Genomic DNA, 110,068 nt, shown 5'->3' with positions numbered 1-110,068 from the left:
TCCTTGCCGGTCTCACCCTTGCACGGAGTGCTGTTACATGAGCCGAGTTCAAACCGTGACCGTGGGGCCGGGCGATGGCGACCAGCGGCTTGACCGCTGGCTCAAGCGGCACTTTCCGCAACTGGCGCAGGGCCGCATCGAAAAGATGTGCCGCAAGGGCGAACTGCGCGTCGATGGCGGGCGGGTCAAGGCCTCGACCCGGCTGGAGGTTGGCCAGCAGGTCCGGATTCCGCCCTTGCCCGAACCCGGGCAGGTGGAAAGCGCGCCGAAACCCGCGGTTTCGGACCAGGATGCGCAAATGATCCGCGATTGCCTGATCTTCAAGGACGACCACCTGATCGCCATCAACAAGCCGTCCGGGCTGGCCACGCAGGGCGGCAGCAAGCAGACACGCCACGTGGATGGGCTGGCCGAGGCGCTGACCTTTGGCTACGACGAGAAACCCCGGCTGGTGCACCGGTTGGACAAGGACACCTCGGGCGTTCTTGTGCTGGCCCGCACGCGCGAGGCGGCCAAGGCGTTGACCGCCGCCATCCGGCACAAGCTGACGCGCAAGATCTACTGGGCGCTGGTGGCAGGCGTTCCGACGCCCTACCTGGGCGAGATACGGTATGGCCTGGTCAAGGCACCGGGGCACGGGCATCACGGCGAGGGGGAAAAGATGCTGTGCGTTCACCCGCGCGACATGGCGCATACAGAGGGTGCAAAACGTGCACACACATTGTATGCAACGCTTTACCGAGTGGCGGGGCGCGCCTCCTGGGTCGCGCTGGAGCCGATCACCGGCCGCACCCATCAGCTGCGGGCGCATATGGCCGAGATCGGGCATCCGATCATCGGCGATGGCAAATACGGCGGCTCGGGTCAGGAAAACCTGGGCGACGGCTGGGGCGCGCAACTGGGCGGGGTGATCTCGCGCAAACTGCATCTGCACGCACGTTCCATGCGGTTCGAACATCCCTTCACGGGCAAGCCGCTGAGCCTGACCGCCCCCTTGCCAGACCACATGGCGCAAAGCTGGGACACGCTTGGCTGGACCGAGGACATCGCCGCCGACGATCCCTTCGAGGAACTGCAATGAGCCTGAGCCTCGTGATTTTCGACGTCGACGGAACGCTGGTCGACAGCCAGGGTGATATTCTGGGCGCCATGAGCATCGCCTTTGCCAGCGAGGGCATCGAACGCCCCACGCGCGAGGCGATCCTTGCGATTGTCGGCCTCTCTCTGCCCCAGGCCTTTTCGCACCTGGCGCCGGACCTGGGCCCGGTTCAGCGCACGCGGCTGGTGGAGGCCTACAAGGACGCCTATGCCGAGTTGCGGATGAAGGGCGGGCCAGAGGCCTCGCCGCTCTATCCCGGCATTCCCGCGCTGCTGGATCGGCTGTCGGCGCGTGACGATGTGCTGTTGGGCATTGCCACGGGCAAGTCGCGGCGCGGGCTGACCGCGCTGCTGGAAAGCCACGGGCTGACGCATCGCTTCGTCACCCGGCAATGCGCCGACGACAATCCGTCAAAGCCGCATCCCGCGATGCTGTTCAACGCCATGGACGAGGCGGGCGTAGATGCCGAGCGGGCAATGATGATCGGCGACACGAGCTATGACATGGAAATGGCGCAGGCCGCAGGCATTCCGCGCATCGGCGTGACATGGGGGTATCACCCGCCCGAGGCGCTGGCCGGGGCAGAGCACGTCGTGGAGGACGCCGCCGGGCTGACCCGCGCCATAGACACCGTCCTGGAGGGCATGACATGAGCGAATGGGCGCTCAAACGTTTCTGGCAGAACGCCGAGGTGGCACCGGCCGAGGGCGGCTTTGCCATCACGCTGGACGGGCGCGGCGTCAAGACCCCCGCCAAGTCGGCGCTGGTCGTTCCGACAGAGGCCCTGGCGCGCGAGATTGCCGGAGAATGGGCCGCGCAAGAGGACAAGGTCGATCCGACCTCCATGCCTTTTACGCGCATGGCCAATTCTGCGCTGGACAAGGTGACGCCGCAGCATGCGGCCGTGGCCGACATGCTGGCCGCTTATGGCGACAGCGACCTGTTGTGCTATCGCGCCGATGATCCGGAGGGACTGGCAGAACGTCAGCGGCAGGGGTGGGACCCCTTGCTTGACTGGGCCGAGGCGACCTATGGCGCAAGGCTGGTTCCTGTCGCCGGGGTCATGCATCAGCCGCAGGACCCGCAGGCGCTGGCGCGGTTGAGCGCAGAGGTGCACGGGCAATCGCCCTTTCATCTGGCCGCTTTTCATGACCTCGTGTCGATGTCCGGCTCGCTGGTGCTGGCCCTGGCGGTGGTCCGCGGCGCATGCGCCCCGGAAGAGGCCTGGGCCCTGTCGCGGATCGACGAGACCTGGCAGGAGGAGCAATGGGGCGTCGATGAAGAAGCCGCCGAAATTGCCCAAAGAAAACGCGGCGAGTTCATGCATGCGAGTGTTTTCCATTCGCTCGCAGATGGTTAGATAAGGGCGAAACGGGAGAAACCTTGCCTTTTCGGCTGGCATCCTTGCTTGACCTTTGGGCGGGAATCCGCCCAAATTGGCGCAGCGTCGAGGGGGGTCGGATCAAGGATCCCTCCGTTTTTTTGTCCGGCGCGGGCCGGACTGTGACAAGCGAGATCCGGGGTTAGAGAACGGCATGTTGAGGTTACTTCTATGCGCGACGGCCTTTCTGGCCTGTGCCGTCGGCGGCGCCTCGGCCGGCACGCTGGAGGACGTCAAGGACAGGGAAGTCCTGAACTGCGGTGTAAATTCCGGCCTGATCGGCTTTGCCTCGCGGGATTCGCGTGACGAATGGGCCGGTTTCGACGTGGACCTGTGCCGGGCCATCGCGGCTGCGGTGCTGGGCGATCCTTCGGCGGTGGAATTCGTGGAAACGACCAACCGCACGCGCTTTACCCTGCTGCTGGCCGGGGACCTTGACGTTCTGGCGCGCAATACGACCTGGAGCTTTGCGACCGATGTCGGCGTGAAGGTGGATTTCGCAGGGATCAACTATTACGACGGGCAGCGCTTCATGGTGCCCAAGACGCTGGGCGTCTCCTCTCCGACGGAACTGAACGGCAAGCGCGTCTGCGTGCAGCCCGACACCAAGACGGCGATGAACCTGGACGAGTATTTCGCCCGCAACAACATCACCTATGAGCCGGTCGCGGTCGAAAGCACAGCGCAGGCGCAGACCTTCTACCTGGAAGGCGAATGCGAGGTCTTTACCGGCGACGCCTCGGAACTGGCGGCGATCCGCGCCACGTTCAAGGCGCCCGGCGATCACCTGCTGCTGGACGACGTGATTTCCAAGGAACCGCTGGGGCCGGTGGTGCGCCACGGGGATGACGAATGGGCGGACGTTGTGCGCTGGGTGCTGAATGCGCTGATTTCGGCAGAGGAACTGGGCGTGACCTCGGTCAATATCGACGAGATGCGAGAGAGCACGGACAACCCGGAAATCGCGCGCCTGCTGGGCACCAACGGGCTGATGGGCGAGATGCTGGGCCTGGATGCGGATTGGGCCGTGCGGGCGATCAAGGCTGGCGGCAACTACGGCGAGATCTTTGCCCGCAACATCGGTGAGACGACGCCAATCGGCCTGTCACGCGGTTTGAACCTGCAATGGACCGATGGTGGATTGCTTTACAGCCCGCCGTTCCGCTGAATTCGCAAGAGTTCGGATTTCTGCAAAGAAGAAACCAGGGCACGCGCCTCAGTCGGTGAGGTCGCGCGGGACGACGAAGGCGGTTGCCTTTCCTGTGCCCGGCTGCAGGCTGCGCCAGTCATCGATGTCGAAGCGGGCCACCAGCGTGGCGCAGGTCGGATAGGCGGCAAAGCGCGGGTGCTTGGGCGCCTCTTGTAGCAGACGCTCGGCGAATTCGGCGATGCCCGGATTGTGTCCCAGGATCATCACGCTGTCGCCCTGCGCGGATCGCAGGGTCTCAAGCATGGTTTCCGGGGCGGCGTGATACAGCGCCGGTTCGAAGCGGACAGGCGCGTTGATCTCCAGCAGCGCCAGCGTTTCGCGCGTGCGCGTCGCCGTCGAGCACAGGATGTCATCCGGAAGATATCCCTTTTCCCGCAACCATCCGCCGATGGCAGGCGCGGCGCGGCGGCCCCGCTTGTTCAGGGGGCGATCATGATCGGGCAGGCCGTGGCTCCAGTCGGACTTGGCATGGCGGATCAGGATAAGGTGTTTCATGGCGCGTCTGCCCCCAGGAAAGCCCGCATGTGAAAGGCGGATTGGGCCGTCCTGCGCGAGAAGCCGTCAGAGACAGGGCAGGCGCGGCGGACGAGGCACCCCTCGGTTCGGCAGGTGGTGCCTTCGGGTGTCAGCATGTGGGCCTTGCAGCGCGCCACGTCATAGGCCTGGCCGGGCCCGAGTGCGCCGACAGGGCAGGCGGTTTCGCAAGGACGCGGACAGTGGTCGCAGGGCTGGGTGCCGGTTTGGGTCAGCGGCAGACGCACGGGGAGGGCAATGGCGCCGCGGTAGCTGATGAAGAGCCCGGCAGCATCGTGTACCAGCATTCCGACCGGAGAGGTCCAGGCGCGGCCCGTTCCCAGCGCCCAGGCCAGGAACGGCGCATAGGGCGGTCCGTCCGATGGAAAGATGGCCGTTCCGCCCCAGGCCTCGGCCAGCGCGGACAGCACCCGTTTCGACCAGCGGTCGAGCGGGTCGGGCGCGCCGTCGAGGTATTCGGGGGCAGCGGTGAAGAGCGGCCAGAAATGCGGCTCGTCCGGGCCGAGCAGCAGCAGGGTGCTGGTGCCCTCAGGGGCGCCATCGTCCGTATCGGGGTGCAGGGCGCCGCGCAGGCGCAGCCCGGCACGGGCTGCGGCAAGGTCGGCGTCCTGCAGGTCCCTCGGGGTCATTTTGGCAAGGGCGGCCGGTTGTCAGAGCGGATCATCGACCCGGAACCATGTTCGGTGAACAGCTCGAGCAGGCAGGCATTGGCTACGCGCCCGTCGATGATGACCACGGCGCGCACCCCTTCTTCGATGGCCTTGAGCGCGGTTTCCGTCTTGGGGATCATGCCGCCCGCGATCACGCCCTCGGAGGTCATTTTGCGCACGTCGTCCGGCGACAGTTCGGTTACGACCTCGCCATCCGGTCCCTTGACGCCCTGCACATCGGTCAGCAGCAGCAGGCGGTCCGCCTTGAGCGCGCCGGCGATTGCGCCGGCGGCGGTATCGCCGTTGACGTTGTATGTCTCTGTCACCTCGGTGCCGGTGGCGACCGGGGCCACGACCGGGATGATCCCGGCGGCAAAAAGGTCGCGCAGGACCTGGACGTTCATCTCGATAGGACGACCGACAAAGCCCAGTTCGGGATCGTCGGGTTCGCAGACCATCAGGTCGTCGTCCTTCCCCGAGAGGCCGACCGCGCGGCCTCCCTCGTCCATGATCGCCTGGACGATGCGCTTGTTCACCAGGCCGGTCAGCACCATTTCGACCACTTCGACGGTGGCCTGGTCGGTGACGCGCTTGCCGCGGACGAACTTGCTTTCGATGTTCAGCCGTTTCAGCATGTCGTTGATCATCGGGCCGCCGCCATGGACGACGACAGGGTTCACGCCCACCTGGCGCATCAGCACGATGTCACGGGCGAAGGCGGCCATTTCAGCGTCGTCGCCCATCGCGTTGCCGCCGAATTTCACCACGACGACGGCGCCGGTGTAGCGCTGCATGTAGGGCAGGGCCTCGGAGAGGGTCCGGGCGGTGGCGATCCAGTCTCTGTTCATGTTCTGTCGTCTCATCTCGGGTCTTCCAGGCGGGCGCTGTGCGCAGAATGCCCCGCGCGGGACGGGATTTCCAGAGCACAGGCGAGGGCGAAGGTCAGCTGAGGCCAGCGATGATCGCGCGCAGGCTGGCGATGCCTTCGCCCTTTTCGCTGCTGGTCAGGACGATCTCGGGGTAGGCCGCCGGATGTTTCGACAGGCGTTCGCGCACCTGGGCCAGGATCCGGTCCTTTTCCTTGTCCTTGACCTTGTCGGCCTTGGTCAGCACCGCCTGGAAAGTCACGGCGGAGCGGTCAAGCAGGGTCATGATCTCGTCGTCGACGGGTTTGATCCCGTGGCGGAAATCGATCAGCACGAACGCGCGGCGCAGGCTGACCCGGCCCGAAAGATAGGATTTCAGCAGGGCCTGCCAGCGCGCGACGACGTCCACCGGGGCATTGGCAAACCCGTAGCCGGGCAGGTCGACGAGGTAGTGATCGGCACCCAGCGTGAAATAGTTGATTTCCTGCGTTCGGCCCGGCGTGTTCGAGGCGCGTGCCAGTCCCTTGCGCCCGGTCAGCGCATTGATCAGGCTGGATTTGCCCACGTTGGACCGGCCGGCAAAGCAGACCTCGGCCCGGTCGTCGGGCGGCAGGCCGTCCATGCCGACGACGCCCTTCAGGAAATCCACTTCGTGGCCTACGAAAAGCTTGCGCGCGGCCTCGCGCACGGCGTCGTCCGGTTCCTCGGCGACGGGAAAGGCAAGTTGCATTACAGAACCTCCACGCGGTCGCCAAGCGCGATCCGTCCGCTGCGCACGACCTCGGCCCGGACCGAGAAATCGCGGTGATCCCAGTGATCCAGCGTGCCCAGCACGTCATGATCACGCCTTCCGGTGTCGGGATTGTTGTGGGTGGCAAGGCAGCGGTCGGTGCGTTCGCGCGGAATCAGCACCGCTTCGCCGATCTGCACCTCGCGGTCGATCCAGTCGAACTCTTCCCAGGGGGCGCCGCCATCGAACCACAGATTGCCACGCCAGCGGTGGATCGACAGGGCGTGGCCCAGCCGCTGTTCAACGGCCCGGTGCGAGCACAGGTTGCAGAGCGTGATCGAAGGGAAATCGCTGTCGGTGAACCCGCGCGCCCTGCCACGCACCACCCGGGCGGATTGCGCGCGGTTCTCCGGAATGAAACCGCCGGCCCAGTCGATCAGCTTGTCGCCTTCGTCGTCGGGCCGCAGGGTCAGGTCGTCCCGATCCGGGTGTGAGAGCGTGACCGTGGCCGTGGCCTCGTCCAGCCGGGCAGAGATGGCCCCCAGGGCGGGGGCCTTGCTGCCGATCGAGAAGTTTCGGCAGGACACCCATTCCGATCCGTCGGCGCCGGACTGGTCGTGCGCGACCGCCCAATGGCGATCCCAGGGAAGCGTCTGCCCGACGCTCAGCGTGACCGCGTCCAACTCTTCCCGGCCGTGGCTCTTGATCGGAAAGCGCCAGATCGCGGTCAGGGAACGGGTCATTTGCTGTCCTGCTCCTTGTCCTTCTTCTTCACGCTGGACTTGATGTTGCCCAGGATGTCGGGGGTATACCCGTGGCTGCGCATGATCATGTACTGCTGCATGAAGGTGATCACGTTGTTGGTGATCCAGTAGACAACCAGGCCGCTGGCGAAGCCGCCCAGCATGAACATGAAGACCCAGGGCATCCAGGCAAAGATCATCTGCTGCGTGGGATCGGCGGGCGCCGGGTTCAGTTTTTGCTGCAGCCACATCGAGATGCCCAGCAGCAGCGGCAGGATGCCGATGAAGACCAGTGCCAGGATCGATTGCGGATCGGGCGCGCCCCACGGCAGCAGGCCGAAGAGGTTGTAGATCGAGGTCGGGTCCGGTGCCGAGAGGTCGTTGAACGGACCAAAGAAGTTGGCGTGCCGCAGCTCGAGCGTGACGAAGATCACCTTGTAGAGCGAGAAGAAGATCGGGATCTGCAGAAGGATCGGCAGGCAGCCGGCGGCCGGGTTGACCTTTTCCTTCTTGTAGAGCGCCATCATCTCTTTCTGGAGCTTCTCGCGGTCGTCGCCCGCGCGCTCCTTGAGCTTTTCCATCTCCGGCTGGAGTTCCTTCATCTTCGCCATCGAGGCGTAGGACTTGTACGCCAGCGGGAAAAGCACGGCCTTGAGCAGGATCGTCAGGCCGATGATCGCCAGGCCCATGTTTCCGATATGCAGGTTCAGCCAGTGCAGGACGGCAAACATCGGTTTGGTCAGGAAGAAGAACCAGCCCCAGTCGATCGAGTCGAGGAAACGGTCGATGCCGGCCTTCTGGTATTCGCGGATGGTTTCCCATTCCTTGGCACCGGCGAACAGCTTGCTGCTGACCTCCTGGTTGGCGCCGGGGGCCAGTTCGATGGTCGGGAGCACCGCCTCTGTCTGGTAGATGTCGCGGCGCGCGTCGTATTTCACCACCGATTTGAACGGCGTGCCCGCTTCGGGGATCAACGTCGCCATCCAGTAGTGATCGGTGAACCCGACCCAGCCGGTTTCCTGCACGCGTTCGACCGTGGCCTGCGTGCCCTCGGCCGGGACGACGTCAAGGTCGGGTATGTTCTTGTACTTGGTCTGCTCGAGGATGCCGTCAGACATCTGCAGCGCGCCTTCGAACAGCACGAAGAAATTCTTGAGGTCGTCCGGTTCGCCGTGGCGCGCCAGCACGCCGTAGGGGGCCAGGGACACGGTCTGGTCGCCGGTGTTTTCGACCGCCTGCGTGACCGAGAACATGAAATCCTCGTCGACAGAGATGGTCCGGCGGAAAATCAGCCCGGAAGGGCTTTCCCAGCGCAGGGTGACCGGACTGTCCGGGGTGAGGGTCTCGCCGCTTTCGATCGTCCACGCGGTATTGGCCCCGGGGACATCCGACAGGGCCAGGCCGTTGCCCGGCGCCCAGCCGTACAGCGCGTAGTAGGGATTGCCGCTGCCGACCGGGTCAAGCAACTGCACAATGGGGGATTCCTCCGACAGGTCGACGTGATAGTCCTTGAGCCGCAGGTCGTCGATGCGACCGCCGGTCAGAGAGATCGACCCTTCCAGGCGGGCGCTGTCCAGCGGCAGGCGCGGTGCCTCCGTCGTGTCGGCATTCGCCGCGGGCGCCTCTGCCGGGGCGCCACCGCCAAGAGGGTCCGCTGCGCGCGGCGCGGTTGCCACACCGTCGGGCGCGGGGGCGTCCGTCTCTGTGGCCACAGGGGCATTCGGATCCTCAGTCGCCTCCGGAGGGGGAAACAGCAGGAACCATACAAGGATCACGACCATGCTGAGCGCAGTCGCGAGAAGCAGGTTCTTGTTCTGATCGTCCATGAGGCCGGCCACCTATCCGTTGAAAGTCATCGCTGGGTTCAAACGTCCCGCAGTGCAAAGGTCAAGCGGAATCCAGCCGGACGGGGCGGTGTGGCACATGGGTGCCGAGACCGGGCAAGGGGTGGCGCGTGATTTGAAACGAACTTTGCGGGTCAGCCGGTGCTGCCGCCCAGTTTCCTGGCGTCGGCGATCCGGGCGTCGTGTTCCTGTGCCCAGTCGATCAGCTTGTCGACGGGCATTGGACGCGCGATGCCGAAGCCCTGGACGTGATCACAGCCCAACTGGGCCAGCAGCGCGTGTTCGCCCACGCTTTCGACGCCTTCTGCGAGGGTTTCCAGGCCCAGCCTGTCTGCCATGCCCAGGACCGCGGCCAGCATCCGGTGCTGGTCCTCGTCCCGGTCGACGCGGGTGACAAAGCTGCGGTCGATCTTGAGCCGGTGCACGCGGAACCGGCGCAGCGAGGTGATCGACGCGTGGCCCGTGCCGAAATCGTCAAGGTCGATATGGCAGCCGATCTTGCCCAGTTCGACGATGTTGCGGGCCACTATCCCCTCGGGCGCGCCGGCGATCACGGTTTCCAGAACCTCGATTCCCAGCCGTTCGGCGGTCAGCCCGAAGCGGTCCAACTCCCACTGGATGCGGTCGACAAGGCGGGGGTCGCGCAGTTCCGGGTCGGAAAAGTTCACGCTGACGCGCGGAATGTCGAGGCCGGCCTGATCCCAGCTGCGCAGGGCGGTCAGCGAGTGCTGCAGGATGACCTCTGACAGGTGTTCCATGCGTCCGGCGTCTTCCAGCACGCGCAGGAATTGCGCGGGGGGGACGATGCCGCGTTCGGGGTGGATCCAGCGTGCCAGCGCCTCGACCCCGCTGATCGCCCCGGTCGAGGTGCATATCTGCGGTTGGAACCAGGGCTGGATCTGGCCGTTCGACAGGGCGCGGTCCACCTCGTTTCGCAGCGAGCGCTGCTCCATGTGGGCCCGGCGCATGTTCTCAGACCAAGCACGGATTGCCGAGGGGCCATTGGCCCGCGCCTCTTCCAGCGCGACCTGCGCTGCTTCCAGCAGTTGCTTGCCGGTCGCGTCGTTGCTCAGCCGCAGGCTGCCGCAGAACCCGACGGACCCCGAGAGATACCGCATGGCATCGCCGACAGATGCCGGTTCCTCGACTGCGTTCTGCAACCGTCCCGCCAGTTGCAGCAGCGCCTCGAGATCCAGCCGCAGCGACGGACCGAGGAAGATCACGAAGCGGGATTCGCCAAGGCGCACGGCCTCGTCGTCTCGGCGCAGGGTCTTGCGCAGGCGGCCCAGGGTCAGTTCGCGCAGGGCATCGACAGTTTCCTCATCCGCTTGCTGGGCAACCTCGGTGAGGCCATCGACCTCGATCAGCAGGCAGGCCGTGGCCAGATTGCCCGCGCGCGCGTCTTCCAGCGCCTGTTGCGCCAGTTGCGTGGCCGCGATGCTGTCGACGATGTCGGTCCGATCGGTCCCCGCCCGGTCATCGCCCCGGCCTGCGGGCACGCCGATCAGCAGAAAGATGGCCGGAGTGCCCAGGGCGACCGCCAGCAAGAGCGCCTCACCGCCCAACCAGAAGGCGGCAAGTGCCGCCGCCGGCAGGAAAGCCAATGCCTGTGGTCCCTGCAGACCCCGCCGCATACCCGTGCGCAGGGTTGCCGGAAGCGCGCGAAATGACGCCAACATGCCCGTGTCCTTGTACCTCATGAGGCGAGACTAGGCGACGCTGGTAACTCGGTTCTTAACGCGGCTCCGGGTTTTTCAACGAATTGGGCGATTCCATGTCCCGCATGAGGCCGGCAAAGTCGAAAAGCGTCGGGTCCAGCATGTGCGAGGGGCGTACGTTCATCAGCGCCCGGAACATGACCTGTCGCCTTCCGGGGGCGTTTTTCTCCCATCCGTCAAGGATTTGCTTGACCTGCTGGCGCTGCAGGCCGTCCTGGCTGCCACAGAGGTCGCAGGGAATGATCGGATAGTTCATCGCCCGCGCGAATCGGTCGCAGTCCGCCTCTGCCACATGTGCCAACGGACGGTAAACGAACAGGTCGCCCTCTTCGTTGACAAGTTTCGGCGGCATGGTCGCCAAGCGCCCGCCGTGGAACAGGTTCATGAAGAAGGTTTCCAGGATGTCATCCCGGTGATGGCCCAGGACCACGGCCGAACAGCCCTCTTCGCGCGCGATCCGGTATAGATTACCCCGCCGCAGGCGCGAACAGAGCGCGCAATAGGTCCGGCCCTGGGGCACTTTGTCGACCACGATGGAATAGGTGTCCTGGTACTCGATCCGGTGGGGCACCTGCATTTTTTCCAGGAATTCCGGCAGAACGGTTGCCGGAAAGCCCGGCTGGCCCTGGTCGAGGTTGCACGCCAGGATTTCGACCGGCAGCAGCCCGCGCCACTTCAGCTCGTGCAGGACCGCAAGCAGCGTGTAGCTGTCCTTGCCGCCGGACAGGCAGACAAGCCATTTGGCCCCTTCCTCGACCATGCCGTATTGCTCTACGGCACCGCGCACGTTCTGCACGATCCGCTTGCGGAGCTTCTTGAACTCGGTGGTCTTGGGGGCCCCGTGGAACAGGGGGTGAATGTCGTCGGCATCATCCAGCATGCGGCGGGGATACGTCCCCGCCGCGACTTGGGCAAGCGTTATCGCGGGCTGGGAGCCGTCATCGGAATGAAGAGGGGCGCCGTCCGGCGTCTGTCCGCCCAAGACTTTGGCGGCAGGCCGACGTCCCACCTGAGATGATCGGTCAGATCTTCTGCAAACTGTGGCGGAGGCCGCATTCTTGGGGCGCGGAACAGCGCGGCCAGGGCGGCGGAAAGTACCTTGACCGCGCCGTGTTGCGCGATGGTGGAGGCAATGTCGGTGCTCGGATGTGAAGCGACTGTTGGATTGATCATAAGTGATTCCCGGCGCGAAAACGGCCGGACTCCTAGTCTGGTTTGAAATGGACTGACGACGCACGGGGGAGCCCGGGCGTGAAAGTCAGCGATGGTTGGTTGGAATACGGCCCGTGTCAGGCGGGGCCGGAAGTGAAGCGGTCTTAGCCCTTGAGGGATCGGCGAAAGCCGTTGCCCCAGGTCGCTTCAAGCGAGGCCGCGCGGCGCGAGAAAGTCTGATCGTTCATGTCGGACCTCCCGGTGTTGATGCGTGGTCTCTGCGGGGTCGTTAGCCGAACCCGGTCGAAAAGGATACATGTTTATCGGAAAATGCGGGGCCTCGGGCAATAGTGCCCGTGGCTGTGGTCAATCGGGCACGTTGTCGATGCCGGAGCCGCCCCAGGGATGACAGCGGGCAATGCGTCGCGCGGCAAGCCAGCTGCCCTTGAGAGCGCCGTGCTTTTCCAGCGCTTCCAGAGCATAGACCGAGCAGGTGGGATGAAAGCGGCACCCGTGGCCGACCCAGGGGCTGAGCACGAGGCGATAGGCGCGCACGGGCAGGGCGACGATATGGGCGAGGGGGCTCATCTGCTGCCCCCATGCACCTTGCGCAGGGCATGGCGCAGGTCTGCCTGCAGGGCGGCAAAGTCACGCCAGGCGGTCTTTTCCGCGCGACCGATCAGGACATAGTCCCAGCCGTCGCGGCCCTGCTCGGGCAAGATCAGGCGTGCGATTTCGCGAAGCCGGCGCTTGGCCCGGTTGCGGGCAACGGCGTTGCCGACCTTCTTGGAGCAGGTGAAGCCGACGCGGATGCCCTCCGCCTCGCCCTTCTGACGTTGGCGGGCTTGCAGCAGGAACCCCTCTGTCGGGGCGCGCCGGGCACGGGCCGCGCGCAGAAAATCGGCGCGCCGGGCCAGAACCGTCAACGGCAAAAAGGCCGCCTCGGATCGATCCGTGGCGGCTTTTTCGTCGGCGTTCATCTCCCGCTCCGCTGTGGGCGGCGTGGGGATCAGGCGCTCAGGCTCTTGCGGCCGCGGGCGCGGCGCGCGTTCAGGATCTTGCGGCCGGCCTTGGTGGCCATGCGGGCGCGGAACCCGTGGCGACGCTTGCGGACGAGGTTCGACGGTTGGAAGGTGCGTTTCATCGCGGCTACTCCGGTTCAATGCCCCCGAGTCGAGTCGGGTGCAGGAAATTCGAAGCCCTGCCTATAGGGGGGCGGGCGGCCCCTGTCAAATGGGTGTCATGGTTTTTTTTGCCCCGGCGCGGGCGCCTGCCATATGGGCAGCGGGGCGTTCGGCCAGCCGCAAAGGTAGCGAGGGGACGGCCATTGGTGCCCCGCAATTTTGCGTCCTTCCTGTTTCGACTGCAACACTTGCATGTGGCAAGGCCTGCGAAATGTTTCACTCTGGCCTTTCAGGCGTGAATTTCTCACGCTGGGGCACAAGCCGGATCAAGCGGGCGTGAGACGGCTGTTTTGCCGGAGGCTCCGGGGGCATCTATGTGGTGCCCCTGACGCAACCCAAAGGCTCCAGACGATGAGTGACATGACCGAAACGCCCCAACCCGGCCTCCGACGCCACCTGCCCCTGCTGGCCATCCTAATCGTGGCGGTCATCGGATATTTCACGCTGGGCGACCTGCTGAGTTTCCAGACGCTGGCGGACAATCGCGAGGCACTGCTGGCGTTCCGCGACGCGAATTACCTGCTGACGCTGGGCGTGTTCATGGCGGTCTACGTCGTCATCGTCGGGTTTTCCCTGCCGGGGGCCACCATTGCCACGCTCACCGGCGGGTTCCTCTTTGCGACCTTTCCCGGGGCGCTTTACAACGTGACCGCCGCCACGCTGGGCGCCACGGGGATTTTCCTGGCCGCCCGCTGGGGAGTGGGCGCGCGCCTGGGAGACAGGCTGGAACATTCGCAGGGCATGGTGAAAAAGATCAAGGAGGGCATTGACGAGAACCAGTGGTCGATGCTGTTCCTGATCCGGCTGGTCCCGGCGGTGCCTTTCTTCGTGGCGAACCTCGTTCCCGCCTTTCTCGAGGTGCCGGTGCACCGATATGTCATCTCGACCTTCCTTGGCATCATTCCGGGCGCGGTGGTCTATACCTCTGTCGGCGCGGGCCTCGGTGAGGTGTTCGAACGTGGTGAGACGCCGGATCTGGGCATCATCTTTGCGCCGCATGTGATCGGGCCGATCCTTGGGCTGGCCGTGCTGTCGGCGCTGCCGATCGTGCTGAAGGCCGTGCGCGGCAAGAAGGGGCTGTGATCATGGAAAAGCTGAAATGTGATCTGCTGATCCTCGGCGCCGGTTCCGGCGGCCTGTCGGTGGCTGCGGGGGCCAGACAGATGGGCGCCGACGTGATCCTGCTTGAAGGTCACAAGATGGGCGGGGATTGCCTGAATTACGGTTGCGTGCCGTCCAAGGCGCTGATCGCCAGCGCCAAGGTGGCGCACGGGATGGAACATGCCGCTGTTTACGGCGTCGCCGATGCCGTGCCGCAGGTCGATTATGCCGCTGCCAAGGACCACGTCGCCGACGTGATTTCCCAGATCGAACCCGTGGACAGCCAGGAACGGTTCGAGGGCTTTGGCGTGCGCGTGATCCGCGAGTACGGGCGTTTCGTGTCCGACCGTGAGGTCGAGGCGGGCGACTATCGTATTACCGCGCGGCGAATCGTGGTTGCCACCGGGTCCTCTCCGCTTGTGCCGCCGATTCCGGGGCTGGATGGCGTGCCCTACCTGACCAATGAAACGCTGTGGGAGCTGCGCGAGCGTCCGGAACATCTGTTGATCATCGGCGGTGGACCCATCGGGATGGAGATGGCGCAGGCGCATCGGCGGCTGGGCAGTTCCGTGACGGTGATCGAAGGCGCCAAGGCGCTTGGCAAGGATGACCCGGAACTTGCCGGGATCGTTCTGCAGGCACTGCGGGCCGAAGGCGTCGAGATCGCCGAAGAGGCCTTGGCGCAAGAGGTGCGCGGAACGGCGGGTGCCATCGAGGTCGAGGTCAAGGACGGGCGCGTCTTCCGTGGCTCTCACCTGCTGGCGGCTGTGGGGCGAAAACCGAATATCGACAGTCTGGGCCTGGAGGCCGCGGGAATCGAAACCACCAAGACGGGCATCAAGGTGGACGCCAGCCTGAAGACGACCAATTCCCGGGTTTATGCCATCGGTGACGTGGCCGGTGGAATGCAATTCACCCATGTGGCCGGCTATCACGCCGGGATCGTCATCCGTTCTGCCCTTTTTGGGCTGCCTGCAAAGGCAAAGACGGATCACATTCCTTGGGCCACCTACACCCAGCCCGAGCTGGCGCAGGTGGGCCTGACAGAGGAGGCGGCGCGTAGGGCACATGGCGACCGGATGGAAGTGGCGCGGTTCGACTACCACCACAACGACCGGGCCATTGCCGAACGCAGAACGCGCGGTGTCATCAAGGTCATGGTGGTCAGAGGCCGGCCCGTGGGCGTGTCGATCGTGGGGCACCAGGCCGGGGAACTGATCAATCTTTGGTCTCTGGTGATCGCCAACGGGCTCAAGATGAGCGCGGTCTCGAACATGGTTTCGCCCTATCCGACCATCGGGGAGATTAACAAACGCGCCGCGGGGGCCTATTTCTCTCCCAGGCTGTTCGAAAACGAGACGGTCAAGAAGGTGGTGCGGCTGGTCCAGCGCTGGCTGCCCTGAACACGGTAGGACATGGTCAACTCGCTTTCCGGACGTTTCCTGATCCTCACCATCATCTTCGTGATGGTGGCCGAGGTGTTGATCTTTGTCCCGTCGGTGGCGCGCTTCCGCGAGGACTACCTGCTGGCTCGGCTGGAACGGGCACAGATCGCCTCGTTGGCCTTGTTGGCCGACGAAATGATCGAGCCGGAGCTGGAGAAGGAACTGCTGGACAACGCGGGCGTCTTCAACGTGGTGCTGCGGCGAGACGAGATCCGTCAGTTGATGCTGTCCTCTCCGATACCGGGCGAGGTGACCCAGACCTTCGACCTGCGCGATGCGACGGCATGGGTGCTGATGCGCGATGCCATCCTTTGTCTGGTCGACCCCGAAATGCAGGTGATCCGGGTGATCGGTGATCCGCTGCGCGATGGAGGAGAGCTGATCGAGGTCACGATGGACAGCGCCCCCCTGCGATCCGCGATGATCGACTACGGCCTGCGCATCCTGCTGCTCTCGGCGGCGATCTCGATCATCACCGCCGGGCTGTTGTTCCTGGCGGTGCGATCCTTGCTGGTCAAGCCGATCAAGGGCGTGGTCGGACATATCGGTGCCTATGCCGAGGCGCCCGAGGACGCGCGGCGGATCATCACGCCCTCCGCCACGGTGCGAGAGCTGCGCGAGGCAGAGGAATCGCTGCAATCCCTTCAGACGCAGCTGACCCAGGCCCTGCGTCAGAAGGATCGGCTGGCGCAACTGGGCGGCGCGGTGGCCCGGGTCAGCCATGACCTGCGCAACATCCTGACCAGCGCGCAGCTGTTCACCGACCGGATCGAAATGTCCGAGGATCCGGCGGTCAAGCGCATGGCGCCCAAGCTGGTCAATTCGATCACCCGTGCAGTTTCGCTTTGCGAGAGCACGCTGGCCTTTGGCCGTGCCGAGGAGCCAGCGCCGGTGATGACCCTGTTCAACCTGGCGGAGTTGACCAACGAGGTGCTCGAGGCCGAGAGGCTGGCCATCGGCGAGGCCGACGTCTCGCTGAGCGAGGATATCCCGGCCGGATTGATGGTGCGCGGCGATCCGGAACAGATCTACCGGGCCCTGTCGAACATGGTCCGCAATGCGCGGCAGGCCATCGTGGCGACCTCGCAGTCGGGAGAGATCAACATTGCCGCGCGGATCGAGGATGCGGATTGGGTCATCACTGTGACCGACACCGGCCCCGGCCTGCCGCCCAAGGCGCGCGATCACCTGTTCCAGCCGTTCCAGGGTGGTGTGCGCAAGGGCGGCTCGGGGCTGGGCCTGGCCATCGTGGCCGAACTGGTCCGTGGGCATGGCGGCACCCTGAGGCTGGCGCGCACGGACGAGACGGGCACCTGCTTCGAGATCCGTCTGCCGATGGGAGACGTGGGCTGACGACCGCTGGTCGCGGTGTCGGCCGGGGTTTGTGGAAATTCTTTGGCCTGATCGAAAAAATCCGCGGATTGCCCCTTGCATCGTGCAAGGGTGGGCGGTAAACGCAGCCCTCACGGACCGATAGCTCAGCTGGATAGAGTACTTGACTACGAATCAAGGGGTCGGGGGTTCGAATCCTCCTCGGTCCGCCACTTACCCCTGAAAGTATAGGGGAAGTGGCGAAGGGCAAAACTGCCCGTCACGTTGTCCTCAAATATAGATGCTCTCGAAAGGAGCGCAGGCTCAGGCGCATCTTGCGTGGTATTCGCGTCGGGGTGACCATTAGGCGGTCACGTTTGCCCGTCGATTTTCGATTGCTGTCAGCATCTTGGCCTCTGCCAACCACTTAAAACCCGGATTGGGCGTGTTGCCGACGGTGACGAGGCCAATGCCAAGGTGCTTCGAAGTCCGGCCCGGCTGCGGTGGCTGGTGCGTGGGAACGACCGTGCTGTCGATCATGTGCGGCGCATGTGGCGCCGTTCCGCTCTTGTCTCGGGGATCCACGTTCTACTTGGCGTGGCCTGCCTATGTGCAACGCCGGAATTGCCGAAAGCTGCTGGATCGTTTCTCCAACACCGCCGGCAGGTCTCCGGTGCGGCGATCCAGTGCGTCCCACCAAGAATAGGGCGGTGTTTGAGCGGTTTGCGCCGGTTCGGAGCGTGGGCTGCCAAGGCGAACCGCTTGACGAATGCCCACATTCCGTTCGGCATCAGGTTTCGTGCCGGGTTGATCCCCTTCGCGGAAATCGGGCTGAAACGCGCCTGACACGGCGGTGAAGTCCCTTTTTGTCGATACGGCCTAAACCGAGGCTCGGTGGACCTCGATGCCGGCAGGGGCGAAATTGCTTTCTGTTTGCACATCCGTGACGACATGCGCGATGCGGTCGATGTCGCAGATCGATACCCGGCTTTCCGCTCCGATCTTGCGGGCGTCACACAGCATGATGCAGGTGTTGGAGCGGTCTATCATCTTTCGCGCAACTTCGGCTTCATGCAGTTCGTAATCGGTCGCGCCGCGCTCGATGCTCAGCCCAACGGGCCCGACAACCGAATAGTCGGTCAGGAAGCGATCGATTTCCGACAGGGTCAGTTCCCCGAATGTCGCCGGGACTTCGCCATGCGGGCTGCCACCCAAGAGCAAAGTGTCGATGCCTCCGACGGGGGCCAGGATCTGGGCGATTTCGATGCAGTTGGTTATGACCCGCAGGTCAGAGCGCTGCGTCAACGCAAGGGCAAATGCGCGGGTTGTCGTGCCCGCGTCGACGAAAAGTGAAGCACCCGCCGGAATCAGCTCTGCAGCCCGGCGCCCTATGGCCTGTTTCACTTCCGGTCTTTCTACCAGGCGGTCGCGAAAGGCGGCCTCGGGGCGTGCGTCCTGGACCACGGGCACTGCGCCGCCATGCACGCGGCGAAGGCTCCCCCTCTTTTCAAGGTCCAGAAGGTCGCGCCGTATCGTTTCGCGGGAAACGTTGAAGCGATCGGCCAATGCGTTGGTCTGAACCTTTCCGTCCCGCAGCAGGTCCGAAAGAATCGCAGATTGTCGCTCATGCGACCACATGGATGTGTGTGTTTGCTTGGAAATCATGTCCGGCGTTCCCTTTGCCCGCCTGTATTTGGTCAGTGTATCGGCCATTCTTCCGCCAAAAGTCCACGGAAAACCGCATGCGTTGTGGATGTGTGTTGTGGTTTTGTGTGTGGTTAGCATCGATATCGCGCTCATACGTCGCCTAAATGCCAAAAAATAGCGCATTTAGTGGTTTTGCATGTGTTTGTGAGGAAATGTGTGGATTTTTTGGTTCCAATGGTTGCATTGTGAAGGGGATCCGTCGTGACGGGTCGCTCAGGAACCATGAAGAGGGGCTTATGCTCGACCTAGCCGACGCACTTTCATTCGCTCAGACGACCGCAGACGCCGCGGGCAAGCTGGCCCTCAGTCACTTCCGCAACGAGCTTAGCGTCGAACACAAGGCTGACGACAGCCCGGTCACCATCGCGGACCGGATGATCGAGACCTACCTGCGTGAGCGCATTACGGAACGCTTTCCCGATCACGGCATCTACGGTGAAGAGCACGGGACCGAAGGTCTCGACCGCCGCTTTGTCTGGGTCGTTGATCCCATCGATGGCACCAAGAGCTTTGTCACGGGGCATCCGCTGTTCGGTGGTCTGATTGCCCTGTTGGACGAGGGAAAGCCGCGCTTGGGCCAGATCGACATGCCGGCAACCGGTGAGCGTTGGTGTGGCATTGACGGGTATGACAGCACCCTGAACGGCGTGGCCATCCGCACCAGCGGTTGCACCGACCTCGCGCGCGCCTATGCCTATACCACCGATCCCATGCTGTTTGCCGGACCTCGGGCGCCGATCTTCTCCATGCTGCGGGATCGCGTGCGCCTGCTGCGGTTCGGCGGGGATTGCTACAACTACGCACTCTTGGCCTCGGGCTATTGCGACCTCGTCCTGGAATGCGGGTTGGAACCCTACGACTACTTGCCGGTCGTTCAGATCGTGCAGGGGGCGGGCGGATGCATCACCGATTGGCAGGGGCAAGCCCTGCATGCCGGATCGACCGGCGATGTCGTGGCCTCTGCCACGCCCGAACTTCACGCGCAGATCCTCGCAGAATTGGCCCGCCTCCGCCTGGCAGAGCCAGCCTGACCCCCACCCAATGGGGGACTTGAAGAATTCATAACGCAAGACCCAACAGGAGAGAAAAAATGGACAGAAGAACCTTCATGCGGACAGCTGCGGCAGGCCTGGGGGCCGGCGCAGTGCAGCTAAACACCAATCTTCTTGTCAGCCCTGCGATGGCACAGGCGAGCCGGCCGTTGGTGTTCCTTTCGGCCGAGAACATCACCGGTAACTGGGATCCGATGGCGCATACAACGTTGTCCCAGTTCAATATCGAAGGCTTCGTGATGGGTTTTCTGACCCGCGCGCCGATGATGCCGGACAACCCCGACGAGGTGGTCTATGAACTCGCGACCGAACTGAACCTGCTGGACGCGACACACCTGGAAATCAAGCTGCGCGAGGGCGTGACCTTCCACGACGGAGAGCCGTTCAGTGCCAAGGACGTCAAGGCCACCTTCGAATACGGGGCCCAGCCGGCGCGCGCGCGCCAGGTTTACCCGGGATTCGCCGACACTTTCGAAGTGACCACGCCAGACGACTACACAGTGATCGTCGACACCACCAAGGGCGGTTACGGCGCGGCGATGTTCATCTTCCTCGCGTCTTATTTGCCGATCATGTCCGCAAAGGACATCGCACAGGGCCCGAATGGTGTTCTGAACCAGCGCCTGAACGGCACCGGGCCGTTCAAGTTCGTCGAGCAACGTGGCAATGACACCGTCATGGAGGCTTTCCCGGATTACTTCCGCGGTGCCCCTCAGATCCCGGGTGTGACTTTCTCTTATGTCGGGGATGCAACGACACGGATGTTGTCCCTGATGAACGGACAGGCCGACGTGATCGAACGCCTTGAACCCGAACAGGTTGAAACGCTGGCCAAGGAGGAAGGCATCGTTTTGAACCGGGCGGTGTCGGTCGAGAACAAGTATCTCTGGTTCCGCTGCTCCAAGCCGCCGTTCGACAACCCACTGGTGCGCAAGGCTGCGGCCCATGCCATCGACCGCTCTCTGATCCTCGAGGTCATGGGCACCGCGGGTGAGCCGTCTTCGAACTTCGTTTCGCCGATCAAGTTCGGTTACACCGATCTTGAGAACTATCCCGAATATGATCCCGAAGAGTGTCAGCGCCTGCTGGCAGAGGCGGGTTTTCCGGGCGGCGAAGGTTTGCCAGAACTTGAATACATCACCTCGACCGGCTTCTACCCCAAGACCAAGGAATACGGAGAACTGATCACCGTGCTGCTTCAGGAGCAGGGGTTCCCGGTCAAGCTGAACGTGATGGAAACGGCGGCGTGGAACGAGCGGCTGTACGACCGTCCGGGCGGTGGCCCCGGCCACATGATCGACTGCGGCTGGACGTCTGCATCGCCCGAGCCCGACCTTGTCCTGCGGACCCACTTCCACTCCACGTCCAAGCGGATCTGCGGCATCGAGGATCCAGAGATCGACGCGGCGCTGGATGCGGAACGTGACGCTCCGAGCCTCGAAGCACGCCGTGAGAGCCTGCAGACCAACCTGATGCCCATGCTGGCGGACAAGGTTCCGGCCTACAGCCTGTTCACCTCCGTGCTGATGCACGGCGTGCGGGCCGACGTGCAGGACCTGTTCATCTATCCCGACGGTACGGCCGACGCGTCGAAAACCACGCTGAGCTGACCCTGAAGGGGGGGGCTTCTCGGCCCCCTCGACCTTCCACTCCTGCCCTCTGGAGAAGCCCATGTTCCTAGCTCGATTTCTCGCAAGGCGACTCGCCCAGGGGGCGCTGATCGTCTTCCTGGTATCGGCCCTGATCTTCACCTTGCTCAGGGTCGTGCCCGGCGACCCCGTCCGGTTGATGGCCGGTGGTATGGCGCCCGAGGCTCTTATCGAGGAAATCGCCTCTGACATGGGGCTGCGTGATCCGATCTACATACAATTCGGTCGCTACATCGGCGGTATTCTGCAGGGCGATCTTGGGCAAAGCTTCGTGCGTCCCGCCAATGGTGCGGCGGTGGGCGGTGCCAGCTTCGACGACAGTACGCGTAGCGAAAGGGCCGAGGTCTGGACCCTGATCGCCGAAACGGCACCGATGACGCTGCAACTGGCCGTACTGGCGATGGCATTTGCCCTGGTGATCGCCTTGCCCATTGGAATTTGGGGCGGTCTCAGACCCGGAGGATGGCCGGATCGCTTCGCCCTGTACATATCGTCGGTCTTCGTCAGTCTCCCGAATTTCTGGCTGGGTATCGTGCTGGCGCTGCTGCTGTCGGTGAAGCTGAAACTGGTGCCGGCCATCGGTTATGAAGGGTTCGCCTATACGATCCTGCCCGCCTTCGTGCTGGCGATCGAAATCGCGCCATTCATCATCCGCACCCTGACCGTCTCCGTCGCCGGCGTCATGAGCCAGAGCTTCATCGACATTGCGGCGGTGCGCGGCCTGACGCGCAACCAGATCATTTTTCGACACGCGCTGAAGAATTCATCGGTGCCGCTCCTGAACCTGCTTGGCGTGCAGTTTTCCATGTTGCTGGGCGGCGTTCTCGTTATCGAATTCATCTTCGATTATCCCGGACTCGGCCTGTTGACCATCAACGCCGTGATGCAGCGCGACTTTCCCCTGATCCAGGGCATCGCCATCGTCACCGCCGCTGCCTTCGTCCTTATCAACATCATCGTCGATCTTGCCGCGACGACCATCGACCCGAGGCTGGAATACTGATGAGTGCCATAGACATCTCTCCCGACCTGCCGCCCAAGGCCCGTGCCAAGACGATCTCTGCGCGCATCTGGTCCGAGGCATTTGCTTCTACCGAGTTCCGCATCGGCCTGATCGTGTTCACCTTGCTGGTCGCGGCCGCTTCTCTCTATCCTTGGCTGTCTGACGTTGATCCGACAAAGATGAACATCCGTGCAAAACTGTCCCCGCCCATTCTGATGGGCGAGGGCTGGAGTTGGTCTCATCCGTTGGGTACCGACCAGCTGGGGCGGGACATGCTGGCCAGGACGCTCGTCGGCCTGCGCTACTCGCTGCTGATCGGAATCGCGACCACGATCTTGATGGTGGCGGTTGGCGCGATGATCGGCCTGTTCGCCGGATATTTCGGCGGGCGCGTCGATACGGTCTTGATGCGCCTCACGGATGCACAGCTTTCGATCCCGATGATCATTCTCGCCATCACGATCCTCGGTGTATCCCGACCGACGATCCCCTCCATTATCCTCGTCCTGGGACTTGCGGGCTGGCCGGTCTATGCGCGGGTCATGCGGTCGACCGTCATGGCCGAGCGCAAGAAGGAATTCGTCCGCGGTGCCATGGTTCTGGGCGCAACGGACTGGCGGATCATGTTTACCCTGCTTCTGCCGCTGGTGCTGCCCCCGCTGGTCTTCGTCGCCGTTCTCGACATCGCACGCATGATGATTTTCGAATCCGTGCTGGGGTTTCTGGGGCTCGGGGTGCAGCCGCCGACACCAACCTTCGGCAACATCATCGCAGACGGGCGCAAGTACCTGATGAACGCGTGGTGGATTGCCACGATGCCGGGTGTCTTTCTGGTCCTCACGCTGACCTCGGTCAACCTGATGGGGGCGGCCCTCGAACGCGCCCGCAACAAGATCTACGCAGGAGCCTGACATGTCGCTTGATATGGTACAGACCAAGACGTTGCTGTCGGTCCGCAATCTCACCGTCACCCTCACCGGCGAAGGCCGTGACGTCCTGAAGGATGTCTCATTCGACCTTGCGCCCCGGCAGATCCTGTCTGTCATCGGCGAAAGCGGTTCGGGCAAGACGGTGCTGGCGCGCGCCTTGGCCAGTTGGCTGTCCGAACCTTTGGCGGTCACTGGCGGCGAGATCCTGATCGAGGGGCGCGATCTGCTGAAGGATCCGGCCTATGCGCGCACCCTGGCCGGTCGCGAGATCGCATATGTAGGTGGCAACCCGGCCGGTGCGCTTGACCCGACGATGACCGTTGGCGCGCAACTGGTCGAGAAACTGCGCGCCGTCCGCCCGGAGATCAGTGCCGCCGACGCCCGGGAAAAAGCCATTCGCTTGCTGGAGGCGGTCAAGATCCCCGCCGCGGAACGCCGGTTTCACGAATATCCCTTCCAGTATTCCGGCGGCATGATGCAACGCGCCATGATCGTCGATGCGCTGATGTCCGATCCCGCGCTTCTGATTGCAGACAACATCACCCAACCGCTTGATGTTACGGTGGCGGCCCAGATCCTCAAACTGATGCGCGAACTCAACGAGGATTTCTCGACCGCAGTGCTGTTCATCTGTTCTTCGTTGCCGGTGGCCTGCGATGCGGCGGACGAGGTGATGGTCCTGCATGACGGTCGCGTCGTGGAGCGCCAGGCGCCAGATGCGCTGATCGACACGCCTCAGCACGGCTACACCCACAAGCTGATCGAGGAATTGCCGACCCTCTGGGCCGAGGGACGCGATCACGCCCAACCGCAGGATCGCGACCGGCGCGCCATCATGTCCGTGCGCGGCGTAGCCAAGCACTACGAAACGCGCAGCGCTTCGGGCAAGGCCCTGGTCCAGGCCGTCCGCAACGTGGAATTCGATGTCTTCCCCGGTGACAACTTTGGCATCGTTGGGGAATCAGGCTGCGGGAAATCCTCGTTGATGCGGCTTTTGACCGGATTGGAGCGTCCGGACGCCGGGTCGATCTTTTTCGAGGATGAGAACGTCGGAGAGGCAAGCCCCAAACGTTTGCGTGCGCTGCGGCGCAAGTTTCAGCTGGTCTTGCAGGACCCCTACGGCTCGTTGCCCCCGCAAAGCGCCATCGGTGCGATCCTCGAAGAGCCGCTGAAGATCCACGCCATCGGCAATCGCGCCGAACGCCGTGATCGCGCCCGCGCGGCCATGTCCGAGGTCGGTCTGCCCACGGATCTCTATGACAGCCTGCCAACGGGTCTATCGGCGGGTCAGCGGCAACGTCTCAACGTGGCGCGTGCCATGGTCCTCGAGCCGCGGCTGCTGATCATGGACGAGACGCTGTCCGCGCTGGATCAGACCGAACAGGGCAAATTGCTGAACCTTTTCGAACGGCTGCAGGCACAGCACGGATTCACCTACATCTTCATCAGCCATGACCTGACGATGGTGCGGCAGGTCTGTTCGCGCATTGCCGTCATGTACCTGGGCGAAACCGTCGAGGTTGCCCCGAACGAGCGCCTGTTCTTCGATCCGGGTCATCCCTATAGCCGCGCGCTCTTGTCTGCCGCACCGACGCTGGAAGAGCGGCGTTACCGCCCGGAGGACTGCCTTATGGAGGGCGAGCCACCATCGCCTATCGACCTGCCGCCGGGATGTGCCTTTGCAGGGCGCTGTCCCCAGGCCTTCGACCGCTGCCTGACCGAAAACCCGCGCCTGAGAAGCCGCGGCGGGCAGGCGCTGGCAGCCTGCCACCTCAACGACCCAGGAGAGTCCTGATGCCGGACACCATCGACCTTTGCCACATCGACGCGGATCTTCTGCACGCCTTGATGGCGCAGGTTTCCACCTTTGGCGATACCGGTGACGGCGGCGTCGACCGCCCGGTGCTGACCGACGCTCACCGCGATGCCCGGAACTGGTTTCGGTCGGAACTGGAGGCGCGGGGGTACACTGTTCTTGTCGACAACATCGGCAACCTGTTCGGTCGGATCGACCTTGCCGGGCCGGATGCGCCCCTGGTCATGGTGGGGTCGCACCTTGACAGCCAACCCAAGGGTGGCCGTTTCGACGGTGCCTATGGGGTGGTCGCGGCCCTTGCCGCCATCGAAACCCTGCGAGCCGACATGGCCGAGCGGGGCGAGGTGCCCCGCTGCAATTACGTGATCGCGGACTGGATGAACGAGGAAGGCGCCCGCTTTCAGCCGTCTCTGCTGGGGTCTTCGGTCTTTGCCGGCAGCGTGACCCGCGATTTTGCTCTGTCGCGCGTCGATCGCGATGGCAAGACGGTCGAACAAGAGCTGATCCGTACCGGATTCATGGGCGACAGCCGGTCCCCGCAGCCCGACATTTACCTCGAAATCCATATCGAGGGCGACGACAAGATGGAGACCTCGGGCGCGCGCATCGCCCCCTTTGTCCGGCATTGGGGGGCGCTCAAGGTCCGCATCGAAGTGACCGGAGAGCAGAACCACACTGGCCCAACCCCGATGGAGGACCGCCGCGATGCACTGCTGGGCGCGGCACATATCATCACCAAGGTACGCGCGCTGAGCGAAGACGCGCAGGACACGCTCTATACCTCGGTCGGACGATTGGATGTCTCTCCGAATTCGCCGAACATCGTTCCTGGCAAGGCCGTTCTCTTCTGTGAATTGCGTGCGCCAGAGGCAGAGGTTCTGGAATGGGCCGAGGCCGAGTTGCGCGATTCCTTGCCGGGGCTGGCGTCCAGTGCCTCGGTCGAGGCGCGCATCGTGGCGGTCGACCGACGCCCCGCCGGGAAATTCGATGAGCGCCTCGTTTTGCTATGCGAAGCCGCGGCGCGGGACTTTGACCTGCCTTTGATGCAACTGGATACCACGGCGGGCCATGACGCGGTGGCCCTGAACGCGATCCTGCCGTCGCTGGTGTTCGCCGTGCCGTCCGTCGGCGGCGTCATTCACCGCAACGACGAATACACGACCCCCGAAGATCTCGCTGCAGGGGGCGACGTGCTTTTGGAAATGCTTCGCCGGATCGACGCGGCTGGCGGGAATCTGGACCAGACAGGAGGTGCCGCATGACTGCGCCCAGCACAGGAACCGTCACTGACGCCATGATGGCCGGCACGCTTCTGGCCGCCGGACTGGATCCGGAGGCGGCGCAGGCCGGCCCCGCCGCCCTGGCTTCGCCCAGCTACCAGGCGCTGGAAAGTTGCTCTGCCATCGTCGGCGGGACATTCGTCAAACGGATGCATCCGGAAGTGATGCCATTCTTCGATCCCGAAACAGCCATCGCCGGGGCCAAGCTTTCGGTGGCCGGGCCCAGCGTACTGTGGTCCGATCCCGCGACCTGCGCCCTTGCCATGGACGCGGCGCCCTCCGGCTTTTTCACGGCCCGCCAGCATCATCTGCAAGATGCCGAGACCCTGAGCGCCGTGATGCACGCGCTCAAGGCGCAACATGAAGGGCCGGCGCTGCCCGGGCGTTTCGATCCCTTCGCCCAGATCGACCGGGTGATCGAAGCGCATGGCGCGAATGGCATTCCCTTGCCGGACGACATCCTCTACCTGCGCCGCCTGATAGCGCAGGCCGAAGCCCTGGCCGAAAGCGCGCCCCTAGCGCCCTGCCGCAACGATGGCAGCGCATCGAATATCCTGCTCGGCCCCGGCAACAAGGTGCTGCTGGTCGATTTCGACCGGGCCGGCATGAATGATCCGCTGTACGACCTGGGGGCGCTGATGGCCGAAGTGACGGACCTTGAATCCGACATGGTCGCGGCCTTCACCGCCTATCACGGGAGCTTTGATCCGGTGCTCTTTGCCCGCGCGCGGCTGTGGTCGCATGTGGACGACCTGCTGCACGCGCTCTGGGCGCGGCTGATGGCGCACACGTCGGAACGCAGCTCGGTGGAATGGCTGAAATACGGGGAATGGCGCCTGCTACGCCTGCGCGTGATGCTGCGCCATCCTGCATTCGAGGAGAAACTGCGCATCACGGAGGTGGCCGCATGATGATGAAACCCCTTGGCTCTGCCGTGCACGAGATGGAAGAGACCATCGAGCGGATCATTCGCGATGCCCCGTTGTTCGGTGGCGGCAAAGGCATCACCTACGGGCCCGTGTCGGGCGGTATCTCCAACGAGAACTGGCGCGTGCAAAGCGAGGACGGTGGCGATTGGTTCGTCAAGGTTCCCGGAAACGGCACCGAGATGTTCATCGACCGCGAGGCGGCAATGGATGCATCGCGCAAGGCCGCAGCGGCGGGCCTCGGACCGCGCGTGCATGACGACCTGGCCCACCGCGGGGTCGAGATCAACGACTTCCTGCCAGACCGTCGCGCCTCGACGAACTCTGACTTTCTCGATCTTGGCAATTGTCGCGCGGCCATCGGCGCCTATCGAACCATGCACGGACTGCCCGAGTTGGGACTGACCAAGACGATCTTCGACATGATCGACGAACATGCCGGGCAGATCGCGACGTTGGGTGGCCGGAAGTACCGCGAAGACAGCTGGCTGATGCTCAACACGCAGTTGGCCAAAGAGGCTATCGAGGCCTCGGGTTATGATATGGTGCCATCCTTCAACGACCCGATGCCGGGCAATTTCATGATCGCCGAGGACGGGTCGATCATGTTGATCGACTACGAATACTGCTCGATGAACGACCGTTGCTACGATTTGGGCATCTGGTTCGGCGAGATGTTCTTTACCCCGGACCGCGAATTGGAACTGATCGAGGAATACTTTGGCGAAGTCCGCCCCGAAATCGTGTCCCGGATCACCGTTCACAAGGCGCTTGCCGATGTGAAATGGGCCCTGTGGTCCATGGTGCAGCTCAAGATCTCTCGACTGGAATTCGATTTCCACAAATACGGCATGTGGAAGAAGATGCGCGCCCGGTCGATCATGGAAGACCCGGATTGGGCGCTGCATCTGGCGAGGCTCTGATGGGCACCTACTCCGGTATCGTTCAAGGCGAGCGTTTCACTTTTGATGGCCTCGCGCGTCTGCTTGCAGTCGCGACACCGGAAAAGTCCGGGGACCAGCTTGCCGGGATTGCGGCCTCCTCGGCAAGGGAGCGCGTTGCGGCGCGGCGAGCCTTGGCGGATCTGCCACTGCGCACCTTCCTGCAAGAAGCGGTCGTTCCCTACGAGAGCGACGACGTCACGCGGCTGATCATCGACACGCATGACGAACGGGCCTTTGCCCCCTTCGCGGCGATGTGTGTCGGCGATCTGCGTGACTGGTTGCTGGGCGAGCAGGCGAACACCGCCAGCCTGCGCGCGGCAGCACCGGGCCTGACGCCCGAGATGGTCGCCGCCGTCAGCAAGCTGATGCGCAACCAGGATCTGATCCGTGTTGCCCGCAAATGCGAGGTCGAGACAGCGTTTCGGAACTCGTTGGGCCGAAAGGGGCAGTTGTCGACACGGCTGCAGCCAAATCACCCGGCGGATGATCCGCGTGGTATCGCGGTGGCGATCCTCGACGGGCTGCTCTTTGGTGCCGGCGACGCGGTGATCGGCATCAATCCCGCCACGGACAATCTTGAAAACGGTTACGGCCTTCTGTGCGCTCTTGACGACATCCGTGGCTCTTTGGGCATTCCGACGCAGACCTGCGTCCTGACCCATGTCACCAACGCGCTGGCCCTGCTGGAGCGCAATGCCCCGATAGACCTTATATTTCAGTCGATTGCGGGAACGCAGGATGCGAACGACGGGTTCGGCGTCTCTCTGGAAATTCTTCAAGAAGCATGGGAGGCAGGGCTGGCCGCGGGCCGTGGTACGGTCGGTCAAAACATGATGTATTTCGAGACGGGGCAGGGCGCGGCCTTGTCCGCTGATGCCCATCATGGTGTGGATCAACAAACCCTGGAGGCCCGCGCCTATGCGGTTGCCCGCGCCTATGACCCCTTGTTGGTCAACACCGTGGTCGGGTTCATCGGTCCCGAGTACCTGTATGATGGCCGCCAGATCATCCGCGCCGGATTGGAGGACCATTTCTGCGGCAAGCTGCTGGGCCTGCCGATGGGGGTCGATGTCTGCTACACCAACCACGTTCAGGCCGATCAGGACGACATGGACGTACTCGCCACGCTGCTGACCAGCGCGGGCGTGAACTTCCTGATCACCGTGCCCGGCGCCGATGATCCGATGCTTGGATACCAGAGCCTCGGATTTGAAGACCTGGCCTATCTGCGAGAGACGACGGGACTGCGCGCCGCGCCGGAATTCGAAGCGTGGCTGGACGCAATGCGCCGCGACGGCGGGTTGCTGGCGGGACAGTCAGCGGTCCTCGAAGACATCGGGTTGGTGGCATGATCGTTTCGACCGCAGGTTTGATGGGGCTGACACCGGCCCGTGTGCGGCTGGACGCCGCCGGGACCCCACTTCCCCTGTCGCGTTTGCTTGCCTTTCAAGAGGACCATGCCAGCGCGCGGGACGCGATCTTCGAACCGTTGGATTGGGCCGGGATCGAAACAGCGGTTGGCCCTCTGCATCACATTCGTTCCCAGGCGCGCAATCGTCAGGAATATCTTCGGCGACCGGACCTTGGACGGAAGTTGCATCCCGAGGTCACGATTGCACCGTCGGCGCCAGATCTGGCCATTGTGCTTGCGGATGGGTTGTCGCCGCCGGCTCTGGCCTTGCAGGCCCCGGACTTGGTGCGCGCCCTGCGCAACACCTGTCCAGAAGCGCGCCAAGCGCCTGTCTTTGCGGCCTCTGAGGCGCGCGTCGCGCTGGGCGATGCCGTGGGCCATGCGGCGCATGCCAAGATGGTATTGATCCTGATCGGAGAGCGCCCGGGTTTGACCGTTTCCAACAGCCTGGGGGCCTACCTGACCTATGCTCCCAAACCGGGCATCCGGGACAGCGCACGCAACTGCGTCTCGAACATCCACGACAAGGGCGGTCTGAGCGCGCAGGAGGCGGCCGCACGTCTTGCCTGGCTCATCGAAATGGCGCAGGCGACAGGGCAGACCGGAGTCGGCCTCAAGGATGCAAGTCCCGGCATTGGCGCCGAAATCCAAGGACCTTGATCGCCGGACGCCGGTCGCCATCGACTCTTTTTGTTGTATGCTGCGTTATCCTCGCCGATGGCCCGGGGAGTATCATCCACATCAGAGCAAAGGGCTTTGGGGGTTCTGAAACGAATTTGATCCGGTCAACTGGCCAACTGCAAGGTCTGGCGGTTTCGCGGTCCGCCGCTTTCCCATTCCAAGCCATATCTGAATTCACCTGTTTAGGGTACACAGTGCTGTCGCACTTTGGCGTCACCTCCGCCGTTGTCCGGCATACGCGTCGTTTTGGTAGCCGTCTGATGGTTTACACCTTTCTGACCTCGTCGCAGGTGAAGGCCTGCAAGGCCGCCATGCATTTCGCCGCACAATCCTTGCCCAATCTTGTCCTGGGGGACGGTTATGTCGCCGTCGAAGGAGAGGGCGGCGGCGCACAGGTCTATCCCTTCACCTTCTTTCCTGACCAGTTCAGGTTCCTTTCCGCAGACTTGCACCTGATCGGATGGATCGTGCCGGGCCCGGTCGAAGAGATGAACGGCAACAATCTGACCGAGGATATGGTCACTCTGCTTTAGGGGTGGTTCCGAGCGCGCCGAGATGCGATGCCTGCGGGTGAAGGACTTTTCAGACGGGGGGCGGCGAGAGGAGACGCCGGCCCGCCCGATTTTTCAGGAGGAGGCCCAAGTGTCGGCACAAGGCGAGCAGATAGCTGCCCTGCCAATGCGCAGGGACGCCAAGGACCAGGTCAAGGTCCTGATGGTGACATCGCGCGATACCGGGCGCTGGGTCATGCCCAAGGGCTGGCAGATGGATGGCAAGAAACCCTGGCGAGCCGCAGAGATAGAGGCGCTGGAAGAGGCGGGCGCCAAGGGTCATATCGGGACCGAGATGATCGGCACCTACAGCTATGGCAAGGTCATGGACGATGGCAGTGTCGTGCCCTGCACGGTCGAGGTCTACCCGATGTTCGTGGAAAAGCTGCTGCGTGACTGGAAAGAGCGCAAGGAACGCAAGCGCAAGTGGTTCACCCCCAAGGCAGCGGCTCAGCGCGTCGACGAAGGGGAACTGGCCGAATTGTTGCTGCGACTTCAGAAGAAACCGCACAAGGAGCCGTCCATCCGCAAGCTGATCGACCGCATGGATTGAGTAAGGCGGGCGGAACGCGGCGGTTCGCATTCCGCCCGGGCAAGGCGGCGTCAGTCCACCGGCAGGCCGCTGGGCACCGTGTCTGGCCGACCCATCGGGCGTTTCTCTGCGGTTTCGCCGGTCAGTGCGTTCAGGAACGCCTCCAGCGCGTCGATATCCGCCTCGACCATCTCGACCGGCGAAAGATCCAGGTAGGCGACCTGTTGCGCCGTCTCCAGCGCGTCGCCGACAAGGGTGAAGTCATGATCGTTCAACCAGGCAACGTCCGGCAGGCGAGCCATGCCCGGGGTCCATTCGCTGCGGGCGGTCAGCGGATCGCACATGTGGCGGATCATGGCGCGCAGGGTGGGATAGGCGCCGTTGTGCCCATAGGGCGCGGTCAGTGCCACGTTACGTAGCGAAGGCGTGCGGAACTTGTAGGCGTCCTCCGGATTGCGGGTGGTCTCCATCCGTCCCAGATCGTGTGGAATGGTATCCTCGCCAAAGGGCCGGCCAGGGCCAAACTGGGGAACGCCCACGGCGTAAAAGTTCTGATCGGTAAAGCGCGGCCCGTTGTGGCAGCCGGAGCAGCCCGCGTCGCCGAAAAAGAGTTGCCTGCCGCGCTCTGCCTCGGGCGAAAGTGGCGTGCCCTCGGTCAGCCACTTGTCGTAGGGGCTGTCATAGCTTTGCCATTCGGTACCGATGAAGGCGGCGATGGCATTCACGATCTCGACGATGGTGATGTCGTCTGGATCGTGCACATCGGGATATGTCGCCTCGAAAAGGCGCTGGTATTCCGGCACTTCGCGCACACGGTCGGCCAGCATCGCCCAGCCCAAGTCGATGCGCTCTGCAAAGGCGGCACTGACCGGGTTCTCGTCCGGGTGCCCGGCCATTTCGGTCACGGAACTGACCGGGAAAAGCGCCTGCGCCGCCAGCAGCGAGTTCAGCCCGGCGGGCGTGTATTCCTTGGCGGGTGTCTTGAAGGCGACATAGCCAGCGCCGATCCGTTCGACCCGGCCGTCATGGAACATCTCGCGCACGTCGCGGTGTCCGAGATTCCAAAGCGCGGGCGCGTTGCGGGGCACCCGTTCCGCGATCCGGTGGGCGCCCTCGCCCGGGGTCCGGTCGGGGCCCAGACCGAACCCGCCTTCTCCGATGCCCAGGCTGACGCCGTCGGCACCGTGCAGGCTGTGGTGGTGGCAGGTCGCGCAGCTGATGTTCTGATTGCCCGACAGGATCTTGTCATAGAACAGCAGGCGGCCAAGCTGGGCCTCCTGGGTGTCAAAATCGAGGAAGTCCTGCGCCAGGATCGCATCAGCGCGCGTATGCGTGGGCACCAAGGCGGTCAGGGAAATCAGCAGGGCAGGGGCCATTAGGCGCGGAAAAGGGTTAAGAAATCTGAGGATCATGACGAACCTGTCTTTTTGAAATGCCGTGTGTTTTGCGGATAACAAAACTGTGATCAATCGGCTTACACTTGGCAAGCTTTGGGAAAGACTGGAATTTTCAGAGCGCGCTTTCGCTTTTTGAAACAAGGGGTTTCCGTTGCGGAAATCGCTCCCGATCCGGGATGCCGCTCCGGATCTGCCCGCCAGTGCGTTTCTGACGGCGAGTTTTGGGATCAGTCGGCGGTAAAGCTGCCGTAGCGTCCGCCCTGGAACAACAGCGGTGCGCCCTCCCGGGAGCTGACACGCTCTACATGGCCCAGAAGGATAGAGTGGTCGCCGCCGTCGTGCGCCGCCGCCTGGCGGCATTCGAAACGTGCAAGGCAGCCCTCGATCAGGGGGACACCCGATGCGCTCAGGCGCCAGTCGAAGGCGTCAAAGGCATCGCCGTCCCGGGCGAAGGCGCGGCAGAGTTCGAACTGGTTCGCGCCCATGACGTGTATCGCGAACCGATCCGCGGCCATGAAGAACGGGTAGCGCGACGAGGATTTCGCCGGCGCCCAGAGCACCAGTGGCGGATCGAGGGAGACCGAGGAAAAGCTGTTGGCGGTGATGCCAAGAGGGCCGGTTGTCGTGGCGCAGGTGATCACCGTCACCCCGGTGCCGAAACGGCCCAGGGCTTCGCGGAAGGCGCGGCCATCTTCCTCTGCCGGGTCGAAGTCTTGCGTCATCAGGCTCGTATCGCAACCGGGTCCGCATGGGTCGAGGCGGAGGGCCGGGCATCCTTTCCTTGCTGGCCGGGGGCACCTTCCTAAATGCGCGCCGCACGGTCCACCCGTTTCCGGACAGGAAAGTGGGGAGGACAGAAGCGAACGCGCCGGGTTGGTGACCGCCGCATTTTTGTCACAACTCATGCCAGATATGGCGCATGGCGCCGCAATTTCCCCCTCATGTCGCGTAAATCGGGAAATTCTTTGTAGCGAAGGCAATAAGGTTAGGTTATTTCACAAAGAGAAATAACAAGTTCGCCACACTAAAAAAAACATGCGAACACTGAGGTAGAGCAGTGTGATCATGAACGCGATTAAATTCGTGACCCGTACCCGTGCGGGCATTCTGGAACGTGGCGAAGTCAATGGCGACGACAAGGGTTTCCTGATCGACGCATCTGACGGCCAGGAAGTTTCCCTGAACATCAGCCAATCCGACGTGCGAGGCTACGACCGGGCCGCGAATGACCTGCTGATAACCTTGGCCGATGGCCGTGTGGTCGTGCTCGAAAATTACTTTGACGGCGGCGACGCGGCTGGCAAGCTGTATCTCAGTGCCTACGGGACGTTGAACGAGGTCACCTTTGTTGAGGCCGAGGGCGGGGCGCTGTTCGCCCAGTACGGCCCGACCGAGGAATGGGGCAAGTGGAGCCCTACCGACGCGCTCATCTTCATCGACGAGCCGACCGTAGTCGCAGAGGCACCCGTTCCCGTGAACGAGGGCAACGAAGTCAGCATGCTGGCTGCGGGCCTGATCGGCATGGGTGGGCTGGGTGCAGCAGGCCTGGGCGCGGCCGCGCTGGGCGGTGCCGCGCTGCTGGGCGGCGGAGACAGCAGCAGCGGAGGAGGCGGCGGTGGCGGTCTTGTTTGGACCGCTCCAACCGTGGATGACCCCGACGCGAATTATGCCATCGACGGCGGTGACACGCCGAGCCTCACGATCACGGGTACAGCCAATCCCGGGTCGATCATCGAGATCACCATCGGCGGCATCACCGTCACCGGCGAGGCGGATGACAACGGTATCTGGAAGATCGTCTTCGATGGCGAAAACTTCCCGCCCGACGGCAACTATGCGGACATCCCGGTCAAGGTGACTGATCCCGACGGGACCGTGACACTTCTCGACGGTCCCTCCTTTGGAACGTGACATTCGCCGAGGGTGACCTGGCCACGGGCACCTATGCCGCCACGGCGCAGATCGTCTCGACCGATCCGGCGGGCAACATCGCTACGATGAGCCATGACTTCGACGTGGACACCGAGACCGCCGTCACGGTGAACACCTCGACCATCGCGGTGGACGGCATCGTGAACAGCACCGAACACGCGGGCATGATCGCCTTTACCGGCACGGGTGAGGCGGGCGCGACGGTCACGCTGGAACTGTACGGCGAAACCGCCTCGGATGTCGTCGGCGCCGATGGATCCTGGTCGATGCCTTTCCCGGCCAGTGTCCTGCCGACGAATGTGGGCCAGGCCGGCAGTATCGCGGTCGTCGCGACCGTCACCCTGACCGATCCGGCCGGCAACATGGCCTTTGCCTCTGGCGGGTTCGAGATCGACGTGACCAACCACGTTCAGGTCTACACGGCCTCCGTCGAGGGCGAAGGCGTGGTGAACGCCGCCGAGCGCAGCGATGGCGTGACCCTGACCGGCACGGCCGAACCGGGCAGTACCGTCATGGTGACGCTGGGCACGGTGACACATCAGGCCACGGTCAACGCCGATGGCAGCTGGACCGCCGATTTCGCCGCGGCCGAGATCCCGGCGGGCGAGCGCACGTTGGACGTCACTGCGACATCGACCGATCCGGCGGGCAATACCGCCACCGCGAACGGCAGCATCGACGTCGACACATTGGTGCGCAACTTTGCCATCACCTCCACCCCGGGCGGGCCGGATGCGGTCATCAATGCCGACGAGGCGGCGCAGGGTCTTGTCCTGACGGGCACGACGGAACCGGGCGGCAGCGTGCACATCACGCTGAACGGCCACACCGTTCAGGCCACCGTGGACGCGGGCGGCAACTGGACCGCCAGCTTTGACCCCGCGCAGCTGCCCAGCGGCGAACAGACAGTCACGCTGACCGCGGTTTCGATCGACCCGGCTGGCAATACAGAGACCATCACGCGGCCCGTCATCATCGACACCGATGCAGGCATGCTGACCATCAGCTCCGACCCGGTCGAGGGGGACGATGTGATCAATCTGGTCGAAGCTTCGGACGGGGTGACGATCAAGGGCACCTCGGACCCGGGACAAGTGGTGAACGTGACGTTGAACGGCGTGACACACGCGGTTCTGACCGATCCCTCGGGCAACTGGTCGCTGGACTTCGCGCCCGGAGAGATCGCACCGGGCACCTATACCGCCGATGTTTCCGCCACCATCACCGACAGCGCAGGCAACACCCTGACCCGTACCGACAGCGTGCTGGTGGACACCGAGGTGCTGAATTTTGCCGCCTCCGGTACGCCGGTCGAGGGTGACAATGTCATCAACGCCGACGAGGCCAGCGATGGATTTGTCCTGACAGGCACAACCGAACCGGGCGGCACCGTCTCCGTCACCTTCGAGGGGGTGACCCGCGTTGCCACGGTAGACGCCTCCGGCAACTGGAGCGTCGGATTCCAGGCCGGGGACATCCCTGCCGGGGAAAAGGCCACTTCTGCGGTAATCGATACCACGGATGCTGCGGGCAACACCGCCACGACCTCGGTGGACTTCGACATCGATACAGAGGTCAACTTGCTGGCCATGTCCTCGGACCCGGTCACGCCTGACGGCGTCATCAACGCGGCAGAGGCGCGGCAGGACGTGACCCTCACCGGTGTCGTCGAGCAGGGATCGAGCGTCTCGGTCACCGTGGGCGGCATGGCTCATGTGGCCACGGTCGACGCCTCGGGCAACTGGTCGGTGGACATTCCGTCCTCGGCCATTCCCACCGGTACGCTTTCGGCCCCGGTCCTGGTCGAGGCCGTGGATGCGGCGGGCAACACGCGCGCCATCTCCGAAACGCTGAGCGTGGACACCGATGCACCCGACACGCTGAACTGGATCGGCTACGGCCGTGACGGATCCGGCGTGGACCTGATCCGGACCGAGATCACCGAAGACGATGTCTTCCTCGGCCAGTTGAGCGATCTGTCGGGAACGCCGGATGTGACCGCCGTTTCCATCGACACCAGCACCGATGTCGAGGCGATCGGCCAGACCTACATCGACCTCGACGGGTCGGTGGCGGACGGTACGCACCTGGTGCTGGCCTCGACCGATGCGGCGGGCAATACCTCCGGGTCCTACCTCGTCACCGATGACCCGCTGACCAACACGGTTCTGATGTCCGACGATATTGCAGAGGCCTTGTCCGACTTCCAGATCGACACCATCGACCTGCACTTCGCCGAGGACAGCAACCTCACCATCACAGAGGCACAGATCAAGGCGCTGTCGGAAAACAGCGACACGGTCACCATCCGTGGTGGGTCGGACGACAGCGTGACGATCACCGGCGCCACCGCCGAGGGCAACGACTGCAATGGGTTCAACGTCTTCAACCTTGGCGACGCGACCCTGCTGATCGAGGACGACATCACCCAGATCCACGGCGTCACGTGACCCGATCAAATCCATTCGCAGGCCCGGCACAGAACCGGGCCGCGGAGCCCGCTTGACAACCATACTCGCGCCTAGACGGGGACACATATGAGGATAGGCAGGCATGGCCTGGGCCTGATCGTGCTGGCGGTCGCGCTCTCGGGCTGCACCACGGACATGGGGGTGGTGTCCCGTTTCGCTGGTGGATCCAAGTCGTCAGCGGATACAACCCTTGTGCGTGCGGCCACCGCGCGGCGCCGTGATCCTGCCCAAACTGCCCCTGTCATCCATGCCCTTTCGCTGCGTGACACCGTGGTCGAACCGGGCACGCCCTATGCCACCGTTGCAAATGCGGTCCTCGCCTCGGACAACCGGGTGGCGGCTGCCGAACTGCATGTGGCGCAGCTGCGGGCCGAGGCGGCAAAATACAACTGGCTGCCCGCCATCGGGCCGCGCATCTCGTTGAACTCTCTGGGCGATTTTGTGGCCGACCTGGTCATCAACCAGGTGCTTTTCGACAATGGCCGCAAGAAGGCCGAGCGCGACCTTGCCAAGGCGCATGTGGAACTGGCCGCCGTCAAGCTGGTCGAGGATTGCAACGACCGCGTGGACGATGCGCTCAAACTCTACATCCGGGCCGAGGAAAACCGCGAACTGGCCGCGCATCTGGAATTGGCGTTCAGGGACATGACCCATTTCGAGTGGATCATGAACGAAAGGGTGCGGGGTGGTGTCTCGGACATGTCCGATCTCAATGTCCTGCGGCAGAAACTGGCCAGCATCCGCGCCCGCAGAGGCGAGGCGCTGGAAACCGCGCGTACCGCGCTGGAAGAACTCGACGCGATGGCGGGCCGCCCCCTGGCAGAGGTGCGGGGTCTTGGGGGGCTTGGCGATGCTTCGGGCGGGGCCGCGCTGGGCGTGCTCAGGGCGCAGGTCGAACGTGATATCGCTTTGGCCGAGGCGAAGATCGCCCGCGCCAGCCACCTGCCTAGCCTCGTTGCCGGCGGCTCGGTCGGCGATAGCGGACGGCTGGGCAGTCTCGACATCGGGTCGGATTCGCTGTTTTCGCTGGGCACGGTCTCTGACCTGAGGGCCATCGAGGCCAGCAAGGAGGCTGCCGAGCGACGGATCGGCGAGGCCCGTGAAACCGCGGACCGTGCCATTCGCAGCCAGTCCAGCCAATTGGCGGCCTACACCCGCCAGGCCAAGGAGGCCGAGTTGCTGACCCGGCAGGCCAAGCAAAACCTCGACCTGTTCCAGAGCCAGTACGACGGGGGCCAGAGGCAGGTCATGGACGTGGTCGGGGTTTATGAAACCTATGCCGCCGCGCTGGAGACGGCCATTCAACTGAAATACAAGGCCGCGCGCGCCGAACTTGAACTGGCCCGCCTGCGCGGCGCCCTGGCCGAAGGGGCGCAGATGTGAGCAAGGGCATGTTCGAGATGGCGGGAAAGGCTGGTCAGGCCATGTTGCGCGCCGTGCCCGCCGGGGCCGCCGCCAATGCCGCCCGCCGTGCCCCACGCCATACCGACCGTGCCCGCGCCCGGGCCACGCTGATCCGCGTTCTGGCCGGGCAGCTGGGAGTCGAGGCCAAGCTTTCAGACATTCTCGAGGCCCTGTCGCCGCGCGCCGGGTCTGACGACAGCTATGATGCCGGGGCGCTGCTGGCGGGCCTGCAGGCCGCCGGGTTGATCACCCATGCAGAAGCGCCGGACAGCCTTGTTCCGGGGCTGTGGCCCGCGCTGGCGCTGATGACGAATGGCCAGGCGGTGCTGATCCTCTCGCAAGAGGGGCACAGCCTGACCATCTACGATGAAACCGCCGCATCGCGCCGCTCTGAGGTTCCGCTGGGCGAATTCGACTCGGTCTTTGCCGGGCAGATTCTGCAGGCTGAGGCGCCGGTGCAGACCCTGTCAGAGGCCCACGCCGCAACGGACCGGCAGGTGCATTGGTTCTGGGGCCAGTTCTCGCGCTTTCGCAGGCATTTCGCCGAGGTCGCGCTGGGGTCATTCGTGGCGAATATCCTGGCCGTGTCGGTCGCGCTGTTCTCTTTGCAGGTCTATGACCGGGTGATCCCGCACCAGTCCGAGGCGACGCTCTGGGTGCTGGCCGCCGGTGCGGTGATCGCACTTCTGCTGGAGGCCTTGCTCAAGGTGTCGCGCTCGCAACTCCTCGACAGCGCGGGGCGACAGATCGAGATGGGCGTCCAGGGTCTGCTGATGAACCGCCTGCTGGGGATGCGGTCGGACCAGCCCGGGCGCTCGCCTTCGCAGCTTTTTGCCGCCGTGCGCGAATTCGGTTCCGTGCGCGAATTCTTTACCGCTTCGACCGTGGGGGCGCTGGCGGACATCCCCTTCATCTTCGTCTTTCTGTTGCTGGTCTGGTCGATCGCGGGCGGTGTCGTCTGGGTCCTGATTGCGGGCGGCCTGTTGATGGTCATCCCGGGGTTCTTCCTCCAGAAACGCATGATCCGCCTGACGCAGGAAATGCAGGGTGCCAGCGCCCGCCAATCGCGTCTGTTGCAAGAGGCGGTTGTCGAACTGGACACGATCAAGACCCAGCGCGCCGAGGATCGCTTTGCCCGCGTCTGGCAAGAGTTGACCGCCGTGCAGGCGCTGAAATCCTCGGATCAGCGCCGTCTGGCCGCCACGCTGACCTTCTGGAGCCAGGGGGTGCAACAGGCCACCTATGTCGGAGCGGTCATCACCGGCACCTACCTGGTCTTTGCCGGAGAATTCACCGTCGGCTCGATCATCGCGGTGGGCATCCTGTCGTCGCGGACGCTGGCGCCCCTGACGCAGCTTGCGGGCATCCTGGCACGCTGGGGCAACGTCAAGGCGGCGCTCGACGGGCTGGAGGGGATCGCCAATGTGACCCAGGACCGCGCCGAGGCGCGCCATTACCTGCGCCGCGAACGCCTGCAAGGTCAGTACGAACTGCGTGAGGCCAGTTATCGCTACGATCCCGAAGGCGCTGCGGTACTGGACCTGGACAAGCTGACGATCCAGCCGGGTCAGACCATCGCGGTACTGGGCGCCAACGGGTCCGGCAAGTCGACGCTGCTCAAGATGTTGTCCGGCCTTTACGCGCCCGCCAGCGGCAAGGTCCTGATCGACGGCGCGGAGATGGCCCAGATCGAGCCGCGCGACCTGCGCCGCGCAATTGGATACCTCGGCCAGGAGGTGCGGCTGTTCCACGGCACGCTGCGCGACAACCTCAATCTCAGCATGCTGGAACGCGACGACGACCGCCTGCTCGAGGCGCTGGATTTTGCCGGGCTGGGGCAGTTCGTGAAATCGCATCCCAAGGGCCTGGACCTCGACATTCGTGACGGCGGCGAGGGCTTGTCGGTTGGCCAGCGTCAGTCGATCGGATGGGCGCGGCTTTGGCTGCAGGACCCGGATGTCTGCCTGTTGGACGAACCTACCGCCGCACTGGACCAGACACTGGAAAAGACGCTGATCTCTCGGCTGGAAAGCTGGCTGGAGGGACGCACGGCGGTGATCGCGACCCACCGCGTGCCGATCCTCAGCCTTGCCTCGCGCACGCTGATCCTGGCCAATGGCCGCATGGCGGTCGACGGGCCGCGCGACCAGGTGCTGGATTACCTGCGCACCGCCCAGACGGGGAACGCGTAAATGGCAACCACGGCAACCCGCCTTTCCGCGCAGCTGTCTAAAGACCTCAGGGGGCCGTCCCTGACCATCTGGCTCTGCGCCGGGTCGGTCTGGGCCTTTATCCTCTGGGCCAGTTTTGCCTGGCTGGACGAAATCGTCCGCGGCGATGGCGAGATCATCTCGTCCTCGCGCCCGCAGATCATCCAGAACCTCGAAGGCGGCATTTTGTCCGAACTGATGGTCAAGGAAGGCGACGAGGTGTTGCGAGGCGACGTGCTGGCGCGGTTGCACGGGACGCAGTTCCGGTCCTCGGTCGATGACCTGCAGGAGCAGATCACCGCGCTGGAAATCCGCCGGTTGCGGCTGGAAGCGGAACTGCAGGGCGCCTCGGTGGTCGAGGTGCCGCGCGACCTGGCGCAACGGTCGCCACAGATGGTGGCCTCGGAACAGGCGCTGCTGGCGGCGCGGCAATCGGACTATTTCAAGCGCCGGCAAGGTGCGGACAGGGTGCTGGTACAGGCGACCTCGGAGCTGAAGCTGATGGAGGACCTTCTGGACAAGAAGGTCGTCGCCCTGATCGAGGTGACGCGCGCCCGCAAGGCGCACGCTGATGCACAAAAGGCCTTTGACGAGATCGTCACCCAAACCGAACTGGTCCGGGCCGAGGAATACTCGGAAACGCTCAAGGAACTGGCGACTCTGCAGCAGAACCTCAAGGCCTCGCAGGACCAGCTGAACCGCACGGTGCTGACCTCGCCCATGCATGGTGTCGTGAACAAGCTGTCGGTCACGACCATCGGCGGTGTCGTGCGCCCGGGCGAGGAAATCATGCAGATCATTCCCTTGGACGAAGAGCTATTCGTCGAGGCCAAGGTGCGCCCACAGGACATCGCGGGCATTCGGCCGGGGCAGGAGGCAACCATCAAGCTGACCGCCTACGACTACACGATCTACGGCACCCTGAAGGGCCGCGTCTCGGTGATCTCTGCCGATACCGTCAAGGATGAGCGCCGGCCCGAGTCGGAACCTCATTACAAGGTCACGGTGCGTGTCGACATGTCGGGGTTGACCGACCGTCAGGTGGCGATGGAAATCCGCCCTGGCATGCAGGCACAGGCCGAATTGCACACGGGCCAGAAAACCGTCCTGCAGTACCTTCTGAAACCGCTCTACAAATCGCGCGAGGCCTTCCGCGAACCGTGATCCGATTGGGCCGCCTGCGGCGGCGCTTTGCCTCTCGCCCGCCGCCTTCGGCTTGAGGCTCGGTGTATTTTGAGTATTTTTGCAGAGAAGAAGACAGGGGCGCTGGCGGCTTTCTTCTCTGCAAAAATACTCCGGGGGTGCGGGGGCTGGCCCCCGCTTGAAGGCCCTATCCGTCGGTATCCATCCAGATGGTCACGGGCCCGTCGTTGACGAGGCTCACCGCCATGTCTGCGCCGAAACGACCCGTGGCGACGGGCAAGCCCTGCGCCTGAAGAGCGCTGGCAAAATTCGCGTAGAGCCTTTCCCCTTCGGCCGGCGGGGCGGCGGTGGCAAAGCCGGGGCGGTTGCCGCGGGACGTATCGGCGGCAAGGGTGAACTGGCTGACCACCAGGGCCGCGCCCCCGATATCGAGGAGAGAGCGGTTCATTCGGCCCGCGTCGTCCTTGAAGATGCGCAGCTTGGCGATCTTGGCGGCGAGCTTGTCGGCTTCTGTATCGGTATCGCCCTGCATGGCGCAGATCAGAACCAACACGCCTTGGCCGATCTCTCCGACCGTGGCGCCGCCAACATCGACCCGCGCCGAGGTGACGCGCTGGATCAGTGCCCTCACAGGTCGTCCTTCCAGGGGGGATTCGCGCCGGCGCGGCTGACGGTGACGGCGGCGGCGCGCACCCCCAGGTCCGCCGCCTTGGCGAGATCGGCGGCCTGCGCCGCGGCAAGCGAGGGGCGCGTCAGCAGGCTGGCCCGATGCAGTCCGGCAAGGAAGCCCGCGTTGAATGTGTCGCCCGCGCCAACGGTGTCGACCACCTCGACCTTTTGGGCCGGGACTCGCGTCTCGCCCTCGCGTGTGACAACGTCGACGCCCTCCGCGCCGCGCGTGATCAGCACCACCGCGGTTCCTTCGCGCAGCAGGGTGTTCGCGTCCGTCCCCAGCCAGTCCATGTCCTCGTCGGACAATTTGACGACGTCGGCGCGGGACAGCATCTGTGCCAGGCGCGTGCGGTAGGCCGTTTCGTCGGTGATGAAGCCGGGGCGGATGTTCGGATCGATCATCACGACGCGGTCGCCGGCACGGGCGCAGAGCGTGGCGTAGCTTTGTGCCTGCGGTTCCGAGACAAGGCTGATGCCGCCGAAGAAGAGCGCGTCCGTCTCATCGCCGAGGTTCGGCAGGTCTGCTTCCGACAGCATCCGCCCCGCGGTGTTCTCGTCGTAGAAGGCGTATTGCGCCTGTCCGTTCGTGAGGGTGACAAAGGCCAGCGTGGTCGGCCGGGCCGAGCGAGGGCAAAGGCTGTAATCGACCTGAGAGGCGGTCAATGCCTCGGCCAGCATCTGCCCGAAGAGGTCCCGGGACAGCCCCCCGAGGTAGCCGGAGGGCGTGCCAAGCCGCCCAAGGGCGATGGCCGTGTTGAAGACGGCTCCTCCGGCATATGGGGCAAATGCCCGTTCCCCTGTGCCCGTCTCGCGGGGCAACATGTCGATCAGCGCTTCGCCGCAGCAGAGGATCATGGACGCTCTCCAAGTTTGTTGTTTGCGCTAACTATACCGCGGCACGCTCAGCGTCAAAGCCCGCGGGTACCCGACGCAACACCAGAATTTGCTTCGGATCAAGGACGCAGGGCGCCGCGGCCGTAAGATTGGGGCCATTGTGACCGTCAACGACAAGAGGAGATGTTGGTCATGGTCGAATCGAACCAGACGGGCCTGATGCCCAATCTCTACGCGCCCTTTCGCCATATCCAGAACAAGCTGGCGGATTGGCTTACCCCTGCTTCGGATGCTTCTTCGGATGATGCCGCCTATCGTATTCGGATCGAATTGCCGGGCGTGGCCGAGGATGCCATCGACCTGAGCGTCGAACAGGGGGTGATGACCGTCTCGGGGGAAAAGACCGAGACGCGCGAAGACAAGGGCGACACCTGGTATTTTTCGGAGCGAGAGTTCGGCAGCTTTCGCCGTTCGTTCCGTCTGCCGGGGGACGCGGATGCGGACAAGGCCGAGGCGCATGTGTCGAACGGAGTTCTTGAAATCACCGTGCCGCGCCGGGCCCCTGACAGCGGTGGTGGCAAGAAGATCGAGGTGAAGAAACGCTGACAGGACGGAAGGCCGGGGCATGGGGGCCGTAGTGTATTCCCATGCCCAGAATGGACAGCCGCTCACCCATCGCTCATTGGTTCATGGCGATCAGGTAGCCGATGCCACCGGCCACGATCAGGCCCAGCACCACGGCAAAGGCGATTTTCCATGCTGACCAAGGGCGTTCGCCGCGCACCCGGCCCGACCGGCCGTTGACCACGAACCGATAGCTTTTGCCCCGGTACTTGTAGGCGGCCATCCAGACCGGCAGCAGGACATGCTTGAACGTGATGTCGCGCATTTCGGTGTCGATGGTGTGCACGCGCTGGCGGTCGCCGCCGATGTCGAATTTCACGTCCCGGTGGATCTGCTGGTCCATCTTGACCTTGGCCTCGGCGAAACCTTCGTCGAGGTCGACCTGATAGCCTTCGGCCCGGAAACCGGCCAGGAACTCTGGCCGGTAGGGTTCCATCGCCGACAGATCCCAGGGTTCCAGCGCATCGGTATAGCGTTTGGGCAGCGCCTTGGAGGCCAGCACCAGCACGTCGTCGAAGAACCGTTGGACCCGGCCCGAAACGCGCGTCCAGCGGATCTTTTGCACGCGCTCGGTTTCCATCTTGCCGTCGCGCATGACCTGCCGGGTCTCGTAATAGACAGTGCCGCGCTCACCGCGATAGTCCGAGCTCGTGTCGGCGTCGAAGGTCCAGTAGGGGACATAGATCCCTGTCAGCTTGCGGCCCTTCCGGGCGTATTCCTGCAACCCGTTCGGCGCGAACCAGAGCTTGCCAAGCCATTCGTTCATTGCATCATGCGCGGCACGTTCGTCCAGTGCGAAGGGCAAAAGCCCGCGCGGCTTGATATGGCGGTGGGTGCCGGTGTCGGTGACGACGGGCGTGGCGCAGAAAGGACATTCGGCGGAATGAACGTCGGGATCGAATTCGACCCGTGCGGCGCAGTTCGGGCAGGTCGACACCCGGGTTTCCTCCATCTCCTGCAGGGGCAGGAGGTTGTTCATCGCGGCCCGGAAATCCAGTTCGCGGATGCCGCCCTCCCATGGGCCGGTCGCGACATCGACCTCGGACGTGTTGCCGCAGTGTTCGCATACCAGCTTGCCCCTTTCCGGATCGAACCGGAAATCGGCGCCGCACTGGTCACAGGGAAATCGGTGCTCGTCCGTTGGGTCCTTGGACGGGGCCGGCGGTGGCGGAGCGTCGGAGGGGGGCGGTGGGGGGAGATCACTCATGTTGAAAAAGGCATCAAGCTGTGGCGTTTGCCCGCATCCTTGCGCGGATTGTGTCCCGGGGAAAGGGAAAATCCCGGTTGCCTGCCCTTGGCGCTGTCCGGCGCGAAGGCTAGCGTGTCGGCATGCGGAAAGGGAGCGACCGAATGATGCGATGTCTGGTCCTGGGAATGGTGTGGACGGCAGCGGCCGCCGTGGCAGAGCCTGTGACCTATGCCTTTGAATGGACCGGCGGTGGCGGCTATGCGGTCACGGGGGCGCTGCAATACGACAGCGCGGCCATCAGCGGGCCTTTCGTCCTTGCGCAGGATCTGAGCTGTTTCGTGATCGAGGGCAGCAAGGAAGGCGAACCGGTGGGGCGCTGGGCGCTGACCATGTTGAACGAGGAAACAAGCTGGCGGCTGCATTTCGACCCGGCGTCAGGAAGTTTCCTTGTGGATGGGCAGGGCATCTGGATGCCACAGGCCTGGAACATGAACGGCGAGGGGCAGGATTGCGGAAAGGACGGTTTCGGCTTCAACATCGGCAACGCGGCGCAGGACATCTGCATCGACAACCGGCTGATTATTGAAAGCCAGATCGCGCCGGGAGAGCCGTTTCCGGCGATCCGGGTGGAGGACCACGACTTTCCCGCCGATGCCTGTCATGCCCCGCCAATGTTGAGCCTGCTGACGCGCTGACACCGTGGGCTGTCAGGTGTCTTCCGGTTGCCGGACGGCGGCGTGACGGTCCCAGAAGGCAACGGCCCTGGCATAGGCCTCGGGGTCGATCTCCTTGCCGGACCCACCTGCCGCGCGTCCCAAAGCGTTACGCCATTGGGTGATCGGAGGCATGGGCGGTTCGACCGGTTCCAGCGTGCCGATGATCGAGACCACACCCCAGTCACAATCTGGAACGCCTTGTTCCTCGGGGTAGTCGGCGGCCTCAGCCACCAGTTGCGCGTGGCTGTAGAGGATCACGTCCAGCCAGCCGGCGACTGGGGCCTCGCCCTCGAACCAGCGTTCCAGGACCGCCATTTCGCCCTCGCGCCGCGCCGCGTAACCGCTGCGCAGCAGGTGGGCGTTCACCGGTGTGATTGGGGCAAAGCCGCAACGGGTGTCGGTGTCATTCTCAAGGAACAGGTGCTTGCAGAAGGGGGCATAGCCATCGACGAGCTCTGCGCCCCCGGCAAGGGCAGCGTTGCAGCGGTCGATCAACTCATCGGGTGAGATACCCTCGATCAGCGTACCGCTGGCGCGCGGCTGCCAGTTGCGGCGCGCGAAATCGGTCATGGCGACGTGCATGGGCGTCTCCGGTGTGATGGGGAGTTGTCCCGGGGCGTGCCCGGGACTGACGTCTTCGGGGCCGGCCGCGCTTACATCGGCGGCGGCGGGGGCGGCATGACGGTGAAGAGCTGTGCCAGTTCCGGCACTTCTCCGGCGCGCTTCCAGCCGTCCTGTCCCTGGGTCCAGGCGTGGGTCTCGCGGGTCAGTTCGCCGCTGGCGACCATCTTGCCCAGGTCGGCCTTGGAGAACGGGCCGGAGGTCTGCCCATTCTTGGCCAGGTGCCAGACATGTTCGACGGGCGGCGGCGGCGGGGCCATCGGCGCCGCGGCGGGCTGCGGCCGCGCCTGCTGTTGCGGGGCAGCGCCCCAAGGGCCTTGCTGGCCCATCGCGTTGGCCATCTGCATGCCCATGCCAGCGCCGAATCCCATGCCCATCGATTGATCCATCGCGCCGCCCTGGCCCATCGCTTCGGCGGCCTTCCATTTCATGTGGTCGTCGAGATTGCCGGCGATCCCGCGCGAGGTACGGGCATCCAGTGCCTTTTCCACCGCCTCGGGCAAAGAGATGTTCTCGATGTAGAGCTCGACCAGTTCGAGGCCGTACTGGTGGATCACCGGGTCGATCGCCTTGCGGATCAGTTCGGCCACGTCGCCGGTGTTTGCGGCCATGTCCAGCACGGGGATCCCGCTGGCCGCGATGTCCCTGGAAAACTCCTGCACGATGATGTTGCGGATCTGGAAACTGATCTCGTCCATCGTGAATTCGCCGTCGGTGCCGACGATTTCGGTCATGAACAGCGCGGGGTCGGCCACCTTGATCGAATAGGTGCCGAAGGCGCGGATGCGGGTCGGCCCGAATTCCGGGTCGCGCAGCATGATCGGGTTCTTGGTTCCCCATTTCAGGTTGGTGAACCGATTGGTGTTGACGAAATAGACCTCGGACTTGAACGGCGACTGAAACGCATGGTCCCAGTGCTGCAGCGAGGTCATGATCGGCATGTTGTTGGTCTCGAGCATGTAGAGACCGGGGGTGAAGACATCCGCCAACTGGCCCTCGTGGACAAAGACTGCGGCCTGTCCCTCGCGCACCGTCAGCTTGGCGCCGTACTTGATCTCGTGGCCTTCGCGTTCGAACCGCCAGACCATCGTGTCGCGGGTGTCGTCCGTCCAGTGGATGACGTCGATGAATTGTCCGGACAGGAAATCCCAGATGCCCATGTTACACTCCCTAAATCAGCTTGGGCCTGTGGTGCCCATCAATTGTGCTGCCTTCTGCTGAACGATCGGCAGCGCCTCTTCGGCACTCATGCCCGGTTTGAGACGCGGATCGTAGAGGATTTTCAACAGCATCTCGTCATGGGTGGTCAGAAGCGCGAATTCATCGTCGTCGTTGAAGATCGACGGCCGCGCGCGGGGGCTGTCGTTGCCCAGGCCCATGCCCTGGGCCAGTTCCTCGTGAATGCAGGACCGGCGCAGCAGCGGCGGATGTTCTGACCGGATGACGGCGATGGCAGTGCCGTAATCATACCCGCCGGGACTGCGCGAAAAGGCGACAACGACGCAATGGATGCCGCGCGGCAGGTTGTCGAAGATGCGCAGCGCGGTCGGGTTCACGTCCGGCACGATCTCGCGGATGCGCGGGGAGATCAGGCCTGCGTCGTCCTCGGACATGAACAGGACGTGGTAATTGGGGTTGTTGTCGACCATCGTGATCGGATGCCCGGTGACTCGTGACAGGCGTGCCGCGAACGAGGCGACCTGCGCGCGAGACTCGGCGATCTGGTCCTTGGGGACGCCCGGGCCGAATTCCGTCGTCATGCGGACGGGGATCGTCCATTTCTTGATCGCGCTGGGGGCACCGGACGAAGGCCGCAGGCCAGCCCCGCGTTCGTATTCCTCTTCGAGCGCGATGGCCGCGAAGTTCCGTACCAGCATCGTGTCGGTAAAGGACGTGTCCGGCCCGCCGCCATCGGTACGCAAAAGGCCGCGGGCCAGAAGATCGTTCTGCACCCGGCCATAGTATTGCGCCAGGGCGCGGCTGGCGCGCGAGGGTTCCGCTGCCGGCTTTTCGGCCGGGGCCAGCGTTGCCGGCCGCGCAGCCGGTTTCACCCCCGTCTTGCGCGGCGCAAGGTCAGAGCCGACACACCCCGACAGGACCAGGGCAGCTGAAAGTGCCAGTGCTGTTTTCAAGCCGCCCTTCATGGTCTTCCTCAGCCCGGAACCGATCCGGCCGCTTCGCGCCGGGACTTGGCAGAGGCCAGCGTGTCGCGCAACTCGTGCTCCATCTTCTGCAGTTCCTCCTCGGCCTTGGCGCGGCGCGCCTTGCCTTCGTCGGCGATCTGCAGGCTGTCCTCGATGGTGGAGATCAGGTCGGCGTTGGCCTGCTTGACGGCCTCGATGTCGAAGACGCCGCGTTCCATTTCTTCGCGGATCATCTTGTTGCTGTCGCGCAGGTTGGCGGCGTTCGAGGTCAGCAGCTCGTTGGTCAGGTCGTTGGCGTCGCGCACGGCTGCGGCGGCCTGTTTCGACCGCTGGATCGTCAGTGCCTGCGCCAGCTGGGTTTCCCAGAGCGGCACGGTGTTGACGAGGGTCGAGTTGATCTTGGTGACCAGCGACTTGTCGTTTTCCTGCACCAGCCGGATCGAGGGCAGAGACTGCATCGTGACCTGGCGGGTCAGCTTGAGGTCGTGCACCCGGCGCTCCAGATCGTCGCGCGCAGCGCGCAGATCGCGCAGTTCCTGCGCGATCATCACCGCGTCATTCTCGGCGGCGGCCTGAACCTCGGCCTCCTTGGCGGGGATGGTCTGGGTGTCCAGCTCTTCGATCTTTGCCTCGCCAGCAGAGATGTAGAGCGCCAGTTCATCGTAGAACTGCAGGGTCTTTTCATACAGCAGGTCGAGCGACTTGATGTCCTTGAGCAGGATGTGCTCGTGCTTCAGCAGGTCGTCGGTGACCTTGTCAATCTGGCCCTGCACGGTTTCGAAACGGGCCGTGAACTTGGCGAAGGGGGCGGCGCGGCCCAGCAGTTTCTCCCACCAGCTGCGTTCGCGGCGCACGTCCAGTTCGGACACGGAAAAACCGCGGATCGTGGTGACGATGTTGCGCAGGGAGTCGCCCGCCGGACCCACGTCCTTGTTGCGCACGTCCGTCAGCATGGCCTGGCTGATTTCCTGCAGTTCGGCCTGGGCGGCAGAGCCGAAAGAGACGATGGAATTGGTATCCGCCATGTCCAGTTCGTCCATCCGCGAGCGGATCTCGCCGCTGACCTCTGCGGGCGCATCCTTGAGCGGCACGACGGCATTGGCCTCGACCGGATCGGGAAGAACAACGGCGTTCACCTCGTCGACCAAGGCCACGGTCTTTTCGGCTTCCTGACGTGTGTTTTCAGACATGGGATCCCCTGTTCAATGAATTCATCTTGGTTCGAGGTGGACGCCTTCACGTTGCAGGCGGTCGCGCAGAACCTCGATTTCCACGTTCAAGTCTTCGTTGTTGTCCGCCAGCAGCTTGTCGATCTTCTTGTCGAAGCTTTCTTCCAGATCGGTCAGCAGCATCATGTAATCGCTGCGGGCATCGCGGTCCTGCTGGCGGGAAAAGATGTCCGCGAATTTCACCGTCGCGTCGCGGGCGCCCATCAGGTAGACGCCCAGAAACTTGCGCGCGCCAGTCAGGTCGCGCGGATCTTCCTCGACCGTTCGGATCATTTCGCGGACTTTGACGGTAAAGCGGTCCACCCGCGCCTCGACTTGGCGGTCCCCGGCGCGTTTTACCGCATCGGTCATGGCATTGAGATAGTTTTCCGCCTCGTCCACGACCTTGGCGACGCGATCCTGGGTGAAGGTGTCGATCCCATCCATGCCCTTGTCTTTCAGCGGGTCGATACCAAAGGCGCCGATATGCAGTACGCCCGCGGCGCCGCCGAAGATCAGCGGCGCGATCAGACCGGGTTCCGATCGCCAGGCGGCGATGCCTGCACCAACACCGCACAGGACGGCGGCGAATATCTTGCGCGGGATGGCCGGGCGGCGCGCGATCTTGCGTTCGTGGTAGGCGGCCTCGGCGATCAGCCCGTCGCGCAAGAGCCAGGCGCCCAGCAGCAGCGCTGCGGCGCCTGCAAGGCCCGCGGCCAAGCCGATGGCGCCGTCATTGATCGACAGGATCGCCAGAACCACGCCGGGAATGAACAGGACGTTTGACCGCGCACCCGCGGGCGAGACGCGGGCCCCGTGATAGGCCGGGCGATCTTTGTGCGGCCGATCGTCGGGGCCATCGGGAGACCCGTCGGGGCTGAATTTTCCACCGAACTTGCGAGCCATCCGGTCAAAGCCCTCCCAGCCAGCCGGTCGCCACTCCGAAAAGCAGCACGATCAGCAGGGCATAGCTCACCTTCTGCAAGGCGTTTCCAGACATCGCACTCCCCGGGTGACGGCGCTTTTATCGCGCGTTTCCAAGCCGGAACTTAAGGGCAAAATGCTGCGCTTGCTAGGGGGAAGTCCGGGGTTGCCGCGTCAGGCGGCGGATTCCCGGGGCATCCTGTCGATCAGCTGGTCGGCCTGCCGCTCAAATGCATCGCGGGTCCTCCGGATGCCGTTTCGCTTGGCAAAGGATTCAAAGCTGTCGGTCATGATGTCCAGCTTGGCAAGAAACCGCCGCCGGGCAAAGACGTGGCCCTTGCTGTTCCAGGCTTGCTCAAGTCGGTCGATTTCCTGTTCGAGGATCTCGACGACCCTGCGTGCGGGCCGGTCCAGCCGCTCGGCGTTACGCTGATCGCCCGAGACTTGCCGCATCTGACCCAGCACCAGCCGGCGCGCGGCCGCGACCTGGTGCGTCAGAGCGGCGTCGTCCAGCGCGGCAACACGATCGGCAAGGGCGGCGAGGGATGCCTCGACGCTGTCCAGTGTCGTTTGACCTGTTGCCCGTTCCGAGCCCTTGTTGCGCATCGGGTCCAGCCCGAAGGCCGCAAGGGCCAGGCAGGTGGCCAACATCCCCGTCAGGGCAGGGATCCACAGGTTGTCGTATTTGTGCCCGGCCAGGATCAGGACGACGAGACCGATCAGCATCGACCCGATCACCTTGCGGGGCACGCGCGGGGCGCGCGCAACCTCGGCATGGTCGTAGTCATGGTGGATTTGCTGCCCGGCAGCGATCAGGCGCAGCGCCAGAGAATAGACCCAGAGCAGGGCAATCGCGGTGGCAATGCCGGCAAAGGAGCCCTGGAACACCCAAAGCAGCAATGGAAAGGCGGCCAGGAAGAGGAAGTTCAGGCCGGAATCGATCTGGGTTCGTTCGACGGCCAGCCCGTCATAGCCCTCGTCAGCGGCGAATTCCGCGTTGTCTCGGATCAGATCCATTTGCCTCGACGCCTCCCCTCAGGTGTAGCTCATGATGAAGATCATCAGCCACAGTGCAAAATAGGCGATGTGTCGGATCAATTGCCCGTTCTTCTGTGCGCGACGGGTATAGGTGGCCACCGCGTCGAAGGTGTCCACCGCGACCATGCGCAGGTTGCCCACCACCAGCAGGGCAGAGGCAAGGAGAATCGAAAGGGCTATGAATGTTGTCACCATGAGGACAACATTCGTGCGAAACGGGGCGAAATCGGGGCAGGCGCCGGGAAAAATAAAGAAACGTTAACGAAGAGTGAAGCAAAAGCCACAGCTGGCGCTGTCGTTAACTCTTTCTTGGCTCCCGTCGGCGGCGTTGGACCTGTCGTTTGCCCGCAGCCCCGGGCTTGCCGGGTCTTCCCGGTTTCGAGGGCTTGGCAGTGCCAACCGGCTCGGGCTCCAGCCCCAGTTGATCGCGCAGGATCTTGCGGCGAACCTCCTGCACCTCGCCGGGTTTCATCTGGCCCAGCTGGAACGGTCCGTAAGACACCCGGATCAACCGGTTCACGGTCAGGCCGATGTCGGTCATGGCGCGGCGGATCTCGCGGTTCTTGCCCTCGCGCAGGCCCACGGTCAGCCAGGCGTTGGCGCCCTGTTGGCGATCAAGGCTGACCTGCATCGGCTGGAATTTCTGCCCGTCGACCTCGATGCCGTCACGCAGCGGTTTCAGCACCTCGTCCGTCGGGCGTCCGTTCACGCGGACCCGGTATTTCCGCAGCCAGCCGGTCGAGGGAAGTTCCAGCTTGCGCTTGATCGCGCCGTCATTGGTCAACAGCAGCAATCCCTCGGAGTTGAGGTCCAGCCGCCCGACGCTCATGACGCGGGGCAGATCCTCCGGCAGGTCGTCGTAGATCGTGGGCCGGCCCTGTTCATCACGCGTGGTCGTCACCAGACCGGTCGGCTTGTGATACAGCCAGAGCCGGGCGGGGGCGGGCGCCTCGAGCGGGGTGCCGTCTACGATGACCTTGTCCGCATTGGTGACGTTCAGTGCGGCGCGGTCGATCACCTTGCCGTTCACGGTGACACGGCCCTCGGCGATCATGCGTTCGGCCTCGCGCCGGCTGGCGCGGCCTGCGCGGGCGATGACCTTGGCGATTCGCTCTCCGGGTGGGGTCTTGTTTTCCATCCTTGTCCTTTAACGCGGCGGCGGGGCCGGGCGAAAGGGCCTTCGAAAGCCCTTTGAAGGTGGCCGCAAGCGCCTTTCCCCCACCCTCTGGCCGCGCTAACAGGTGCCATGACGTTCCGCAGCCACATGGACATAGCCCTGGAAGAGGCGCAGGCCGCCGCCCGCCGCGGCGAGGTTCCGGTGGGGGCCGTCCTTGTTTCGCCCGGGGGCGAGGTGATCGCGCAGGCGGGCAATCGCACCCGGGAACGGAACGATCCCACCGCCCATGCCGAGGTGCTGGTGATCCGCGCGGGGTGTTCGATGCTGGGCACCGAACGATTGCCGGACCATGATCTCTACGTCACGCTGGAGCCGTGTCCGATGTGCGCCGCGGCAATCGGCTTTGCGCGCATCCGCCGGCTGTACTACGGCGCATCGGATCCGAAATCCGGCGGCGTGGCGCAGGGGCCGCGGGTGTTTTCCCATCCGCAGTGCCATCATGTGCCAGAGATCTATGACGGCATCGGGGGCGACGCAGCCTCGGAGTTGCTGCGCGACTTCTTTGCGGCGCGGAGATGACGACATGGCGAGGGTAATCCTGTTCAACAAGCCGTTCGGAGTGCTTTCGCAGTTCACCGACAAGGGCAACGCCGATACGCCGCGCGCAACCCTGTCGGATTTCATCAACGTGCCGGGGGTCTATCCAGCGGGCCGGCTGGACCGGGACAGCGAGGGGCTTCTGGTGCTGACCGACGACGGGCGGTTACAGGCGCGCATCGCCAGCCCCAAATTCAAGCGCCCCAAGAGCTACCTTGTGCAGGTCGAGGGCAATCCCTCTCAGGATCAGCTAGAGGCGCTGCGCAAGGGCGTGACACTGAAGGACGGACCGACGCGGCCGGCGCATTGCGATCAGATCGAGACGCCAGACCTCTGGCCGCGTGATCCTCCGGTACGATTCCGCAAGACGGTGCCCGATGCCTGGCTGAAGCTGACCATCACCGAGGGCCGCAACCGGCAGGTGCGGCGCATGTGCGCCCATGTCGGCCTTCCTTGTCTGCGGTTGGTGCGCTGGTCGGTCGGGGACTGGACGCTGGACGGAATCGCGCAGGGAAAATGGCGCGACGCCTGAAAGGGGAGTCGGCAGGAGGCCCTGGATCAAGCGTTTCACCGAGGCGGGGCGGAAAGAACCTGGACGCGGTCCCAGAGAGCCTGAACCGTGTCATCAGGCAGGACGAGGCCCAGCCTGACGCACAGGACGTTGTGCAGGGCTTCGGCGTTGATCAACAACCGTTTTTCGCCTGCCTCGGTCAACTGACGGTCCAGCAGGCCCAGCGGCATATCCCCGTCGTAGCCCTTGACCATGAGGTGATGCGGAAAGGGCGCCTGTGGCCAGTGCGAGCAGAGAAAGTTCCCGGCCTCGATGTCGCTGTCGCAGACGTGGGCATCATCGAACCCATACAGCGCAAATTCCTCGTCGGGCTTGCGCAGGAATAGCACCCGCTCATCCGTGGCGGGATCATCGCGCAGGATGTAGCTGCCGTTGGGGGCGGTCTGGGGGCCATTCTCATCCAGCAAGAGCGGCTCCAACGGTGTTGGCCCGCCGAAACCGGCGTCGGCGAGGTAATCGGTGCCGTCTATCCGGCAGATCAGCAAAAGATGCGTACGCGCACCACCCCGTGCCGCGCCCTTGCGGACGCGGGCCAGCCGTCGTGTCACGTCGAACCCGAGCGCCAGCAAGGCATCCTGAAACAGCCGGTTCTGTTCAAAGCAATAGCCGCCACGGCCCCGGTGCAGGATCTTGTCGGCGACCTCCGCCGAGTTCACGCCCGGGGTAATCCCAAGGAATGGATCGATATCCTCGAAGGGAATGCGCCGGATCTGCGCGCTTTGCAGGCGGGCCAAGCCTTCGGTCGTGGGAGGCACGGGGCCAATGCCCAGCCGGTCGAGATAGAGAGAGAGGTCGAAACCGCTCACGGCGTCGCGCTCAGACCCATTTCGCCAGCGGTGGCAGGCTCATCAGGACGGCGTTGGCGTCATGGCCGGTGGCGAGCCCGAACTTGGTGCCACGGTCGTAGACAAGGTTGTATTCGGCATAAAGACCGCGGTGGATCAGCTGGGTATCCTTGTCAGCCTCGGAGCAGTCCTGCACGCGCCGCTTTTCCACCAGCGGCAGGTAGGCGGGCAGAAAGGCGCGGCCGATGTCCTGTGTCAGGGCGAAATCCACCTCCCAGTCGCCGGTGTTGCGATCGTCCATGAAGATGCCGCCGACGCCGCGCGCGCGATGACGATGGGGGATGTAGAAATACTCGTCCGCCCAGGCCTTCAGCTCGGGGTAGAGCGTGTCCCCGTGCGGATCGAGATGCGCCTTTTGGGTGGCGTGGAAATGCGCCGTGTCCTCATCGTATTCGATGCAGGGGTTCAGGTCGGACCCGCCGCCGAACCACCAGGCGCCCGGGGTCCAGAACATGCGGGTGTTCATATGGACGGCGGGGCAATGCGGGTTCTGCATGTGGGCGACAAGGCTGATGCCCGAGGCCCAGAAGCGCGGGTCGTTGTCCATGCCGGGCACGCCACGCGCCGCCATTGCCTTTTGCGCGGCCTCACCCAGGGTGCCGTAGACGGTCGAGACGTTGACGCCGACCTTTTCAAACACGCGGCCGCCGCGCATGACGCTCATCAGTCCGCCGCCCGCGTCTGATCCGTCGTCGGAGGCGCGCTTTGTCTCGGTCACCTCGAAGCGGCCCGGTGCCATGTCAGAGAAGGGGCCTTCGGAATGGCTGTCCTCCAGCCCTTCGAAAGCGGCAACGATCTCGTCGCGCAACTGGCGGAACCAGCTGCTGGCGCGGTCCTTTTCGGTGTCCATCATACGGTGCTCTCCCTTTTCAGGGATGTCTAGGTCAGCAAGGCACGCGCGACAAGCGTCAGTGCGCCGGGGCCGCCACCGGGTCCAGCAGGGTGCGCCCGCCGTCGACCGTCATGATCTGGCCGGTGACAAAGCCCGCGCCCTCGCAGGAAAGAAACTGCACCGACTCGGCAAGTTCGCGCGGGGCGGCGATGCGGCCCAGCGGCGTGTGGTCCTCGATGTCAGAGCGATAGCTCTTGTGCTCGCGCAGCGTGTCCTTGAGGCTGGAGGACATGACCGAACCGAAGGCGACCGCATTCACGCGGATCCGGTGCGGCGCCAGCGCCACGGCCATCGAGCGGGTCATCTGGTCCAGCGCGGCGCAGGACACGGAATAGCCCAGCAGTTCGGGATGCGTGCGGCGCGCGGCGATGGACGACAGGTTGACGATGGCGCCCACCTGTCCCTCTTCCTGTCCCGCCGCCTGCTTGATCATCCGGCGCGAGACCAGCTGGGTCATGCGGTAGGCCGTCGTCAGGTTCTGCGACAGAAGCGTTTCCATCGTGTCATCCTCCAGGTCCAGCGGATCGGAGGTCAGCAGCTGGCGCGAGCCGTTGATCAGGATGTCGACCCGGTCAAAGGCGTCGAGCGTGGCGGAAAGGAGGTTCGCCATCGTCAGGCGTTCGCGCAGGTCGCCGGCAAAATATCGGATCGAGCTGTCATCGTCAGAGCCCTTGCATTCCTTGACGAGCTGCGGCTCGTCCATGTCGGCGAGCATGACGTTGGCGCCCTTGTTGGCGAAATGGCGTGCGATGGCCAGGCCCACGCCATTGGCGGCGCCGGTCACGATCGCGGTCTTGCCTTCGATGGAGAAACTCATTGGGGGCCTCGTGAGGGGGTTTCGGTCAAGCTAAGCGCGTTCAGCGCCGATGACGAGAGGGGCGCGCGGCCTGCAGGATCTTGAACCGGTTGTCGCCGCCGATCTCTGATGATTCGCGAAAGGCCTCGGCAAGTGTGGCCTCGTAGGGCAGGTGACGGTTGGCAACCAGCCACAGCCGTCCGTGCGGCGCAAGGATGCGGGCCGCAGAGGTGATGAAGGCGCGGCCGATCTCCGGATCGGCCTTGCGGCCCTGGTGAAAGGGCGGGTTCATGATGACGCCGTCAAGCGCGTTGGAGGGAGTCCAGTCCGTTGCATCGGCCCAGTGGAACTGCGCGCGGGCGTCGCTGACGTTTGCGCGGGCGCAATCCAGCGCGGTCTTCTCGGCCTCGACGAGGTGTAGTTCGGTGACGGCCTCATTTTTCAGGATCTGGCGCGAAAGCCAGCCCCAACCGGCGCCGAGATCGGCAAAACGCCCTTTGATCGTGGCGGGCAGGGCCTTTGCCAGTGCCTGGCTGGCCGGATCGGGCCCGTCGGCGGAAAAGATGCCCGGCGCGGTCAGGTCGCCCGAGGACAGACGCGCGGGTTCGTGTTGCCAGTCCGCCAGATCGGCACCGCCCTCGAACCAGAGGCATTTGCCATGCGCCTTGGACACCTGGCCCAGCAGCGTCACGCGACCGCGCAGGGCCTTGACGATGGCTTCGATACCATCGGTCTTGGCGCCATTCACCACCACGAGCCCGCCGGGGGCCAGTACGCTGGCCCGGGCGAGGCGGTCTTCGGCCAGGTCACGGGCCCGGGGCAGGGTCACGATAACCGCGGCGTAGGGGCCGTCGGGCGCGGTCTGCACGGTGATGCCCCGCTGTTGCCAGGCGGCGTGATCGGGAAAGAATGTCTGGATGACCTCGACGCGGGCCAGGTCCAGCCCGACAAGATCCGCATCTCCGGGGGCGCCGACAAGCGCGATTCGGCCGTCGTCAGGCAGGGAAAGGCCGCCGGAGGCGAGGGCGAAGGAAAGACGATCGGTGGACATGGGACGGAAGGGCGCGGGCGCCTATTCCTTCTCCATCGTGCATTGCAGGGGGTGCTGGTGACGGCGGGCGAAATCCATCACCTGCCCCACCTTGGTTTCCGCGATCTCGTGGCTGAAGACGCCGACCACGGCGACACCTTTCTTGTGGACGGTCAGCATGACCTCGAAGGCCTGCGCATGGGTCATGCCGAAGAAGCGTTCGAGCACATGCACGACGAATTCCATCGGCGTATAGTCGTCATTCAGCAGCAGAACCTTGTAGAGCGGCGGGCGCTTGGTCTTGGGCTTGGTCTTCACGGCGATGTCGGCGTCGCCCTCGCCGTCATCGGGCGGGGTGCCGGTCATCATGAACGTCCGGGTGAAGTGGGCGTCTGTCATCAGGGCAATCGCGCTTTGGGTTTCCGTCTACGGCCCTTGTATATAGGGTAGGGGAGGTTGGCGAAAAGGGGGCCGTTCGCGGCTGCATACAGGATGCCGAAAAAACTGCAAACAATCGGTTTCGATGCGGATGACACCCTGTGGCACAACGAACGCTTTTTCGTGCTCACCCAAGAGCGATTCGCAGATCTGCTGCGCGACTACGCGGAAAAGGACCACCTGGCCGAGCGCCTGGTCGAGGCCGAGCGCCGCAACATCGGCCACTACGGATTCGGGGTGAAGGGTTTCGTCCTGTCGATGATCGAGACCGCCATCGAGGTGACGGAGGGGCGCGTGCCGGCCTCGGTCATCTCGGAACTGATGGCGGCAGGGCGTGACATGCTGGCCCACCCGATCGAGCTTTTGCCCCATGCGCAGGACGCGGTGGAGGCGGTGGCCGACACGCATCGCGTGGTCCTGATCACCAAGGGTGACCTGCTGCACCAGGAACGCAAGCTGGCCCAATCGGGCCTCGGTGACCTTTTCGACGGGGTCGAGATCGTTTCGGACAAGCAACCCGACACCTATGCGCGCATCTTCGGTTCTCTGCCAGGCGGCACCGGTGCGTCGATGATGGTGGGCAACTCGATGAAATCGGACGTCGTCCCCGCCATTGAGGCCGGTGCCTGGGGCGTGCATGTGCCGCATGATCTGGCCTGGGCGCTGGAACATGCCGAGCCCCCCGAGGCGCCGCGATTCCGGACCCTGACCGATCTTGGCGATCTGCCCGGCCTCGTTCACGAGATCGGCTAAAGAGGGTCGCAACCGAGTCGCCATATTTCGGCCATATTTCGCCACATTGCCGTCCTAATGGACGGTCTAGGGGCTGGACGCGTATCAACCCGCTACATCTAGCGGGTTCACAATGATAAAAATCCATGAATATCAGGGCATTGCCCGCTTCTCTTGAAGTTCCTTTCGTGTTAGCATCCTCTTAACCACGGTCGCGCAAAATGGGGCCGGGACATAAGCAACAACCCCAACCGAAAAATCGGGGGGACGAGGCAGAAAGGCAGTGTATCGTGACGGGACGTCGCAGGCAGTCAGGCCATTGGGGCCTGTATTTCTTCATGTTCGTGTGGCTCATTGTTCTGTTGCCGCTCAGCGTAGCGGCTGCGCCCTATGCAGCCATGGTGATGGACGCACGCAACGGCAAGGTGCTGCACGCGCAGAACGCCGATACCCGGCTGCATCCCGCCTCTCTGACCAAGATGATGACGCTCTATATCGCCTTCGAGGCGGTGCAGAACGGCGAGTTGACGATGGACACACTGATCACCGTGTCGCGCAAGGCCGCAGCGGAAGAGCCGTCGAAACTGGGCCTGCGGCCCGGCCAGAAGATCAAGCTGCGTTACCTGGTGCGCGCGGCGGCGGTCAAATCCGCCAATGACGCCGCCACGGCCATCGCCGAGGGAATCGAGGGATCCGAGGCCGCCTTTGCCCGCCGCATGAACCGGACCGCCAAGGCGATGGGCATGACGCGCACCACATTCAAGAATGCACACGGTCTGACCGAAAGCGGGCACCTGTCCACGGCGCGCGACATGACGATCCTGGGGCAGCACATGATCTACGACTACCCGCAGTATTATAACCTGTTCTCGCGCAAGACCGCGGATGCGGGGGTGCGCCGGGTGAATCACACCAACTCGCGGATGCTGAGTTCGTACCGTGGCGCCGACGGGATCAAGACCGGGTACACACGCGCCGCCGGTTTCAACCTCGTCGCTTCGGCCGAGCGCGGCAGCGAACGGGTGATCGCCACCGTCTTTGGCGGTCGGTCGACGGCCACGCGCAACGCACGGGTGGCGGAACTGCTGGACCTGGGGTTCAAGAAAGCCCCGACCTGGGTGAAGGTGCGCAAGCCCGATCGTCCGCCCTACCTTGGCAAGGGGGCTGGTGCCGGCGGCATCGTGGTCGCCAATACCTCGGATCCGGCGCCGGGCACGCGGGCGAAGTCGATCCGGGTTGCCTCTGCTGCCGTGACCCGCAGCCTGAGGCCCAAGGCGCGACCGGGCAGCGCGGTGGATCCGGCGTTGGTGGCACCGCTGGTGGCCTCGGTCGGCAAGGACATCGAGCGAGAGTTGCAGGAGATCGTGCTGGCCTCCGATACTGCGCCGGACCCCGCGCCCGACGACCCGGAGGTGGTTGTCGTGGCCGATGTCACCGATGTGGCCGCCCCGGCGAAGTCGAAAAAGCCGGTGCAGCGGCCAGCCGCGGCCGCCGCCACGCTCAGCTACAAGGATACACCGACACCCGCCCGCAAGGCCGAGGTCGTCACACGCCTGTCGACCTCCGGCGGGCGGCACTGGGGCATCAACGTGGGCCGCTTCCCGAACGAGTACCAGGCGCAGAAGATGCTCTTGAAGACCGGGCTCACGGAAACAGCGACACTGGATGATGCCTTGCGCAAGGTTGTGCGGGGCAAGACAGGCTTTGACGCGATGTTCATGGGGATGACGCGCGACGGCGCCGAACTGGCCTGCCGTCGGCTTCAGGCACGACAGATGACCTGCTTCATGGTCGGGCCAAGCTGATCCGACGAGGCGCAGGCTGACAAACAGAAAGGCGGCTGTACCTGGAGGTACAGCCGCCTTTTTGTTGCGCTGTCCGCCGGGTCAGCGGACAGCGTCCAGGATCTGATCGATCACGCTCATCACACGCTCGACGCGGCTTTCCTCGGAAAGGAGATCGGCGACAAGGCTGCGCAGTTCGTTGCTGGTCCGCAGGTGGCGCGACTGGGCGTATGAAATGACGCCGATCAGGTCGTTCGAGGGGCAGACCCCCTCGCGATAGGCCCAGACGGTGCCGTTGCGCGCGGGACGCGCCTGCAATCCGCAGCGTCGCTCTGGTGGCACGTCGCGCCAGAACAGCGTCATGATGTCGACCAGTGCCGAACTGTCGTTCGAGAAATAGTTGTGCGCCAGCATGTCGTCGCCAAGCGAGGTCATGTCGATGCTGTCGAAGGCCGGATGCGCCAAGATCACATCCCCGCCCAGCCCGGCCCGGGGGGCAGATCCGTGCAGTTTGCCCGAAGACACCAGCGCCCAGTCGGTGGACGAGGCATAAAGCGTCATGCGCTGGGCCAGCGGCGCAAAGGTGCCCGCCATCGCGCCGAACAGTTCGGCGTCCACGTCGGGCGCGGCAAACATGACCTGATCCAGGATCGGCTGGTCACCCGGACGCGCGTCGCGGCGCAGCGCCATGATCTCCAGCGCGTCGGTCAGGGCGCGGTTGCCCATCGAATGCGCGACCACGTTGATCGAGCGCGCGCCGGAGCGCAGCACCAGGTCTTCGAGAAAGCGCGCGAGGCGACGGCCGGACAAGCGCACGACGGCGGCGTCGGCGTTGTACCCGATCGTGGTGTCGCGCGAAGGCCATGAAAACAGGACCGGCACGGTGCCGTTGCCCATGTCGTGCACGACCTGCGCCGTGCGTTGGGCGGCATATTCGAAACTGGTGTTGTAGCCGTGGATGAAAACCAGAAGATCGCGCTGGCCGTCCTCCTCGAATTCCCCCTGCAGGCGGCCGTAGAAACTGTCGGGATCGACCGGCTCGACCGATTTCAACAGGATGTGCTTGGACGGGTTGGCGCGGAATTCCAGGCGCCAGATCGAGGGTTTCTCGACCTGTCCGGCGACGTGGATGTTGGGGATCGTGACCGTGGCAATCCCAAGTTCCAGCCGATCACCGCGCTCGCCACCATAGAATCGGGCAGGGTGCTTGTCTCCGCTGCGGGCGCGGTCGGTGGCATAATAGACATCGACTGCGTGGAAGCCGTCGTCCTCGCTGACAAACGATGTCTCGAGCGACGGCGAGGCCAGCGCCTCGAGCGCGGCGCGTGCCCGATCGGCCGCGGCGTCGTCGCCCATCAATTCCGTCAGTCGGACCAATTCGGCATAGAGGTCGCGCAGCACGGCATCGCTGCGTCCGGTTTCTTCCTCTGCGGCAATGGCGGCCTCGATCATCGTACGGGCCGAGCTGACGGCGCCCTGCGCCTCATAGGTTTCGGCGGCCTTGATGAAAGCGGGCACCGGGTCCTCGCCCAGTTCGGTCCGGGCAAATGCGCGGGTGCGGGCCAGGTCGGCCCAGGCGTCGGCGGCCTGAACATAGCCCAGCCCGTCCAGCAGGTCGGCCCGCAGCTGCATCAGGTCGACCAGGATGCGGATATTGGGGGGGGTGCCCAGGACAATCGGATCTCTCAGGGCGATATCGACCTGCTGCAGGGCCTGGAACGGATCGGTCCCGGCCAGCGCGTCCAGCGCGATGACCCGGCTGATGTCCTGCGCCCGGCCCGGTGCCGGGACGGCTGTCAGGCTTGCGAGAAAAGCCAGGAATACGAAACGGGTAAACTGTGTCATCGTCCCCTCACGGGCATAGAGAGTCCATCCTGTAATGATTATGATGGCTTGGAGGACTGGAACAAGGTGGGGAATACCCGCGCTTGTCCGTTGCGGACACGACACCGTGCCAAAAGAAAAACCCCCGCGAGCGGGTCGCAGGGGTTCGTGTCTCAAAATGCGTTCGGTCGCTTACAGCAGCCCTTCGCGCTGGGCCTTTTTGCGCGCCAGCTTGCGGGCGCGGCGAATCGCCTCGGCCTTTTCACGGGCTTTCTTCTCGGAGGGTTTCTCGAAATGCTGCCGAAGCTTCATCTCGCGGAACACGCCTTCGCGCTGCAGCTTTTTCTTCAGAGCGCGGAGCGCCTGATCGACATTGTTGTCGCGAACACTGACCTGCATGTGGTTGTCACCACCTTTCTAGGTTTGAGTTGCAAGGAGAATTGCAGGAGGTGGCCGTATAGCAACCGTTGGCCTAGTTGTCTAGAGTGACGCCGCGACGAGAGGAACCCGTTCCATGCCCGATACCGCAGACAAGATCCTGGACGCCGCCTTGATGCATGTGCCCTTTGACGGCTGGTCCGAAACGAGCTTTCGCGCCGCGGTTTCCGACGCCGGGGTGGACCCCGTGGTGGCCCGCGGGTTGTTCCCGCGTGGGGCGGTTGATCTGGCCGTGGCCTATCACAAGCGCGGTGATGCCGAGATGCTGCGCCGGATAGACGAGGCCGACCTTGAGGACATACGCTTTCGCGACCGCGTGGCCTTTGCCGTGCGGGCCCGGATAGAGGCCGCCGAGGACCGCGAGGCGGTGCGGCGCGGGACGACCCTGTTCGCCTTGCCGGTCTATGCGCCCGATGGCGCGCGGCTGATCTGGGGCACGGCGGACGCGATCTGGACGGCGCTGGGGGACACCTCGCAAGATTTCAACTGGTACACCAAGCGGGCGACGCTTTCGGGGGTCTATTCCTCGACCGTGCTTTACTGGCTTGGCGACGATTCACTGGAAAACGAGGCGACATGGGCCTTCCTGGATCGCCGGATCGAGGACGTGATGCGCTTTGAAAAGGCCAAGGCGCAGGTGCGCGGAAACCGTTTGCTGAGCGGGCTGATGGCCGGCCCGGCAAAAATCCTAGAGCGGGTGCAGGCGCCTTCCCGGGACGGGTCCGACCTGCCCGGTGGCCATACCTACCCTCGCTGACCGGGCGGTCGGCCGCGCGCAATCGGCGCAGGGGGCGGCGCGGGAAACCGCTTTGCCGCCCCGGTCCTGCTTGCTACCAAATCCGCAAACAGAGAGGCTGAACCATGACGGAAACCATGCGCGCGATCGAGATCACAGAGCCGGGCGGGCCGGAGGTGCTGAAACCGACGACCCGCCCGATGCCGCAACCGGCGGCGGGGCAGGTGGTCATCAAGGTCGCCTATGCCGGGGTCAACCGCCCGGACGCCCTGCAACGCGCAGGCAGCTACGCACCGCCGCCCGGCGCCTCTGATCTGCCGGGGCTCGAGGCCTCGGGCGAGGTGGTGGCGCTGGGCGCCGGGGTGGAGTCCCTCTCGCTTGGCGACAAGGTCTGTGCATTGCTGCCCGGGGGCGGTTACGCGGAATATGTCGCCACCCCTGCCGCACATTGCCTCCCGGTGCCGCAGGGTATGGGGATGAAAGAGGCGGCCTGCCTTCCGGAAACCTTCTTCACCGTCTGGTCCAACGTCTTTCAGCGCGGCGGTTTGCAGGCCGGTGAGCGGTTCCTCGTTCACGGTGGGTCCAGCGGTATCGGGACGACGGCGATTCAGCTGGCGCATCATTTCGGCGCGCGTGTCTTTGCCACGGCGGGCTCTGACGCCAAGTGCAAGGCCTGTACCGATCTGGGCGCGGAACGGGCGATCAATTACCGCGACGAGGATTTCGTGGCGGTGATGAAGGAAGAAGGCGGCGCCAACCTGATCCTCGACATGGTGGGGGGCGACTACCTGCCGCGAAACGTCAAGGCGCTGGCCGAGGACGGGCGACTGGTGCAGATCGCCTTTCTGCAAGGTCCCAAGGTCGAGCTAAATTTTGCGCTGGTCATGATGCGGCGCCTGACAATCACCGGCAGCACGCTGCGCCCGCAGAGCGACCTGGCCAAGGCGCGCATCGCGGACAGCCTGCGTGAAACGGTCTGGCCATTACTGGACACGGGCAAGGTGGGGCCGGTGATGGACAGCGAGTTCCCGATGGACCAGGCCGCAGAGGCGCACATGCGCATGGAAAGCTCGGGCCATATCGGCAAGATCGTGTTGAAGGTGGCCGGGTAAGGGGGCGCTGCCCCCTCTTGGCCTGCGTTCAATTCACCACCGGTGGTATTTTGACCAAAGAAGCAGGGGCGCGGCACCGTTTCGCGCCCCTTGTCGGGTCAGATGACCGCACGGCGATAGAGATGCCAGGTCGCGTGGCCCAGGACCGGCAGGACGATCACCAGTCCAATGAGAGCGGGGATGCTGCCCAGCACCAGACCGGCGGTGACGATGGCACCCCAGGTCAAGATCACGCGCGGATTTTCCCGGGTGACGCGGACCGAGGTCAGCACCGCCACGGGCAGCCCCACCGATCGGTCCAGCAGAAGCGGGAAGGACACCACGCTGGTGGCCAGCACGGCAAGCGCAAAGATGCCGCCGATGGCGCACCCGGCGATGACCATCACCAGCCCGGCCCCGCTGGCGAGATCGCCGAGGAAGGCGCCGATTGAGGCCGGCGCCTCTGGCCCCAGCGTCGCGCCATAGAGGTGGCCGGCCACCACCAGCCAGAGGCAAAAGATCACCGCCAGGTAGATCCCCAAGACCAGGATCGAGGCGAAGCGGGGACTTTCCACCACCTTGAGCGCCCCGAGCCAGCCGATTTCCTCGCCCTGTTCGCGGCGGCGGCTGATTTCATAGACACCGACCGCCGCGACCGGCCCCAACAGGGCAAAACCGGCGATCAGGGGAAAGATGAGAGGGATGAGGTTCATATTGAGCGCGGCCAGCGCCAGGATGATGCCGATGACGGGGTAGAGCAGCACCAGGAACATCACGTCGGTTCGGCACTTCTGGAAATCGTACCACCCGGCTGACAGGGCCTCTCGCAGGTCCTCGGTGGTCAGCGTGCGGGTGCGGGGCGGCGTGGTATCCTCGCTGCCCAGGGATTGGGCCGAGTCCGCCGCGTGGCGTCCGGCCAGCCCGAAGGCATTGGCAATCCAGGTTCCGGGATTTCCGATGGTCTGAGGCATGAGTCCTCTCCTCTTGGCGATTGTCGCGCCAACCGGGGGCCCCGTCGCGCGGCGACGGGCAGGCCAGTCGGACGCGCTGATGCGTCAAAAGGTAGCATATCTGCCGTGAAATTCCCATCACGGTCACGAGATTGGGTCAGAGTTTGTGGTCGAAGAAACCTTCGCCCGCGCGCGACAGCAGATCGGCCGCCAGGCTGCGCCCAAGTTCGGCCCCCTGCGCGACGGGGCCGGTGATCTCGCCCGCATGGGCCTCGGAGCCGTCGGTTTTCAGGATCTCACCGCGCAGGCGCAGGTTGTCGCCATCCAGTTCCGCCAGCGCTGCGATGGGGGTTTCGCAGGAGCCGTCGAGCGCGGCCAGAAAGGCGCGTTCTGCGTGTAGCCGCAGGGCGGTGGTCGCGTCATGGATGGCCGCCAGCATGTCTCGGGCGCGGGTGTCGTCGCTGCGGCGCTCAATACCGATGGCGCCCTGGGCGACGGCGGGCAGCATGTCCTCGGGCGCGATGGCCGCTTGCGGCACCTCGGTCATGCCGAGGCGATTCAGCCCGGCGCAGGCCAGGAAGGTCGCCCGCGCAACGCCGTCGTGCAGCTTTTTCAGCCGGGTCTGAAGGTTGCCGCGGAACTCGACCACCGTCAGGTCGGGGCGGCGGTGCAGCAGTTGCGCCCGGCGCCGCAGCGAAGAGGTGCCGACGATGGCGCCTTCCGGAAGATCGTGGATCGAGGAGAACTCGGGGCAGATAAAGGCGTCGCGGACGTCCTCGCGCGGCAGGTAGCAGTCCAGCACCAGCCCCTCGGGCTGTTCGGTGGGCATGTCCTTCATCGAATGCACGGCCAGGTCGATCGTGCCCGCCAGCATCGCCTCTTCGATTTCCTTGGTGAACAGGCCCTTGTTTCCGATCTCTTTTAGCGGGCGGTCGGCGTCAATCAGGCTGCGGTCGTCGCCGGTGGTCTTGATGACCACGATTTCAAAGGCATCCAGCGGCAGGTCGAAAGCGGCGGCAAGCCGGTCGCGTGTTTCATGCGCCTGGGCCAGCGCGAGCGGTGAGCCGCGGGTGCCGAGTTTCAGCGGGGATTTGGGCGTGGGCAGATCGGTCATGGCAAAGGGTTAGCGCGGGGCGGCGGGAAAGGAAACGGGATTTGGGGCTGCGGGGCTGCGGCAAGCGCGCCCGGTCCGTCAAGTCGGCTTGACACCGGCAAGCCCGCGTCGGACCAAGGCCCCCGGACCTGGAGGAGCGAGAGCGATGACCAAGACGATCCTGCGTGCCCTTGAGGGCGAGACCCTGCCGACGCCGCCGATCTGGATGATGCGGCAGGCCGGGCGCTACCTGCCGGAGTACAAGGCGACGCGGGCCGAGGCGGGGGATTTCCTGTCGCTCTGCTACAACCCCGATCTGGCAACCGAGGTGACCTTGCAGCCGATCCGGCGTTACGGGTTCGACGCGGCTATCCTCTTTGCGGACATCCTGCTGCTGCCGCAGGCGCTGGGTATGGACCTGTGGTTCGTCACCGGCGAGGGGCCGCGCCTGTCGACCATCGCCAGCGACGCGGATTTCGACAAGCTGGGCCCGGGCGAGATGATTCACGACACGTTGAACCCGGTCTACCAGACCGTGCGCAACCTCTCGACGGCGCTGCCTTCGGACACCACGCTGATCGGGTTCGCCGGTGCGCCTTGGACGGTGGCGACCTACATGATCGCGGGCAAGGGCACCAAGGATCAGGGTCCGGCGCATGCGCTGAAGGCCGAAAATCGGGCGTTGTTCGAAAAGATCATCGACCGGCTGACCGAGGCGACCATCGACTACCTGTCCGAGCAGGTGAAAGCCGGGGCCGAGGTGGTCAAGATCTTCGACAGCTGGGCGGGGTCGCTGCAGGGCGAGGATTTCGACCGCTATTGCACCGCGCCCGCGCGGACCATCACGCAGGAACTGAAAAGCCGTTTCCCGGGCCTCCCGGTCATCGCCTTTCCGCGCCAGGCGGGCGAGAAATATGTCGGGTTCCACGAGGCGACCGGCGCGGATTGCGTGGCCGTGGACGACAGCGTGACGCCGGAATGGGCGGCGGAAAACGTGCAGGTTTCGGGCTGTGTTCAGGGCAACCTGGCCTCGTCGCACATGGTGACGGGCGGTCAGGCGCTGGTGGATGAAACGCGGCGCGTGGTCGAGGCCTTCCGCAAGGGGCCACATATCTTCAACCTGGGCCACGGGATCACGCCGGATGCGGACCCCGAGAACGTGCAGTTGATGATCGACACGGTGCGGGGGATGTAAGCAAAGGGACGGCAGGCCCCGCTTCACACATGCGCAGGTTGGCCGCGTCCACCAAGGATGACGTCCATGCTCATCCCGCCGACCCACATGCAGAACAGGGCCAGCCAGGCGGTGCCGGCAAAGATCGACCCGCCTGAGACGCCGGCGCCGATGGCGCAGCCGCCGGCCAGCATCCCGCCGAACCCCATCATCGCAGCGCCGATCATCGCGTTGCGCATGGGCGACGGGCCTTCGAACCCCTGGAACTTCAGCTCCTTGCTGATGAGGGCGGCGAGGAAGGACCCAAGAACCACACCCGGCACCAGCCCAATATCGAATTCCAACACCGAATTGCGGTCGAGGAAGAACATCAGCGTGTTGGCCGAGGGGCCGGTGAAGGTCAGGCTCTCGATTTGCACGGGGTCAAAGGCCACCTGGCTCAGCGCATGGGTCAGCCCATAGCCCACGGCGGCAGCGAACCCGACTCCGGAGGCGAAGACCAGCCGTGACAAGCCGATCCGGTTGCGGCGGCTGAGTTCCAGCGCCAAGAGCGCGATGGCCAGCCCGATCACCAGTCCGGCCTCGCGCGGCAGGTGCAGAGCAGCCAGAAAATCCATGTTGCGCCCGCCAGAGGTGATCCACATGGCCGCCAGTCCGTCGCGCAGCGGGGCCAGCCAGCCGGTCAGCGACATCTGCGCGACGACGGCAAAGATCAGCCCGGACACGACCGAACGCAGGTTGCCCGTCGCTGCCAGCACCAGCAGGCGGCCGGAACAGCCGCGCGCCAGCACCATGCCCGCGCCGAACAGCAAACCGCCGATGATCGCGCCGGACCAACTGCCCGGAACCGCCATCATGCGGGCCTCTGACGTTTCCAGCAGCCCCAGGATCTGTGCCGCCTGTACCCAGACGACGGCGGTGGAAAAGGTCAGCAACCAGACAGCCACCTTGTCCTGCATCATGCCGCGCGCGAATTCGACCGTGGCCGCCCGCAGGCAGAACCGGGACCGTTGTGCCGCGACGCCGAAGATCACCCCGGTGATCAGGCCAAACAGGGCCGCCGTCGGGTTTTCGCCGATTCGGTCGATCAGGGGGACGATATCCATGCCAATGCCTCCGCGTGCTTGATGGGCCGCGTGATGCACCGGACCGGACCGGACCTGCCTTGATACAGATCATGAAAACGGAATGTTGCGGGTCAGGTGAACAGGCCAAAGACCAGCGGCAATGGGGCGACGGCGATGGCAACGGCGGCCACAAAGCGGGTGGGCGCAAAAAGTCCCGATACCCCGGCGAGAAAAGCGATGCCCCCTCCGCCGCCGATCAGAGAGTTGCCGGGCGTGTTGATCAGCGCGATCAGCAGCAGGTAGCGGTTGCGCACTGCCAGGCGTGTGAAGCGTCCCGGAGCCTGCCGGGCCAGCCAGGCGGCGCGCGCCTCTGGCGGGGTCGCGCGGAGATCTTCGAGCAGCAGCGCAAAACGTCCGAGACCCAGCTTGCGAAACCCTTTGGCCGCGACATGAGGTGGCAGCAGGCGGGCGAGCGCAAAGGACAGGACGAGCGCGGCCAGCATGCCGCCATAGACCAGCGGGGCCAACGCGCCGCCGAAGATCAGCAGAAGAGCGATGCCGATCTCGGCCCCCGGCACGAAAGGCAGGGCTGACGTGAGGACATAGATCGCCAGCGCCAGCATCACCATCCGATGAATCAGCGGTTCGTTCATCGGGCGCATCTCGGGCAGGGTCACGCCCCTCAGCAGGTCGGCCAGCAACCATCCGCCAAGCAGCAACAGGCCATAGATCAGGAGGGCGCGTCGATACGTTTTCAGCGCCGTCAGAAGCGCGCGCATCGGGGATTCCCGGTCGGATCCAGCCGGGTCAGCCGGGTACGGATGGCCGTCAGATCGGGGGGCGTCGTGCCGGCCTCGCGCTTTCCAGTGAAGGCAAGGTCGCGGCGGGCCGTCCAGTACCAGCGCTGCCGCGACCACCGGATCGCGACCTCGATCGCCCCGTCGGATCGGACGATCCCCTGGTAGTCAAAGCGGCCCCGGTTGTTGCTGCGCAAAACGCCGCCCAAGACGATTCCCTCTTGTGTCTGGCGGGCCGTGTAAGGGCCAGGGTGAAAACCGCAGTCGGTGCAGATTCCGGACCAGAAATGCCCTTCGTCAAAATACAGCCTGTCGCCCAGGTCGGGCGCGTCTGCCGGGCCGATACGTCCCGCAAAGACGCGCCCGTCCAGCAGTCCATCGCCCGCAGATGCCCAGACCGGGGCCAACCAGCAAAGAGCCGGCAGGAGCGGGAAAAAGGTCAGGAGGCGCAAGGCTGACATGGATTATCCGGGGATGGGTAACGACCAATCTAGCACGGGGCGTCGGTAACGCAAAACGGGGCGGTTTTGCACTGGCCCACAGGCGACCGGGAGATGTCGTAAACCGGCCTCCTCGTGGCGACAGATCGCCGTCGCAGCCGGGACAGAGGCATGGGTGGCGATTCGGGCATGGTTCCGGGAATACCCGTGCGCAAGAGGAGAGGCGTCATGGACTTCGACATGGAATTCGCCAACGAAATGATGATGGCCGTGGCCAAGCTGCCGGTTGTGGCGAACGCGGACCACGCGCCGCTGGAGGGCGGAGAGGATCCGGCGTTTGGCACCGTACGCTGGCGGACCCTGTTCTCTGCCGACAAGACCTCGACCTCGGGCATGGTGATGGGCGTGGCGGAATTCGGCCCTGCCGGAACCCTGCTGCCGCATCGTCACAGCCCTGCCGAGATCTATTTCGGTCTCGAAGGATCGGGCATCGTGACCATCGACGGCGTGCCGCATGAACTGACGCCGGGCACCGCGCTTTACATCCCCGAGGACGCCGAGCATGACACCGTTGCCGGGACGGAGGGACTGCGGTTCCTTTACGTTTTTGCCAAGGACCGTTTCGCAGAGGTGGAATACCGGTTTTCGGCGGCGCAGGCGGTCTGACCTGCAAGCATTGGCCGCCGCTGTCCGGGCGTGTGCCGGGGGCGGCGGTGGCTGTGTGCGTAAATGCACCGAACCGGGACTCGCCAAGCCAAGTGTGACGGCTTAAAGCAAAATCATGACCCCGGTTCCCCTTTCAGAAGCGCGCCACCTTCCGGTCTGGCGGCGCCCGATCGCCCTCCTGGCGCTCATGGCGATTGCCATGCCGCTGTCCTTTGCCACCTGGTCGGCACTGCTCAACAACTTCGTCATCGAGGTGGCGAGTTTCGAAGGCAAGGATATCGGATGGCTCCACACCGTGCGCGAGATTCCGGGGTTTCTCGCCATCGGGGTGATCCTGGTGCTGCTGGTGGTGCGCGAACAGGTGCTGGCGCTGGTGTCGCTGGCGCTGCTGGGTGTCGCGACGGGCGTCACGGCGATGTTTCCCAGCCTCGGTGGCCTGCTTTTCGTGACCCTGCTCAGTTCGATCGGGTTTCACTACTACGAGACGGTAAATCAGAGCCTTCAGTTGCAGTGGCTGCCCAAGGATCGTGCACCGCAGATGCTGGGGTGGCTGGTCGCCGTGGGGTCGGCCGCGACCTTTGTCGCCTATGCCTGTATCGTTGTGACGTGGCGGGTCTATGATCTGTCCTACAGCCTCGTTTATGTCACCGCCGGGGTGCTGACGCTGGGGATCACAGCCTGGTGCGCCTTTGCCTTTCCACAGTTCGAAAGCCCCAATCCGCAAGTCAAGAAATTTGTCCTGCGCCGCCGCTACTGGCTGTACTATGCGTTGCAGTTCATGTCGGGCGCACGGCGGCAGATCTTTGTCGTCTTTGCCGCCTTCATGATGGTGGAACGATTTGGTTACGACGTGCACGAGATCACCTCGCTTTACCTCGTGACGCTTGTGCTCAGCATGGTGGCGACGCCGATCTTTGGCCAGGTGGTGGCCCGGTTCGGCGAACGCAACGCGCTGACCTTTGAATATATCGGGCTGACGCTGGTGTTCCTGGCCTATGGCGGGTTGTTCTGGTTTGGCTGGGGCGTGGTTCTGGCGGCGACGCTATATGTCCTGGACCATATCTTTTTCGGCTTTGCCTTCGCGCTGAAGACATATTTCCAGAAGATCGCCGATCCGGGCGACATGGCGCCCACCGCGGCCGTGGCCTTTACCATCAACCATGTCGCGGCCGTCTTTCTGCCGGCGCTGCTGGGGTATCTCTGGGATTCCTCGCCGGGGGCGGTTTTCGGCCTGGCAGCGGGCATGGCGCTGACCAGTCTTGCGCTGGCGCTGATGATCCCGCGCCACCCGGAACCTGGGAATGAGACCGTCTTCAGCGGGGTCGTTCCGGCCCCGGCGGAATAGGCGTGACCGACAAGGCGACCGACGCAGGGGGGCGTTTCCTCATCGGGTCGACGCTGGGCCATGTCGTCCGGATGACGCTCAGCGGCGCGGCGGGCATCACCTTTGTCTTTGTCGTCGATGCGGCCAACCTGTTCTGGCTGTCGCAATTGGGCCAACCGATCCTGATGGCGGCCATCGGCTATGCCTTTGCCGTCCAGTTCTTTACCGTCTCCATCGGCGTCGGCCTCATGATTGCCACCACGGCGCTTGTCTCGCGCAGCATCGGACGGGGTGAGCGGGCCATTGCGCGGGAACAGGGGGCGGCGGGTATGCTGCTGTGTTTCCTGGTGCAGGCGATGACGGCCGGGGCCGTGGTGCTGTTCCGGCATGACCTGCTGGCCAGCGCAGGGGCCGAAGGCGCGGCGTTGGACCTGGCCGCGCGCTACGTTGCGCTGTCCATGCCCTCGCTGGCGGTAATGGCGGTCGGCCTGTGCGGCAGTGCGGTGCTGCGCGCCGACGGACTGGCGCGGCAGGCGATGATGGTGACGATGGGCGGCGGGCTGATCATGCTGGGGCTGGATCCGCTGCTGATCTATGTCCTTGGCTGGGGATTGGACGGCGCGGCGCTGAGCGTTTGGATCTTTCGCGGTATCATGGCGGGGCTGGCGATCTGGTTTGCGGTGCACCGGCATGGGTTGCTGGCCGTGCCCCGGCCCACCCTGCTGGTCCGACATGGACCCGGTCTGCTGCGCGTGGCGCTGCCGGCGATCGTCACCCAGATGGCGACGCCCTTCGGAAACTTCCTGCTGACCGGGTTTATCGCCGTGCATGGCGATACCGCCGTGGCGGCATGGGCGGTCATCAACCGGCTGACGGTTGTGGCATTCGGGGGGCTGTTTTCCCTGGCCGGCGCGATCGGCGGCATTTTTGGCCAGAACTTTGGCGCGCGCCAGTTCGATCGTCTGCGCCAAACCTACCGCGACGCGGTTCTGTTCTGCGTGGTCTACGCGGCCGGGGTCTGGCTGATCCTGATGGCATTGACGGGCCTCATCGCCCGGGGCTTTGGGCTGGCGGGCGGCGGCGCAGAGGTCTTGCGGGCCTTCACGCAGATCGGGGCACTGTCCTTCACCCTCGGCGGGTTGCTGTTCGTCTCGAACTCGGCGTTCAACGCGCTTGGGCGCCCGCTCTGGGCCTCGGTGCTCAGCTGGCTGCGCGAAGCGGTCTTGCTGTGGCCCGTGGCGCTCTGGATGTCAGGGGCCTACGCGGCGCAGGGTGTGATCTATGCGCAGGCGCTGGTGGGGGCCGTCATGGGCGGTGTGGCCGGTGTCTTGGGGTGGCGCTATGTTGCCGGCATCGGAGAGGGGCCCTTGCCCAGGGTCAACTTGCGCGAACGGCGCGCCTGGCGCGACCCGAACCGTTGGCGCCGCCGCTAGAACTGGCCGCGCAGGGCAAAGGCCAAGATCGCCAGAACGATCACCAGGGTGAGGATCCAGAAGGCGCGCGCGATGCGTCCACGGCTAGTCATAGCTGAACTGCTCCAGCAGGATGTTGTGGGCGGGCACGCCAAGTCCCAGCAGCGCGTCTTCGACAGCATGCAGCATGGGTGGCGGGCCACAAAGCACAAAGACCCAGCGTGTCAGGGCCTCCGCATCAAGGTGCCGGGTCAGAACGTCGGGCGTGACGAACCCGGTTTCCCCCGTCCAGCCCTTGGGCGGGTCGGACAGGACATGGATCACGCGCAGTGGCCCGGAGTGCGATCGCGCGTCCAGCTCTTTGCGGCAGGCAATCTGCTCCTCGATCCGGTTGGCATAGAACAGAACGCGCGGGCGCGGGTCATCGTCGGCATCCAGCTGGCGCAGATGCGACAGCATCGGCGCAATGCCCACGCCGCCTGCAATCATCGCAACGCCTCCGGCCTTGCCGTGCCGCTGCAAGGTCAGTGAACCAAAGGGCGCATCCACCCAAGCGCGGGTGCCGGGCGTCACCTTGCCCAGGCGGTTGGTGAAATCGCCCAGTTCCTTGATGACAAAGCGCAGTCTGCTGCCCTCGGCCGGGGCAGAGGCGATGGAAAACGGGTTCTCGTCCAGCGAGACGGCGGGTTTGCCGATGCTGATCCATGCAAAATGCCCGGGCAGGTAGCGCAGGCCCGTGTGACCCTCGGGGGCAAGGCACAGCTCCCAGGTCCGGTCGGCCAGGCGGGTCACGCTGCTGACGCGCCATGGGCGCCGGGCCTTCATCAGCGGCTTGATCGCGTAGACCCAGGCAAGAGACAGCACGGCAATGGCGAACAGGACCCACCAGAATCCCCGGAGCACCGGATCGTCGCTGTAGCGCCCGGCTCGGGTGGCGTGCAGAACGCCAAGTCCCGCCATGACCAGCGCCATGATCCCGTGCAATGCGCGCCAGGTTTCGTGCCGGTACAGCCCGTCGCGCCCCAGCGCCATGACCATCACGGCGCCCAGCAACAGCCAGGCGACAATCCCGGGCCAGAGGCCGGACCAGTCAAAGTTCAACGGGGCGGCGCCCGGTGGTGTCAGGCCGGGCCGCAGGCTTTGCGGTCCGGAATAGAGGAATGGGTGCAGCAGGATCAGCACCGAGGCCGCGCGCGCCAGCAACTGGTGAAGCCGCATGGTGACATCCATTCCGATCCGTCCAGAGACGACGCGGAACCGCCCGGACAGGGCGAATTCAACCAGCAGGATCGCCAGCCCGGTCAAGGCCACACCGGTCGCCAGTTCGTCGCGCATGGGGCGTGGGGGAAGCCCCTGTAGCGCGGCCAATGCCAGCGGTGCGCAGGTCAGGGCAAGGTAGAGCAGGGCGAGAAGCGCGGCGGGCATGATGTCTTGGCCTAGGGTCAAATGCCCCTAGCACGGCGGCGGTACGAAATCACGTCAAACGCTGTGCGGCTTGCGGCGGTCGGGCTTTCGTGCCACAGCGAATGCGTTTTTTTCCATCAATGGACCGCCCACATGCCCAAGACCTGGACCGCCTTCACCAAGCTCGCCGACAAGGATAAGGCCGAGGCCCTGGGCCTTGCGCTGGAGGAGCTCGAGCCCGAACCCACGGGCATCGGCGTCTTCGAGATCGAGGATGGTTCCGGCACCTGGGAGATCGGCGGCTATTTCACCGAAGCACCGGACGAGATCGAGCTTGCCCTTCTGGCCGCAGCCTATGATGCCGAGAGCTTTGTCGTCTCCGAGGTGCCGGACACCGACTGGGTCGACAAGGTGCGGCGCGAACTGACGCCGGTCGAGGCGGGCCGCTTTTTCGTCTACGGCAGCCATGATGCCGACAAGATCCCCGAAGGTGCCGAGCCATTGCTGATCGAGGCAGCGATGGCCTTTGGCACCGGTCACCACGGCACCACCCAGGGCTGTCTCGAGGCGCTGGACCGGCTGGCGAACGAGGGCTTCCAGGGCCGTAATGTGGCCGACATCGGCTGCGGCACTGCCGTTCTGGCGATGGGTGCGGCACGCATCTGGCCCGATCCTGTGATCGCCTCGGACATCGACGAGGTCGCGGTCGAGGTGGCAGAGGCCAATGTGCGCGCCAACGGCCTGGGCGACAAGGTTGCCTGCGTCGAGGCCGCGGGCTTTGACAATCCCGAATTGCATGCCCGCGCACCCTATGACTTGGTCTTTGCGAACATCCTGAAACAGCCGCTGATCGACCTGGCCCCCGACATGGAAAAACACCTTGCGCCAGGGGGGTATGCGATCCTTTCGGGTATCCTGACCTGGCAGGCCGACGAGGTGGTCGAGGTCTACACTGCCCAAGGGATGCCGCAATTGCGCCGCGATGTGATCGGGGAGTGGGTGACTCTGACGCTTCGAAAAAACCAGTAAATAAAGGGTTAATCGGAGCAGTCGAAGCAAAATTAAATCCAATTGCCCCAATCTTGCCATAAAGTTTGGATAAAAATTGCCTCAACCGGTGGGGGCCGGTTGAGACGAGGCTGTCATGGACGACGCTCAGAGAAGCTTTTACAAGCGTGAACAAGCGCTGCGGCGCAAGCATGTCCGCATGTCACACGGCTATGTGACGCGGATGAACCGCAACGGTGTGATCGAACAGGTCCCGCAAAGCAGGATGAGCGGTCTCGGCCTGCACCTGATCTTACGCTTGGCGGTGGCGGTGATGCTGTTCAAAGTTGTCGCCCTGGCCTGGCTGGGCGATGCGAAATACGCCGGTCACATCGAACGCCTGTCGCAGGGTGTCATCTATGAAAAGGTCGGGGCCTGGATCCTGCAGGTCGATTCCGTGACGCGCATGTTGGCCGATTTCCTGACGCCGGCTATCGGCTGAGGCCCTCAGCACATCGCGAGACAAGAAAAAACCCGCGCTTCCGGTGAAGCGCGGGTTTTCCCTTTGCCGTGAGTGGCGGTGCGCCTCCGACCGATCATCCCGGTCGACCGTCAGCGCTGAGAGTCTCGATTAGCGGCGTGCAACCTCGTCGATGTCGCCACGGTGCAGACCGATGTCTTCCAGCTCGCGGTCGGTCAGGGCCGACAGGCTGTTGCGGGTCAAGCGTGCGTCGTTCCATTCGGCGAAGGCACCGAAGGCTGCGGCAAAGAGGCTGCCGATCCAGGTCGCGGAACCCGAAGCGCCGTAGGGGCGGGTGGCGCCGAATGCGGAGGTGAAGATGTTACCGATCTGGGCGGCGGAGCCCGACGCGGCGAAGGGGCGGGAAGTGTCGAGTGCGGCCATCGCTGGTCTCCTTTGGATGGGGGTGCGTGTTCGTTCTGAAAGCGCACATAGTTTGGGCAATCTGCTCCAGCAAGTCGCATTTTTCGCATGGGTCACATGCGATTTTTGCATGGCGAAATTCGCGGGTAACCCTACTGAAAAACAAGCAAAAATCCGCCTTGTCTGGCGTCGTTTTCAGGCAGTGCCCTGTCGGAAACAAGCCTCGGATGTCGGGGCTGGAACAGTCGGTGTCGCAAATGGTCCTCGCCGCATTAACCTTGGCTTTTGTTCGCCTTTCGTGCTAGCCGTGTCTGAAAAACAACACGGGCAGGCATCCATGCGGATATTGGGCATTGATCCGGGGCTTCGGACCCTTGGATGGGGGGTGATCGAGGTCGAGGGCAGCCGACTCAGACACGTCGCCAACGGGCTGTGCAAGCCCGGCGGCAAGGAGCTGGCAGAACGTCTGCTTGCTCTGCACGAGTTGCTGACCGATGTTTTCAACCGGATGATGCCCGACGAGGCGGCCGTGGAACATACCTTCGTCAACCGGGACGGCGCGGGGACGCTGAAACTGGGACAGGCGCGGGCGATCGCCCTTCTGGTCCCGGCGCAATTCGGCTTGCCGATCGGGGAATACGCGCCGAACTCGGTCAAGAAGACGGTCGTCGGCGTGGGTCACGCCGAGAAACATCAGGTGGAACACATGGTCAGCTTGCAATTGCCGGGCGCGAAACCGGCGGGCCCGGACGCAGCGGATGCCCTGGCGGTGGCGATCTGCCATGCGCATCACATGGGTGCCCGTCGCATGAAGGTGCGCGCATGATCGGGCGCATCGCGGGGCGGATCGTCTACCACGGCGAGGATCATGTTCTGATCGACGTGCAGGGCGTCGGCTATGTCGTCTATTGCAGCGACCGTGTGCGCGCGGGCCTCCCCGGCGCCGGGGAGGCCGCGGCGCTATTTACGGATCTGTTGGTGCGCGAGGACCTGCTGCAACTGTTCGGCTTCCCGACGCTGGTCGAAAAGGAGTGGTTTCGCCTGCTGATGTCGGTGCAGGGCGTGGGCGCCAAGGCGGCGCTGGCGATCCTGGGCACGCTTGGCCCGGACGGGGTCAGCCGCGCGCTGGCGCTGGGGGACTGGACGGCGATCAAGGCGGCCAAAGGAATCGGACCCAAGACCGCACAACGCGTCGTGAACGAATTGAAGGACAAGGCGCCCACCATCATGGCGATGGGTGTCGGCGAACCCATTGGTGCCGAACCGCAGACGGCCCCCGACGCGGTGATCGAGACAACTCCCGCCCCCGATGCCCCACGCAAGGCGCCTCCGCGCCGGTCCAGCGCGCAGGCTGAAGCGCTTTCCGCACTGGGAAATTTGGGCTACGGCCCCTCCGACGCGGCCGGCGCCGTGGCCGAGGCCGCAGGCGCCGAGCCGGAGGCGGATACCGCCGGCCTGATCCGCGCGGCGTTGAAGCTGTTGGCGCCAAAGGGGTAAGGGATGGACATGAGCGATCCCGACCCCACCCTGCGCCCCGATCCCCTGCCGGAGGACCGCGACCGCGCGCTTCGTCCGCAGATGCTGGAGGATTTCATCGGCCAGGCCGAGGCGCGCGCCAACCTGCGCGTCTTTATCCAGAGCGCGCGCAGCCGTGGCGAGGCGATGGACCACACGCTGTTCCACGGCCCTCCGGGCCTGGGCAAGACGACGCTGGCGCAGATCATGGCGCGGGAATTGGGCGTGGGATTTCGCATGACCTCTGGCCCGGTGCTGGCCAAGGCGGGCGACCTGGCGGCGATCCTGACAAACCTTGAACGGAACGACGTGCTGTTCATCGACGAGATCCACCGGATGAATGCCGCCGTCGAAGAGGTGCTTTACCCGGCAATGGAGGACTACGAGCTGGACCTCGTGATCGGCGAAGGACCGGCTGCGCGCACGGTGCGGATCGAGTTGCAGCCCTTTACACTGGTCGGGGCGACGACGCGGCTGGGCCTGCTGACGACTCCCCTGAGGGACCGCTTCGGCATTCCCACGCGGCTGAATTTCTACACGATCCCGGAGCTTGAAACGATCGTCGCCGGCAATGCCTCCAAGCTGGGTGTCCGGGTCGAGGGGGACGGAGCGCTGGAAATCGCGCGTCGGTCGCGCGGTACACCCCGGATCGCCGGACGGTTGCTGCGCCGCGTGGTGGATTTCGCTGTGGTCGAAGGCGGGGGCGTGGTCAGCCGGGCCCTGGCGGACAATGCGCTGACGCGGCTGGGCGTGGACAGCCTGGGGCTGGACGGAGCTGACCGCCGCTACCTGATGCTCATGGCCGAAAACTATGCCGGCGGGCCGGTCGGGATCGAAACGCTCTCGGCGGCGCTCTCCGAAAGCCGCGATGCGTTGGAGGAAGTGGTGGAGCCCTACCTCCTGCAACAGGGCCTCATCAGCCGTACACCGCGCGGGCGGATGCTGGCGCAGAAGGCCTGGAAACACCTTGGTCTAGCTGCCCCGCTGCCACCGGGGCAAAGTGATCTGTTCGAGGGCTGACGTCAGCCAGTCAACCCCGCAGCCCCGCGCAGGCGGTCGGTCAGGGCTCGGACCTTGGCAACGGTAAAGACGAAGGCGCTCACCAGGCTGAGCATGGTGCGTCGGCTGTGCATGTGATCCCTCCCCTGCGGTCCAATTTGAAATGGGGCCGGGTGCCGGTTGGGCAAACCCGGCTTGCAAGGGCGGTTTGCCTTTCGGGTCGTTTTCGGGCAGGTCGCGGCACAGCGCCAATCGACGACGTGAAAAGGACAGCCGGCATGACCCAGGACATGACCCCCGAAGAGATCGCCTCGCTCTTTACGCGGTCGGACGGCAGCTATCTTTGCGCGCGCTGGGGACGGCCCCTGGCGCCGATCGTCTTCGGTGTCGAAGAGGCGACCCTGCAGGTGGTCAAGGGCGCGTTCGAGGCGGTCTGCACGCTGGCCGGGCACCAGATGGCGGAAACCGACCCCGAGCTGGGGGCCAACGTCATGGTCTTCTTCTTCCGCGACTGGGCGGAATTGCTGGAGGTGCCAGATCTTGATCGCCTGATCGACGGGCTGGGTCCGCTGGTCGACCGTCTTCAGGCGGCGGATGCAAACCAGTACCGCGTGTTCCGTTTCGATGCCGATGGCGGGATCAAGGCCTGTTTCGTCTTCCTGCGGATGGACGGTGAAATGACCAAGGTGCCGGCCGAGACCCTGGCGCTGAGCCAGGTGGTGCAGACCATTCTTCTGTGGTCCGACAAGGCCTTCGCCGACCGCTCTCCGCTGGCGCAGGTCGAAAACGGGCGGGTGATCCTGCGGCCCGACCTGGCACAGGTGATCCGCGCGGCCTATGATCCGGTGCTGCCTGTCGCGGCGACGGATTCAAGTCATGCCTTGCGCCTTGCGGCGCGGATTGCGGCGGGTTCGGGGATGTCGGGCTAGCCTGTCGGCAAGCTGGGGTGGGCCGTACGTTTTGTACAAAACGTACGGCGAAATCCGCATTTTGTACAAAACGGCGCATGGGCCGGTCAGGGCGCGGACGAGATGGTCCCGCCCTGCGCCTGGTTCGGCCCTTAGCGCACCATGCCCACGATCTCGTAGGTCTTCTCCAGAATCGGCGCGGCGATGTCGCGCGCACGTTCGGAACCGCGCCGCAGGACCGTGTCGATCTGGGCGGGGTCGGCTGTCAGACGCTTCATCTCGGTGGAGATCGGTGCGAGCTTGGCCACGGCCAGGTCCGCCAGCGCGGGCTTGAAGGTGCCGAACTGCTGGCCGCCATGTTCCGTGATCACCTGCTCGACCGAGAGATCGGCGAGGGCCGCGTAGATGTTCACCAGGTTGCGCGCCTCTGGCCGTTCTTCCAGACCCTCGACCGTTTCGGGCAGCGGCTCGGGGTCGGTCCGGGCCTTGCGGATCTTCAGCGCGATGGCATCGGCATCGTCGGTCAGGTTGATGCGGCTCATGTCCGAGGGATCGGACTTGGACATCTTTTTCGTCCCGTCGCGCAGGCTCATGACCCGCGTGGCCGCGCCTTCGATCACCGGTTCGGTGATCGGGAAAAAGTCCACGCCGAAGTCATTGTTGAACTTGATCGCGATGTCGCGGGTCAGCTCCAGGTGCTGTTTCTGGTCTTCGCCCACGGGCACGTGGGTGGCGTGATAGACAAGAATGTCCGCGGCCATCAGCGCCGGATAGGCCAGAAGCCCCAACGACGCATTCTGTTGGTTCTTGCCGGCCTTGTCCTTCCATTGCGTCATGCGCTGCATCCAGCCCATGCGGGCGACACAGTTGAAGATCCAGGCCAGCTGGGCGTGTTCGGCAACCTGGCTCTGGTTGAAGAGGATCGACTTTTCCGGATCGACGCCCGATGCGATGAAGCCTGCGGTCAGCTCGCGCGTCTGGCGGCGCAAATCCTCGGGGTCCTGCCAGACGGTGATCGCGTGCATGTCGACCATGCAGAAGATGGACTGGATCCCCGCCGTCTGGCTGTCCGCAAAGCGTTTCAGCGCGCCGAGGTAGTTGCCCAGATGCAGGTTGCCCGAAGGCTGGATGCCCGAGAAGACGCGCGGCGTGAAGGCGGCATTGGGCTGAGACTCGGACATTGATGTTCCCCTGTGGAAATTCCTGCGCGGCTGGCTTACCCATGCCGCCGGACACCGTCAAGAAAGAGCTCCCCATGACGCACCCGCATAACGAGGCCCCGGTCAATCCGCTGCCGCCGGTGGTGGCGGCGCTGTTCCTTGTGCTGGCGGGGATCGAGCTGACGCTCTGGTTGGGCGGACAGGGGATCGTCGGTGGCCCCGGCGCGGTCGGTTGGCGGACCTCGGCGATCGAGACCTATGCTTTTTCGGGGCGGGCCTTCGACTGGATGCTGGCGACGGGTCAGTACCCGCCCGAGCACCTGATGCGGCTGGTGGCCTACCTTTTCTTTCATCCCAGTTTCAGCCACGGTCTGTTCAGCATGGTGATCCTGCTGGCGATGGGCAAGATCGTGGCGGAATCCATCGGCTCTCTGGTCTTTTTGGCGGTGTTCTTTGTGTCCGGGATCGTCGGGGCGGTGGGCTTTGGCCTGTTCAGCGATGATCCCTGGCTGGTGGGGGCCTTTCCCGGTGTCTACGGGCTGATCGGCGGGTTCACCTTCCTGCTCTGGATGCGGCTGGGCAACGAGGGCGCGCCGCAGGTGCGGGCCTTTACCCTGATCGGGATGTTGCTGGCCATTCAGCTGATCTTTGGCGTGTTGTTCGGGGGCGGCAGCGACTGGATTGCCGACGTGGTGGGCTTTGTCACCGGGTTCGCGCTGACCGTTGTGCTGGCGCCCGGCGGCGTTGCGCGGGTGTTGGAGCGGATCCGGCGTCGGTAGGCGCGGTTCAGAACAGGTCGTCGGGCAGCAGGCTGCGGTGGGGGCGCGCCTCGGCCAGGGGCGGCGCAGGGCGCTGTGCGGCCCAGGTTGCGGCGCGGTCCAGGTCCCCGGACAGGCCCGCGCCCAGGTGGGCAAGCAGCCTCTCTGCCAGGCACTCGTCGCGAACAAGGGCCGCCGCCTCGCTGTTCCAGCGGCAGGCGCGGCGGGTCAGCGCGTGAGAGCCGATGACGGTGGTCCCGTCCACCAGGCACAGCATCCCCTCGGCCTGCGGGTCGGCAACCAGCGCCAGCCGGTCGCCATAGGCATTTTGCAGGCGGGACAGCGCGGCGCCTTGCAGGGCGGCGGCGCGGGCATCGTCCCATGTGCCTTGCGGTTCGGGGGGCAGCAACAGGATCAGTTGCAGGTCCGGGGTCTGCGCGGCCGCTGTCAGCGCCTGTGTCAGGCCGTCGTGACGCAAGGCGCCGGTGCGGATCAGGATGCGCCGGCGGGCATTGCCGAACAGACGTGCCAGTGCCGGTTCGGCGTCGTTGGCGAGCGTCCGGGGGGCAAAGCCGCGCGTAGGGCGCGACAGGGTCCGCAACAGGCGCAGGTCATCGCGGCTTTGCGGGCGGGTGGGGCAGGTCCGCGCGTTTGCCGGGGCGGCGAGGGTGGCGCCGCATTTGAGCGCCTCGGCCCAGCAATCGGCGAAATGGCCCCGCAAGGCGCCGCAGAAATCCGGATCCGAAACCTGCAGGGAGATGGCGGAGGGTGTATCGGTGCCAAGGTCCGGCCCGCCGATGATCGCGTTGGCGCCATCGGCCAGTGCAAACCCCTGGTGGATCTCGGCGGGGCGCGGGTTCGCGCCGCCCTGCACAAGGGCGCGCTGAACCGGGGTCAGGCGCGCCATGTCCTCGGCCCGGAGCGCGGTCATCGCAGGGCGCAGGCGGCGGCGCAGGAGTGCGCCGCGGGGGCCGCGCGCAACGTGGCCATGCGGGGCGATCACCAGTTGCGCGCTGCCCTGCAGGACATCGGCAAGACCCGAGGCGCGGCGCCATGCGGCGCGGTGTGCCTGTGGGCTCAGCAGGGGATCGGGCTCGGCCACGAGGATGCGCAGCGACAAACCGCGACGGGACTGGAGCGCCAGCAGGTCGCCCCATGTCGCAAGCCCGCGGTGACGGAGGTCGGGCAGGACCAGCGGGCTGTCGGGCGCAAGGCGCGGCAGGCAGAGCAGCAGTTCCGACCGGGCGCCGGCGGCAAGGGTTTCGAGCGCGGCACCGGCCTCTCCGGCAGAGAGCAGCGCGCGCGTCGTCATCCGCGGGACCGTTTGAACATCGCCTTGATCTCGGCCAGGCGGAAGGCGCCCATGGCCTGCCCGGCGATGCCGTAGGTCAGGATGCCCAGCCCGATCAGACCGGCAAGCACGCCAATGCGCAGGTAGGGCAGGGCGAGCCAGGGCGCCAGGACCATGTTCAGCCCCCAGAGCATGGCGCCCATGACCAGCGAGGCCACCACGATACGCCACAGCCTCTGGCGGAAACGGTCATCGAAATGCGCCACCTCGCCCATCGCCTTGGCGCCGCGTGCCAGTTGCCAGACCATGACCCAACCTGCGAGCGTGGTGGCGATGGCCGGGGCAAGCCAGCCGATCACCGGGGCCAGCCCGATGGCCACGGCGGCGTTGATCACCATCGCCCAGACCGCGAAACGGAAGGGGCTGCGCGTGTCTTCGCGCGCGAAATAAAGCGGTTGCAACACCTTCTGCAGCACGAAGGCCGGCAAGCCGAGGCCGTAGATCGCCACCGCCAGGGCAATGGCGGCGCTGTCGTCGGCAGTGGTGGCGCCGCGTTCGAACAGGACCGAAACCATCGGCAGCGGGATTGCCACCAGCGCCACGGCGGCGGGCACGGTCAGGGCAAGGCTCAGCTCTCCGGCGCGGGAAAAGGCGTTGCGCGCACCGCTGTCGTCCTCGGCCTTCAATCGGCGCGACAGGTCCGGCAGCAGGACGATGCCCACGGCGATGCCCACCACGCCCAGCGGCAGTTGGTACAGTCGGTCGGCGGCATAGAGCCAGCCCACCGCCTTGTCGAAATGGCTGGCGACCTGCTGGCCCACCAGCAGGTTGATCTGCATCACCCCGCCCGCCAGCGCGGCAGGCACGGCGATCACCACGAGCCGTTTCATGTCCGGTGTCAGTCGCGGGCGCCCGGGGCGGACACGTACGCCCGCCCGCTCGGCGGCGACCCAGACCAGCGCGAGTTGCGCCACGCCCGCCACGGGCACCGCCCAGATGAGATACTGGATCACCTCGCCGCCAAGGGCCGCTCCCAGTCCCATCGACAGGCAGACCAGGATGTTCAGCAGCACCGGCGCGGCGGCGGCGGCGGCGAAATGGCCGGTGGCGTTCAGCGCGCCGGAGAACAGCGCCGCCAGCGAGATCAGAAGGATATAGGGAAAGACCACCCGACCGAAGCCCACGGTCAGGTCAAAGCGCACATCCCCGGCAAAGCCGCCCGCGGTGGCCCAGACCAGCGCCGGCATGAAGATCATCGCCAGCGCGGTCAGCGCAAGCAAAACGGTGGCCAACCCGTTCAGAGCGTCGCGGGCAAAGATCAGCGGATCTTCCTCGCCTTCGTATTTCTTGGAAAACAGCGGCACGAAGGCAGCGTTGAAGGCGCCCTCGGCAAAGAAGCGGCGAAAGAGGTTGGGCAGGCGAAAGGCCGCGACAAAGGCATCCATGATCGGGCCGGGGCCGATCAGGGCAAGGATCATGACCTCGCGGACGACGCCCAGAACCCGGCTCATCAGGGTCCAGAAGCCGACGGTCATGACACCGGCGACAAGGCGGATGGGTTTCATGGGCGTGCTCGCTTGCTGCTCTGGTACCTCGCTTAGCCGAAAGGGCCGAAGGGCGGAAGGGGCGGGGACCAGGGCAGCCTTTCTATCCGCGCCATGGCTGGTGCGGTGGGGATGTCGCGGCAGAGCGCGTGAAAGCCATGCCTGCCGAGATCAGTCCCGCTGCGACGGGCAGGGCGCAGAGGTTGCCCCCGGTGATCCGGTGCCGTCCCGTGGGACAGATCGGGGTTGTGCCCCGAGCGAGAGAGCAGGACATGGCCGACCTCGCCACGGGTCGCTTTGACCGCGGTCGCTTCAGGTGGCGAAGCCTGGCCCCGGATGGTCGCCTTTCTCCTGCCGTGGCTTATCGGGCGGTCAAGTCACGTCCTTGGGGTCGTGCACAACCACTCAGCCGCGCGCGCGTTCGGCGCCTTCCTCGATGGCCGAGCGCAGTTTTTTCTCGATCTGGTCGCGCTTGACCTTCGAGTGCAACTTCAGCCCGAACATGTCCTTGACGTAGAAGGTATCGACCACCTGTTCGCCGTAGGTCGCGATCACGGCGGAGGCGACATAGATGTTCAACCCGGCCAGCGTCCGCGCCAGGTCGAACAGCAGGCCCGGGCGGTCGCGGGTGTCGACCTCGATGATGGTGAAGATCTCTGACCCGTCGTTGTCGAAAGTGATGTGGGTCGGGACCTTGAAGGCCTTCTCGCGCTTCTTGAGCTTGTCCTTCGGCTTCATCGCCTCGCGCGCGACGACCTCGCCCATCAGGGTCTTGCGGATGGTTTCGCGCAGGCGCGGGATGCGGGCGTCCTCGTAGGGAGACCCCTCGGCGTCCTGGATCCAGAAGGCGGCCGTGGCGTAGCCGTCCTTGGTGGTGAAGGTGCGCGCGTCCACGATATTGGCCCCGGCAAGGGCAAGGGCCCCGGTCAGGCGCGAGAAGATGCCGGGGTGATCCTGCAGGGCAAAACAGGCACGGGTGGCGTCGCGGTCCTCGTCGGGGTGGATGTCGATGGCGATCTCGTCGTCCTTGAGTTCGCGCAGCAACCGGGCAAAGACCACATGCGCGGTGACATGCAGGCCCTGCCAGTAGGGATCGTAGTGGCGGCTGGTCTCTGCGGCCAATGCCAGCGAGTCCCAGTCCGACAGCGCCTCGCGCAGGTTCTCGCGGGCCTCGGTGCCGCGGTTCTCGCGGTTGAGCGCCTCCATCCCGCCTTCGAGCGCGCGGCGCGTCTGGCGGTAGAGGGCGCGGATCAACGCGGCCTTCCAGTTGTTCCAGGTGTCCGGGCCGACGCCGCGGATGTCGCAGACCGTCAGCACGCAGAGCAGGTCCAGCCGTTCGCGCGTCTGCACCGCCTTGGCAAAGCCACGCACGGTGCGCGGATCCGCGATGTCGCGTTTCTGCGCCATGTCCGACATCAGCAGGTGATAGCGGACCAGCCATTCGACCGTGGCGCTTTCGGACTTCGACAGGCCGAGGCGCGGCGCGACGGTGCGCGCGATGCGGGCGCCCAGGATCGAGTGATCCTCGTTCCGGCCCTTGCCGATGTCATGCAGCAGGAGCGCGACGTAAAGCACGCGCCGGTTGATGCCTTCCTTGAGGATCGTCGAGGCGACGGGCAGTTCTTCTGTCAGGTTGCCATTCTCGATCTCGGACAGGTTCCAGATGCACTGGATGGTATGTTCGTCCACCGTGTAGTGGTGGTACATGTTGAACTGCATCATCGCCACGATGGGCGCGAATTCGGGGATGAAGGCGGAGAGCACCCCAAGCTCGTTCATCCGGCGCAGGGCGCGTTCGGGATTGCCGTGTTTCAGCAGCAGGTCCAGGAACAGCGTCCGCGCCTCGTCGTCCTCGCGGAAGGCATTGTCGATCAGGTGCAGGTTGGCCTTGACCAGCCGCATGGCGTCCGGATGGATCAGGAGGCCGGTGCGCAGCCCTTCCTCGAAGACCCTGAGCAGGTTCAGCTTGTCGGACAGAAAGGCCGCGTCATCGCTGATGGCCAGCCGGTTGTGCACCACCTTGTAGCCGTCCTTGACCTGGGGCGGACGGTGGAACAGGCGCTGGATCAGCGGCGCGCCCTTGGTGTGGTCTGCCTCCAGCGAGGTCAGCAGGATGCGCGTCAGGTCGCCGACCGAGGTGGCGTGGCGGAAATAGTCCTGCATGAACCATTCCACGGCGCGGCGCCCGCCGCGGTCGTTGTAGCCCATGCGGCTTGCCACCTCGACCTGCATGTCGAAGCTCAGGAGCTCGTTGGCCCGTCCGGCGGCAAGGTGCAGGTGGCAGCGGACCGCCCAGAGAAAGCGCTCGGCCTGGACGAAGGTGTCGTATTCCTCGGGGCGGAAGATGCCGGATTTGACCAGTTCGGAAACATCATCCGTGTGGTGGACGTACTTGATGATCCAGAACATCGACTGCAGGTCGCGCAGCCCGCCCTTGCCCTCCTTGACGTTGGGTTCGACCATGTATCGCTGGCCCTGCTTGTCGTGGCGGGCGTCGCGTTCGTTCAACTTGGCCTCGACGAACTCGCGGGCGGTGGCGTTGAACAGGTCGTTCCACAGGGTGCGGTCCAGATCCTCGGCCAGGCCCGCGTCGCCGGTGATGAACCGGCTTTCCAGCATGGCGGTCCGGATGGTGAAATCCTCACTCCCCAGTCGCAGGCAGTCGCGGACCGTGCGCGAGCTGTGCCCAACCTTCAGCCGAAGGTCCCAGAGGATGTAGAGCATCGATTCAATGACGCTCTCGGCCCAGGGGGTGATCTTGTAAGGGGTCAGGAACAGCAGGTCGACATCCGAGAAGGGCGCCATTTCCCCGCGTCCGTACCCGCCGACCGACAGCACCGAAAGGCGTTCGGATTCCGTCGGGTTGGGCAGGCGGTGCAGCACCTCGGTGGCGACCTCGAAAGCCAGGTGCACGATGCAATCGGTGATCCAGGTGTAGGAGCGGGTGGTGCGGCGTGCCCCGAAGGGTTCGGCGGAAAACGCCTCTGCCACCTTGGCGCGGCCCGCGTCGAAGGCCGCACGCAGTGTCTTGACCGTGTGCTTGCGCACGTCCGTTTCCGGCGCGCCCTTGGGCATCCCGGCAAATAGCGTGCCGCGCACCGCCGGCAGATCAAAGATCTCGGCGGCGGGCGCGATCAGGTTGTCGGGAAGCGTCTCGGAGTCAGAGGCCGCCGCCTGTGAGGCTGCTGGGGGCAGGGTCAAGGATCACCATCTTCTTGTCTTTTACCGTGGCGACGGCCAGCGCACGCTGGTTGGCACCATTGCTCATCAGGCGGAATACACCGCCCGTGCCGGTAAAGCCAGTCGAGGTGAGCGCCGTGGCCGACAGCGCGTCGTTGCGGCCCTGCGCGGCCAGGGTGCCGATGGCGGAAATCCCGTCATAGGCTAGGCCGGCCAGCGGATGCGGCGCGGTGCCGTAGGTGCTGTTGTAGCGGCCCGAGAAGCTTTCCAGCCGGGCCACGTTCGGCACCGCGAACCAGGCCCCGTCCGAAGCAGGCAGGCCAAAGAGATCGGGGCGCACGTCCCAGCGGGTCAGGCCGATGTATTGCACCTGCGCGGGGTCCACCCCGGCCCCGGGCAGACGGTCCAGCAGGATCGGCATGGCCTCGTTGCTGGCGGCTGTGGTGATGAAGATGCTGTCGGCGGCGCCCGAGGACACCACGCGGCCCGCCGCGCTGGCCGCGGCCGAGACGCCCTCGATCGAGAGCTGGTAGCCCTGGCTGCCCACGATGTTGACGCCGTATTCCGTGGCGGCCTTCTCGATCGCCAGTTTGCCAAGCTGTCCGGCCACGTCCTCGGAGTAGATCACCACCATGTTGGATTTGCCGTTGCGGCGGGCGTGGTCCATCATCCGGCGCGCGGTGTTGTCGAAAGTGGCCCCCAGGATGAAGACGTTGCCGCCGGCGATGGTGGGGTTGTTGGAAAAGCCCAGGACGTTCACGCCCTCGTCGGCCACGGCAAGGCCGGCGGCGTTCACCGCGTCGGCGCGCAGCGGGCCAAGGATGATCTTGGCGCCCTCGTCCACGGCCTTTTGCGCGGCGGCGGCGGCGGCGGGGGCCTGTCCGCCGGTGTCATAAACGCGCAGGTCGATGGTCACGCCCTCGCCCAGGTCGGCCATCGCAAGCCGGGCGGCGTTTTCCAGCGAGGTGGCGATCGGGGCGGCGCCCTGATCGGACTGCGGCACCAGAAGCGCGACGGGGATCGGTTTGGCGGTATTGATGCGTGGACCGTCGCCGCCACCACCGATATTGGTCAGCGCAGAGGGATCACAGGCGGCGAGGGCGGCTGCGGCGGCCAGACCGGCCAGCGGGCGCAGCGCCTTGCGGAAATTGGACAGAATGGCGAACATGGACGGTGGACTCCCTCGTTTCTTGCGCGACATGCGCGGCACGGGCGGCGCGCTGAGCGATTTGGCGACGATCATAGAGAAGGGCGAAAGGGGGGACCAGTGACGAATCCGGAAAGCGCCGGACAGGGCGGCGGATTGACGCCGGGCCTGTACCTTGTGGCGACACCCATCGGCAACGCGCGCGATATCACGCTGCGGGCGCTGGACCTGCTGGCCACGGCGGATGTCCTGGCGGCAGAGGATACGCGCAGCCTGCGACGGCTGATGGAACTGCATGGCGTGGCGCTGGGCGACCGGCCACTGGTGGCCTATCACGATCACAACGGCGCGCGGGCGCGTCCGCGCCTGCTGTCGGACCTGGCGGCGGGAAAGTCGGTGCTTTACGCATCCGAGGCAGGGACACCGATGATCTCGGACCCCGGGTTCGACCTGGCGCGTGCCGCCGCCGAAGCGGGGTTCGCCGTGACCAGCGCACCGGGGGCCAGCGCGGTTGTCACGGCGTTGACGCTGGCCGGGCTGCCCACGGACAGGTTCCTGTTCGCGGGGTTCCTGCCCAACGCGGGCGGGCCGCGCAAATCGGCGCTGCGCGAACTGTCGGGCGTGCCCGCGACGCTGGTGTTCTACGAATCGCCCCGGCGCCTGCCGGAGATGTTGATGGCCGCGCAGGATGTGCTGGGCGATCGCGAGGCGGCTGTCTGCCGGGAACTGACCAAGAAATTCGAGGAAGTCCGGCGCGGGCCCCTGTCCGACCTGGCCAATCATTACCGCGAGAGCCCTGCCAAGGGCGAGGTGGTGGTGCTGATCGGCAAGGGCGATTCAGGATCCGTTAAGGAAATCGACCTAGAACAGGAAGTGAACAAGGCGCTGGAAACGATGTCGGTCCGCGATGCGGCGGATTTCGTCTCGGCTCGGTTCGGGGTGAAACGGCGCCCGGTCTATCAACTGGCCATGCGGCTCTCGGCAAAAGGGGATGGCGATGGCGCGTGATTGCGCAGGTTTGGCGGGCCGGGTCGATACCGGGCGATGCGGCTATCACGCGGGCCTCGCGGCAGAGGATGGCGTGGCCGCGGACTATGCCCGCCGGGGCTATCCGCTGCTGGCGCGGCGGTGGCGCGGTCGATCGGGCGAGATAGACCTTGTGCTGGGCGACGGTGACGGCGTTGTCGTCGTCGAGGTCAAGAAAAGCCGCAGCTTCGATCGCGCCGCCGAACGCCTGTCGCAACGCCAGATCGGGCGGCTGCTGCGGGCCGGTGAGGAATTCCTTGGCACGATGCCGCGCGGGTCGCTGACGGATATCCGTTTCGACGTTGCGCTTGTGAACGGGCAAGGCGAGATTCGGGTGATCGAAAACGCGCTCTGCTAGGGGGCGGCCCTGCGTCTGTGCAGGGTAGCGGTGCATTGCACCCGGCCCCGTCCTGCGCCATCTATGGCGGGAAGAATGCAGGGGACGCCGATGAAGATCGCCTTTCAGATGGACCCGATCACCGGGGTCGACATCAACGCCGACAGCACGTTTCGCCTCGCCGAAGAGGCGCAGGCGCGCGGGCATGAACTATTCTACTACGGGCCGGACCAGCTGGCCTATGAAGAAGGGCGGATCACCGCGCGCGGGCACTGGATGACCGTGCAGCGGGTGGCGGAGAAACCCGCCGTTCTCGGTGACCGCGTGGCGGTCGACCTGGCGGATATGGACGTGATCTGGCTGCGGCAGGATCCTCCCTTCGACATGCATTACATCACCACCACCCATCTGCTGGACCGGCTCAAGGATGATGTCCTGGTGGTCAATGATCCCTTCTGGGTGCGCAATTCCCCGGAAAAGCTGCTGGTCCTGAACTTTCCCGACCTGACGCCCCCCACGGCCATTGCCCGCGACCTGGAGGTGCTGCGCGCCTTCCGCGAGAAACATGGCGATGTCATCGTCAAGCCGCTGTACGGCAACGGCGGCGCCGGGGTGTTCAAGCTGGGCGCCGCCGACGGCAACCTCAGCTCGCTGTACGAGATGTTTACCGGTTTCTCTCGTGAACCGCTGATCGTGCAGAAATACCTGCCCGCCGTGTCCAAGGGTGACAAGCGGGTGATCCTCGTCGACGGTGAGGCGGTGGGCGCGATCAACCGGGTGCCGGCCAAGGGCGAGGTGCGCTCGAACATGCATGTGGGCGGCCGCCCCGAGAAGATCGAGCTGAGCGACCGTGACCGCGAAATCTGTGCGCGGATCGGGCCGGTGCTGCGCGACAAGGGGCAGATCTTTGTCGGCATCGACGTGATCGGCGACTGGCTGACAGAGATCAACGTGACCTCGCCGACGGGCATCCAGGAGCTGGAACGGTTCGACGGCATCAACGTGGCCGAAAGGATCTGGCAGGCGATCGAGGCCAAGCTGGCATGAGCCTGATGCGGCCGGTCCTGAACCGCTGGTTGCGGATGACGGAACGGCCGCACCTGGAGCGGGGCAAATCCGTGCCTCGGCTGCGCGCCTCCTTTGAAAGGAAGGCGCGGCTTTTCTTTTTTGCCCCCGGCGGCACCCGCCAACGGCGCGATGTACTGGATGCGGTTCCGGTGCTGCGGGTCAACGAGGATCTGCCGGGGCCGCTGATCCTGTACTTTCACGGTGGAGCCTATGTCATGGGCTCTGCCGACACGCATCGGGCGATGGTCGCCTGGCTGTCACGGGCCGCCCGGTGCCCGGCCTGCCTTGTGAATTATCGGCTGGCACCGGACCATCCCTTTCCGGCCGCGCTGGAGGATGCGCTGACGGCCTATCGCGCGGTCATGGCGCATCCCGCGGGGGTCGTGCTGGGCGGTGACAGCGCCGGCGGAGGGCTGGCGCTTGCTCTGCTGGGAGAGATCCGTCGGCAGGGGCTGCCGCAACCCTTGGGGACCTTCGCGCTGTCTCCGCTGACGGACATGACGTTTTCGGGAGAGAGCGTGACGCGCAATGCCGAGAGCGACGTGGTCCTGCCGGCGAGCCGCACGCATGAAACGGCGATGCATTATCTGCCGGACAACGTCGATCGGCGCGATCCGCGAGTGTCGCCGCTCTGGGCGGACTTCGCCGGGTCCGGGCCGGTCTGGTTGTCGGCAGGGGACACGGAATTCCTGCTGGACGACACCCGGCGCATGGCGGCGCGGCTGCGCCAACAGGGGGTGACGGTGCAAGAGGACATCGCGCGGGACCTGCCGCACGTCTGGCCCATCTTTCACAACATCCTGCCGGAGGCGCGGATCACGCTGCGGCGGATCGCGCGCTGGATCAATTCTCTTTCGCAGACAGCAGCCGATAGCTGAGCGCCTCGGCCACGTGCGGACGGCGGACGGTCCCGCTTTCGTCGAGGTCGGCGATGGTGCGGGCGACGCGCAGCACCCGGTGATAACCGCGCGCGGTCAGGCCAAAGCGGTCGGCGGCGCGGGTCAGCAGCGCGTGTCCCTCTTCGTCGGGCGTGGCGATCTCTTCGAGGCACTGGCCCTCGGCATCGGCATTGGTGCGCAGCGCGTCGTGTTCGGCAAACCGGTCGGCCTGTACAGCGCGGGCGGCGGCGACGCGGGCGGCCACGGTCGCCGAGCTGTCGCCGGTGGCGGGCAGGTCGAGGTCGGTGAACGCGACCGGCGGTACCTCCAGCCGCAGGTCGAATCGGTCCATCAGCGGGCCGGAGATGCGGCCGAGGTAGTCCTCTCCGCAGTTCGGGGCGCGCGAACAGGCCTGCGCCGGATCGGTGAGATAACCGCATTTGCAGGGATTGGCGGCGGCGACCAGCAGGAAACGCGCAGGGTACCGGATATGGGCATTGGCGCGGGCCACCACGACTTCGCCGGTTTCGATGGGCTGGCGAAGGGTTTCGAGCACGTTGCGTGGAAACTCCGGGAATTCGTCCATGAACAGCACGCCATTGTGGGCGAGGCTGGCCTGCCCGGGCTGCGCGGTGCGCCCGCCGCCGATCAGGGCCGCCATCGAGGCGGTGTGATGCGGTTCGCAAAAAGGCCGCGTGCGCGAGATGCCGCCATCGGTCAGCAGGCCCGCGATGGAATGGATCATCGAGGTTTCCAACGCCTCGATGGGCGTCAGGGGCGGCAGGATGCCGGGCATCCGGGCGGCCATCATGGATTTGCCCGCCCCGGGCGGGCCGATCATCATCAGGTGATGGCGCCCGGCGGCGGCGATTTCCAGCGCCCGTTTGGCGCGTTCCTGTCCCTTGACGTCGCGCAGGTCGCGCGGTGTCGCGTCCGTCGTCACCTCGCCCGGCTGGGCCGGTTCCAGCACGTTGTCCCCGGAAAAATGCCGCACGATTTCCAGCAGGTTTCCGGCGCCGATCACGGTGCAGGCATCGACCCAGGCGGCCTCTGCCCCCGAGGCGCGGGGGCACAGCAGAATGCGGTCTTCCTCGGCTGCGGCCATCGCGGCCGGCAGGGCGCCGACCACGGGCAACAGATCCCCGTCCAGCGACAGCTCGCCCAGGGCGACCGTTTGCGCCACCGCGTCGCGCGGCAGGATGTCGAGCGCGGCCAGCAGCCCCAGAGCGATGGGCAGGTCGAAATGCGAGCCGACCTTGGGCAGGTCGGCGGGGGCGAGGTTGATCGTGATCTTTTTCGACGGCAGCGCGATGGCCAGCGCGCCCAATGCCGTGCGCACGCGGTCGCGGGCCTCGGAGACGGCCTTATCGGGCAGGCCGACGATGGAAAAGGCGGGGACGCCGGGTGTGACGGCGCATTGCACCTCGACCGGGCGCGCATTTACTCCTTCGAAAGCGACCGTATGGGCGCGCGCAACCATGAAACTCCCCACGTCAGACCGGGGCGAGCCTGCCCCGGACGTGGTTAGCAACTGGTTAACGCGTGGTGGACGGCGTTAGGAATTACCGTGAGGACGGTCAGTTGGTGCCGTCGCGCATCGCCACGAATTTCGGCCAGGCGTCCGGATCGTTCACCGTCTTGTCGCGGCAAAATGCGTTGCAAAAGCCAAAGATCCGACCCTCTGATTCCATCAGGTGTGTCACCGGATCCCCGGAATAGGGGCAGGCGGAATTCTCGGCTTCGCCGCTGTCGACCGCCCGCGCGGAACGCGGTGTCGGGCCGGGCCAGGGCAGTTGCGCATAATCGCGATCGTACCAGGGCAGGGTCGCACCGCGGGCCAGCCCCATCGCGCGCCAGCGGCGGAAGGCCGGGTCTGCCAGGTGCGCGGCAACATAATCGCGCGCCTGCTCGCCCACGGGCAGGGCATAGCCCGCAATCCGCGCGGCAACCGGCGCAAAGAAGGCATCGGCGACCGAGTAATCGCCGCAGAGCCAGGGCCCGCGCGACCGGTCGAGCGCAAAGCCCCAGATTGTCTCGATCCGCGAGAGGTCGGCCTGCAGGGCCTCTGGCAAAGGCGTGTCGGAATAGGCCGCGCGCAGGTTCATCGGGCACAGGTCCCGCAGCGTGCCGAAGCTGGAGTGCATCTCGGCCGCGAGGCTGCGGGCGGTGGCGCGCATCGCGGGATCGGCGGGCCAATGGCCCGCGTCCGGATGGCGGCTGGCCAGTTCTTCGGCCAGGGCAAGGCTGTCCCAGATCACGGTACCGTCCGACAGCACCAGTGTCGGCACCGTGCGGGCCGGGGAAAAGCGCGACATCTGTTCTGCCACGCCGGCCTTCATGAAATCGACGATCTCGATCGTTGCGGGAATGCCGAAGCGGTGAAACAGCAGCCAGGCCCGCAAGGACCAGCTGGAATAGCTGTAGTCGCCAAGAAAAAGCTTGTCGGACATGGAACCTCTCCAATCGCTTGTGCGTTCAACTACAGCATGTGCCGCGCGACGGGAAATCAGGATTCGTGGCGAACAGGATCAAACCGCCGGATGGCTGCGTGCAGATTGGTCGAAAATACTCAGACGCAAAAGTGATCTGCGTGCCCGCCACGCGCGTACTACGATCAAGAGGCCCGAAGAACCGGGGCCTGAGATCACCAGGGGAGCGGAAATGGCACTTGATTCATTCAATGACCAGAGCTTGTCGCGCCGGGCCATGAAGGCCGAACTGCTGGACGCGGAAACCGAGCTGAAACTGGCCTACGCGTGGCGAGACGACCGTGACGAAGAGGCGCTGCACCGGCTGATCCAGGCCTATATGCGACTGGCGATTTCGATGGCGGCCAAGTTCAAGCGCTATGGCGCGCCGATGAACGACCTGATCCAGGAGGCGGGTTTGGGCCTGATGAAGGCCGCCGACAAGTTCGATCCGGACCGAGGCGTGCGCTTTTCGACCTACGCGGTCTGGTGGATCAAGGCATCGATTCAGGATTATGTGATGCGCAACTGGTCGATGGTGCGCACCGGGTCGACCTCGTCGCAGAAATCCCTCTTCTTCAACATGCGCCGTGTCCAGGCCCGGATCGAGCGCGAGGCTGCGGCCTCGGGCGAGGAACTGGACGGGCATCAGCTGCGCCACAAGATCGCCACGGAAATCGGCGTGCCGCTGCGCGATGTAGAGATGATGGAAGGTAGGTTGTCCGGCTCGGATTACTCGCTGAATGCCACGCAGTCCGTCGAGGACGAAGGCCGCGAGTGGATCGACACCATTGAGGATGACGGCGCCCAGGCCTCGGAGATCGTCGAGAACGAACACGACCGCGAGCAATTGCGTGACTGGCTCGTGCAAGCGATGGGCGCGCTCAACGACCGCGAGCGGTTCATCGTGCGTGAGCGCAAGCTGCGCGAGCAGACGCGGACGCTGGAATCCCTGGGCACCGAGTTGGGGCTGAGCAAGGAGCGCGTGCGCCAGCTGGAGGCGGCTGCCTTTGGCAAGATGCGCAAGGCACTTGAGGCGCAAAGCGGGGAAGTGCATCACTTCCTGGCATGAAGCATGCGATCCTCGGCCTGATGCTGTTCGCCGGGTCTGCTGCGGCGGACACCATTCCTGTCGCCAACGTGCTATTTCTCGGCGAGGTTCACGACAACCCTGCCCATCACGCGCGTCAGGCCGAGATCGTCGCAGAGGTAAAGCCGCGCGCCATCGTCTGGGAGATGCTGGACCCGGACTCCATGCCTCCGATCACGCCCGAGCTGATTGGCGACGAGGCGGCGCTGGGTGCGGCACTGAACTGGGCCGATAGCGGGTGGCCCGATTTCTCGATGTACTATCCGATTTTCGCGGCGGCCCCCGAGGCCGTGCATTTCGGCGCGCAATTGCCCCGCGGTGCGGCACGGGCGGCAATGGGGCAAAGCCTGGCTGATGCCTTTGGCGAAGGTGCCGCACGGTTCGGGCTGGACCAGCCTCTGCCGGATGCGCAACAGGAAAGGCGAGAGGCATTGCAGATGGCGGCCCATTGCGACGCTTTGCCGGCCGAGATCCTGCCAAGGATGGTGGACATCCAGCGGCTGCGGGATGCGCGCCTGGCCGCTGCCGCGCTGGAGGCACTGGAGGCCACCGGCGGGCCGGTCGCCGTCATCACCGGCAACGGACACGCACGAAAAGACTGGGGGGCGCCTGCCTTGCTGGCCTTGGCAGCGCCCGATGTGACGATCCTCGCCCTTGGGCAGGGCGAGAACGACGGAACGGCCCCGGACGGCGGTTTCGACCTGACAGAAAGCGCCCCGGCCGTGGAACGTCCCGACCCCTGCGAGGCGTTTCGTGCGCGGTGACTCCTGCCGGGGATCGTGATCGTCGCTGGCTTGTCGGCCCATTGTCTCGGGTCGCGGCTGGGCCTACAACCACATCAAAGCGAGTGGGGCGGGCCATGCTGAACGGGAAGCGCATTCTTCTGATCATCGGGGGCGGTATCGCGGCTTATAAATGCCTCGACCTGATCCGCCGTCTGCGCGAGCGCGGCGCGGCGGTGACCCCGGTGATGACCCGTGCCGCCGAGGAATTCGTCACGCCGCTGTCGGTCTCGGCGCTTGCCGGGGAAGAGGCGCATCGCGATCTCTTTGACCTGACGAAAGAGGCCGAAATGGGCCATATCCAGCTGAGCCGCGTGGCGGATCTGCTGATGGTGGCGCCGGCGACCGCCGATCTGATGGCGAAGATGGCGGGCGGCCATGCGGATGACCTGGCCACGACCTTGCTGATGGCGACCGACACGCCGGTGATGATCGCCCCGGCCATGAACGTGCGGATGTGGGAGCATCCGGCGACGCAGCGCAACCTCGAGGTACTGCGCGGCGACGGGGTACGCGTTATCGGCCCCAACCCCGGCGACATGGCCTGCGGCGAACACGGGCCGGGCCGGATGTCCGAGCCGATGGAGATCATCGCCGGGATCGAGAAGGCCTTGTCCGCCGGTCCGCTGGCCGGGCGGCGCGTGCTCATCACCTCCGGTCCCACCCACGAGCCGATCGATCCGGTGCGCTATATCGCCAACCGGTCTTCGGGCGCCCAGGGCACCGCAATTGCCGAGGCCTTGCGTGACCTGGGCGCCGAGGTGGTCTTTGTCACCGGACCCGCCGAGGCACCGCGCCCGGCTGGCGTGGAGGTGATAGAGGTCGAGAGCGCGCGCGAGATGCGCGACGCGGTCATGGGCGCGCTGCCGGTCGAGGCGGGGATCTTCGCGGCGGCGGTGGCCGATTGGCGCGTGGCCAGTGCCTCGGGCTCGAAGATCAAGAAACAGGGCGGCAAGCTGCCGGTGCTGGAGTTCGCCGAGAACCCCGACATCCTGGCCGAGGTATCGCAATTGACCGACGGCCGTCCCGGGCTGGTGGTGGGCTTTGCCGCCGAGACGGATGACGTTGTCGCCAATGCCACGGCGAAACGCGCGCGCAAGGGCTGTGACTGGATCGTGGCCAATGACGTCTCGCCTTCAACGGGGATCATGGGCGGGGCGGAGAACGCGGTCATCCTGATTTCTGAGGCGGACGCCGAGACCTGGCCGCGGGCGTCCAAGCGCGAAGTGGGGACGCGGCTGGCGGGACGGATCGCAGAGGCGCTGGGGGTTTCCCCGCGCGCGCCCGGTCCCTGGGACGGTACGCGCGGCACGGGCGGAGTGTGAGTATTTGACGAGAGAAGAAGCACAGGTTGCGATTGCCTTCGACTGGGTCGAGGGGGCGGACAGGGCGCTGGGCCTTCCCACCTATGCCACGCCGGGGGCGGCGGGCGCGGACCTGCGTGCCAATCTTGATGACCGGGGCGCAATCCACCTGGCGCCGGGGGCGCGGGTGTTGATCCCGACGGGTCTGCGGATCGCGATTCCGGCGGGCTACGAGGTGCAGGTAAGGCCACGCTCGGGGCTGGCGCTGAAACACGGGATCACCCTGCCCAATGCGCCGGGGACCATCGACAGCGACTACCGCGGTCCCCTGGGGGTGATCGTGATGAACGCGGGCGCGGCGGAATTCGTGATCGCCCACGGTGACCGGATTGCGCAGATGGTGGTGGCGCCGGTGGTGCGGGCGGTGTTCCGCGAGGGCGTTCTGGACGCCACCGCGCGCGGCGCGGGCGGCTTTGGGTCGACGGGGCGCGGCTGATGGTATTCGTGCTGGCACTGGCTGCGGTGATCTGGGGCGTCGGGCACATGATGAAGGTGCCCCGCATGGCGCGCTTCTACATGCTGGGCCTGCTTTATGTCCTGGTGCTGATGGTGCAGGTGGTTTTGCCCGCAGGTCATTCGCTGCGCGCGGCGACGGGCGGCAGCGCGGCGCCCTGGCTGATCCTGGGCGGTTTCGTGGCGTTGGGATTTGCCTATGCGCTGGGCATCCGCCGGCTGAAGGCGCGTGCGGTCCGGAGGGAGGCGGCAGAGGCGCCGGTGCCCGATCCGTCGAAATTCCGCGAGGGCGAACTGGAGCGCTATGCCCGGCATATCGTGCTGCGCGAGCTGGGTGGTCCGGGACAGAAGCGCCTGAAAGAGGCGAAGGTGCTGGTGGTCGGTGCAGGGGGGCTTGGCTCTCCGGCGCTGTTGTATCTCGCGGCAGCGGGTGTGGGCACCATCGGCGTGATCGACGATGACGAGGTGGACAGCGGCAACCTGCAACGGCAGGTGATCCACACCGATGCCCGGATCGGCATGGCCAAGGTCTTTTCCGCGCAGGCGGCGATGGAAGCCCTGAACCCCTACATCACGGTGCGCCCCTACAAGAGGCGCCTGGACGAAGAGAGCGCGGCGGCGCTCTTGGAAGAGTACGACCTGGTGCTGGACGGGACCGACAATTTCGACACGCGTTACCTGGTGAACCGGGCCTGCGCGACCGCGGGCAAGCCATTGATTTCCGGGGCGTTGAGCCAGTGGGAAGGGCAGGTTTCGGTCTTTGATCCCACCCATTCCGGGCCCTGCTATCAATGTATCTTTCCCGAGGCCCCGGCGCCGGGACTGGCCCCCAGCTGTGCCGAGGCGGGAGTGCTGGGCCCCTTGCCGGGTGTGGTGGGCAGCATGATGGCGGTGGAATGCATCAAGCTGATCTCCGGGGCGGGCGCCGTGTTGCGGGGCGAGATGCTGATTTACGACGCCCTGTGGAGCGAGACCCGCAAGATCACGCTGAAACGCCGCGACGACTGTCCGGTCTGCGGTACGGCGGCGGGGTGAAGCCCACCCTGGGCCGGTTCCTACGCCATCGCGTTCGGAGAAACCGTTGTTGTGATTGAAGCGGGCGGCGCGGGCGCCTAGCTTTGCCGCAACGAGACAGGAGAGAGCCTCATGACCAACCCCTTGCTTGTCGATTGGGACACGCCCTTTGGCATTGCCCCCTTCGCGGACATCTCGGACGAGGATTTTGCCCCGGCGCTGGACGAGGCGCTGGCCGCGCACCTGGCCGAGATCGAGGCGATTGCCGGCAACCCCGAGGCGCCGACCTTCGCCAACACCATCCTGGCGATGGAAGGATCGGGCGCGGCGCTGGACAAGGTGCTGGGCACCTTCTTCAACCTTGCGGGTGCGGACAGCAACGACAAGCGGCAGGAACTGCAGCGCGATTTCAGCCCCAAGCTGTCGGCGCATTCCTCGGCGATCTATTCCAACGACAAGCTCTTTGCCCGCATCCAAGAGTTGTGGGACCAGCGCGAGACGCTGGACCTGTCCGAGGAAGAGGCGCGGGTGTTGTATCTGACGCACCGCGATTTCGTGCGCGCGGGCGCGGCGCTGGAAGGCGATGCGGCGGAGCGGATGAAAGAGGTCAAGTCGCGGCTGGCGGTTCTGGGCACGCAATTCACCCAGAACCTGTTGAAGGACGAATCCGCCTGGTCGATGGAGTTGTCCGAGGATGACCTTGAAGGCTTGCCGGAGTTTGTCGTGGATGCGGCGCGCTCTGCCGGTGAGGCGGCGGGGGCGGGCGGCCCGGTGGTGACGCTGTCGCGGTCGCTGATCGTGCCTTTCCTGCAGTTCTCGCCGCGCCGCGCCTTGCGCGAAAAGGCCTGGCGGGCCTGGGTGATGCGTGGAGAGAACGGCGGCGAGACCGACAATCGAGGCATCGCGGGCGAGGTGCTGAAACTGCGCGAGGAGCGCGCCAGGCTGCTGGGCTATGGCGATTTCGCGGGTTTCAAGCTGGAGACAGAGATGGCGGGCACGCCCGACAAGGTGCGTGACCTGCTGATGGCGGTTTGGGAGCCGGCCAAGGCGGCGGCGCTGAAGGATGCCGCCGAGATGGAGCAGATGCTGCACGCCGACGGCATTCCGGGGCCGCTGGAGCCTTGGGATTGGCGCTACTACGCGGAGAAGCGGCGCAAGGCGCTGCACGATCTGGACGAAGCCGAATTGAAGCCGTACCTGCAGCTTGACCGGATGATCGAGGCCGCCTTTGCCTGTGCGAACCGCCTGTTCGGGCTGGAATTCGCGCCGCTGGAGGTGCCGATGTACCACCCCGATTGCCGCGCCTACGAGGTCACGCGGGACGGCAAGCATGTCGCGGTCTTCATCGGGGATTACTTCGCGCGCTCCTCGAAACGGTCGGGGGCTTGGTGTTCGGCCTTTCGGATGCAGGCCAAGCGGCCCGAGGAAAAGACGCCGATCGTGGTCAATGTCTGCAACTTCGCCAAGCCCTCGGCGGGCAAGCCCGCGCTCCTGTCCTATGACGATGCGCGGACGTTGTTCCATGAGTTCGGCCATGCGTTGCACCAGATGCTGTCGGACGTGGAATTCGGCTCGGTCGCCGGGACGTCCGTCGCGCGCGATTTCGTCGAGTTGCCTTCGCAGTTGTACGAACATTGGCTGGAGGTGCCGGAGGTGCTGGCCGAATTCGCCACCCATGCAGAAACCGGCGAGCCGATGCCCAAGGCGCTCTTGGACAAGGTGCTGAAGGCGGCCAATTTCGACATGGGGTTCCAGACGGTCGAATACGTGGCCTCGGCGCTGGTGGACCTGGAATTCCATTCCGGAGCGGCGCCGGCCGATCCGATGCAGAAGCAGGCGGAGGTGCTGGAAAGCATCGGCATGCCGCGCGCCATCGTCATGCGCCATGCAACGCCGCATTTCGCCCATGTCTTTGCCGGGGACGGCTATTCCTCGGGCTATTACAGCTACATGTGGTCCGAGGTCATGGATGCGGACGCCTTCGAGGCCTTCGAGGAAGCGGGCGGGGCCTTCGATCCGGAAACCGCGCAAAAGCTGGAACGGTTCATCCTGTCCCGTGGTGGATCGGTGGAGGCCGAAGACCTCTACATGCAATTCCGGGGCCGGATGCCTGGGGTCGAGGCGCTGCTGAAGGGGCGCGGGTTGGCGGCCTGATCATGGCAGGGACGCCGCGATGCGCGGCGCCCTGTTCATTTCTCGGGCGGGTCGGTCAGAAGGTTGATCACGGTTGCTCCGACGATCCAGATGGCCAGCATAAGAAAGGTGGCCAGGCCGTAGGAATACAGGTTCCCGATGTAGCCGCCCAACCCGGCGACCAGCCCAAGAGCGCCGTTCACACCCTGCAATTCCTTTCGTTTCGCCCTGAGGTTCATTGCCGTCTCCTTTTTTCGGATCGGCGGCAGGGTAAACGGTGCTGAGGACGGATGTCCTTGATCTGGGTCCGATCAGGTCAGAACGGCACCCGCTCCAGCGCAAAGCCCTCGTTCTCGAGCAGTTGCAGCACGCCGTGCTCTCCGGCGAGATGTGCGGCGCCGAAGGCGGCGACGACATAGCCCTCGCTGTTGTCCAGCGCCTCTGTCAGGACCGGAATCCAGGCGCGGTTGCGGCCGGAAATCAGCGCATCGCCCAGCACTTCGAAGACCTGGGCGTTTTCCGCGGGCGTCAGCGGCGTCAGCCGGGGCGACAGCACCTCCAGCGCGATTTGGCTGGCGGCATGGGCCTCGCCGAAATAGGCGGTGAGCATGGTCTCGAAGAGATCTTCGGCATCCTGAGGCTTGCTGAGGGCGGAGCGGATCATCAGGAGTTGCGTGTCGAGGGACATGTCCGAGAAGGCCGCAAACCCCGTTTCATAGGGCTCCAGCGACCGCGTGGGCACCCCGGCGGCCAGCGCCGCGCGTTCCAGCCGGGCATCCAGCCCGTTGGCCTCTGTCAGTTGCGCGGTCATGCAGGGCGGGATCGCCAGCAGGATCGAGACGTACCAGGGCCGCATCCGGGCGGCCATGAAGGGCGGCATCCCACGCAGGCGCATCGCCTCGGCCAGGCGGTTCCATTCCTCCTCGGGCAGGAGTTCCGGCAGGGTGCTGTCCGGTAGCAGCAGCAAGTCCATCCGGGTCTTGAGCGCGGTTTCCAGCTCTTCTTTCTCGGGCGCGGCCATTTCCAGCAGCAAAAGGTCCGCGCCTTCGACCAGGGGCGCCAGTCGGTCGGCCGGGGCATCCATGCGGGGGTCGCCCAGGTGCAGGGTGCCGATCAGGTGCAGGGTCTTGCCGTCGCGCGTGGCGCGCCAGTGGTTGCCCTCGGGGTAGGGCGTTGCGGCAAGCTGTTCCTGAAAACGGGCGCTTTCGCTGTCGGTCAGCGTGCCCATCAGATCGCGGCCCTGACAGCTGGCGAAAAGAGGGGCGGTGCAGAGGCCGAGAAGGGTCAGGGCGGTCAGGATCAGGCGCATGGGTCGCTTTCCGGTTGGGGCTCGTCTTGCATAGTCCGGCGGGCAGGTTCTGGACAAGGGGAAGGCCTGCGCCGAAACTGCAGGGATGGAACGGGAAAGCGATTTGTATGCGCCGGTCAAGGCCTTGCTGGAAGCGCAGGGTTACACGGTCAAGGGAGAGGTCGGCGCGGCCGACCTTGTCGCCCTGCGCGGCGACGAACCCCCTGTCATTGTCGAACTCAAGCTGCGGATCACCCTGTCGCTTTACCATCAGGCCTGCGCCCGGCTTTCAGTGTCCGAGAACGTCTACATCGCCGTGCCGCGCCCCACTGGCCGCAGCGCCCGGCGGGCATTGAAGGACAACCTGACCATGTGCCGCCGCCTGGGCCTGGGGTTCATCACGGTGCGCGCGGACGGCACGGTCGAGGTGCAATGCGATCCGGGCCCCTATGTGCCGCGGCGCAACAAGCCGAAGGCTGCCAAGCTGCTGCGTGCCTTCGAGCGGCTGCGCGGCGATCCCAACGAGGGCGGGGCGACGCGGCACGGGATCGTGACGGGCTACCGCCAGGATTCGCTGGCCTGTGCGGCGCATCTTGCCGAACACGGGGCCTGCCGCGGGCGCGACGTGGCCAAGGCGACCGGCGTTGCGGCGGCGACGCGGATCATGCGGGACAATCACTACGGTTGGTTCGAGCGGCAATCCAAGGGGATCTATGGTCTGACAGGGGCCGGCCACGAGGGGCTGAAACACTGGGCCTACAGCTGGGAGAGCGGGAGTTAGCCCGTGCCACGCTTGGCCGCCAACCTTTCGCGGTGCAGGGTGTAGAGCCCCGAGGCGATGATGATCCCGCAGCCCAGCAGCGTCCAGCCATCGGGCAGGTCGGAAAAGACGACATAGCCGTAGAAGGTGCCCCAGATGATCATGGAATAGTGCATCGGGGCGACGACCACGGCCTGCGCGATGTCTAGAGCCCGGATCACCAGCACTTCGCCCAGGGCCGCCGTGGTGGCGAGGCCCGCAACGATCAGCCAGAGACCGATTTCATCCGGCGTGCGCCAGACGAAGGGCAGGGCCAGGCTGACAACGGTGATCGAGGTCAGAGAGGTATAGGCGACGGTGGTGACCACCGGGTCGGTGCCGCTGAGGCTGCGGGAGAGGACCTGCCGGAGCGAGAAGAAGCAGGCGGCGGCCACGGCGAAACCGATCGCGGGGTGAAAGACGCCCAGTCCCGGGCGGATCACGATCAACATGCCGATGAAGCCCACGCTGACCGCGGCCCAACGCCGGATGCCCACCGGCTCACGAAGAAAGACCGCACCGAGGACAGTGACGATGAAGGGCGCGATGAAGGTCACGGCCACCACGTCCGCCAGCGGCACGAAACTGACCGCAAGGATGAAGCAGACGGCCGATCCGACCGCCATCAGGCCACGCGCGATCTGCAGAACCGGCAGGTGTGACCGCAGGATATGGGATCCGCGCAACAGGATCAGGACCACCATGCCTGCCGCCAGCCCGATCTGGCGGAACCAGACCACCTGTGCGGGATGAAAGGTCTCTGTCAGGAGCTTGGCCTGCACATCGCAGGCCGCAAAGGAAAAGAACCCCAGCAACATGAGGCTGATGCCCCGCAGGTTGTCGGACCGCGTTGGCGGCGGGGCATTGCGCAGCGGCGCGACGTTGGGCGCGGGCATTGGGAAACTCTTGACTGGGGGCTGCGCGGCTTGCGCGTTGCCGGCAGCCTAGACCTGTTGGCGGCAACATGAAAGGGGGGCTCAGATCGGGACCGAGGCGGCTGTATCGCGCAGCATCTCGGCCGAGGCGCGCAGGGCGTCGGCCTCGGGGGGCGTAAGGTCGGGCACCAGGTCCTCTGTCACGCCTTGTGCGCCCACCACCCGGGGTACCGAACAGGCGACGTCGCGCACGCCCATGACCTCGCCCAGGGTCGAAACGGTCAGCACCGCACTCTCGTCCTGCGCGATGGCCGAGACGATCCGGGCAAGGCCGGCGCCGATGCCGTACCAGGTCGCGCCCTTTCCCTCGATGATGGTATAGGCGGCGCGGCGCACGCCGCTGTCGATCCGGTCGCGGACCTCGGGGGTCAATGGCGCGCCGACCTGTTCGGCGAAGCCCTGCACCGAAACAGACCCGGCGCGCGCGGCGGACCAGGCCAATACCTCGCTGTCGCCATGTTCGCCCAGAACGTAGGCGTGCACGGACCGTGGTGCGATCCCCAGGTGGCGGCCCAGCAACCAGCGAAAGCGCGCGGTATCAAGGATCGTGCCCGAGGCGATGACGCGCCCCGGCGGCAGGCCGGACAGGGCCTGGGTGATCTGCCCCATGATGTCGACCGGGTTGGAGGCAACCAGCAGGATCGCATCCGGGCAGACGCGCATCACCTCTTCGACGACGGATCGGAACACGGCGGCATTGCGGCCCAGCAGTTCCAGCCGGGTTTCACCGGGTTTCTGCCCGACGCCGCAGGCCAGGATAACGATGCCCGCGCCGGCAAGGTCGTCGTAATCCCCGGCGTCGATCTGGGTGGCCCCGGCGAAAGGGGCGGCATGGGCGATGTCCTCTGCCTCGGCCCGGGCACGGGCCTTGTCGATGTCGACCAGCACGATGCGCGACGCGGCCCCGCGCAGGGTGCAGGCAAAGGCGGCGGCGGCGCCGACCATGCCGCTGCCGATGATTCCCAGTTTCATGACGCGATTCCCTCGTGTTGATCTTGAGCCAGCCTAGGGAAGCGCCTGCCGACAGGGCAATCTTTGCGACGGAAACACCGCGCGGCTGCGTGTCACTGCTGCGTCAGGTGGCAGGTTGGGGTTAGGTTGCGGTCAATCATGCAGGAGGCAGGGAATGCGACGGTTGTGGCGCGAGGCGCCCTTTTTGACGGCGGGATTGGCGCTGGCGCTTCTGGTGGCCGGGTTCTTTGCCTTTCGGCTGATCGCGGGAATGATCTTTTGGGCCGACCCGCGGCACCAGGACATGCCTATCGCCCCCTGGATGTCGCCGCGCTTCGTTGCGATGAGCTGGGACGTCCCGCGCGAGGTGGTCATCGAGGCGCTGCAGATAACCCCGGATGGCAAGGGGCCAATACCGTTGGAGCGCATGGCGGCAGAGCGCGGTGTCCCGGTGCAGGCGCTGATCGACGAGTTGGAAGAGGCCATTGCCGCCTGGCGCGAGGCGCATCCGGATGAATGACTGGGCCTTCGAACTGGTGTCCGCCTGGGGACTCTGGGTGGTGGCGGGCTCTGCCTTCGTGTCCTGCCTGGCGGTGCCGGTGCCGACGTCGTTGGTGATGCTGGCGGCGGGCGCCTTTGCCGCCGCAGGGGACCTGGTGCTGTGGCAGGTATGGCTCTCTGGGTGGGGGGCTGCTCTGGTCGGGGACAACACGGGGTTCCAGATCGGGCGCTGGGGCGGTCGGCGCTTCCTTGGATGGGTCGCGGAGCGGACGGGACGCGAGAAGCTGATCGCGCGCGGTGAGGCGGTGGTCGAGGCGCGGGGCGGGATCGGCGTATTCCTGTCCACCTGGCTGCTGGCGCCGCTTGGTCCCTGGGTCAACCTGATCGCAGGGACGCTGGGCCTGTCGCGCTGGCGGTTCGCCCTCTGGGACATGGCCGGAGAGACAATCTGGGTAACGGCCTATGTCGGCCTGGGCTTTGCCTTTGGAAGCCAGATCGACCGCGTGGCCGAGGTGGTCAGCAACTGGGGCGGGCTTGTGTCGGCACTGGCCGCGGCGGCGGCATTCGCGCTGGCGCTGGGGATCAAGCTCCGCCGTCGGCGGGCCGGGACCCGCCGGGCCAGGGCCAAGTGACGATAATTTTCTCTCACGCACTTGTTGACTCGTGCCATGCCTTTCCTTACCTCAGCGACGTTAGCACTCGCCCGGTGTGAGTGATAACGGGGCCTGCCCACGACGGGGGGCCTCACGGGAGTAACTTTGAGCTAGGAGACTCGAAGATGGCATTCAAACCGCTTCATGACCGCGTGCTGGTCCGTCGCGTTGAGAGCGACGAAAAGACTGCTGGTGGGCTGATCATTCCCGACAGCGCCAAGGAAAAGCCGGCAGAAGGCGTGGTTGTCGCGTGTGGCGAAGGTGCACGCAAGGACAGCGGCGAGCTGATCGAGATGGCCGTTAAAGAGGGCGACAAGGTCCTGTTCGGCAAGTGGTCCGGCACCGAAGTCACCGTTGGTGGCGAAGAGCTGCTGATCATGAAGGAAAGCGACATTCTGGGCATCATCACGGACGACGCAGCCGCAGCCGCGGCCTGAACGCCTGTCGTGATCGAGGGTGGCCCGACAGCCCCCTGAAATGACCCTATCTGTCTACTGGAGAAGATAAATGTCCGCAAAAGACGTGAAATTCGATACCGACGCCCGCACGAAGATGCTCAAGGGTGTCAACATCCTGGCCGACGCGGTCAAGGTGACCCTGGGCCCCAAGGGCCGCAACGTGGTTCTGGACAAGTCGTTCGGCGCCCCGCGCATCACCAAGGACGGTGTCTCTGTCGCCAAGGAAATCGAACTGGAAGACAAGTTCGAGAACATGGGCGCGCAGATGGTGAAGGAAGTCGCTTCCCGCACCAACGACGAAGCCGGTGACGGCACCACCACCGCGACCGTGCTGGCCCAGGCCATCGTCAAGGAAGGCATGAAGGCGGTTGCCGCCGGCATGAACCCGATGGACCTCAAGCGCGGCATCGACCTGGCCACCGCCAAGGTCGTGGACGCGATCAAGAACGCAGCCCGCACCGTCGAGAACTCGGACGAAGTCGCGCAGGTCGGCACCATCTCGGCCAACGGCGAAGCCGAAATCGGCCGCCAGATCGCTGACGCGATGCAGAAGGTCGGCAACGAAGGTGTCATCACCGTCGAAGAGAACAAGGGTCTCGAGACCGAGACCGATGTCGTTGAAGGCATGCAGTTCGACCGTGGCTACCTGTCGCCCTACTTTGTCACCAACCCCGACAAGATGATTGCAGACCTCGAAGACTGCATGATCCTGCTGCACGAGAAGAAACTCTCGTCGCTGCAGCCGATGGTTCCGCTGCTGGAATCGGTGATCCAGTCGCAGAAGCCGCTGCTGATCATCGCGGAAGACGTCGAAGGCGAAGCGCTGGCGACCCTCGTGGTCAACAAGCTGCGTGGCGGCCTGAAGATCGCAGCCGTCAAGGCACCGGGCTTTGGTGATCGCCGCAAGGCCATGCTGCAGGACATCGCGATCCTGACCGGCGGTCAGGTCATCTCCGAAGACCTCGGCATGAAGCTGGAAAACGTCACGATGGACATGCTTGGCACCGCCAAGAAGGTCACGATCACCAAGGACGAGACCACCATCGTCGACGGTGCTGGCGAGAAGGCCGAGATCGAAGCGCGCGTTTCGCAGATCCGCACCCAGATCGAAGAGACCACCAGCGACTACGACCGTGAAAAGCTGCAGGAACGCGTGGCCAAGCTGGCCGGCGGTGTGGCCGTCATCCGCGTCGGCGGCATGACCGAAGTCGAAGTCAAAGAGCGCAAGGACCGCGTGGACGATGCTCTGAACGCGACCCGCGCGGCCGTTCAGGAAGGCATCGTCGTCGGCGGCGGCGTGGCCCTGGTTCAGGGTGCCAAGGTGCTCGAAGGTCTGACCGGCGAGAACAGCGACCAGAACGCAGGTATCTCGATCGTGCGCCGCGCGCTGGAATCCCCGCTGCGCCAGATCGCCGAGAACGCCGGTGTTGACGGTTCGGTCGTGGCTGGCAAAGTCCGCGAATCCGACGATCTGAAGTTCGGCTACAACGCCCAGACCGATGAATATGGCGACATGTTCAAGTTCGGCGTCATCGACCCGGCCAAGGTTGTCCGCACCGCTCTGGAAGACGCAGCCTCGGTTGCCGGCCTGCTGATCACCACCGAAGCGATGGTGGCCGACAAGCCGCAGAAAGAAGGCGCCGGTGCCGGTGCTGGCGGCGGCATGCCCGACATGGGCGGCATGGGCGGCATGATGTAATACGGCGGCTATCCCTTCGGGGAAGCCAGCCGGGTGGCAGGTGGAGATCAACCATCTGCCGCACCGCCATCAGATCAGACAGGGGCGCCTCCGGGCGCCCCTGTTCGTTTCCGGGGAGGCTGGACCGGGAAAGGGGTCTTGTCATTCTGTCTGAAAGCGACTGGCAGCCGGGGAGATGCGCCATGCGCGGGTTCGCAGTGCCACGCAGGGCCGAGAATAAGACCGCGACCGAACGGCCCAAGCTCTACAAGGTCATCCTGTTGAAAGATGATGTCACCCCGCGCGATTTCGTGGTGGAGGTCTTGAAGGGCATCTTTCGCATGACGGAAGCAGAGGTGTCGGGGCCATGCTGACCGCGCAACGGCGGGGCGCCAGCGTGGCGGCCGTCTTTCCCGTGAAATCGCGGAAGCCAAGGCGCAGCAGGGCACCCAGACGGGTCAGCAGGGCGGGCTGTCTGCTGACTTTCACAACCGAGCGTGAGGGCTGGCAAAGCCGTTGGTCATCGTCCGTTTCGCCAATTTCTGTGACAAGGTGGGCGCGTTCCGACTTGCCGCCCTATGCCGGCTGTGCGTACAACTTTCACGATATCGGTGCTCGTCGCGAGC

The 110,068-nt window shown here is 65.0% G+C and carries 111 protein-coding genes and 1 tRNA gene (1 of these 112 running past the window's edge); 61 read left to right on the top strand and 51 right to left on the bottom strand.

The window, feature by feature from the left end; all coding sequences use genetic code 11:
- The 5 genes from crcB to ACQY5B_RS21480 all read left to right on the top strand — a co-directional run.
- Positions 1-41 carry the 3' portion of a fluoride efflux transporter CrcB gene (gene crcB, locus ACQY5B_RS21500; RefSeq protein WP_305968049.1) on the top strand. Its footprint begins 334 nt before the window's first position, so 41 of the gene's 375 nt are visible here — the last part of the coding sequence; its start codon lies off the left edge, out of view; it ends in the stop codon at positions 39-41.
- Positions 38-1,081, top strand: a complete 1,044-nt coding sequence (locus ACQY5B_RS21495; protein ID WP_420327491.1) for an RluA family pseudouridine synthase — start codon at positions 38-40, stop codon at positions 1,079-1,081. Before crcB ends, ACQY5B_RS21495 begins: the two co-directional genes overlap by 4 nt.
- Positions 1,078-1,752, top strand: a complete 675-nt coding sequence (locus tag ACQY5B_RS21490) for an HAD-IA family hydrolase (protein ID WP_305968051.1) — start codon at positions 1,078-1,080, stop codon at positions 1,750-1,752. Before ACQY5B_RS21495 ends, ACQY5B_RS21490 begins: the two co-directional genes overlap by 4 nt.
- Positions 1,749-2,459 carry an ATP12 family chaperone protein gene (locus ACQY5B_RS21485; RefSeq protein WP_420327493.1) on the top strand — a complete coding sequence of 237 codons (711 nt, stop codon included), beginning with the start codon at positions 1,749-1,751 and terminating at the stop codon, positions 2,457-2,459. Before ACQY5B_RS21490 ends, ACQY5B_RS21485 begins: the two co-directional genes overlap by 4 nt.
- A gap of 175 nt (positions 2,460-2,634) precedes the next feature.
- A complete protein-coding gene (locus tag ACQY5B_RS21480; RefSeq protein WP_305968053.1) occupies positions 2,635-3,648 on the top strand; it encodes an amino acid ABC transporter substrate-binding protein in 1,014 nt (337 codons plus the stop codon).
- 48 nt (positions 3,649-3,696) lie between these two features.
- Here ACQY5B_RS21480 and ACQY5B_RS21475 read toward each other — a convergent pair whose 3' ends face one another.
- From ACQY5B_RS21475 to rpmH, 11 genes are all read right to left on the bottom strand, one after another.
- Positions 3,697-4,185, bottom strand: coding sequence for a SixA phosphatase family protein (locus ACQY5B_RS21475; RefSeq protein WP_420327495.1), 489 nt, complete (start codon positions 4,183-4,185; stop codon positions 3,697-3,699).
- Positions 4,182-4,853, bottom strand: coding sequence for a 4Fe-4S dicluster domain-containing protein (locus ACQY5B_RS21470; RefSeq protein ID WP_420327497.1), 672 nt, complete (start codon positions 4,851-4,853; stop codon positions 4,182-4,184). The genes ACQY5B_RS21475 and ACQY5B_RS21470 overlap by 4 nt, the downstream gene beginning before the upstream one ends.
- Positions 4,850-5,737: an acetylglutamate kinase gene (gene argB / locus ACQY5B_RS21465; RefSeq protein WP_420327499.1), complete on the bottom strand. Its 888-nt coding sequence runs from the start codon at positions 5,735-5,737 to the stop codon at positions 4,850-4,852. The genes ACQY5B_RS21470 and argB overlap by 4 nt, the downstream gene beginning before the upstream one ends.
- A gap of 79 nt (positions 5,738-5,816) precedes the next feature.
- Positions 5,817-6,470, bottom strand: a complete 654-nt coding sequence (yihA, locus tag ACQY5B_RS21460; protein ID WP_420327501.1) for a ribosome biogenesis GTP-binding protein YihA/YsxC — start codon at positions 6,468-6,470, stop codon at positions 5,817-5,819.
- Complete coding sequence (locus ACQY5B_RS21455) at positions 6,470-7,213, bottom strand: MOSC domain-containing protein (RefSeq protein WP_420327503.1); 744 nt, start codon at positions 7,211-7,213, stop codon at positions 6,470-6,472. The genes yihA and ACQY5B_RS21455 overlap by 1 nt, the downstream gene beginning before the upstream one ends.
- Entirely contained in the window at positions 7,210-9,039 is a 1,830-nt protein-coding gene (gene yidC, locus ACQY5B_RS21450) for a membrane protein insertase YidC (protein WP_420327505.1), read from the bottom strand. The genes ACQY5B_RS21455 and yidC overlap by 4 nt, the downstream gene beginning before the upstream one ends.
- Positions 9,040-9,191: 152 nt before the next feature.
- Complete coding sequence (locus tag ACQY5B_RS21445) at positions 9,192-10,736, bottom strand: putative bifunctional diguanylate cyclase/phosphodiesterase (protein ID WP_420327507.1); 1,545 nt, start codon at positions 10,734-10,736, stop codon at positions 9,192-9,194.
- Positions 10,737-10,791: 55 nt separating this feature from the next.
- The gene (ttcA, locus tag ACQY5B_RS21440) at positions 10,792-11,655 is read right to left on the bottom strand and encodes a tRNA 2-thiocytidine(32) synthetase TtcA (RefSeq protein ID WP_420327509.1); all 864 of its coding nucleotides are present in this window, start codon (positions 11,653-11,655) and stop codon (positions 10,792-10,794) included.
- Between the two features lie 638 nt (positions 11,656-12,293).
- Positions 12,294-12,515: a membrane protein insertion efficiency factor YidD gene (gene yidD / locus ACQY5B_RS21435; RefSeq protein WP_043140958.1), complete on the bottom strand. Its 222-nt coding sequence runs from the start codon at positions 12,513-12,515 to the stop codon at positions 12,294-12,296.
- Positions 12,512-12,907, bottom strand: a complete 396-nt coding sequence (gene rnpA, locus ACQY5B_RS21430; RefSeq protein WP_420327511.1) for a ribonuclease P protein component — start codon at positions 12,905-12,907, stop codon at positions 12,512-12,514. The genes yidD and rnpA overlap by 4 nt, the downstream gene beginning before the upstream one ends.
- 29 nt (positions 12,908-12,936) lie before the next feature.
- Positions 12,937-13,071, bottom strand: coding sequence for a 50S ribosomal protein L34 (rpmH, locus tag ACQY5B_RS21425; protein ID WP_012177012.1), 135 nt, complete (start codon positions 13,069-13,071; stop codon positions 12,937-12,939).
- 391 nt (positions 13,072-13,462) lie between these two features.
- Here rpmH and ACQY5B_RS21420 point away from each other — a divergent pair, with 391 nt between their 5' ends.
- The 4 genes from ACQY5B_RS21420 (at position 13,463) to ACQY5B_RS21405 (ending at position 17,201) form a co-directional block, all read left to right on the top strand.
- Positions 13,463-14,194: a TVP38/TMEM64 family protein gene (locus ACQY5B_RS21420; RefSeq protein ID WP_420327514.1), complete on the top strand. Its 732-nt coding sequence runs from the start codon at positions 13,463-13,465 to the stop codon at positions 14,192-14,194.
- Between the two features lie 2 nt (positions 14,195-14,196).
- Positions 14,197-15,615, top strand: a complete 1,419-nt coding sequence (locus tag ACQY5B_RS21415) for a dihydrolipoyl dehydrogenase family protein (protein WP_420327516.1) — start codon at positions 14,197-14,199, stop codon at positions 15,613-15,615.
- A 12-nt stretch (positions 15,616-15,627) separates the two neighbouring features.
- Positions 15,628-17,010: a sensor histidine kinase gene (locus ACQY5B_RS21410; RefSeq protein WP_420327518.1), complete on the top strand. Its 1,383-nt coding sequence runs from the start codon at positions 15,628-15,630 to the stop codon at positions 17,008-17,010.
- A 114-nt stretch (positions 17,011-17,124) separates the two neighbouring features.
- Positions 17,125-17,201: transfer RNA gene (locus tag ACQY5B_RS21405), tRNA-Arg, on the top strand.
- A gap of 130 nt (positions 17,202-17,331) precedes the next feature.
- Here the strand turns inward: ACQY5B_RS21405 and ACQY5B_RS21400 are convergent.
- Both ACQY5B_RS21400 and ACQY5B_RS21395 read right to left on the bottom strand, forming a co-directional pair.
- Positions 17,332-17,508, bottom strand: a complete 177-nt coding sequence (locus ACQY5B_RS21400; protein WP_420327520.1) for a hypothetical protein — start codon at positions 17,506-17,508, stop codon at positions 17,332-17,334.
- 339 nt (positions 17,509-17,847) lie between these two features.
- The gene (locus ACQY5B_RS21395) at positions 17,848-18,798 is read right to left on the bottom strand and encodes a DeoR/GlpR family DNA-binding transcription regulator (protein ID WP_420327522.1); all 951 of its coding nucleotides are present in this window, start codon (positions 18,796-18,798) and stop codon (positions 17,848-17,850) included.
- 113 nt (positions 18,799-18,911) lie between these two features.
- Here ACQY5B_RS21395 and hisN point away from each other — a divergent pair, with 113 nt between their 5' ends.
- From hisN to ACQY5B_RS21335, 12 genes are all read left to right on the top strand, one after another.
- Positions 18,912-19,706 (top strand): histidinol-phosphatase, encoded by a 795-nt coding sequence (gene hisN, locus ACQY5B_RS21390; protein ID WP_305968069.1) that lies wholly within the window; start codon positions 18,912-18,914, stop codon positions 19,704-19,706.
- A gap of 59 nt (positions 19,707-19,765) precedes the next feature.
- Complete coding sequence (locus tag ACQY5B_RS21385; protein WP_305968070.1) at positions 19,766-21,337, top strand: ABC transporter substrate-binding protein; 1,572 nt, start codon at positions 19,766-19,768, stop codon at positions 21,335-21,337.
- A gap of 61 nt (positions 21,338-21,398) precedes the next feature.
- Positions 21,399-22,379 carry an ABC transporter permease gene (locus ACQY5B_RS21380; RefSeq protein ID WP_420327523.1) on the top strand — a complete coding sequence of 327 codons (981 nt, stop codon included), beginning with the start codon at positions 21,399-21,401 and terminating at the stop codon, positions 22,377-22,379.
- On the top strand, positions 22,379-23,290 hold the full coding sequence (locus ACQY5B_RS21375; protein WP_420327524.1) for an ABC transporter permease: 912 nt from the start codon (positions 22,379-22,381) through the stop codon (positions 23,288-23,290). Before ACQY5B_RS21380 ends, ACQY5B_RS21375 begins: the two co-directional genes overlap by 1 nt.
- Before the next feature lies 1 nt (position 23,291).
- Positions 23,292-25,103, top strand: coding sequence for an ABC transporter ATP-binding protein (locus ACQY5B_RS21370; RefSeq protein ID WP_420327525.1), 1,812 nt, complete (start codon positions 23,292-23,294; stop codon positions 25,101-25,103).
- Positions 25,103-26,386 carry a Zn-dependent hydrolase gene (locus ACQY5B_RS21365; protein WP_420327526.1) on the top strand — a complete coding sequence of 428 codons (1,284 nt, stop codon included), beginning with the start codon at positions 25,103-25,105 and terminating at the stop codon, positions 26,384-26,386. Before ACQY5B_RS21370 ends, ACQY5B_RS21365 begins: the two co-directional genes overlap by 1 nt.
- The gene (locus ACQY5B_RS21360) at positions 26,383-27,315 is read left to right on the top strand and encodes a phosphotransferase family protein (protein WP_420327527.1); all 933 of its coding nucleotides are present in this window, start codon (positions 26,383-26,385) and stop codon (positions 27,313-27,315) included. The genes ACQY5B_RS21365 and ACQY5B_RS21360 overlap by 4 nt, the downstream gene beginning before the upstream one ends.
- Complete coding sequence (locus ACQY5B_RS21355; protein ID WP_305968076.1) at positions 27,312-28,253, top strand: phosphotransferase; 942 nt, start codon at positions 27,312-27,314, stop codon at positions 28,251-28,253. The genes ACQY5B_RS21360 and ACQY5B_RS21355 overlap by 4 nt, the downstream gene beginning before the upstream one ends.
- The gene (gene eutB / locus ACQY5B_RS21350) at positions 28,253-29,626 is read left to right on the top strand and encodes an ethanolamine ammonia-lyase subunit EutB (protein ID WP_420327529.1); all 1,374 of its coding nucleotides are present in this window, start codon (positions 28,253-28,255) and stop codon (positions 29,624-29,626) included. Before ACQY5B_RS21355 ends, eutB begins: the two co-directional genes overlap by 1 nt.
- Entirely contained in the window at positions 29,623-30,345 is a 723-nt protein-coding gene (gene eutC, locus ACQY5B_RS21345) for an ethanolamine ammonia-lyase subunit EutC (RefSeq protein ID WP_420327530.1), read from the top strand. Before eutB ends, eutC begins: the two co-directional genes overlap by 4 nt.
- A 281-nt stretch (positions 30,346-30,626) precedes the next feature.
- Positions 30,627-30,899: a hypothetical protein gene (locus ACQY5B_RS21340; RefSeq protein ID WP_420327531.1), complete on the top strand. Its 273-nt coding sequence runs from the start codon at positions 30,627-30,629 to the stop codon at positions 30,897-30,899.
- A 109-nt stretch (positions 30,900-31,008) separates the two neighbouring features.
- Positions 31,009-31,470 carry an NUDIX hydrolase gene (locus ACQY5B_RS21335; RefSeq protein ID WP_421905564.1) on the top strand — a complete coding sequence of 154 codons (462 nt, stop codon included), beginning with the start codon at positions 31,009-31,011 and terminating at the stop codon, positions 31,468-31,470.
- Positions 31,471-31,520: 50 nt separating this feature from the next.
- On the opposite strand, the gene ACQY5B_RS21330 is transcribed toward ACQY5B_RS21335, so the two are convergent.
- Together ACQY5B_RS21330 and ACQY5B_RS21325 are read right to left on the bottom strand one after the other, a co-directional pair.
- Positions 31,521-32,825 (bottom strand): cytochrome-c peroxidase, encoded by a 1,305-nt coding sequence (locus tag ACQY5B_RS21330; RefSeq protein WP_420327534.1) that lies wholly within the window; start codon positions 32,823-32,825, stop codon positions 31,521-31,523.
- 248 nt (positions 32,826-33,073) lie between these two features.
- The gene (locus ACQY5B_RS21325; RefSeq protein ID WP_420327535.1) at positions 33,074-33,568 is read right to left on the bottom strand and encodes a flavin reductase family protein; all 495 of its coding nucleotides are present in this window, start codon (positions 33,566-33,568) and stop codon (positions 33,074-33,076) included.
- 343 nt (positions 33,569-33,911) lie between these two features.
- Here ACQY5B_RS21325 and ACQY5B_RS21320 point away from each other — a divergent pair, with 343 nt between their 5' ends.
- From ACQY5B_RS21320 to ACQY5B_RS21300, 5 genes are all read left to right on the top strand, one after another.
- Positions 33,912-34,757, top strand: a complete 846-nt coding sequence (locus tag ACQY5B_RS21320) for a BapA prefix-like domain-containing protein (RefSeq protein ID WP_420327536.1) — start codon at positions 33,912-33,914, stop codon at positions 34,755-34,757.
- Positions 34,754-37,228, top strand: coding sequence for an Ig-like domain-containing protein (locus ACQY5B_RS21315; RefSeq protein WP_420327537.1), 2,475 nt, complete (start codon positions 34,754-34,756; stop codon positions 37,226-37,228). Before ACQY5B_RS21320 ends, ACQY5B_RS21315 begins: the two co-directional genes overlap by 4 nt.
- 87 nt (positions 37,229-37,315) lie before the next feature.
- Positions 37,316-38,632: a TolC family protein gene (locus tag ACQY5B_RS21310; RefSeq protein WP_420327538.1), complete on the top strand. Its 1,317-nt coding sequence runs from the start codon at positions 37,316-37,318 to the stop codon at positions 38,630-38,632.
- A 17-nt stretch (positions 38,633-38,649) separates the two neighbouring features.
- Positions 38,650-40,845 carry an ATP-binding cassette domain-containing protein gene (locus tag ACQY5B_RS21305; RefSeq protein ID WP_420328590.1) on the top strand — a complete coding sequence of 732 codons (2,196 nt, stop codon included), beginning with the start codon at positions 38,650-38,652 and terminating at the stop codon, positions 40,843-40,845.
- Complete coding sequence (locus ACQY5B_RS21300; RefSeq protein ID WP_420327539.1) at positions 40,846-42,027, top strand: HlyD family type I secretion periplasmic adaptor subunit; 1,182 nt, start codon at positions 40,846-40,848, stop codon at positions 42,025-42,027. It begins immediately after the preceding gene.
- Between the two features lie 166 nt (positions 42,028-42,193).
- Here ACQY5B_RS21300 and dtd read toward each other — a convergent pair whose 3' ends face one another.
- Together dtd and ACQY5B_RS21290 are read right to left on the bottom strand one after the other, a co-directional pair.
- Positions 42,194-42,637 (bottom strand): D-aminoacyl-tRNA deacylase, encoded by a 444-nt coding sequence (gene dtd / locus ACQY5B_RS21295; protein ID WP_420327540.1) that lies wholly within the window; start codon positions 42,635-42,637, stop codon positions 42,194-42,196.
- The gene (locus ACQY5B_RS21290; RefSeq protein WP_420327542.1) at positions 42,634-43,533 is read right to left on the bottom strand and encodes a carbohydrate kinase family protein; all 900 of its coding nucleotides are present in this window, start codon (positions 43,531-43,533) and stop codon (positions 42,634-42,636) included. Before ACQY5B_RS21290 ends, dtd begins: the two co-directional genes overlap by 4 nt.
- A 171-nt stretch (positions 43,534-43,704) precedes the next feature.
- On the opposite strand from ACQY5B_RS21290, the gene ACQY5B_RS21285 reads away from it, so the two are divergent.
- Positions 43,705-44,118 carry an Hsp20/alpha crystallin family protein gene (locus ACQY5B_RS21285; RefSeq protein WP_420327543.1) on the top strand — a complete coding sequence of 138 codons (414 nt, stop codon included), beginning with the start codon at positions 43,705-43,707 and terminating at the stop codon, positions 44,116-44,118.
- Positions 44,119-44,191: 73 nt separating this feature from the next.
- On the opposite strand, the gene ACQY5B_RS21280 is transcribed toward ACQY5B_RS21285, so the two are convergent.
- Entirely contained in the window at positions 44,192-45,343 is a 1,152-nt protein-coding gene (locus ACQY5B_RS21280; protein WP_420327544.1) for a TFIIB-type zinc ribbon-containing protein, read from the bottom strand.
- Positions 45,344-45,486: 143 nt separating this feature from the next.
- Between ACQY5B_RS21280 and ACQY5B_RS21275 the strand changes: the two genes are divergently transcribed.
- Entirely contained in the window at positions 45,487-46,020 is a 534-nt protein-coding gene (locus tag ACQY5B_RS21275) for a hypothetical protein (protein ID WP_420327546.1), read from the top strand.
- Positions 46,021-46,032: 12 nt separating this feature from the next.
- On the opposite strand, the gene ACQY5B_RS21270 is transcribed toward ACQY5B_RS21275, so the two are convergent.
- From ACQY5B_RS21270 to ACQY5B_RS21235, 8 genes are all read right to left on the bottom strand, one after another.
- Positions 46,033-46,623 carry a DUF3228 family protein gene (locus ACQY5B_RS21270; protein ID WP_420327547.1) on the bottom strand — a complete coding sequence of 197 codons (591 nt, stop codon included), beginning with the start codon at positions 46,621-46,623 and terminating at the stop codon, positions 46,033-46,035.
- Positions 46,624-46,694: 71 nt separating this feature from the next.
- A complete protein-coding gene (locus ACQY5B_RS21265; RefSeq protein ID WP_420327549.1) occupies positions 46,695-47,822 on the bottom strand; it encodes an SPFH domain-containing protein in 1,128 nt (375 codons plus the stop codon).
- A gap of 15 nt (positions 47,823-47,837) precedes the next feature.
- Positions 47,838-48,806 carry a DUF2927 domain-containing protein gene (locus ACQY5B_RS21260; RefSeq protein WP_420327550.1) on the bottom strand — a complete coding sequence of 323 codons (969 nt, stop codon included), beginning with the start codon at positions 48,804-48,806 and terminating at the stop codon, positions 47,838-47,840.
- Positions 48,807-48,814: 8 nt separating this feature from the next.
- Positions 48,815-49,996, bottom strand: coding sequence for a toxic anion resistance protein (locus ACQY5B_RS21255; RefSeq protein WP_420327551.1), 1,182 nt, complete (start codon positions 49,994-49,996; stop codon positions 48,815-48,817).
- Positions 49,997-50,017: 21 nt separating this feature from the next.
- On the bottom strand, positions 50,018-50,920 hold the full coding sequence (locus ACQY5B_RS21250; protein WP_420327552.1) for a 5-bromo-4-chloroindolyl phosphate hydrolysis family protein: 903 nt from the start codon (positions 50,918-50,920) through the stop codon (positions 50,018-50,020).
- Between the two features lie 192 nt (positions 50,921-51,112).
- The gene (locus ACQY5B_RS21245; RefSeq protein WP_420327553.1) at positions 51,113-51,955 is read right to left on the bottom strand and encodes a hypothetical protein; all 843 of its coding nucleotides are present in this window, start codon (positions 51,953-51,955) and stop codon (positions 51,113-51,115) included.
- Positions 51,956-51,973: 18 nt separating this feature from the next.
- Positions 51,974-52,171 carry a hypothetical protein gene (locus ACQY5B_RS21240; protein WP_420327554.1) on the bottom strand — a complete coding sequence of 66 codons (198 nt, stop codon included), beginning with the start codon at positions 52,169-52,171 and terminating at the stop codon, positions 51,974-51,976.
- Between the two features lie 103 nt (positions 52,172-52,274).
- The gene (locus ACQY5B_RS21235; protein ID WP_420327555.1) at positions 52,275-53,114 is read right to left on the bottom strand and encodes a pseudouridine synthase; all 840 of its coding nucleotides are present in this window, start codon (positions 53,112-53,114) and stop codon (positions 52,275-52,277) included.
- A gap of 108 nt (positions 53,115-53,222) precedes the next feature.
- Here ACQY5B_RS21235 and ACQY5B_RS21230 point away from each other — a divergent pair, with 108 nt between their 5' ends.
- Both ACQY5B_RS21230 and ACQY5B_RS21225 read left to right on the top strand, forming a co-directional pair.
- The gene (locus ACQY5B_RS21230) at positions 53,223-53,672 is read left to right on the top strand and encodes a nucleoside deaminase (RefSeq protein WP_420327557.1); all 450 of its coding nucleotides are present in this window, start codon (positions 53,223-53,225) and stop codon (positions 53,670-53,672) included.
- A 4-nt stretch (positions 53,673-53,676) separates the two neighbouring features.
- The gene (locus ACQY5B_RS21225; protein ID WP_420327558.1) at positions 53,677-54,222 is read left to right on the top strand and encodes a pseudouridine synthase; all 546 of its coding nucleotides are present in this window, start codon (positions 53,677-53,679) and stop codon (positions 54,220-54,222) included.
- Positions 54,223-54,257: 35 nt separating this feature from the next.
- Here ACQY5B_RS21225 and ACQY5B_RS21220 read toward each other — a convergent pair whose 3' ends face one another.
- Genes ACQY5B_RS21220 through clpS form a run of 5 tightly spaced genes read right to left on the bottom strand, consistent with a single transcriptional unit; the run spans position 54,258 to position 58,190 of the window.
- Positions 54,258-55,067: an arylamine N-acetyltransferase family protein gene (locus tag ACQY5B_RS21220; protein WP_420327560.1), complete on the bottom strand. Its 810-nt coding sequence runs from the start codon at positions 55,065-55,067 to the stop codon at positions 54,258-54,260.
- A gap of 10 nt (positions 55,068-55,077) precedes the next feature.
- The gene (gene hemF, locus ACQY5B_RS21215) at positions 55,078-55,959 is read right to left on the bottom strand and encodes an oxygen-dependent coproporphyrinogen oxidase (RefSeq protein ID WP_420327561.1); all 882 of its coding nucleotides are present in this window, start codon (positions 55,957-55,959) and stop codon (positions 55,078-55,080) included.
- Between the two features lie 55 nt (positions 55,960-56,014).
- Positions 56,015-56,815, bottom strand: coding sequence for an SDR family NAD(P)-dependent oxidoreductase (locus tag ACQY5B_RS21210; protein WP_305972461.1), 801 nt, complete (start codon positions 56,813-56,815; stop codon positions 56,015-56,017).
- 40 nt (positions 56,816-56,855) lie between these two features.
- Positions 56,856-57,845: a class I SAM-dependent methyltransferase gene (locus ACQY5B_RS21205; RefSeq protein WP_420327563.1), complete on the bottom strand. Its 990-nt coding sequence runs from the start codon at positions 57,843-57,845 to the stop codon at positions 56,856-56,858.
- Positions 57,846-57,866: 21 nt separating this feature from the next.
- Positions 57,867-58,190: an ATP-dependent Clp protease adapter ClpS gene (gene clpS, locus ACQY5B_RS21200; protein WP_305972465.1), complete on the bottom strand. Its 324-nt coding sequence runs from the start codon at positions 58,188-58,190 to the stop codon at positions 57,867-57,869.
- Positions 58,191-58,316: 126 nt separating this feature from the next.
- Here clpS and ACQY5B_RS21195 point away from each other — a divergent pair, with 126 nt between their 5' ends.
- Positions 58,317-59,015 (top strand): HAD family hydrolase, encoded by a 699-nt coding sequence (locus ACQY5B_RS21195; protein ID WP_420327564.1) that lies wholly within the window; start codon positions 58,317-58,319, stop codon positions 59,013-59,015.
- A gap of 317 nt (positions 59,016-59,332) precedes the next feature.
- A complete protein-coding gene (locus ACQY5B_RS21190; RefSeq protein WP_305972464.1) occupies positions 59,333-60,799 on the top strand; it encodes a D-alanyl-D-alanine carboxypeptidase family protein in 1,467 nt (488 codons plus the stop codon).
- A gap of 81 nt (positions 60,800-60,880) precedes the next feature.
- Here ACQY5B_RS21190 and ACQY5B_RS21185 read toward each other — a convergent pair whose 3' ends face one another.
- Together ACQY5B_RS21185 and rpsU are read right to left on the bottom strand one after the other, a co-directional pair.
- Positions 60,881-62,623 carry an alpha/beta hydrolase gene (locus tag ACQY5B_RS21185; RefSeq protein ID WP_420327565.1) on the bottom strand — a complete coding sequence of 581 codons (1,743 nt, stop codon included), beginning with the start codon at positions 62,621-62,623 and terminating at the stop codon, positions 60,881-60,883.
- Between the two features lie 171 nt (positions 62,624-62,794).
- A complete protein-coding gene (gene rpsU, locus ACQY5B_RS21180) occupies positions 62,795-63,001 on the bottom strand; it encodes a 30S ribosomal protein S21 (protein WP_007818122.1) in 207 nt (68 codons plus the stop codon).
- A 115-nt stretch (positions 63,002-63,116) separates the two neighbouring features.
- On the opposite strand from rpsU, the gene ACQY5B_RS21175 reads away from it, so the two are divergent.
- Both ACQY5B_RS21175 and ACQY5B_RS21170 read left to right on the top strand, forming a co-directional pair.
- Complete coding sequence (locus tag ACQY5B_RS21175) at positions 63,117-63,797, top strand: COQ9 family protein (RefSeq protein ID WP_305969875.1); 681 nt, start codon at positions 63,117-63,119, stop codon at positions 63,795-63,797.
- A gap of 104 nt (positions 63,798-63,901) precedes the next feature.
- On the top strand, positions 63,902-64,888 hold the full coding sequence (locus ACQY5B_RS21170; protein WP_305969876.1) for an NAD(P)H-quinone oxidoreductase: 987 nt from the start codon (positions 63,902-63,904) through the stop codon (positions 64,886-64,888).
- Between the two features lie 98 nt (positions 64,889-64,986).
- Here the strand turns inward: ACQY5B_RS21170 and ACQY5B_RS21165 are convergent, their stop codons facing one another.
- Positions 64,987-65,838 (bottom strand): DUF2189 domain-containing protein, encoded by an 852-nt coding sequence (locus tag ACQY5B_RS21165; RefSeq protein WP_420327567.1) that lies wholly within the window; start codon positions 65,836-65,838, stop codon positions 64,987-64,989.
- 136 nt (positions 65,839-65,974) lie between these two features.
- Entirely contained in the window at positions 65,975-66,931 is a 957-nt protein-coding gene (hemC, locus tag ACQY5B_RS21160; protein ID WP_420327569.1) for a hydroxymethylbilane synthase, read from the bottom strand.
- A gap of 145 nt (positions 66,932-67,076) precedes the next feature.
- Here hemC and hemE point away from each other — a divergent pair, with 145 nt between their 5' ends.
- Entirely contained in the window at positions 67,077-68,105 is a 1,029-nt protein-coding gene (gene hemE / locus ACQY5B_RS21155; protein ID WP_420327570.1) for a uroporphyrinogen decarboxylase, read from the top strand.
- A gap of 23 nt (positions 68,106-68,128) precedes the next feature.
- On the opposite strand, the gene ACQY5B_RS21150 is transcribed toward hemE, so the two are convergent.
- The 3 genes from ACQY5B_RS21150 to ACQY5B_RS21140 all read right to left on the bottom strand — a co-directional run bounded on the left by ACQY5B_RS21150 (position 68,129) and on the right by ACQY5B_RS21140 (position 70,409).
- Positions 68,129-69,190 carry a YeeE/YedE family protein gene (locus ACQY5B_RS21150; protein ID WP_420327571.1) on the bottom strand — a complete coding sequence of 354 codons (1,062 nt, stop codon included), beginning with the start codon at positions 69,188-69,190 and terminating at the stop codon, positions 68,129-68,131.
- 92 nt (positions 69,191-69,282) lie between these two features.
- On the bottom strand, positions 69,283-69,930 hold the full coding sequence (locus ACQY5B_RS21145) for a hypothetical protein (protein ID WP_420327572.1): 648 nt from the start codon (positions 69,928-69,930) through the stop codon (positions 69,283-69,285).
- Complete coding sequence (locus tag ACQY5B_RS21140; RefSeq protein WP_420327573.1) at positions 69,915-70,409, bottom strand: hypothetical protein; 495 nt, start codon at positions 70,407-70,409, stop codon at positions 69,915-69,917. The genes ACQY5B_RS21145 and ACQY5B_RS21140 overlap by 16 nt, the downstream gene beginning before the upstream one ends.
- A gap of 207 nt (positions 70,410-70,616) precedes the next feature.
- Here ACQY5B_RS21140 and ACQY5B_RS21135 point away from each other — a divergent pair, with 207 nt between their 5' ends.
- The 3 genes from ACQY5B_RS21135 to ACQY5B_RS21125 all read left to right on the top strand — a co-directional run bounded on the left by ACQY5B_RS21135 (position 70,617) and on the right by ACQY5B_RS21125 (position 73,811).
- Positions 70,617-71,054, top strand: a complete 438-nt coding sequence (locus ACQY5B_RS21135; protein ID WP_420327574.1) for a cupin domain-containing protein — start codon at positions 70,617-70,619, stop codon at positions 71,052-71,054.
- A 115-nt stretch (positions 71,055-71,169) separates the two neighbouring features.
- Entirely contained in the window at positions 71,170-72,399 is a 1,230-nt protein-coding gene (locus ACQY5B_RS21130; protein WP_420327576.1) for an MFS transporter, read from the top strand.
- Between the two features lie 2 nt (positions 72,400-72,401).
- Positions 72,402-73,811, top strand: coding sequence for an MATE family efflux transporter (locus ACQY5B_RS21125; RefSeq protein WP_420327577.1), 1,410 nt, complete (start codon positions 72,402-72,404; stop codon positions 73,809-73,811).
- Positions 73,812-73,895: 84 nt separating this feature from the next.
- On the opposite strand, the gene ACQY5B_RS21120 is transcribed toward ACQY5B_RS21125, so the two are convergent.
- Complete coding sequence (locus ACQY5B_RS21120; RefSeq protein ID WP_420327578.1) at positions 73,896-75,215, bottom strand: ferredoxin reductase family protein; 1,320 nt, start codon at positions 75,213-75,215, stop codon at positions 73,896-73,898.
- A gap of 132 nt (positions 75,216-75,347) precedes the next feature.
- Here ACQY5B_RS21120 and ACQY5B_RS21115 point away from each other — a divergent pair, with 132 nt between their 5' ends.
- Both ACQY5B_RS21115 and ACQY5B_RS21110 read left to right on the top strand, forming a co-directional pair.
- Positions 75,348-76,223: a 50S ribosomal protein L11 methyltransferase gene (locus tag ACQY5B_RS21115; RefSeq protein ID WP_305969886.1), complete on the top strand. Its 876-nt coding sequence runs from the start codon at positions 75,348-75,350 to the stop codon at positions 76,221-76,223.
- 115 nt (positions 76,224-76,338) lie between these two features.
- Positions 76,339-76,683 carry a hypothetical protein gene (locus tag ACQY5B_RS21110; RefSeq protein WP_420327579.1) on the top strand — a complete coding sequence of 115 codons (345 nt, stop codon included), beginning with the start codon at positions 76,339-76,341 and terminating at the stop codon, positions 76,681-76,683.
- 129 nt (positions 76,684-76,812) lie between these two features.
- On the opposite strand, the gene ACQY5B_RS21105 is transcribed toward ACQY5B_RS21110, so the two are convergent.
- Positions 76,813-77,085 carry a DUF1127 domain-containing protein gene (locus ACQY5B_RS21105; RefSeq protein ID WP_305969888.1) on the bottom strand — a complete coding sequence of 91 codons (273 nt, stop codon included), beginning with the start codon at positions 77,083-77,085 and terminating at the stop codon, positions 76,813-76,815.
- Positions 77,086-77,401: 316 nt separating this feature from the next.
- Between ACQY5B_RS21105 and ruvC the strand changes: the two genes are divergently transcribed.
- From ruvC to ACQY5B_RS21085, 4 genes are all read left to right on the top strand, one after another.
- A complete protein-coding gene (gene ruvC / locus ACQY5B_RS21100) occupies positions 77,402-77,890 on the top strand; it encodes a crossover junction endodeoxyribonuclease RuvC (RefSeq protein ID WP_043141073.1) in 489 nt (162 codons plus the stop codon).
- A complete protein-coding gene (ruvA, locus tag ACQY5B_RS21095; RefSeq protein ID WP_420327580.1) occupies positions 77,887-78,561 on the top strand; it encodes a Holliday junction branch migration protein RuvA in 675 nt (224 codons plus the stop codon). Before ruvC ends, ruvA begins: the two co-directional genes overlap by 4 nt.
- Positions 78,562-78,570: 9 nt before the next feature.
- Positions 78,571-79,599 (top strand): Holliday junction branch migration DNA helicase RuvB, encoded by a 1,029-nt coding sequence (gene ruvB, locus ACQY5B_RS21090; RefSeq protein WP_305969890.1) that lies wholly within the window; start codon positions 78,571-78,573, stop codon positions 79,597-79,599.
- A gap of 269 nt (positions 79,600-79,868) precedes the next feature.
- Positions 79,869-80,507, top strand: a complete 639-nt coding sequence (locus ACQY5B_RS21085) for a hypothetical protein (RefSeq protein WP_420328592.1) — start codon at positions 79,869-79,871, stop codon at positions 80,505-80,507.
- Positions 80,508-80,638: 131 nt separating this feature from the next.
- On the opposite strand, the gene trpS is transcribed toward ACQY5B_RS21085, so the two are convergent.
- Positions 80,639-81,667, bottom strand: a complete 1,029-nt coding sequence (trpS, locus tag ACQY5B_RS21080; RefSeq protein WP_420327582.1) for a tryptophan--tRNA ligase — start codon at positions 81,665-81,667, stop codon at positions 80,639-80,641.
- A gap of 74 nt (positions 81,668-81,741) precedes the next feature.
- Here trpS and ACQY5B_RS21075 point away from each other — a divergent pair, with 74 nt between their 5' ends.
- Positions 81,742-82,425 carry a rhomboid family intramembrane serine protease gene (locus ACQY5B_RS21075; RefSeq protein WP_420327583.1) on the top strand — a complete coding sequence of 228 codons (684 nt, stop codon included), beginning with the start codon at positions 81,742-81,744 and terminating at the stop codon, positions 82,423-82,425.
- Positions 82,426-82,432: 7 nt separating this feature from the next.
- Here ACQY5B_RS21075 and ACQY5B_RS21070 read toward each other — a convergent pair whose 3' ends face one another.
- The 4 genes from ACQY5B_RS21070 to ACQY5B_RS21055 form a co-directional block, all read right to left on the bottom strand.
- On the bottom strand, positions 82,433-83,716 hold the full coding sequence (locus ACQY5B_RS21070; protein WP_420327585.1) for a phospholipase D-like domain-containing protein: 1,284 nt from the start codon (positions 83,714-83,716) through the stop codon (positions 82,433-82,435).
- Entirely contained in the window at positions 83,713-85,260 is a 1,548-nt protein-coding gene (gene murJ / locus ACQY5B_RS21065) for a murein biosynthesis integral membrane protein MurJ (protein ID WP_420327586.1), read from the bottom strand. Before murJ ends, ACQY5B_RS21070 begins: the two co-directional genes overlap by 4 nt.
- 384 nt (positions 85,261-85,644) lie before the next feature.
- Positions 85,645-88,440, bottom strand: a complete 2,796-nt coding sequence (locus ACQY5B_RS21060) for a [protein-PII] uridylyltransferase (protein ID WP_420327587.1) — start codon at positions 88,438-88,440, stop codon at positions 85,645-85,647.
- Positions 88,400-89,587, bottom strand: coding sequence for a penicillin-binding protein activator (locus ACQY5B_RS21055; RefSeq protein WP_420327588.1), 1,188 nt, complete (start codon positions 89,585-89,587; stop codon positions 88,400-88,402). The genes ACQY5B_RS21060 and ACQY5B_RS21055 overlap by 41 nt, the downstream gene beginning before the upstream one ends.
- Positions 89,588-89,686: 99 nt before the next feature.
- Here ACQY5B_RS21055 and rsmI point away from each other — a divergent pair, with 99 nt between their 5' ends.
- The 4 genes from rsmI (at position 89,687) to ACQY5B_RS21035 (ending at position 92,875) form a co-directional block, all read left to right on the top strand.
- On the top strand, positions 89,687-90,574 hold the full coding sequence (gene rsmI / locus ACQY5B_RS21050; protein ID WP_420327589.1) for a 16S rRNA (cytidine(1402)-2'-O)-methyltransferase: 888 nt from the start codon (positions 89,687-89,689) through the stop codon (positions 90,572-90,574).
- On the top strand, positions 90,564-90,950 hold the full coding sequence (locus ACQY5B_RS21045) for a YraN family protein (RefSeq protein WP_420327590.1): 387 nt from the start codon (positions 90,564-90,566) through the stop codon (positions 90,948-90,950). The genes rsmI and ACQY5B_RS21045 overlap by 11 nt, the downstream gene beginning before the upstream one ends.
- 90 nt (positions 90,951-91,040) lie before the next feature.
- Positions 91,041-91,976, top strand: a complete 936-nt coding sequence (gene gshB, locus ACQY5B_RS21040) for a glutathione synthase (protein ID WP_305969898.1) — start codon at positions 91,041-91,043, stop codon at positions 91,974-91,976.
- Positions 91,973-92,875 carry an alpha/beta hydrolase gene (locus ACQY5B_RS21035; protein WP_305969899.1) on the top strand — a complete coding sequence of 301 codons (903 nt, stop codon included), beginning with the start codon at positions 91,973-91,975 and terminating at the stop codon, positions 92,873-92,875. The genes gshB and ACQY5B_RS21035 overlap by 4 nt, the downstream gene beginning before the upstream one ends.
- On the opposite strand, the gene ACQY5B_RS21030 is transcribed toward ACQY5B_RS21035, so the two are convergent.
- Together ACQY5B_RS21030 and ACQY5B_RS21025 are read right to left on the bottom strand one after the other, a co-directional pair.
- Entirely contained in the window at positions 92,841-94,355 is a 1,515-nt protein-coding gene (locus ACQY5B_RS21030; RefSeq protein WP_305969900.1) for a YifB family Mg chelatase-like AAA ATPase, read from the bottom strand. The genes ACQY5B_RS21035 and ACQY5B_RS21030 overlap by 35 nt on opposite strands.
- A gap of 97 nt (positions 94,356-94,452) precedes the next feature.
- A complete protein-coding gene (locus ACQY5B_RS21025) occupies positions 94,453-95,325 on the bottom strand; it encodes a glutathione S-transferase (RefSeq protein WP_420327591.1) in 873 nt (290 codons plus the stop codon).
- 211 nt (positions 95,326-95,536) lie between these two features.
- Here ACQY5B_RS21025 and ACQY5B_RS21020 point away from each other — a divergent pair, with 211 nt between their 5' ends.
- The 6 genes from ACQY5B_RS21020 to ACQY5B_RS20995 all read left to right on the top strand — a co-directional run bounded on the left by ACQY5B_RS21020 (position 95,537) and on the right by ACQY5B_RS20995 (position 102,200).
- A complete protein-coding gene (locus ACQY5B_RS21020) occupies positions 95,537-96,415 on the top strand; it encodes an RNA polymerase factor sigma-32 (protein ID WP_420327593.1) in 879 nt (292 codons plus the stop codon).
- The gene (locus ACQY5B_RS21015; RefSeq protein ID WP_420327594.1) at positions 96,412-97,197 is read left to right on the top strand and encodes a ChaN family lipoprotein; all 786 of its coding nucleotides are present in this window, start codon (positions 96,412-96,414) and stop codon (positions 97,195-97,197) included. The genes ACQY5B_RS21020 and ACQY5B_RS21015 overlap by 4 nt, the downstream gene beginning before the upstream one ends.
- 95 nt (positions 97,198-97,292) lie before the next feature.
- The gene (coaBC, locus tag ACQY5B_RS21010; RefSeq protein WP_420327596.1) at positions 97,293-98,540 is read left to right on the top strand and encodes a bifunctional phosphopantothenoylcysteine decarboxylase/phosphopantothenate--cysteine ligase CoaBC; all 1,248 of its coding nucleotides are present in this window, start codon (positions 97,293-97,295) and stop codon (positions 98,538-98,540) included.
- Between the two features lie 4 nt (positions 98,541-98,544).
- Positions 98,545-99,015 carry a dUTP diphosphatase gene (dut, locus tag ACQY5B_RS21005; RefSeq protein WP_305969905.1) on the top strand — a complete coding sequence of 157 codons (471 nt, stop codon included), beginning with the start codon at positions 98,545-98,547 and terminating at the stop codon, positions 99,013-99,015.
- Positions 99,015-100,067 (top strand): HesA/MoeB/ThiF family protein, encoded by a 1,053-nt coding sequence (locus tag ACQY5B_RS21000; protein ID WP_420327598.1) that lies wholly within the window; start codon positions 99,015-99,017, stop codon positions 100,065-100,067. Before dut ends, ACQY5B_RS21000 begins: the two co-directional genes overlap by 1 nt.
- A 111-nt stretch (positions 100,068-100,178) precedes the next feature.
- The gene (locus ACQY5B_RS20995; protein ID WP_420327599.1) at positions 100,179-102,200 is read left to right on the top strand and encodes a M3 family metallopeptidase; all 2,022 of its coding nucleotides are present in this window, start codon (positions 100,179-100,181) and stop codon (positions 102,198-102,200) included.
- Positions 102,201-102,235: 35 nt separating this feature from the next.
- Here the strand turns inward: ACQY5B_RS20995 and ACQY5B_RS20990 are convergent, their stop codons facing one another.
- Positions 102,236-102,418 (bottom strand): hypothetical protein, encoded by a 183-nt coding sequence (locus ACQY5B_RS20990; protein ID WP_074623097.1) that lies wholly within the window; start codon positions 102,416-102,418, stop codon positions 102,236-102,238.
- Positions 102,419-102,495: 77 nt separating this feature from the next.
- Positions 102,496-103,488, bottom strand: coding sequence for a TraB/GumN family protein (locus ACQY5B_RS20985; protein WP_420327601.1), 993 nt, complete (start codon positions 103,486-103,488; stop codon positions 102,496-102,498).
- Between the two features lie 85 nt (positions 103,489-103,573).
- Here ACQY5B_RS20985 and ACQY5B_RS20980 point away from each other — a divergent pair, with 85 nt between their 5' ends.
- Positions 103,574-104,248: a DUF2161 domain-containing phosphodiesterase gene (locus ACQY5B_RS20980; RefSeq protein WP_420327602.1), complete on the top strand. Its 675-nt coding sequence runs from the start codon at positions 103,574-103,576 to the stop codon at positions 104,246-104,248.
- Here the strand turns inward: ACQY5B_RS20980 and ACQY5B_RS20975 are convergent.
- Positions 104,245-105,162: a DMT family transporter gene (locus ACQY5B_RS20975; protein ID WP_305969910.1), complete on the bottom strand. Its 918-nt coding sequence runs from the start codon at positions 105,160-105,162 to the stop codon at positions 104,245-104,247. The two genes, ACQY5B_RS20980 and ACQY5B_RS20975, sit on opposite strands and share 4 nt — an antisense overlap.
- A gap of 81 nt (positions 105,163-105,243) precedes the next feature.
- Positions 105,244-106,173 carry an L-lactate dehydrogenase gene (locus tag ACQY5B_RS20970; RefSeq protein WP_420327603.1) on the bottom strand — a complete coding sequence of 310 codons (930 nt, stop codon included), beginning with the start codon at positions 106,171-106,173 and terminating at the stop codon, positions 105,244-105,246.
- A gap of 154 nt (positions 106,174-106,327) precedes the next feature.
- Here ACQY5B_RS20970 and ACQY5B_RS20965 point away from each other — a divergent pair, with 154 nt between their 5' ends.
- The 5 genes from ACQY5B_RS20965 to ACQY5B_RS20945 all read left to right on the top strand — a co-directional run bounded on the left by ACQY5B_RS20965 (position 106,328) and on the right by ACQY5B_RS20945 (position 109,816).
- The gene (locus ACQY5B_RS20965; RefSeq protein WP_305969912.1) at positions 106,328-106,672 is read left to right on the top strand and encodes a hypothetical protein; all 345 of its coding nucleotides are present in this window, start codon (positions 106,328-106,330) and stop codon (positions 106,670-106,672) included.
- Positions 106,665-107,285 (top strand): DedA family protein, encoded by a 621-nt coding sequence (locus tag ACQY5B_RS20960; RefSeq protein WP_420327604.1) that lies wholly within the window; start codon positions 106,665-106,667, stop codon positions 107,283-107,285. The genes ACQY5B_RS20965 and ACQY5B_RS20960 overlap by 8 nt, the downstream gene beginning before the upstream one ends.
- 146 nt (positions 107,286-107,431) lie before the next feature.
- Positions 107,432-107,743, top strand: a complete 312-nt coding sequence (locus tag ACQY5B_RS20955) for a co-chaperone GroES (RefSeq protein ID WP_305969914.1) — start codon at positions 107,432-107,434, stop codon at positions 107,741-107,743.
- A gap of 70 nt (positions 107,744-107,813) precedes the next feature.
- On the top strand, positions 107,814-109,463 hold the full coding sequence (gene groL, locus ACQY5B_RS20950; RefSeq protein WP_305969915.1) for a chaperonin GroEL: 1,650 nt from the start codon (positions 107,814-107,816) through the stop codon (positions 109,461-109,463).
- Positions 109,464-109,645: 182 nt separating this feature from the next.
- Entirely contained in the window at positions 109,646-109,816 is a 171-nt protein-coding gene (locus ACQY5B_RS20945; protein ID WP_305969916.1) for an ATP-dependent Clp protease adaptor ClpS, read from the top strand.
- Positions 109,817-110,068 lie beyond the last annotated feature (252 nt).

The sequence above is a fragment of the Antarctobacter sp. genome, from assembly GCF_965277915.1.
Classification (GTDB): Bacteria; Pseudomonadota; Alphaproteobacteria; order Rhodobacterales; family Rhodobacteraceae; genus Antarctobacter.
Note: the sequence above shows the minus strand (reverse complement) of the source record. Positions and strands in the feature narration are given on the sequence as shown.

Excerpts from the sequence above, each read along its gene's own strand:
- ACQY5B_RS20995 (WP_420327599.1), top strand. The coding sequence starts at position 100,179 with ATGACCAACCCCTTGCTTGTCGATTGGGACACGCCCTTTGGCATTGCC.
- ACQY5B_RS21020 (WP_420327593.1), top strand. The coding sequence starts at position 95,537 with ATGGCACTTGATTCATTCAATGACCAGAGCTTGTCGCGCCGGGCCATG.
- ACQY5B_RS21195 (WP_420327564.1), top strand. The coding sequence starts at position 58,317 with ATGCCGAAAAAACTGCAAACAATCGGTTTCGATGCGGATGACACCCTG.
- ACQY5B_RS21250 (WP_420327552.1), bottom strand. The coding sequence starts at position 50,920 with ATGGCTCGCAAGTTCGGTGGAAAATTCAGCCCCGACGGGTCTCCCGAT.
- argB (WP_420327499.1), bottom strand. The coding sequence starts at position 5,737 with ATGAGACGACAGAACATGAACAGAGACTGGATCGCCACCGCCCGGACC.
- eutC (WP_420327530.1), top strand. The coding sequence starts at position 29,623 with ATGATCGTTTCGACCGCAGGTTTGATGGGGCTGACACCGGCCCGTGTG.
- ACQY5B_RS20970 (WP_420327603.1), bottom strand. The coding sequence starts at position 106,173 with ATGAAACTGGGAATCATCGGCAGCGGCATGGTCGGCGCCGCCGCCGCC.
- ACQY5B_RS21285 (WP_420327543.1), top strand. The coding sequence starts at position 43,705 with ATGGTCGAATCGAACCAGACGGGCCTGATGCCCAATCTCTACGCGCCC.
- trpS (WP_420327582.1), bottom strand. The coding sequence starts at position 81,667 with ATGTCCGAGTCTCAGCCCAATGCCGCCTTCACGCCGCGCGTCTTCTCG.
- ruvB (WP_305969890.1), top strand. The coding sequence starts at position 78,571 with ATGAGCGATCCCGACCCCACCCTGCGCCCCGATCCCCTGCCGGAGGAC.
- ACQY5B_RS21475 (WP_420327495.1), bottom strand. The coding sequence starts at position 4,185 with ATGAAACACCTTATCCTGATCCGCCATGCCAAGTCCGACTGGAGCCAC.
- ACQY5B_RS21150 (WP_420327571.1), bottom strand. The coding sequence starts at position 69,190 with ATGGATATCGTCCCCCTGATCGACCGAATCGGCGAAAACCCGACGGCG.
- ACQY5B_RS21075 (WP_420327583.1), top strand. The coding sequence starts at position 81,742 with ATGACGCACCCGCATAACGAGGCCCCGGTCAATCCGCTGCCGCCGGTG.
- ACQY5B_RS21375 (WP_420327524.1), top strand. The coding sequence starts at position 22,379 with ATGAGTGCCATAGACATCTCTCCCGACCTGCCGCCCAAGGCCCGTGCC.
- ACQY5B_RS21395 (WP_420327522.1), bottom strand. The coding sequence starts at position 18,798 with ATGCGCTATTTTTTGGCATTTAGGCGACGTATGAGCGCGATATCGATG.
- ACQY5B_RS21305 (WP_420328590.1), top strand. The coding sequence starts at position 38,650 with ATGGCGGGAAAGGCTGGTCAGGCCATGTTGCGCGCCGTGCCCGCCGGG.
- ACQY5B_RS21240 (WP_420327554.1), bottom strand. The coding sequence starts at position 52,171 with ATGGTGACAACATTCATAGCCCTTTCGATTCTCCTTGCCTCTGCCCTG.
- ACQY5B_RS20990 (WP_074623097.1), bottom strand. The coding sequence starts at position 102,418 with ATGAACCTCAGGGCGAAACGAAAGGAATTGCAGGGTGTGAACGGCGCT.
- ACQY5B_RS21175 (WP_305969875.1), top strand. The coding sequence starts at position 63,117 with ATGCCCGATACCGCAGACAAGATCCTGGACGCCGCCTTGATGCATGTG.
- ACQY5B_RS21035 (WP_305969899.1), top strand. The coding sequence starts at position 91,973 with ATGAGCCTGATGCGGCCGGTCCTGAACCGCTGGTTGCGGATGACGGAA.
- ttcA (WP_420327509.1), bottom strand. The coding sequence starts at position 11,655 with ATGCTGGATGATGCCGACGACATTCACCCCCTGTTCCACGGGGCCCCC.
- ACQY5B_RS21070 (WP_420327585.1), bottom strand. The coding sequence starts at position 83,716 with ATGACGACGCGCGCGCTGCTCTCTGCCGGAGAGGCCGGTGCCGCGCTC.
- ACQY5B_RS20960 (WP_420327604.1), top strand. The coding sequence starts at position 106,665 with ATGAATGACTGGGCCTTCGAACTGGTGTCCGCCTGGGGACTCTGGGTG.
- ACQY5B_RS21055 (WP_420327588.1), bottom strand. The coding sequence starts at position 89,587 with ATGTTCGCCATTCTGTCCAATTTCCGCAAGGCGCTGCGCCCGCTGGCC.
- ACQY5B_RS21045 (WP_420327590.1), top strand. The coding sequence starts at position 90,564 with ATGGCGCGTGATTGCGCAGGTTTGGCGGGCCGGGTCGATACCGGGCGA.
- ACQY5B_RS21330 (WP_420327534.1), bottom strand. The coding sequence starts at position 32,825 with ATGGCCCCTGCCCTGCTGATTTCCCTGACCGCCTTGGTGCCCACGCAT.
- ACQY5B_RS21300 (WP_420327539.1), top strand. The coding sequence starts at position 40,846 with ATGGCAACCACGGCAACCCGCCTTTCCGCGCAGCTGTCTAAAGACCTC.
- ACQY5B_RS21490 (WP_305968051.1), top strand. The coding sequence starts at position 1,078 with ATGAGCCTGAGCCTCGTGATTTTCGACGTCGACGGAACGCTGGTCGAC.
- ACQY5B_RS21410 (WP_420327518.1), top strand. The coding sequence starts at position 15,628 with ATGGTCAACTCGCTTTCCGGACGTTTCCTGATCCTCACCATCATCTTC.
- ACQY5B_RS21275 (WP_420327546.1), top strand. The coding sequence starts at position 45,487 with ATGATGCGATGTCTGGTCCTGGGAATGGTGTGGACGGCAGCGGCCGCC.
- eutB (WP_420327529.1), top strand. The coding sequence starts at position 28,253 with ATGGGCACCTACTCCGGTATCGTTCAAGGCGAGCGTTTCACTTTTGAT.
- ACQY5B_RS21320 (WP_420327536.1), top strand. The coding sequence starts at position 33,912 with ATGAACGCGATTAAATTCGTGACCCGTACCCGTGCGGGCATTCTGGAA.
- yihA (WP_420327501.1), bottom strand. The coding sequence starts at position 6,470 with ATGCAACTTGCCTTTCCCGTCGCCGAGGAACCGGACGACGCCGTGCGC.
- ACQY5B_RS21480 (WP_305968053.1), top strand. The coding sequence starts at position 2,635 with ATGTTGAGGTTACTTCTATGCGCGACGGCCTTTCTGGCCTGTGCCGTC.
- ACQY5B_RS21370 (WP_420327525.1), top strand. The coding sequence starts at position 23,292 with ATGTCGCTTGATATGGTACAGACCAAGACGTTGCTGTCGGTCCGCAAT.
- ACQY5B_RS21135 (WP_420327574.1), top strand. The coding sequence starts at position 70,617 with ATGGACTTCGACATGGAATTCGCCAACGAAATGATGATGGCCGTGGCC.
- rpmH (WP_012177012.1), bottom strand. The coding sequence starts at position 13,071 with ATGAAACGCACCTTCCAACCGTCGAACCTCGTCCGCAAGCGTCGCCAC.
- ACQY5B_RS21415 (WP_420327516.1), top strand. The coding sequence starts at position 14,197 with ATGGAAAAGCTGAAATGTGATCTGCTGATCCTCGGCGCCGGTTCCGGC.
- hemF (WP_420327561.1), bottom strand. The coding sequence starts at position 55,959 with ATGATGGACACCGAAAAGGACCGCGCCAGCAGCTGGTTCCGCCAGTTG.
- ACQY5B_RS21190 (WP_305972464.1), top strand. The coding sequence starts at position 59,333 with ATGTTCGTGTGGCTCATTGTTCTGTTGCCGCTCAGCGTAGCGGCTGCG.
- ACQY5B_RS21470 (WP_420327497.1), bottom strand. The coding sequence starts at position 4,853 with ATGACCCCGAGGGACCTGCAGGACGCCGACCTTGCCGCAGCCCGTGCC.
- ACQY5B_RS21000 (WP_420327598.1), top strand. The coding sequence starts at position 99,015 with ATGGTATTCGTGCTGGCACTGGCTGCGGTGATCTGGGGCGTCGGGCAC.
- ACQY5B_RS21120 (WP_420327578.1), bottom strand. The coding sequence starts at position 75,215 with ATGCCCGCCGCGCTTCTCGCCCTGCTCTACCTTGCCCTGACCTGCGCA.
- ACQY5B_RS21360 (WP_420327527.1), top strand. The coding sequence starts at position 26,383 with ATGACTGCGCCCAGCACAGGAACCGTCACTGACGCCATGATGGCCGGC.
- ACQY5B_RS20975 (WP_305969910.1), bottom strand. The coding sequence starts at position 105,162 with ATGCCCGCGCCCAACGTCGCGCCGCTGCGCAATGCCCCGCCGCCAACG.
- ACQY5B_RS21030 (WP_305969900.1), bottom strand. The coding sequence starts at position 94,355 with ATGGTTGCGCGCGCCCATACGGTCGCTTTCGAAGGAGTAAATGCGCGC.
- ACQY5B_RS21015 (WP_420327594.1), top strand. The coding sequence starts at position 96,412 with ATGAAGCATGCGATCCTCGGCCTGATGCTGTTCGCCGGGTCTGCTGCG.
- ACQY5B_RS21115 (WP_305969886.1), top strand. The coding sequence starts at position 75,348 with ATGCCCAAGACCTGGACCGCCTTCACCAAGCTCGCCGACAAGGATAAG.
- ACQY5B_RS21485 (WP_420327493.1), top strand. The coding sequence starts at position 1,749 with ATGAGCGAATGGGCGCTCAAACGTTTCTGGCAGAACGCCGAGGTGGCA.
- ACQY5B_RS21260 (WP_420327550.1), bottom strand. The coding sequence starts at position 48,806 with ATGAAGGGCGGCTTGAAAACAGCACTGGCACTTTCAGCTGCCCTGGTC.
- rpsU (WP_007818122.1), bottom strand. The coding sequence starts at position 63,001 with ATGCAGGTCAGTGTTCGCGACAACAATGTCGATCAGGCGCTCCGCGCT.
- ACQY5B_RS21235 (WP_420327555.1), bottom strand. The coding sequence starts at position 53,114 with ATGGAAAACAAGACCCCACCCGGAGAGCGAATCGCCAAGGTCATCGCC.
- ACQY5B_RS21025 (WP_420327591.1), bottom strand. The coding sequence starts at position 95,325 with ATGTCCGACAAGCTTTTTCTTGGCGACTACAGCTATTCCAGCTGGTCC.
- ACQY5B_RS21145 (WP_420327572.1), bottom strand. The coding sequence starts at position 69,930 with ATGCGCGCGCTTCTGACGGCGCTGAAAACGTATCGACGCGCCCTCCTG.
- murJ (WP_420327586.1), bottom strand. The coding sequence starts at position 85,260 with ATGAAACCCATCCGCCTTGTCGCCGGTGTCATGACCGTCGGCTTCTGG.
- hemE (WP_420327570.1), top strand. The coding sequence starts at position 67,077 with ATGACCAAGACGATCCTGCGTGCCCTTGAGGGCGAGACCCTGCCGACG.
- ACQY5B_RS21280 (WP_420327544.1), bottom strand. The coding sequence starts at position 45,343 with ATGAGTGATCTCCCCCCACCGCCCCCCTCCGACGCTCCGCCACCGCCG.
- hisN (WP_305968069.1), top strand. The coding sequence starts at position 18,912 with ATGCTCGACCTAGCCGACGCACTTTCATTCGCTCAGACGACCGCAGAC.
- ACQY5B_RS21265 (WP_420327549.1), bottom strand. The coding sequence starts at position 47,822 with ATGGGCATCTGGGATTTCCTGTCCGGACAATTCATCGACGTCATCCAC.
- ACQY5B_RS20965 (WP_305969912.1), top strand. The coding sequence starts at position 106,328 with ATGCGACGGTTGTGGCGCGAGGCGCCCTTTTTGACGGCGGGATTGGCG.
- ACQY5B_RS21495 (WP_420327491.1), top strand. The coding sequence starts at position 38 with ATGAGCCGAGTTCAAACCGTGACCGTGGGGCCGGGCGATGGCGACCAG.
- ACQY5B_RS21255 (WP_420327551.1), bottom strand. The coding sequence starts at position 49,996 with ATGTCTGAAAACACACGTCAGGAAGCCGAAAAGACCGTGGCCTTGGTC.
- ACQY5B_RS21110 (WP_420327579.1), top strand. The coding sequence starts at position 76,339 with ATGGACGACGCTCAGAGAAGCTTTTACAAGCGTGAACAAGCGCTGCGG.
- hemC (WP_420327569.1), bottom strand. The coding sequence starts at position 66,931 with ATGACCGATCTGCCCACGCCCAAATCCCCGCTGAAACTCGGCACCCGC.
- rnpA (WP_420327511.1), bottom strand. The coding sequence starts at position 12,907 with ATGAACGCCGACGAAAAAGCCGCCACGGATCGATCCGAGGCGGCCTTT.
- ACQY5B_RS21140 (WP_420327573.1), bottom strand. The coding sequence starts at position 70,409 with ATGTCAGCCTTGCGCCTCCTGACCTTTTTCCCGCTCCTGCCGGCTCTT.
- ACQY5B_RS21455 (WP_420327503.1), bottom strand. The coding sequence starts at position 7,213 with ATGACCCGTTCCCTGACCGCGATCTGGCGCTTTCCGATCAAGAGCCAC.
- ACQY5B_RS20955 (WP_305969914.1), top strand. The coding sequence starts at position 107,432 with ATGGCATTCAAACCGCTTCATGACCGCGTGCTGGTCCGTCGCGTTGAG.
- ACQY5B_RS21185 (WP_420327565.1), bottom strand. The coding sequence starts at position 62,623 with ATGACACAGTTTACCCGTTTCGTATTCCTGGCTTTTCTCGCAAGCCTG.
- ACQY5B_RS21420 (WP_420327514.1), top strand. The coding sequence starts at position 13,463 with ATGAGTGACATGACCGAAACGCCCCAACCCGGCCTCCGACGCCACCTG.
- ACQY5B_RS21400 (WP_420327520.1), bottom strand. The coding sequence starts at position 17,508 with ATGATCGACAGCACGGTCGTTCCCACGCACCAGCCACCGCAGCCGGGC.
- ACQY5B_RS21310 (WP_420327538.1), top strand. The coding sequence starts at position 37,316 with ATGAGGATAGGCAGGCATGGCCTGGGCCTGATCGTGCTGGCGGTCGCG.
- ACQY5B_RS21225 (WP_420327558.1), top strand. The coding sequence starts at position 53,677 with ATGGCGAGGGTAATCCTGTTCAACAAGCCGTTCGGAGTGCTTTCGCAG.
- ACQY5B_RS20985 (WP_420327601.1), bottom strand. The coding sequence starts at position 103,488 with ATGCGCCTGATCCTGACCGCCCTGACCCTTCTCGGCCTCTGCACCGCC.
- yidC (WP_420327505.1), bottom strand. The coding sequence starts at position 9,039 with ATGGACGATCAGAACAAGAACCTGCTTCTCGCGACTGCGCTCAGCATG.
- yidD (WP_043140958.1), bottom strand. The coding sequence starts at position 12,515 with ATGAGCCCCCTCGCCCATATCGTCGCCCTGCCCGTGCGCGCCTATCGC.
- ACQY5B_RS21205 (WP_420327563.1), bottom strand. The coding sequence starts at position 57,845 with ATGTCCACCGATCGTCTTTCCTTCGCCCTCGCCTCCGGCGGCCTTTCC.
- ACQY5B_RS20980 (WP_420327602.1), top strand. The coding sequence starts at position 103,574 with ATGGAACGGGAAAGCGATTTGTATGCGCCGGTCAAGGCCTTGCTGGAA.
- ACQY5B_RS21105 (WP_305969888.1), bottom strand. The coding sequence starts at position 77,085 with ATGGCCGCACTCGACACTTCCCGCCCCTTCGCCGCGTCGGGCTCCGCC.
- ACQY5B_RS21290 (WP_420327542.1), bottom strand. The coding sequence starts at position 43,533 with ATGATCCTCTGCTGCGGCGAAGCGCTGATCGACATGTTGCCCCGCGAG.
- ACQY5B_RS20945 (WP_305969916.1), top strand. The coding sequence starts at position 109,646 with ATGCGCGGGTTCGCAGTGCCACGCAGGGCCGAGAATAAGACCGCGACC.
- ACQY5B_RS21210 (WP_305972461.1), bottom strand. The coding sequence starts at position 56,815 with ATGAGTTTCTCCATCGAAGGCAAGACCGCGATCGTGACCGGCGCCGCC.
- ACQY5B_RS21355 (WP_305968076.1), top strand. The coding sequence starts at position 27,312 with ATGATGATGAAACCCCTTGGCTCTGCCGTGCACGAGATGGAAGAGACC.
- ACQY5B_RS21445 (WP_420327507.1), bottom strand. The coding sequence starts at position 10,736 with ATGTTGGCGTCATTTCGCGCGCTTCCGGCAACCCTGCGCACGGGTATG.
- ACQY5B_RS21385 (WP_305968070.1), top strand. The coding sequence starts at position 19,766 with ATGGACAGAAGAACCTTCATGCGGACAGCTGCGGCAGGCCTGGGGGCC.
- ruvC (WP_043141073.1), top strand. The coding sequence starts at position 77,402 with ATGCGGATATTGGGCATTGATCCGGGGCTTCGGACCCTTGGATGGGGG.
- ACQY5B_RS21270 (WP_420327547.1), bottom strand. The coding sequence starts at position 46,623 with ATGCACGTCGCCATGACCGATTTCGCGCGCCGCAACTGGCAGCCGCGC.
- ACQY5B_RS21085 (WP_420328592.1), top strand. The coding sequence starts at position 79,869 with ATGACCCCCGAAGAGATCGCCTCGCTCTTTACGCGGTCGGACGGCAGC.
- ACQY5B_RS21230 (WP_420327557.1), top strand. The coding sequence starts at position 53,223 with ATGACGTTCCGCAGCCACATGGACATAGCCCTGGAAGAGGCGCAGGCC.
- ACQY5B_RS21340 (WP_420327531.1), top strand. The coding sequence starts at position 30,627 with ATGGTTTACACCTTTCTGACCTCGTCGCAGGTGAAGGCCTGCAAGGCC.
- ACQY5B_RS21325 (WP_420327535.1), bottom strand. The coding sequence starts at position 33,568 with ATGACGCAAGACTTCGACCCGGCAGAGGAAGATGGCCGCGCCTTCCGC.
- clpS (WP_305972465.1), bottom strand. The coding sequence starts at position 58,190 with ATGACCGGCACCCCGCCCGATGACGGCGAGGGCGACGCCGACATCGCC.
- ruvA (WP_420327580.1), top strand. The coding sequence starts at position 77,887 with ATGATCGGGCGCATCGCGGGGCGGATCGTCTACCACGGCGAGGATCAT.
- ACQY5B_RS21365 (WP_420327526.1), top strand. The coding sequence starts at position 25,103 with ATGCCGGACACCATCGACCTTTGCCACATCGACGCGGATCTTCTGCAC.
- ACQY5B_RS21130 (WP_420327576.1), top strand. The coding sequence starts at position 71,170 with ATGACCCCGGTTCCCCTTTCAGAAGCGCGCCACCTTCCGGTCTGGCGG.
- ACQY5B_RS21245 (WP_420327553.1), bottom strand. The coding sequence starts at position 51,955 with ATGGATCTGATCCGAGACAACGCGGAATTCGCCGCTGACGAGGGCTAT.
- ACQY5B_RS21380 (WP_420327523.1), top strand. The coding sequence starts at position 21,399 with ATGTTCCTAGCTCGATTTCTCGCAAGGCGACTCGCCCAGGGGGCGCTG.
- gshB (WP_305969898.1), top strand. The coding sequence starts at position 91,041 with ATGAAGATCGCCTTTCAGATGGACCCGATCACCGGGGTCGACATCAAC.
- coaBC (WP_420327596.1), top strand. The coding sequence starts at position 97,293 with ATGCTGAACGGGAAGCGCATTCTTCTGATCATCGGGGGCGGTATCGCG.
- ACQY5B_RS21165 (WP_420327567.1), bottom strand. The coding sequence starts at position 65,838 with ATGCCTCAGACCATCGGAAATCCCGGAACCTGGATTGCCAATGCCTTC.
- groL (WP_305969915.1), top strand. The coding sequence starts at position 107,814 with ATGTCCGCAAAAGACGTGAAATTCGATACCGACGCCCGCACGAAGATG.
- ACQY5B_RS21170 (WP_305969876.1), top strand. The coding sequence starts at position 63,902 with ATGACGGAAACCATGCGCGCGATCGAGATCACAGAGCCGGGCGGGCCG.